Source organism: Actinoplanes sp. NPDC049265 (assembly GCF_043197135.1).
Taxonomy (GTDB): domain Bacteria; phylum Actinomycetota; class Actinomycetes; order Mycobacteriales; family Micromonosporaceae; genus Actinoplanes.
On sequence record NZ_JBICSP010000027.1, the window covers coordinates 1 to 115,343 of the forward strand.

The following is a 115,343-nucleotide window of genomic DNA, read 5'->3' on the forward strand; positions in this document are numbered from 1 at the left end:
GGGGGCAGCAACGATGGGCGATGACTCAACAGCCCAGATGCCATCCGACCCTCACGGGCCGGACAACATCAAGGGTCCACCAATGAGCGACGGTCCGCACCACCCACCCAGCTACGACATCTAGATTTTGATCTTGGAGAGGGCGTCCAGGAGCAGATCGATTTCGGACGACGTGTTGTAGTGGTAGATGCTGGCGCGGACCGCTCCGCCGGTGGCGCGCAACCCGGCCGCCTCGAAGTACTCGACCGCGTAATAGTCGCCGTTCGACACGCAGATGCCCTGCTCACCCAGGATGCGCGCGGTCTCGGCGGGCGGCTGACCGGCCAGCCGGAACGACACCGTCGGGCAACGGCCGGCCGGCGCCGCGCACAGCGTCACGCCGTCGATGGCGGTCATGCCGGCCAGGAGGCGTTCGGCCAGGGAGTTCTCGTAGGCGGCGACCGCGGTCATGCTCGCGGTCAGGCGGGCGCGGCGGTCCAGGGCGGCCGGGGCCAGCGCCGACAGGCCGGCCAGGTGGTCGACGGCCGCGGTCAGCCCGGCCAGGAGCTCGAAGCTGAGCGTGCCGTACTCGTAGCGGTCGGGGGCGGTGGCCGGGGACGGGATCAGCTTGACCGGCTCCAGGGGCGCCCAGGTCTCGGGGGCGGCGACCACGGCGGCGTAGTGCGGGCCGGACCACTTGTAGGCGCTGGTCACATAGAAGTCGGCGCCGAGCAGGGTCACTTCGGTGGGGCGGTGGGCGGTCGCGTGCACGCCGTCGACGTAGGTCAGCGCGCCCGCGGCATGCGCGACGTCGGCGATCTCGCGGACCGCGGGGACGGCGCCGGTCGCGTTGCTGGCGGCGGTCAGAGCGACCAGCCGGGTACGCGGGCCGATCAGCGATCGGTACTGCGCGGCGGGCAGCTCGCCGGTCGCCACGTCGACGTCGGCCCAGAGCACGGTGGCCCCGGCGGCCGTGGCGGCCTGCACCCAGGGCCGGACGTTGCTGTCGTGGTCGAGCCGGGACACCACCACCTCGTCGCCGGGGCCCCAGTGCTGGGCCAGCGTGCGCGCCACCAGGTAGGTGAGCGCGGTGGCCGACGGGCCGAACGCCACCCCGCCCGGCTGCCCGCCGACCAGGTCCGCGACGGCGGCCCGAGCGGCGGCGACGATCTCGCCCGAGCGGCGGGCCGGGGTGTTGGCGGTGCCGCGGTTGGCGACGGCCGTACCCATCGTGTCCGCGATCGCGGCGATCACCGGGGCCGCGGGCTGGGTGCCGCCGGCCCCGTCGAAGTGGGCGAACCCCTCGGCGAGGGCGGGATAGGCGGCCCGGATCCGGGCGACGTCAAGCTCCATGCCCCGACCCTATTTGTTCGGGGCGCCGGCCGGACAACTCGCTGACCTGGGTGGACAAATCCTAATGTTCGGCGATGGCCGCCGGGCGTTCCGCTGAGCGTGGCGGGTGCGGGACCGTGTCATCAGGGGCCGGACACGGGGGCCGGCCCCTCCTGGCGTCGCCGCAGTTCAAGATCAAAATCTGGATGTCGTAGCGGGGTGGGTGGTGCGGACCGCAGCTCCCGCCGGGCCGGGCGGGCGGCTCCAAGGCCGCGGGGCGGCCAGAACAGAGCCGCCCGCCCTTCATTCCGCGTGCGTGGTCACCCTCAAAACTCCAGTGGTAGCCGGGAGCGCTGGGCGCGCTCCCGAGCGTCAGCGACGGGCCGGAGGGTGCGAGCGGAGGTCGGTCATCGTTCGGGCGACGGCCTCGGCGTGTGGGGTGAGGGGCAGCCGTCCGATGTGAGTCTCGAACGCGGCGGCGTCGATGAGGAACGGCCGGTCGAACTGCCAGAAGATCTCGGCGACGCCGCGAGCCTGCACGTCGACGAGCCCGGCCGCCCGCAGGGCGAGCTTGGGGATGGGCGTCACGCGGGGGCGACGGGCGAGGGACGCCGCGGCCGCGTACTGCCGCCCGGTCAGCGGCTCGGGTGACGGCAGGTTCCACGTGCGCCCCCACGGCGCCGCGCTGTCGGCCAGCAGCACCAGGGCACGCGCGAGGTCGGGCAGGTAGTGCAGGGCGTGGAGCTGGTCGAGCCGGCCGGGCCAGAACATGCGCCGGCCCGCGACCGCCCGCGCGAACAGGGTGTTGCCGGGGACCGAGTTCAGCCCGCGCGGCCCGGCCCCGTAATAGTCGGCGCCGCGGCCGAAGGTGACGCGCAGGTCGCCGCGCGCGAGGAGCTCGGCCCGCATGGCAGCGCGGGTGCGAGCCTTGGGGCCGTGCGGGACGGGCGCGTCGGTTTCGGTGATGGGCCGGCCGTCGCCGGGCGCCGTGTAGAGGTTGTCGGCCACCACCAGGCCGGCGCCGGCCCGGGCGGCGGCGTCGGCGACTGCGCGCGTCAGGGTGGGGAACTCTTGCGCCCAGCGGTGGTAGGACGGCATCGCGCAGTGATAGACCACCGCGGCTCCGGCCAGGGCGGCGGCCGTCGCGTCGACGTCGCCGAGGTCCACCTGCCGCTGTTCGACGCCGGTCGGCACGTCGAGGGAGCGGCGGGCCAGAGCGCGCACCGGCCGCCCGGCGTCGGCCAGGGCGCGGACGATGGCGCCGCCGATGCCGCCGCCGGCTCCGACGACCGCGTGGAGATCCGTCATGCCGTCAGGATTATGCAGACCGGTCTAGCCTGTCAACGTATGATCGGCGGCGTGACCGAGAAGACCCGCGACCGCATCGTCAGCACCGCCGCCCGCCTGTTCCGCGAGCGGGGCGTGACCGGCACCGGGGTCCTGACCGTGCTGGCCGAGGCGTCGGCGCCCCGAGGCTCGCTCTACCACCACTTCCCGCAGGGCAAGCAGGGCCTCGTGGTGGAGGCGCTGCGCCACGAGTCCGACCGGGTCACCGAGCAGTTGCGCGTCCTGCTCGCCGGCGACCCCGACGAGGCGGCCGCGCTGACCATGTTCGCCGAGGCCCTGGCCACCGAGCTGGAGGGCAGCGACTTTCGCCTCGGCTGCCCGGTCAGCACCGCCACACTCGAACTGGCCAGCGACAACGACGACATCAGGGCCGTCTGCTCGGCCACCTACCAGACGTGGATCCGCCTGATCGCCGACCACCTGGTGCTGCGCGGCCAGACGGCCGTCGCCGCCGAGGCCCGCGCCGAGCTGGCCGTCACCGCCTTCGAGGGTGCGCTACTGCTGGCCCGCGCCGCCCGGAACGCCGACGTGCTGCGCCGCGTGGCCACGACCCTGACGCTGGCCTAACTCAGGCGAAATTCGCTCAGAACCAGACCGGGCCGCACCACTCGGGGGTCTCCTTGCGCGGGCGGCTGGCCGGGACCTTGCCCCACGGCAGGAGTGACACCGGGCGGCGGGCGGCCACGTCCTCGACCCAGCCGAGCAACGCCACGAAGATCGCCACCAGGGCGAGGGTTGCGACGAAGAGGCCGGCCAGTTCGACGGTGTCGCCGAAGCGGTCCAGTTCGTAATGCTCGGCGGCGACGAAGACCAGGTCGATCGCCGCGTTGTGCCACAGATAGATCGTGACGGCGCGGGCGTTGCAGAAGTTGACCAGGCCGTTCAGCGGGCGGACGCGCTCGAGCCAGGCCATCCGCGGGTTGATCCGGAACAGCAGCAGGACGAAGCCGGCCGAGTAGACGGCGTACGCCACCGGCTCGTTGGCCAGGTCGATGCCCTCCTCGCCGGGGTGGGTGACGGTCCACCACAGGCCGGCGCCGACCAGCACCGCCGCGATCGGGAGCAGGACCGCCCAGCGGATCTTCCGCAGGACGCCGGCGTTGTGGGCGAAGCCGAGAATCCAGCAGCCGGCGAAGGTCAGCACGTCGGTCATCGCCGACTCGACGCGCATCGGCAGCGGCCAGTCGTAGTAGTCGAAGACGAACACGCCGGCGATCGGCAGCGCGGCGGCGACCAGCCCGATCATGCGGTAGAGGCGGTGCAGCAGGGGCGAGAGCAGAACCAGCCAGAGGTACGCCACCAGATACCAGAGCACGCCCTCGATCGGTGACGCCCACGACGCCGAGGGCGGCTCGACCACCGGCAGCACCCACAGCCCGAGATGTGTCCAGTGCGGCCGGTCGGGCCAAGGCAACAGCAGCATCACGGGTACGACCAGGATCGCCATCGCCCACAGCGCGGGTAGCAGGCGACGCAGCCGGCCGGTGATCGCCTGCTCCACCGAGCGCCGCATCGAGGTGGCCATCAGAGTCCCGCCCAGCGCGAACATCACGCCCATGGACGGGAACACCATGGACAGCCAGGCGAACGGGAACATGTGGTAGAGGAACACCCGGACCAGCGCGGCGGCGCGCAGGAAGTCGAAGTACCGGCTGCGTTCCTTTCTGGGCGGCGCGGCGACGGGCACGGGAGCGGTCTCGGTGCGGTAAACGGCAGGCACCGGACGAGCTTAGGAAGACGTATGGCGATCTCCCCGGCCTTCGTAGACCGGCCGGGGGAAGCCGAACGGTCAGACCTAAGAGAGATGCTTTCGGAGCAGGGGTACGAAGGTCTCGATCGAGTTCGCGTGTCCCTCCGCCGGGGACTTGCTCTCGTCACCGCCGATGTTGATGCCGACCACCTTGCCGTCCGAGTTGAGGATCGGCGCGCCGCTGGTGGCCTTCAGGGTCACCTCGTCGTCGTACTCGAACTGCAGGTACGGCGTACCCCGCTTGGCCGTCTCGACCGCGGGATAGATCCGTGAGCCCGGCTTGTCGGTCTCGGCCAGCAGGTAGACCCGGTCGCCGGGCTTCGGCGGGGCGGCGGCCAGCTCCAGCACCGTGGCGCCGCTGGTGCCGGCGACCTGGAAGGCGGCGATGTCGCGGCGGATGTCGACGTCGCTGGACACCGCCTCGGGCAGGTCGACCATCGTGGACGAGGCGACCTCGATGTTCTCGTCGTCGACGCTGGCCGCCGTCACTCCGGTGACCACGCCGGCCAGCTCGGCGCCGGTGTACTCACGGCTCATGCCGCCGGTCGTGCCGAGCAGGTGATGCGCGGTGAGCAGCAGGACCGGGCCGTCGGGCCAGCGGATCAGGAACCCCGAGCCGGCGTCGATCTCGCCCTCGGTGGTGGTGAACGTGGGCCGGAAGACGGCGTCCAGGTCCACCGACGGCGGCACCGCGTCCTCGATGGTGCCGTCGTCGGTCGCCTCCGGGTCGACGGAGAAGGCGGGCTCGGGCGCGGTGGCGCGCTGCTGGCCGCGTGGGAGCAGGCCGCAGCCCATGACGAGGGCGACCGCCAGGCCCGCCGCCACCGTCTTCGCAAGACGCATGGCGGCGAGCATAGCGTCACCGCTCTATGTCAGAGGGTCAGTTGTCGTGGGTTCGACGTGCTCACGCAGGTGCCGGTTGTTGCGCGGTTCCTGACGGGTCTTCTGGTCGTCGAGTTTGCGCCGCAGGTCGTCGCGTACGTCGTGGAGCGCCGCCTTGAGATCCTCCTCGGTCGACGTCGTGACAATCTTGTCGCGACCGGCGATCCAGCACTCGAGCGTGACCTTCTGCCCACGGGCGTTCCGGTCCTTGACCATGACCTCGATCTCGGTGGCGTCCGCGTGGAACCCGGCGAGGCGGGCGTCCAGGGTCGCGAACTGCTCGGCGATCCAGTTTCGGTCCCCCTGCGAGAACCCGGCGCCGACGCGCAGACATTCCTGCACGGTGGCTGGATCAGCGACAGCAGTCATGCCAAATCTCCTCAAAACCGGCGGATACTGACGTGGTTCTTCCTACCCAGCCCGCCGCCGCCGAAACTGATCAACGCTTTCGGGCGACCCCGCCGTACAACGCCACCTGCGCGTCGGTCAGATCGGTGGCGCCGTCCGGCCGCCACGACAGGATCGGCACCACACCCGGTTCGACCAGCTCCAGGCGGTCGAAGAACCGCTCCACGCCCGCGCGGCCGCGCAGATGCGATTCCAGTCCCTGCCGCCGCATCACCGCCGTGAACTTCGCCCAGCCGTCCGGATCGTGGTCGGCGGTCACGTGCGAGAGCGCCACGTAACTGCCGCTGGGCAGGGCGTCCATGATGCTCGGGATGATGTCGTAGGCGTCGTCGTCCGGGATGAAGTGCAGGATCGCCATCAGCAGGACGGCCACCGGCTTGCGGGTGTCGAGGTTGTCCCGTACCCCCGGCGCCCGGAGAATTTGATCTGCCTGCTGCACGGCGGCGTCGACGTAGGCGGTGCGCCCCTCGGGCGCGCTGGTGAGCAGGGCACGGGCGTGGGTGAGAACGATCGGATCGTTGTCGACATAGACGATACGCGCGGCCGGGTTGACCGCCTGGGCGCTCTCGTGGACGTTGGGCGAGGTGGGCAGGCCGGTGCCGATGTCGAGAAACTGGCTGATGCCCGCCTCGCCGGCCAGGTAGCGGACCACGCGGCGCATGAAGGCGCGGTTCTCGAGCGGGGCGGTGGCCGCGTTCGGGTTGACCTCGAGCCCTTCGGCCGCGGCGGCCCGGTCGACGGCGAAGTTGTCCTTGCCGCCGAGCAGGTAGTCGTACACCCGGGCCGGATGCGGGCGCCCGGTGTCCAGCGGCTCGGCCACGATGCCTGCCTTTCCCCCACCCCGAATCTCGGCCGGGGCGGCGTGCAGCGCCGGGGCGGCAAGCTCGGAAGTCTACTACCCGACGACCGCGCGCCGATGACACCGCCCCGAGGCCACGTTGGAGCGCAAGGTCGAGAGCGGACGGTGGTAGGACCGGACGGTAACGCGGACGCGGATACCACTGGTGGTTGGTGATGTGGCGGAACGTGCCAAATTCGGCCAGGGGGCTCCCGCTCAGGCTGCGGTCACAGCATGCTGATCGAGGGGGCACGATGAGTGAACGCAGCGGCTTGCCACCGCAGGTGTTGACCGGGATCGACAGCCCGATCCGGGAGACTCGCCTCAAGGGTGTGGGCGAGTTGGCCCGACTGGTCCTCGGCGCCGATCTCGCGGTCGCGGCCGCCGCCCGCCGGGCGCTCGGCCGGATGGCGGGCGACGAGAGCCGGGCCGTCGCGGCTGCCGCGGCGGGCATGCTCGAGCGCACGGCGATCCGGCTCGAACCCGACCACATCGACTTCGGCACCGTCCCCCGCGTCACCTCCCAGCTCGCCGCCGACATCGCGGTGCACGGTCCCCCGCTCGCCGCGGCCAGCTCGGTGACCACCTCGGGTCCGGGGCTCGCCGCCGGCCTGGACGGCAGCCGCCTGCGCATCCTCTGGGAACCCCGCTCCGACTGGCTCGACGGCACGGTCACGGTGCACGGCCCGTGCGGATGGGCCGACGTGCGGGTCACCGGCGCCATCGAGCCCGAGCCGCTCACCCGGGCGCTGATCGAGGAACTGGCCGCGGCCGACATCGACCCCAACGCGGCCCGGGTGACAGTGCTGGTGTCACCGCCGCGGCGCCGCCGGGCCGGGGCGGGCGCCCTGGTCTCCGTACTCGTCGCACTGGTCCTGCTCGGTGGAGCCGGCATGGCCTTCGCCCTCACCAACGGTGAAGGCGAGCCCCCGGCGCAACCCGCCGCAGCGCCGGTGATCGCACCGACCGTGACTGTCGAGTCGGCACCGGCGACCAAAGCACCGGCACCAAAAGGAACTCCGGTACCCAAGGTGCAGCTGGCCCGCGCGGTGGCCAGCGTCGACCGGCCGGGCCAGGTGCGCACCATCAAGGTCGGCAAAGAACCGGAGGGGGTCGCGGTCGCACCCGACGGGCGGACGGTCTACGTCGCCAACCAGGGGGCCCGGGAACTGTCCGTGGTGGACGCCCGCAGCGGCAAGGTCAGCGTGGTCAAACTGCGCAACACGCCGCGTTTCGTGGCCGTCTCCCGGGACTCACGCCTCGTGTTCGTGTCCATGTACGAGAACGACAAGAGCGGCAGCGGGGTAGCCGTCGTGGACGCGGCGCGACGCACCGTCACCCGCAACCTGAACACCGGGCAGCAGCCGTACACCCTGGCCGTCGGGCCGGACGGGCGGCTGTGGGTGCCGATCCACGGCAAGGGCCGGCTCGAGGTCTACGACGCCGCCGGCCGCGACCGGAAGCAGACCTTCCAGGTGCCGCCGAACCCGCACGCGATCGCCTTCTCCGCGCCACAGCGCCGGGCCTTCACCGCCAACCACGAGTCCAACGCGGTCGCGGTCGTCAGCTCGCGTACCGGCAAGCTCGTGAAGTCGGTCCCGGTGAGCCGCGCCCCGCACAGCGTCGCCGTCTCACCGGACGGATCACAAGTGCTTTCCGCGGGGTACGAGGCGGACAGCGCCGACCTGATCGACGCGCGGACGTTGAAGCGCACCGGGCCGCTCGAGGTGGGCCGGGACCCGCAGTTCGTGGCGTTCGCCCGGGACGGCCGGCACGCGTACGTGGTCAACGAGGGCGACGACACGGTGTCGGTGCTGGACGCGAAGACCGGGAAGGTGACCGGGACGGTCCGGGTCGGCGACAGCCCGCGGACCATCGCGATCGGGCCGGACGGGCGGTTGGCGTACGTGTCGAACGGCGGCGGCAACTCGATCACCGTGCTGCGGATCGGCGCGTGATGACCACCGCCGGCCTCGTCGCGCTGGCGGTCGTGATCTGCGGTGCGGTCAGTTACGCGGCCGCGTCGATCCTGCAGGCGGTGGCGGCCCGGCGCAGCTCCGGCACGGTCCGGACGATGGGCCACCCGCTCTATCTGGCCGGCATCGCCTGCGACCTGCTGGCCTGGGTGGGCGCGATGGTCGCGCTGCAGAGCCTGGCCGTGTACGTGGTGGAGTCCGTGCTCGCGGGTTCGCTGGCGCTAACCGTCATCGGGGCGCGGATCTTCCTGCGGTCGCGGCTACGCGGACGGGACGTGGCAGCCATCGTGGTCACCCTGGCCGCGCTGGCCGTGCTGGCCCTCTCGGCCGGGCCGCAGGAGGACGTCCCGACGTCGGACCGGCTGCGCCTCTGGCTGTGCCTGGCGGCGGTCGCGGTGGTGGCCACGGGTTGGGGCGCCGCCCGGGCGGGTGCGCCCAGCGGGGTGGTGGCGGCGCTGGCCGGGTTGTGCCTGGGCGGGGCGGCGCTGGTCGGGCGGGCCCTGCCGGTGCCGTCCGAGGGGACGGGGCTGGACAAGGCCCTGGCCATCGTGACCGAGCCACTCACCGCGGCGCTGCTGATCTTCGCGGCGACCGGCATGATGCTGTACGCCCATGCGCTGCAGCACGGCGAGGTCGGCCCGGTGACCGCGGTGCACTGGACGTTCGAAGTGCTGACCCCGTCGGCGGTGGCGGTGGCGTTCCTCGGCGACACGGTCCGGGCCGGATGGGAGATCCCGGCGACCGCCGCCGCGCTGACCACCGTGGCCGCGGCGGCGCTGCTGGCCACCGCCCCCGCGACCGGCGTGACGCATGCGGGCGAGCTCCCCGCCGGCTCCTCCCCCGGCACCACCCTGGTGCCGGCGGTCAGGCCGCGGGAGCGGATCATCTGGTGGGGGCCGCCGCCGATCTGGCGCCCGCCGAGCCGCGCGCAGTCGGCCATCTTCACCCCCCGCCTGGTGCACAAGCCGCAGCTGACCTGGGAACCGGCGTTGGCCGAGCCGTCGTGGGCGGCCGAGCTGCGCCGGGCGGTCGCCGAGGAACGTGAGAAGGCCCGTCCCTGGCACGATCTGTAGGGCGCATCCGACGGATCACCCAAGTGCGAGGCGAAGGTGTGAACCCGGGCCGGCGCCGAGCGTCGTAACGCACGTGATCCATGACCTTATCCCGCAGATGGCGAACCTGCGCGCGCACTGGCTCGGCTGGAGCGGCGGACCCGGCACGGTCGGCGAGGACCTGCCGATCTATCGCAGTGAGGTGCCGCACAACCTGCTCAACGGCGTCCTGCGGGTACGCGGAATGCCGTTCGAGGACGCCGCCGAGCAGGCCGAGAAAGTGTTGGCCGGCGTGCCGTGGCGGTGGTGGACCGGCCCGGACAGCGACCCGGGCACCGGCGAACGCCTGGCCCGTCGGGGCTACACGCGGCTGGGCCGGATGCCGGTCATGGCGGCCGACCTGACCCGGATGCCGGGCCTGACGACGCCGGCCGGACTGACCGTCGAGCCGGTGACCGGCCCGCGGGGCGTCGAGGAGTACGTGAACGCGTGCCGCACCGCGTTCGGCCTCCCCGACGAGCTGCACGAGGGCCGGGCCGACATGATCCGCCTGGTCGGGCGGATGGACGGCCGCGTGGTGGCCACCGCCGCGGTGGTGCTCAGCGACGGCGTGGCCGGCCTGTACTGGATCGCGACCGCCCCGGAGTACCGCGGTCGCGGCATCGGCGCCGAGCTGACCACCGCGGCCATGCGGATCGCCCGCGACCACGGCGTGGACGTGGCCACGCTGCAGGCCAGCAGCATGGGCGAGCCGGTCTACCGCCGGCTCGGCTTCGTCGAGGCCGGCGAGGTCGTCCTCTATCGGAGGTGAATCAGAGCGGCAGCCACTCGGTGCTGGTGGTGATCTCGGCCAGCACCTCGGGCAGCGGGTCGATACCGATGCCGGGGCCGGTCGGGACCGGGAGGTGGCCGTCGGCCAGCACGAACGGCTCGGTCACGTCGGTGCGGTAGTAGCGGCTCGACCCGGACGTGTCGCCGGGCAGGGTGAAGCCGGGCAGCGCGGCCAGCGCGACGTTGGCCGCGCGGCCCAGGCCGGTCTCGAGCATGCCGCCGCACCACACCGGGATGCTGCTGGCCTGGCAGACGTCGTGGATGCGGCGCGCCTCCAGGTAGCCGCCGACCCGGCCCGGCTTGATGTTGACGATCGAGCAGGCGCCGAGCCGGATCGCGTCGGCCGCCGCCTTGGCCGAGACGATCGACTCGTCCAGGCAGATCGGGGTGCGGACGTGCTTGGCCAGGTCGGCGTGGCCGAGGATGTCCTCCTCGTCCAGCGGCTGCTCGATCAGCAGCAGGTCGAACGGGTCGAGGCCGGCCAGCAGGGCGGCGTCGGCACGGGTGTAGGCGGTGTTGGCGTCCACCTGGAGCAGCACGTCGTCGCCGAAGCGCTCGCGGACCGCGCGGACCGGCTCGACATCCCAGCCGGGCTCGATCTTCAACTTGATGCGGACGTAACCCTCGTCCAGGTAGCCGCCGACCGCGTCGAGGAGCTCGGGAATCGAGTTCATGATGCCGACCGACACGCCACACGGCACCCGGTCGCGTACCGCGCCGAGCTCGCGGGCGAACGACCGGCCCTCGGCCCGCAGCTCGGCGTCGAGGACGGCGGTCTCCAGGGCGGCCTTGGCCATCCGATGACCCTTGAAGCGGTGCAGGGCCGGCGCCACGGCGGTCGCGTCGGCCGTCGGGCGGGCGCCCAGGGCGGGCACGAGGTAGCGGCGCAGCACGTCGGCGGCGCCCTCGACGTACTCGCTGGAGTAGAGCGGGTCGCTCATCGCGACGCACTCGCCCCAGCCCTCGGCCTCGTCGCCGACCGCGCGCAGCAACAGCACGTCGCGGCCGGTCTCGGTGCCGAACGAGGTGCGGAACGGCGCCACCAGCGGCAGGCTGATGCGGCGCAGCTCGATCCCGGTGAGTTTCACGCTTGTCCCTTCCGTCGGACGACGTACCAGCCGGAGCGGTCGAAGCCGGGCACCGCGGCGCCCGACGCGAACAGCGGGACCAGAACGTCGCGGACCGCCGTACGCCACAGTCGTGCGCACCGCGGATCGCTCTTACGCAGCCCCTCGATGTCGGTCGGCACCGCCACCAGCACCGTATCGCCGTCGACCCGGCCCGGCAGCGGTTCCCCGGACGGCGACCGGTCCAGGCCGACGACCGCACCTTCCGCGCGCAGCGCCGCCACGTCCCAGCGCCGCCCGGTGCCGGCCACCGCGTCGTCGACCCGGGGCGCGCTCAGCTCCCAGCGCAGCAGCAGCCGGTCGGTGTCGTCGTCGCCGTTGATGCCGTCGCGCATGCTGCCGTAGAAGTTCGGCAGGTACTGCACCGGCACCCCGCCCAGCTTGGCCACGTTGAAGTAGGCGTTGCGGCTGACCAGCGGGTCGAACGTCCAGGTGATGACATCGACGCCGTGGCGCAGGCACCACGCCCGCTGGTGCAGTTTCAGGGCCAGGCCGACCGCCCGGCCCATGGCCCGCCCGGTCACCCCGGCGATGTGGCTGTGCAGTTCGCGCTGGGCCGGCGGGGCGAAGAAGCCGGCACAGGCGCCGATCATGCCGGTCTCGTCGAAGGCGCCGGCGACGTAGTTGCCCGCCTTGCTCAGGGCTCGCAGCACCTCGGCGGTGATCGGCGGGTTGGTCGGGTCAGGATGCCAGATGTCGTCGAAGAGGCGCTGGACGGCGTGCAGGTCGTCGAGCTCGGTGAGCACGCGTATCTGGACACCGGCCGCGGCGGCGGCCGACTCGGCCGCGTCCTCGGCCCGCACACGCAGATCCATGGCGGTCACCAGCCCGGGTACGCGGCGCGCGCCGGGCGCGGCAGCGGGGTCAGCAGGTCGGCGGTGAGCGTGGCCAGCAGGGCGGTCCGGCCGGGCAGCTCGGCCACGATCACGTGCTCGTCGTCGGCGTGCGCTCCCCCGCCGACGGCACCGAGGCCGTCCAGGGTCGGCGTACCCACCCCGGCGGTGAAGTTGCCGTCCGAGGCGCCACCGACCGCGGCCTGTCCCGGCGGGGGCAGGCCGAGTCTCCGTGCGGCCGCGACGGCCTGCTCGTACAGGGCCTCGTGCTTCTCCAGCGGGGGCCGGTTGGGGCCGCCCTCGATGATCAGGCGGGCGCCGGGCAGGGCCGGTTCGAGCCGGTGCATGGCCGCGTCGACCCGCTGCTGCTCGTCCAGGGTGCGGATGCGGACGTCGACGGCGAAGTCGCCGGCCGCTGGCACCGTGTTGGTGGTGGTGCCCGAGATCATCCGGGTCGGCACGACGGTGGTTCCGGCCTGGTCGTCGGCCAGCGCCCGCACGGCCAGGATCTGGTGGGCCAGCTCGACCGAGGCGTTGATGCCCTTCTCGGGTTCCAGGCCGGCGTGCGCGGCGCGACCTTCCGCGCGTACCCGGTAGAGCGACACTCCCTTGCGCTCGGTCTTGAGCGCGCCGCCGTCGGCCGAGGCCTCCAGCACCAGGGCGGCGGCGCAGCCGGCGGCCTCGGCCTCGATCAGGCCGCGCGAACCGGGCGAGCCCAGCTCCTCGTCCCCGGTGACCAGGATGGTGACGCCGGAGCGGTCGGGCAGCTCGGCCACCGCGTGCAGGGCCTGGACCAGGCCGGCCTTCATGTCGAAGCACCCGGGGCCGCGCAGCACGCCGCCCTCGTGACGGAACGGGTGCGTCTCGAGCGAGCCGATCGGCCAGACCGTGTCGTGGTGGCCGAGGATCAGGACCCGGGCCGGGCCGTCGCCGAACCGCCAGCGCAGGGCGCCGTGCGGGAGGCGTTCGGGGGCGACGCCGAGCACCCGGGATCCGAGCGCGGCGAGCAGGTCGGCGCTGTGGGCCACGGCGGCCGGGTCACCCGACGGCGACTCGCACCGGATCAGATCCTCGAGGTCGGCGAGCATCCGGGGGAGGCGCTCGTGCATTCGGTTGAGCATCAGGCCACCTTGGGCGTGGCTCGCACGCCGAAATGTAGGTACTGCTCGCCGGTCGTGAGGCGGTAGAAGACGAGTGGGATCGCGTTGCGGCTGCGCGGCGGGCGTACGGCGTACCGGTCGCCACCCAGCGCGACCATCGGCAGCTCCTCGACCGGGTCGGGAACCAGCTCGGCCAGCGGGCCGGTGACGGTCATCCGGAAGATCGGCCCGTCGTCGGTCAGTAACACCTCCTGCCGCATGCCGGCCCGCTCGTAGACGCCCAGGTGCGGCGTGACGTCGCCGTCGGCCGGCACCGGCTCGAAGCGCGGCATGGCGACGCCGGCGACCTCGGCCAGGATCTCGGTGTACAGCTCCTGGTAGAGGTCGCGGCCGTTCTCGGCGTTGGTGAGCAGCGTGATCGCCAGGCCCTGGGACGGCAGCAGCCGCAGGAACGCCTGCTGCCCGATGGTGGTGCCGTCGTGCCCGATGAGCCGTTCGCCGTCCCAGCCGAAGCGGATCCAGCCGAGTCCCCACGAGTCGCCGAGTGTGTCCTTCTCCGGCAGTTCGACCTGCTGGGCGGCCATTTGGGCGGCCGCGTCGGCGGACAGGATCGGGTCACCGCCGGAAAGGTGCGCACGCGCGAACGTGAGTACGTCGGGGGCCGAGGAGTTGATCAGCCCGGCCGGCCCCAACGACCGCGGCAGCATCCACACCGGTGCCACCTTGCCCTCGGTGTGCCCGATCGCGGTGCGGTGCTTGAGCGCCTCCTCGGGCAACGTCGAGGTGCGGGTCAGACCCAGAGGCTCGATCAGACCGGTACGCACGGCCGCGTCCCACGTCCCACCGGTCAGCCGCTCGATGACCAGCCCGGCCAGCACGAACCCGGCGTTGCAGTACGACCAGGTCGCGCCGATCGGGTGGTTCTGGGCCACGTCGGCCAGCAGCTCGGCGTACTTGGCCACGCAGTCGTCGCCGCGGCCGGTGTCGGTGAACACGTCGCCGTCGATGCCGCTGGTGTGGGTCAGCAGATGCCGCATGGTGACGCCGTCGGCGTTGAGCTTGAGCTCGGGCAGCACGTCGGTCAGCGGGGCGTCCAGGTCGAGCTTGCCCTCGTCGACCAGCCGCATGACCAGCGTGGCGGTCCACACCTTGCTGATCGAGCCGATCTGGAACACCGAGTCGGGGGTCGTCTCGACGCCGGTGTCCACATTGAGCACTCCGTGCGCGACGGTGATCCGCTCGTCGGGCTCACCCACCCGCAGGATGCCAAGCGTCGCGCCCGGGACGCCGTACGAGGTGGCCAGGGCCGAGAGGCGGCGCTGCCAGTGCGCGGCGTCCAGCGGCGCGCGACGCGACCCGGTCCAGCGTCGCACCCATTCGGCCACCCGCCGGCCGTAGTCCATCCGCTGCGACGGCGGACCGTCCACGATGAACAGATGCGAGGCGCCCGGGTAGGTGACCAGCTCGGCCGGGACGCCACGCTCGCGCAGGGCGGTGTGCCACTGCTGGGCCTGGCCGACCGGGCAGCGCAGGTCGTCCTCGCCGTGCAGCACCAGCGTGGGCACTGTCACGTCGGCCACCCGGGCCTGCGGGGACATCGCGGCGTAGCGGTCCGGCGCCGTCCAGGGGCGGGCCTTGAGCTCGTACTCGGCCAGGAACGACCCCATGTCGGAGGTGCCGGCCATCGCGGTCAGGTCGGCGACCAGTCCCCCGGCGACCGCGGCCGCGAACGGGTTGTCCCGCGCGGTCAGGAAGCAGGTCATGTAGCCGCCGTAGCTGTAGCCGGTGACGGCCAGCCGCTCCGGGTCCGCCAGGCCCTCGGTGACCAGCGTCTGCACCGGCTCCAGGAAGTCGTCGGCGTCGGCCTCGCCCCACGCGCTCTGGGTGGCGGTGAAGAACTCCCGGCCGTACCCGTCGCTGGCCCTGGGGTTGAGCAGCAGGACCGTCCAGCCGTCGGCGACCAGCTGCTGGTGGTAGAGGTGGATGTCGTCGGCGGCGGCGTTCCACGCGTTGTGCGGGCCGCCGTGGATGTCGAGCAGCAGCGGCTGGGGCCCGGTCGCGGCCGGGTCGCGCATCACCCAGCCGTGCACGATGGTGCCGTCCGAGATGGTGAATTCCCGCTCGGCCCGCGGGAACAGCTCGGCGCCGGCGATGCCGTGCGAGGTCAGGACGGTTTGCGTGCCCGTCAGAAGACCGACCCGCACCACCTCGCCGAACGACTCCGGGGTGGTCAGCACGATCACCGCGGTGTCGCCGACGACCGAAAGGCCCGAGACGAGGTTCCCGGCGCCGGTCACGATCGGGCGCGGCTCGCCGCCGGTCGCCTCGACCGCGTAGAGGTGGGTGCAGCCGCGGTCGCGTACGCAGAAGAGGACGTTGCCGCGCTTGGTCAGCTGCGGCAGCGCGCCCGGGTAGCCCGGCCCGCCCGGCATCACGTTGCGGTCCAGCGGGGCGGCCAGGTCGGTCACCGGCCCGCCGTCCAGTGGCACGCGCAGCAGCCCGGCGATGTCGGCCGGCGACTCCGGCATGCCCACGACGAGCAGCGCGTCACCGTCCGGGGTCCAGACCACCGGCCCGCCCACGCCGTCGGCCAACCCGACCTCGCGCGGCCGGGCGTGCTCGTCGTTGACGTCGAGCAGGTAGAGCGGCGCGCGGGCGTCGAGGTCGGCGTCCGGCGCGGTCGCGGCGGTGAAGGCGAGCGTGGCTGAATCGGGTGACCAGGCCGGATCCCCCGCATGCCAGTCACCGTCGGTCACCTGCCGGGCCGAACCAGAGTCGAGATCAAGGACAAACAGATGCTTGCGTACGCTGCGCAGCAATCCGGCGCCGTCGGCCTTGTAGTCCACCCGCCGGGTGACCATCGGCGCCGTGTCGCCGGCCTCGGGCGTCCGGTTGACCGGTGCCGCGAAGGCGATCCTGGTGCCGTCCGGGCTCCACACCGGCGCGCCGGCGCCCATCGGCAGCTCGGTGACCGCCTCGGGCTCGCCACCGTCGGCGGGCAGCAGCCAGATCTGCTTGTCCCGCACGAAGGCGAGCCGGGTGCCGTCCGGCGACCATGCCGGCGAGGTGTCCGCCGGGCCGCGGGTCAGCCGCCGCGGCTGCTGGTCCGGGCCGGTGATCCACAGCGCGCGGTCGGTGCGGTCGGCCTCGACGTCCACGGTCCGTAGCACGTACACCACCCGGCCGTCCGGTCCGAGCGCGGGCTGCTCCGGCACCGCGACATCCCGAAGGTCCTCGATCCGCAGTCGTCGTGCCACGGGCACCCCTCCCTCGTCGTTGCTCTGGAAGCCTGCCCGCTCCGGTGCGCCGGTGTCTTTGTGCGGCACGACGAGAGCGGGGCGCCGGGCTCGTCGCGCGCGACGGCCCGATCGGCTTTCCGGAGCTGAGCGGGAGGTCTAGGAAAGGTCGTCGACCGCGAGCAGGCCGGCGATGCCCAGCCAGGCCACCTGCCACGCGGGCGGGCTGGTCCCCAAGGGAGCGGTCACCGATCACCCGGGAAATCCGGTGTCCCCGGGCACGGCCGGTCGGTACGGTCACGGCCGTGCGGGACGTCGGATCGCCGGAATGGCTGAGGCTCAACCGGGAAAACTGGGACGAGCGGGCGGGCATCCATGCTGCCAGCGAGTTCTACGACCTCCCGGGGTTCCGGGCCGGCCGGTCGACACTACGGTCGTTCGAGCCCGGCGAGGTCGGTGACGTCGCCGGCCGCAGCCTGGTGCATCTGCAGTGCCACATGGGCCAGGACACCCTCTCGTGGGCCCGGCTGGGCGCGCGGACCGTCGGTCTCGACTTCTCCGAGCCGGCCGTCCGGACCGCCCGCGAGCTCGCCCGCGTCGTCGACCTGACCGACCGCGCCCGCTTCGTCGTGGCCGACGTCCACGACGCCGCCGCGGCCCTGCCCGGTGAGCGCTTCGACATCGTCTACACCGGGCTCGGCGCGCTGGTGTGGCTGCCCGACCTGGATCGCTGGGCCGCGGTCGTGGCCTCACTGCTCAACCCCGGTGGTTTCCTCTATCTGGTCGAGTTCCACCCCTTCAGCGACGTCCTCGGCGACGACGGGCGCAGCGTCGAACACGACTACTTCGCCACCGCCGGGCACGAGGCCGACTACGAGCACACCTACACCGGCGGGCCCGCGATGACGAGCACCCGGCAGGTCCAGTGGCAGCACCCTCTCGGCCAGGTGATCACCGCGCTGGCCGGCGCCGGCCTCCGCCTGGATTTCCTGCGCGAACGGGACGTCACGCTCTTCCCGCGCTTTCCCGTGCTGGCATCGTCGGACGGCGAATACCGGTTCCCGGCGGGTCACCCGCGCGTGCCGCTGCTGTACTCGCTGCGCGCCACCCGTCCCACTCCAGTTGCATCTGAGTAAATCTTTCCTTTACGGGATTGCATTGGATTTAATCCAGCGACGGACCTAGCGTTTGCGGCAGGAACGGGGTCACCGCGATCGCTCAGGTGCCAACCTGCCGATCGGCCGGCCTCAGCGAAATCGCAGCGTCCGCGAATCGAATCGGAGGTACGACCATGCGCGCAATTGTGGCCGGCGGTGGCATCGTCGGGCTCACCACCGCGATCGCCCTGCACCAGCAGGGAATCGAAGCGATCGTCTGCGAACAGGCACCGGAGATCCGGGCCGCGGGCGCCGGACTCGGACTCTGGTCGAACGCGTTGGCGGCCTACGACGCACTCGGCCTCGGCGACCAGATCCGAGCCATCGGCAAGCCGGGCGAGATGCGCTTCCGGGATCCGGCCGGCCGCCTCATCGAAACCCCCGGGTTCACCGACGAGGACCACGCCTTCACGCTGGTCCACCGCGTGCAGCTGAACACCATGCTGGCCGACACGGTCGGCCGCGACAACATCCGGCTGAACGCCCGCGTCGTCGACTACCGGGAAGACGACCGGGGTGTCACCGCGGTGCTGAGCGACGGCACCGCGCTGGCCGGAGACATCCTCGTCGGCGCGGACGGGGCGTACTCGATGATCCGCTCGGTCCTGCTGCCCGGCAGCGAAGCGATCGAGCACGAAGGACACGTCGTCTGGCGCGCCGTGATCGACCCGCCGGAGGGCGTCACGGCCCCCGTCGCCATCACGGTGGCGGGCGAGCAGCGGACTCGCGGCGGTTTCGTACCCACCGCCGACGGTTCCGTATTCTGGCTGGTGAACCAGTTCGACTCGGGTGCGCTGAACGGCTCGCTGAAGGAGCAGGCACGCGAGCGGGCGTCGTTCCTCGACACGACCGGCTGGCTGCCGGAGATGTCGGCGCTGATCGAGGCGACCCGAGAGCACCAGATCCTGCGCAATCAGGTCATGCTCGTTCCGGAGCTGTCGCAGTGGGTGTCGAGCCGGGTGGCCCTGGTCGGGGACGCCGCGCACGCGCTGTCCCCGCACATCTCCGCCGGGGCGACACTGGGCATCGAGGATGCGCTGCTGCTCGCCCGGTTGCTCGGGGCCGCGGGCGAGATCGGGGCCGCGGGCAAGATCGGGGCCGCGCTCGGCGACTATGAGCGCGACCGGGTGCAGCACTACCGGAGGGTCAACGAGTTGTCCAAGAAGGTGGAGGACTCGGCGACGCCGGAGGAGTTCGCCATCACCTTCGCGACGTTCACCAACTGGATGATCAGCCGGTAGCGGCCGGCTCGGTGGTCTGCGGCGGGTGCCACGCTCTGGCGAGTGTGGCACCCGTTCCTGTTCATCGGCGCACGCCTTCAGTCGGGCCGCCAGGTGTGTACGAAACAGTTTCGTTCAGATAGCCCGGACGCCCGCGAAAGCAAGGCGAAGCATCTAGGCGGGGCCGAAGACGCGGAGCTGGAGCATGGCGCCGAGGCGGGCGTCCGGGTCGGCCAGGTCGATCTCGCCCAGTTCGGCCAGGCGCCGCAGGCGGTAGCGGAACGTGTTCGGGTGGACGTGCAGGGCGGCCGCGGCGGCCACCACGTCGCCGAAGGCGTCGAGCCAGGCCGACAAGGTCTCGACCAGGTTGGCGTTGTGCTCGGCGTCGTAGGCGATCAGACGGGCGACCGGGCCGCTGGGGGTGTCACCACGGGCGGCGACGGTGTCTCGCAGTTCGAGGAGCATCGCCTCGGTGTGTACGTCAGTCAGGCGGGCCACCCGGCGGCTGCCGCCACGGCCGCTGCGGAGCACGCGCAGGGCCCGGTCGGCGCTGGTGCGGGCCGACGGCAGGGCCGACACCGACGATGCCACCGGGCTCACGCCGATCAGCGCCGGGGCCCGGTCGCCGATCCGGTCCAGGAAGGCGGAGGCCAGGCGTACCGCGCGGTTGTCGGCGTCGGTCGGCAGCAGGCCGTACGTCACGTCGCCGAGCAGGGCCACGGCCGAGCTGGCCTGGACGGCGCTCAGGTGCATGGCCAGCGCGTCGCTGAGGCGGTGGCGCTCGGCGGCCGAGCCGGACCGGTCGTCGGCCGCGTCCGCCGCGGGAGCCAGGGCCAGCACCACCAGCGACTGGTCGGCCAGGCCGAGCCGGGCCAGCGAGTCACGGGCGGCCGCACCGCCCTCCAGGGCCGTGCCGACCAGCTCGGTCCGCAGCCGCCGTTCGACGTCGGCGCCGGCCCGCAGCCGCAGCATGTGCAGCGCGACCAGCTTGGCCGCGTCAGAGAAGGCGCGCGACCGGTCGGGGGTCAACGGTTTGCGTACGGCCGCCCAGATCGAGCCGAGGAACTCGTCGCCGGCCCGCACGGCGACCGCCACCCGGGGTACCGAGAAGTCGCTGAGCTCGGGGGCCGGCGCCACGAAGACCGGCTGATCGCTGCGGTGCAGGTTGCGCATCACGCCCTGGGAGGAGAGCAGCCGCGCGTACCGTTCGGGCACCTGGCGGCCGAGGATGGTCTCGACCCGGGACTCGTCGGCCTCCTCCTGGCGGCCCGAGAAGGCGAGCACGCGGGAGTCCGGGTCCTCGATCGTGACCGGCGCGTCGACCAGGGCGGCGACCGCGTTGGCCAGCGCGAACAGGTCGCCCGAGGGCATGCCGCCGAGCATCTCGGGGCCGGTGTCGCCGACGTCGCCCTGGCTGAGCATGGAGCGCAGCAGGGCGGCGAGCTGAGCCCAGGAGGCGCCGCGGGTGAGCGCGAGCAGGGCCACGCCGGACTCGGCCGCGGCCGCGCGTACGGCGTCCGTGGACGGCCCGGGTGCGCGGACGACCAGGCCCCGGGCGCCCTGCTGACCGAGCGAGCGGAGCAGGTCGGCGATCGTGGTGGCGTCGCCGAGGCCGACGCCGAGGACCAGGGCGTGTGGGGGGAGGCCGGGTTCGTCGTACGGGTCGTGGAAGGCCACCCCGCCGATCGAGACCGCGGATGTGACGTCGCCGTGTACGAGGTCGAGCAGCGTGGCGCCGAGATCCTCGAGGATCCGGCCGAGGCTGGCGCGCGGCAGCTGACTCATGATCGTCCAGCCTAGTGAAAGGCTAACGCGACGGATGCGGGACCGCCGCCAGAAGTTCCCGGGTGTATTCGTGCCGGGGGGCGCCGAGCACCTCGTCGACGGGGCCGTACTCGACGATCCGGCCCTCGCGCATGACCGCGACGATGTCGCTGACATAGCGCACCACGGCCAGATTGTGCGAGATGAACAGCATGGTCAGGTTCATCCGGCGCTGCAGCTCGCGGACCACGTTGAGGACCGCGCCCTGGATCGACACGTCCAGCGCCGAGGTGATCTCGTCGGCGATGATCACCTCGGGCTGCCCGGCCAGCGCCCGGGCCAGCGCGACCCGCTGGCGCTGGCCGCCGGAGAACAGATGTGGCCGTTCCCGGGCCCGGTCGGCGGGCAGCCCGACCAGCTCCAGCAACCGGCCCACCTCGGCGCGGTCGACCGACGGCATGGCCTCGGCGATCGATTCCCCGATGGACATCCGCGGGTCCAGAGCCGAGTACGGGTCCTGGAACACCATCTGGATCTTCCGGTGGCCGGGCGCGGGCTCGATCCGGCCGGCGCTGAGCGGGGCGAGCCCGACCGCGGCCCGGGCCAGCGTCGACTTGCCCGACCCGGACTCCCCCACCAGTCCGACGACCTGGCCGGCCGGCACCACCAGGGACACGTCGTCGACCGCGACCGTGCCGCGCCGGCGGGATCCGAAGCGGACGGTCACGTTCTCGAACGTCAGGTCACGCACGGGGGGTCGCCCGGGCGCCGAAGTGCAGGTACCGCTCGCCGGTGGGCAGCTGATAGAAGGTGACCGGGATCCAGTTGTCGGTCTCCTCGTCGTGGGCGACGAACAGGCCGGGCTCCACCCCGGCCAGCGGGTAGCGCACGTTCTGGTCGGGCACCAGTTCGGCCAGCGGACCGGTCACCTGGGCGGCCAGCACCGGGCCGTCGTCCTCGGCCAGCACCTCCATCCGTATGCTGGCCCGCTCGTAGACGGCGGTGTAGGGCGCGATGTCAACCTCGACCGGGGGCGACGGCGGGCCCAGCCGGCGCGGCGTGGCCACGCCGGCCAGCTCGGCGAAGATCTCGCGGAACAGATCGTCGTAGAGCTTGACGTTGTTGCCGCCGTTGGTCAGCAGCGTGACCGAGAGCCCGGCCGACGGCAGCACGCGCCAGAACGCGGACTGCCCGATGGTGTTGCCGTCGTGGCCGATCACCTGCCGGCCGTCCCAGGTCATCCGCTCCCAGCCCAGCCCCCAGGAGTCGCCCAGGGTGTGCTTGTCCGGCAGCTCGACCTGGAAGGTGGCCATCTGCTCGATGCCGGCGGCGGAGAGCGGGCCCTCGCCGGTGATGTGCATCTTGGCGAAGGCCAGCAGGTCGCGGACGGTCGCGGTGATCGCGCCGGCCGGCCCGGCCGAGCGCGGGATGCCCCACACCGGTGCGACGGTGTTGGCGCCCTTCTCGTAGGTGTGCCCGACCGCGGCCCGCCACATGAGGGCTTCTTCCGGCAGGGTGACCGTGTGGGTCAGGTTCAAGGGCCTGACGAGTTTTTCCCGTACGGCCGCATCCCACGTGCCGCCGGTCAGCTTCTCGATCACCCGGCCGGCCAGCGAGTAGCCGGAGTTGCAGTACGACCAGGTGGCTTCGAGCGGGTGGTTCTGCCGCGCCGTGGCGAGCAGGGCGACGTACTTCGCCAGGCTGTCGTCGCCGCGGCCGGTGTCGTCGAAGATGTCGCCGTCGATGCCGCTGGTGTGGGTGAGCAGGTGGCGCATGGTCAGCCGCTGGGCCACGTCGGGGTCGGCCAGCCTCAGCTCGGGGATGTACTCGATCAGCGGCTTGTCCAGGTCGAGCTTGCCCTCGTCGACCAGCTGCAGGACCAGGGTGGCGGTCCACACCTTGCTGATCGAGCCGAGCTGGAAGAGCGTGTCGGTGGTGACCTCGACCCCGGTGTTGAGGTTGGTCACGCCGTGCGCGGCCTCGGCCACCTCGTCACCGAGCAGGATGCCGAGCGTGGCGCCGGGTACGTCGTACCTCGTCGCCAGCTCACGCAGCCGCTGCTCCCAGTGAGCACTGTCCAGGGTCATGACTGTTCTCCGTTCGCGATCAACGAGGGGACGAGGGCGGCGTTCCAGCAGGCGACCCGGCGATCGCCGTCGAAGGCGTCGAGCGGCGGATCCTCGGTCCGGCAGCGGTCGGTGACCAGCGGGCAGCGGTCGGCGAACGCGCAGCCGGACGGGAAGTCGCGGGGGTCGGGCGGTCGTCCGGGGATCACCGCGAGCGGCTGCGACCGGTCGGTCTCCATGTCCGGCACGGCCGCGACCAGGGCCCGGGTGTACGGGTGCCGGGCATCGGTGCGCAGGGCGGTGGCCGGCAGGTCCTCGACCACCCGGCCGGCGTACATCACCAGCACCCGCGAGCACACCTGCCCGACGACGGTGACGTCGTGGCTGATGAACAGCAGCCCGACGTCCTCGGCCGTGCGGATGTTGTGGAGCAGTTCGAGGACCTGCTTCTGCACTGTCACGTCGAGGGCGGTGGTCGGCTCGTCGGCGATGATCAGGGCCGGGTTGGCCATCACGCCCATGCCGATCATGGCCCGCTGGCGCATGCCGCCGGAGAACTCGTGCGGGAGCTGGGCGGCGCGCCGGGCGGCGTCGGTGATCCGGACCGCGGCCAGCCGGTCTACGGCCCGGGCCCAGGCCGAGCGGCGGGTCGCCCCGGCGTGGGTGCGCACCACCTCGGCCAGCTGCCGGCCGACCCGCTGCACCGGGTTGAGCGAGGTCATCGGGTCCTGGAAGACCATCGCGAGCGAGGTGCCGAGCAGCCGGCGGTGCGCCCGCACGTCGCCGCGCAGGTCCTCGCCCAGGAACTCCAGCCGGTCGGCGGTGACCTCACCGGGCGCCTCGATCAGCCGGGCGATGGCCAGCGCGGTCAGGCTCTTGCCGGAACCGGACTCGCCGACGATCCCGACCGCCTCGCCGCGGCGCACCGACAGGCTGACCCCGCGCACCGGACGCACCCCGGGGAAGGTCACCTGCAAGTTGTGTACGGCCAGCAACGCGTCGGCCGCCGGCACTGTGGGCTCGGCCGCGGAAGGCTCCGGGGCGGCGAGCGTACCCGTCGCATTGGAGCGCAAGCCGATCGCCCGCGCGACCACCTCACCGGTGAGGTTGAACGCCATCGCCGCCAGCACCACGGCCAGGCCCGCGGTCAGCGCGCCGGCCGGGTTGATGTAGATCTGCTGGAGGCCCTCGCCGAGCAGCCGGCCCCAGTCGTAGCTGGGTGCCTGCACGCCCAGGCCGAGGAAGGACAGGCTGGCGAAGGCCAGCAGCGCGCCGCCGGCCTGGATGGTCGCGGTGACCACGAGCGACTCGGCGATGTTGGGCAGAACGTGCCGCAGCAGGATGCGGAAGCGGCCCACGCCGGCGACGCGGGCGGCGGCGATGAAGTCCCGCCCGGCGATCGCGGCCGACAGCGTCTGGGTGATCCGGGCGAAGCCGGGCGCGGTGGCGAAGCCGATGGCCAGCACCGCGCCGGTCGCGCCGACCCCGAAGATGACCGCGAAGAACAGGGCCAGCAGCAGGTTCGGGAACGCCACCATGATGTTGATCAGGGTGGCGATCCAGCGGCCCACCCGTCGCCCGAAGACCGCGGTCGACGTGCCCAGCAGCAGGCCGGCGACCACACCGAGCGCGGTCGCCAGCAGCGCCAGCCCGACCGACAGCCGGGTGGCCACCAGGACCCGGGCGAAGATGTCGCGGCCGAGCTGGTCGGTGCCGACCCAGTGCGCGCCGGACGGCCCGCGGAGGATCTCCGCGGGGTTGATCGCGTCGGCCCGGTCCTGCCAGATCAGTGGCCCGGCGATGGCCAGGGCGACGACGAGTACGAGCAGAACGAGTCCGCTGATCCCCAGCGGCCCGATCCGGCGCAAGCCTCGCATGCCCATCAGCTCTCCCGGATCGTCGAGCGCGGGTCGACCACGGCCAGGGCCACGTCGACGGCCAGGTTGACCAGCAGCACGCCGACGCCGTAGACCAGCACCACGCCCTGCACGGTCGGATAGTCCTTGGCCAGGATCGAGCTGACGATCGTGCCGCCCAGGCCGGGCCAGGCGAACACGTTCTCGATCAGCACCGTCCCGGCGACCAGCGAGCCGAGCAGCAGACCGCCCAGGGTGAGCGTGGTGGTGAGCGCGTTGGGCAGGGCGTGCCGCAGGTAGACGACCTGGTTGGGCAGGCGCTTGGCCCGGGCGGTACGCAGGTAGTCGGTCTCGAGCACGGCCAGCATCTCGACCCGGACGATCCGGGCCAGCACGAACGCCGGGCCGATGGCCAGGGCGAGCACCGGCAGCACGTACGAGTCGGGCCCGGACTTGCCGGCCACCGGCAGCCAGCCCAGCGTCACGCTGAACACGAAGACCAGCCCGACCGCCATCAGGAACTCGGGAATGGTCGCCAGCACCACGCTGACCGACGTGAAGGCCAGGTCACTCCCGCGCCGGCGGCCGTGCCGGACCAGCACCGCCATCAACGTTCCCAGTGGCACCGACACCACCACCGCCACCAGGAAGGCCAGCACCGCCATCTGCACGGTCGAGGCGAACCGGGACGAGATGACGTCGGCCACCGGCAGGCCGGAGGTCATCGAGGTGCCCAGGTCCCCGGTGAACAGGCCGGCCAGGTAGTGCAGGTACTGCTGCCAGAGCGGGTCGTCCAGGCCCATCGCCGCGCGGCGGGCCTGGATCAGCTCGACCGGTGCGGTCGGGCCCAGCGCCGCCCGGACGGGATCGCCGGGCAGCGCGTGGATCATCGCGAAGGCCGCGGTGACGAGCACCCACAGGGACAGCAGCAGTCGTCCGAGCCGCCGGGCGACGAACCGCACCCAGGTGTTGTCCGTAGCCCCGCCGCCACCCTTGAAAGGCCTGAAGGCCCTCGTGGATGCTGTGCTGATCATGTGATTGGGTTCCCGGTCAGCCGAACATCCGGATGGAGGCCGGGCCGACGTCGCCGTCGCTCAGCTCGAACGTGGCGTTCTTGATGAAGTACGGGGTGTTCGAGTTGGCGAACGGCACCAGGTCGAGGCGCTTGATCAGTTCCGTCTCACCGGCCAGCCACTTGTCGCAGCCGCCCGCGTCGGCCACCTTCTGGGCCTCGGCCACCGCGGACTGATAGGCCTTGTTGTCGATGCTGGCGAAGTTGGCGCCGTTCGGCGGGGTCGGCCCGGACAGGAACGAGACCAGCTGGCTGGGCAGGGTCACGCCGATCGGGAACATCGCCACGTCCCAGGACAGCTGGCCGCCGGCGATCTGGCCCACCTGCACCGCGGTGACGCTCTTCAGGGTCACCTTGACCCCGGCCGCCGTCCACTGCTGCTGGAGGAGTTCGGCCGCGGGCTGTGCGCCGGGGCCGGCCGACGGGGCGTACGCCACGGTCAGCGACAGAGGCTTGCCGCCGAGCGCGGCCTTGCCGCCGGCCGCGTCGAACGCCGGCTGGTTGCCCTTGATGGTGTCGCCCTTGCACGGGGTCATGGCCGGCGCCACCAGGCCGGTCGGGTCGGCGCCGCGGCCCGAGGTGAACGCCTGCTGCAGCTGCTTGAGGTCGAGCGACTGGATCAGCGCCTTGCGGGTCGCCTCGTCGGCGGTCGGCAGGCCGGGCTTCTCGTTGAACCAGATCTCGCCGGTCGGCGCCAGCACGTCCCGCTTGACGTAGTCGTCGCCCTGCAGACGCTGGCTGTCCTGACCGGTGAACCGGGCGGCGTTGAGCTCGCCGGTGAGGATCAGGTTGGCCGCGGTGGCCTCGTTCGCGACGATCCGGATGACCACCTTGTCGGGCAGTCCGACGGTGTCGGCCTTGACGTCGCCGGGGCCCCACGCGTATTCCTTGCGCCGGGTCAGCGTGTAGTGGTCGTCGGGGACCGCCTCGGTCATGGTGAACATGCCGGTGCCGTCCGAGCTCTGCTTGAGCTTGGTCCGGTCCTTCATGCCCTTCTCGCAGACGATCGGCAGGCCACCGAGGTTGCGGGTGAGGAAGGCGTCCGGGGCGGGTGAGGTCACCGTGACGACGCCGGTGGCCTCGTCGGCGGTGGCCTTGGCGCCGGCCGGCACGTAGATGCCGATCCGGGTCGAGGCGTTCTTGACGTCGCCGACGAAGCTGAGGTTGTCGGCCACCTGCTTGGCCGTCAGCGGGGTGCCGTCGGCGCAGGTCACACCCTTACGCAGGGTGAACTTGGCCTCGGTGGTGGTGCCTTCCCACTTCTCGGCCAGGCCGGGCAGCAGCTTGCCGTCCGGCGCGAAGCCGAGCAGGGAGTCGTAGAGGAACCGGTCCACCTGCCCGGCAATGGTCAGTGAGGTGAAATGCGGGTCCAGGTTGCCCGGATCGGAGGGTACGGCCAGCGTGAACGTCTTACCGTTCACCGGCTGCTTCCCGCTCGGGCCGCCGCTCCCGCCCGAATCGTTACCGCAGGCCGTCGCCAGCAGTGCTACCGCGCCGAGCACGGCCACGGATCGTAGTGCCTTCATCGCGCCCTCCACGTCCTACGTGAAGGCAAAGACTGCCGATCCGTGTCCGCGTTGTCTTTGGCGTCGGCGACAACATGGCACGGACCGGGTTGTCGCCGACGCCAAAATTTCGTAACTGTTTCGTATTACTTGGCCCGTCCGGACCGTTGAGCTCCGGGTCGGGTGGCGTCCACTTTGGATCCGTATTGTCCGTCTCGCGCACGGCGATCCCGACGCCGGACCGGCGCCGGACAGCGACTGGAGATGCAAGCGGGCGGCGTGCGGGCATAGGCTCATCCGCGAGGAGGTTCGACGATGACGCTCCGCGACACCCCGCCCTTCCGGGCCGACCACGTCGGCAGTCTGCTCCGGCCCGCGCGCCTGCTCCAGGCCCGCGAGCAGCGCGCCACCGGGAAGATCGACGCCGACGAGCTGCGCGCGGTCGAGGACGACGCGATCCGCGAGGTGGTCGCGATGCAACGCGACGCCGGGCTGCGGTCGGCGACCGACGGCGAGTTCCGGCGTACGTCCTGGCACATGGACTTCATCTATCAGCTCGGTGGCATCAGCCGCACCGACGAGAAGATCCAGGTGCACTTCCGCAACGCCGACGGCGAGCTCGACTTCGAGTCGGCCGCGCTGGCCGTGGACGCGCCGGTCCGGCTGGACGAGACCATCTTCGGCGAGGCGTTCGCGTTCCTCGCGGCGACGGTCGAGCCCGGGGTCACGGCCAAGCTGACCATCCCGTCGCCGAGCATGGTGCACTACCGCGGCGGCCGGGCGGCCATCGATCCGGCGGTCTACCCGGACGAGGATCAGTTCTGGTCCGACCTGAGCGCGGCGTACGCCGAACAGGTCCGCCGCGTGCACGACCTGGGCTGCCGCTACCTGCAGCTCGACGACACCAGCCTCGCCTACCTCAACGACCCGGCCCAGCGGGCCCTGCTCACCTCGCGCGGCGACGACGCCGAGCACCAGCACCTGCGCTACATCAAGCAGATCAACGCGGCGATCCAGGACCGCCCGGCCGGCCTGGCCGTGACCACCCACATGTGCCGGGGCAACTTCCGCTCCTCCTGGGCGGCCGAGGGCGGCTACGACTTCGTCGCCGAGGCGCTGTTCAGCGAGCTGGCGGTGGACGGTTTCTTCCTGGAGTACGACGACGAGCGCTCCGGCGGCTTCGCCCCGCTGCGGTTCGTGCCGCCGGGCAAGATGGTCGTGCTCGGCCTGGTCACGACCAAGCGGGGCGAGCTGGAGTCCAAGGACACGCTCAAGCGCCGCATCGACGAGGCCGCGAAATACGTGCCGCTGGAGCAGCTGTGCCTGTCTCCGCAGTGCGGGTTCTCGTCGACCGTCGAGGGCAACGTGCTGACCTACGATCAAGAGGTCGCCAAGCTGCGGCTGATCGCCGAAACCGCGGACGACGTGTGGGGATGAGTTCAAGAGCGGGATTTCGTAGCTGAGTGGTGGGTACGGGCCGTCGCTCCCGGCTATGACCTCGGTTTTCGCGGCCATGGCCAGGCTCATCGCGACCATGCCAAATGGCCTAGGGTGGTGTCGTGACACCCCCGGGCAGGCGCCGGATCGACGAGATCGGCGAGGAGAGCCGTCGCCGGATCCTGGACGCGGCCGAGGAGCTGTTCGCCGAGCGCGGGTTCGACCGGACGTCGTTCGTCGACATCGCCGAGCGGTCGGGCATCAGCCGCGGTTCCATCCCGTGGCACTTCAAGAACAAGGACGGGCTCGTGCTGGCCGTCATCGAGCGGGCGATCAACCGGCTGATCCCGGCCGGACACTACCGATCGGTGCCGCCGCTGGCCGAGCTGTTCGACGACGCCTCGGCGCTGGCCCGCAGCGGCAACTCGGCGCTGATCCTGTCGATGTCGGCCGAGGCGATCCGCGGCACCGGGGCGGTACGCACGCAGTACCAGGAGTTCTACGCGCGGCGGCGGGCCGGGCTGGAGGACTGGCTGCGGGCGCGGCGGCCCAAGGACGTGGATCCCGACGAGGCGGCCCAGCGTGAGCGCACCTTCGCCGTCGCGCTCAACGGCCTCCTGATGGGCATCCACTTCCAGGCCGTCGTCGACCCCGCGAACGTCGACCTGGACGCGTCGCTGCGCTCGATCGCCGAGCTGATCGACAAGAACCTCGCCGACCTCTACGCCTAGATCGATGCCAGCAGGGCCGCCATCCGTTGCTGGAGGGCGGGCCGGATCAGGTCGCCGGTGTGGATCCACATGGCCCGGGCGGTCATGGCGGCCACGACCATCTCGCCCACGTCGTCGATGCTCGCGCCGCCGCGGAGGAACGCCTCGGTGGCGGCGAGCGCGCTGTCCGGTACCGCGACCGACGGGTCGGCCGCCCGGGTGTTCTGCAGGATGCCGGTGTCGACCGGGCCCGGGCAGAGCACGCTGACGTCGATGCCGTGCCCGCTCAGCGCCTGCCGCAGTGACTCGGACAGGCCGACGATCGCGAACTTGGTCGTCACGTAGAGGACATTGGCGTCGGCGACCAGCCCGGCGCCGGAGGCGGTGTTGACCAGGTGGCCGCCGGCGCCGCGGTCGAGCATGCGGGGCAGGAAGGTCTGCACGCCGTTGATCACGCCGGTCAGGTTGACGTCCAGGGCCAGGTCCCACTTCGGGTAACTGAGCTCGGTCACCGGCGCGACGGGCACGATGCCGGCGTTGTTGAACAGCAGGCCGACGTGGCCGAGCCGCTCCTCGGCCCGGTCGGCGACGGCGGCGAACGCGGCCCGGTCGCGGACGTCGAGGTGGAACGTCTCGACCGGGGTCACCGGGGACAGCTCCTCGCGGCCGCGGGCCAGGGCCGCCTCGTCGATGTCGGCCAGTGCCAGCCGTACCCCGCGCTTGGCCAGCGCACGGGCGATTCCCAGACCGATTCCCTGACCGCCTCCGGTGATGAAGGCGACCGACTCAGACCATTCACGCATGCCTTCTATGTTGACCCGACATCTCTGTGTCAGTCAACATAGGGATGTGAGGTTCAAGGAGATCCTGTCGGCCGGTGGGCGCGCGACAATCGCCGTACTGTTCGGCCTGGCGCTGCTCGACAGCGTCGACAACGCCCTCTTCCACGTCTTCCTCCCCGAGATCCGGGACGCCCTCGGCCTCGGCGACGGGGCGGTGGTCATCGTCGGCGCGCTGGCCGGGGTGACCGTGGCACTCGGCGCGCTACCCCTCGGGGTGCTCGGCGACCGGCGCCGCCGTACCACCATCGCCGGGCTCTGCACCCTGGTCTGGGCCGCCTCGGCGGTCCTGCTCGGCCTGGTCCAGAACCTGTGGCAGGTGGTTGTGGTCCGCGTTCTGGCCGGCGTCGGCAAGGCCAACGAGGGGCCGATCCAGACCTCGATCCTGAGCGATGCCTACCCGCCCGCCGGCCGGGGCCGGATCTTCGGCATCCACCGGGCCGGTCTGCCGCTCGGCAGCCTGGTCGGCCCCCTCCTGGCCGCGCTGTTCGTGGCGGTCGCGCCCGGCCGGCACGGCGATTGGCGGTGGGCGTTCGTCGCCCTGGCCGCGCCCGGGGTCGTCCTCGCGCTGGCGGCGCTGCGGCTGCGCGAACCGGTCCGCGGGCGTTTCGAGCAGGCCGCCGGGCCGCCGGTGCCGCTGCGCGAGGCGTTCGCGCGACTGCGGCGGATCCGCACGTTCAACATCGTGATGGTGGCGCTGGGCGCGTTCGGGTTGTGCGTGACCACCGTGCCCAACTATCTGAGCCTGATCGCCAACGACCACCTCGGCCAGGACGCCGGGGCCCGCAGCGTGATCGGCGCCGTCGGTGCGGTGGGGGCGGTGGCCGGGGCGGCCCTCGGCGGCGCGTACAGCGACCGGCTCTTCCGCCGGAGCCCCGCGGCGTGCGTCTATCTGGCCGCGGGGGCGCTCGGCGTGCTCGGCGTCGGGTTCGCGGCGATGGCGTACGCACCCGACGTCGTCACCTTCACGGTGGTCGGGACGCTGACCCAGGCCGCACTCTACTTCGGCCTGGTCCCGTTGAGCCTGGTCGTCGCCGCGGTCACTCCCCCGGCCTTCCGGGCGACGGCGTTCGCGCTGGTCGGCCTCTATCTGGCGGTGCTCGGCGGCCTCGGCGGGTCCCTGGTCACCAGCCTGGCCGCCAGCCTGTGGGGCGCACAGGCGGCCGTCGCCGTCGTCGCTCCGGCCGCCTCCGTCGTGGCCGGCGTGGTGCTGGCCCGCGGCACCGTCCACCTGCGCCGCGACCTGACAGACTTCGCCCTTTCCCGACACTCTCAGTCATGAAACGATTACCGGGTGGCCAAACACCGCAGGCCTGAACCCGACCCCGCCGAAATCACCGCGGAGGCGACGGTCCTCGCCGCCGAGCTGAGCCGTCAGGGTGCGATGGGAGCGGCCGGCATTCAACGTGACGGCACAATCCGGGCCGCCCTCATCGCGCTGTGCGCGACCAGCGTGGCCGCCGTGGCCGCGTCCTGCTCGGCGATCACCGTGGCGACCATCCAGCGAACGACATCGCTGGAGCAGGCTCGCCTCTCCGCCGATGCCGCGCACACACAGTCGGCGGCACCGCGCGACTCCGCCGACGCACCGCCACGGGCGCAGGAAACCAACAACTCGCCCACCAGTGTCGTGGCGTCGCTGGCGTCCTTCGACCGGCTGACCCGCGACTCGTACCTCTGCTGGCAGGCGCTCAGGTAGGAGTCACGACGGCGGTTGCGGGCCATGGTGGCGGGGGCGGTACTGGTCGTCGCCCCAGGGGTCGGCCATCGGGATGCTGGCCGAGTGCGGCTCCTGAGGCCGGGCCGGCGGGGACGGCGGCAGTGGCGTGGCGGACGGGCCGCCGTAGGGCTGCGGCACGGGCGGGAGCGGGGTCTGGCCGGTCGGGTGGGGCATCGGGAGCAGGATGTATTCGACCTTGCGGCGGCTGTGGATGAAGCGGGTCGAGGGCGGGAGCACCAGCAGGACCAGGGCGGTCAGGGTGGCCAGCAGGACCAGCAGCTCGAGGATGGCCATGGTCAGGCCGTACATCGCGGGCACCCACTGGCCGACGGCGGCCGACACCGTCTCGGCGGCGCGGCGCGGGCGGTGGAAGCTGCCGCTCAGGTTGCCGGCGCCGCCGCAGACCACGAACAGGCCGCCGAGCACCAGCGTGGTGATCCGGGACTTGTCACTGCCGTGCCGGTTCAAGATCGCGAGGATGCACACGACCGCGCCGATCAGCAGAGCCGACGTGGCCCAGAGCAGGCTCCCGAAGCCGGAACCGGTGTCGCCGTTGTAGGCGTCCTTGTAGATGCTCAGGCCGGTGTTGGTGAACACCAGCTCGATGACCGCGTTCAGCAGGAGGAGCCCGGCCACACCGAACAACAGGCCGGACGAGAGCCGGATCGTCGCCGGTACCGGCATCTGCATGCCTGGATGCATGGCGAGAAGGTTAGCCCGTCGGGCAAAACAGTGCCGTGGCGACACCGTGGTGACACGCCTTCCTACCCTGAGGGCGTGTCACCACGGGTCACCATGGGTATCGCGATCTTCCTGGTGCTCGCCGCCGGAATGACCTGGCTGGCGGTCACCGACTGGCGGGCCGACTCGGCGCTCGACTCGCGGGGAGTCGTCGCCGAGGCGCGGCTCGTCGAGATCCGGGACGGCGGCAAACGCCACGACCTCTACGTCGTCGAGTTCACCAGCGCCGACGGATCCGCCCACCGCAGCGCGCTGTGGCAGCCGCCGGCCGAACCTCGGCCCGCCGTGGGTGACGTGCTGCGGGTGGTTTACGACCCGGAGGACCCTACGCTCGTACGCGATGCGCGGTGAGCAGCGGAAGCACGACCTCGCTGCGCATCGCACCCATGTGGTCACCGGGCAGCACCTCGACCGCCCAGCCGAGTTCCTCCAGCTCGGCCCGGTGCGTTTCGAGCGGCGGACCGAGTTCCACCCGCACGTTTCCCCACTGCGCCCCGAAGTCGATGGCGTCGTCGCGCCCCGCGAACGCCAGCCGCGGCACCGTCAGCCGCCGGAGCGCTGCCCGCTCGTCGAAGTCCCGCACCGACTCGTAGAGCGTCACGTACTGCCGGGTCTGCTCCGGGGTCTGGGTGACCTCGGAGGCGTCCCAGTCCCCGACCTCGATCTCGGTCCAGTCGGGCAGGTCGCGCCCCACGTTCTCGACCGCCATCCGGTGCGCCGCCCGGGTCACCTCGAGCATCGGCCCGTACGGCCCGCCCAGCGGCGGGAACCCGCCCATGGCCAGCTCGGTGAGGCGGTCGGTGCGGACCGCCAGCTGGAGCCCCGACAACCCCAGCCAGGAGTATCCGTAGTAGCCGAACTCACGCGCGCCGGCGGCGTCGGCGATGGCCAGCAGATCGGCCGCGACGTTGCCGGCCGTCAGCGTCTCGGCCGCCGGATGGGCGGCCCGGTGCCCCTCGTAGTCGGCCACGATCACCCGCCGCCCGGCCGCGGCCAGCCCGTCGGCCAGATGCCGGCCGAGTCCGGGCTCGGCGCCCCACGCCCGCATCCGCTCGGCCGTGGCGTCGTCGGGCCGGGCCAGGCTGGCCGGCAACAGCATCGCGGGCCCGTCGCCCAGCGTCGTGACCTCGATGGAAGAACCGTCATGTAGCTTCGCCGTGGTCGTCATAGCAAAACACTATACGCTGTAAGGACTATGAGCGCACAAGAACACGTCCGCCGCCTCTGGCGTGGCCGCGGCACCACCCTGCCCACGCCACGCCGGGGCCCGCGGCAGCAACTCGACCTGGACGAGATCCTCGCCGTGGCCATCACGATCGCCGACACCGAAGGCCTGGCCGCCGTCTCCACCCGGTCGGTGGCGGCCCGCTTCGACAAGACCGCGATGGCGCTCTACCCGTACGTGGGGACCAAGGACAACCTGATCGCCCTGATGCAGGACCACGCCGTGGCCATGCCCACCTGGGCCGACCCCGGCGCCGGGTACGCCGACGACCTGCTGGCCTGGGCGACCGCGCTGTTCGACGTCTACCTGACCCATCCGTGGCTGACGTCGCTGTCCTGGGCCGAGAGCGGCCAGGGCCCCAACGAACAGGACTGGCTGGAACGCCTGCTCGGCATCATGAACCGCTGGTCCACCCCGGACGCCACCAGGGTCACCATGCTGTACGCGACCGTCCGGGCCACCGCCGCGACCGCCGCGGCCTACCGCCGCATGTCCAGCGACGACACCGAGGGCTGGCTGGAACGGGCGCAGGCCACGTCCCGGCTGATCCCCGACTTCCGTTCCCGCTATCCCCTGTCCACCGCCCTGCCCCCGGTCGACCCAGACTGGCGCGAGACGCCACGCGCCGCCCTGACCCGAGCCGTCCACATCCTGACCGAGGGTTGACCCCTCGACCGCATCCATCGATGTGTGTCTTGTTGCCGATCGACCGCTGGCGTCGATCGTGACGTTGTTCCATGCTCGTGCTCGGACGTGGTTCCGGCTTCGAAAGGGGCATCGATGCGGTGACCGACGTCGTCGTCAGCACCGACAGCGCCCGCTACGACGTTAACGACGAGCGGTGGGCGGCACAGACCCGTGACCTCCTCGACGAGCTGCGCCGGGAAGTGCCCGGATACCGCGTCGAGTCGACGGTCGCGCCCGGCACCAAGGGCACGGCCGACAGTGTGATCCTGGCCCTCGGTTCGGCCGGCACGCTGTCCGCCGCGGCGGCGTGCTTCAAGGCCTGGCTCGCACGAGACCGGACCCGGCGCGTCGTGCTCAGCTGGGAACGCGACGGCCGCCAGGAACGCATCGTCATCGAGGGCGATGCGGTCGACCTGCAGTCGATTCACCAGCTCGGCGCCGCGATCGGCCGCCTGCTCCCCGGCTCCGTGACCGACGGCGCCGACCCGGCGGAGTAGCCATGACGGACCGGTACCGCGCCCTCCTGATCGGCAACAGCACCTACCCGGAGGACCCGCACAATCTGCAGACGCTCGAGGGACCGGTCAACGACATCACACTGTTGTGTGCCGCCCTGCTCGACCGGGAGCGCGGACTCTTCGCGGCAGGATCCGTGACGGTGCGGCCCGAGCGCACCTCGTACGAGATCGTGAGTTCCATGGAGCAGTTCTTCGGGTCCGCCACCAAGGACGACGTGCTGCTGTTCTATTTCAGCGGCCACGGGCGCCTGGACGTCCAGAACATCCTGTATCTGTGCTCGCGCGACACCCGCACCGACCGGCTGCTGTCCACGGCCGTCAACTCGCGCCGCCTGAACGAGTTCCTGGAGGCGTCGCCGGCCAGCCGGACCGTCATCATTCTCGACTGCTGCTTCAGCGGCGCGTTCAAGGGCGCCGACATCGGCCGGGCGCTCTCCGGCCCCCGGCGCTACATCCTGAGCAGCTGCCGCGGCAACGAGCTGGCGAACGACGCTTCGGTGGCCAACCACGCGAGCATGTTCACCGAAGAGGTGGTCGACGGGATCCTGCACGCCCCCAGCAGTCGGCCGGCGGCCGGGCACCTGACCATAGAGGAGCTCTTCGCCTACGCCCGCGACCGGTTGCTCGAGCAGGGGCGGCAGCTGCCGTTGCTGCGTGCCGAGGGCGTCGGCGACCTGCCCATCGCGCGGCGGCCGGCGGCCGGGCCAGACCAGGTGACGATCGGTCCGGCCGTCCCCGAACCGGAGGTGACCCCGGTCCCCCGTCAGGCATGGCGCAAGAGCGTTGCCGTCGCGGCCGGCGTGCTGGTCGCCGCCGGCATCACCGCCGCCGCCGTCGCGCTGTCTCAGACCGGCCGGCCGACGACACCGACGGCCGGCCCGTCGCCCGGCGGCGCGAGCACGTCGGCGTCAGTCCCGGTTCTTCCGGCCACCCTCGGGGACATCCGCGCCGGTGGGGACAACTGCGTCGAGGCCGAGGACGGTAACCTGCGCGACAACGCGCCGGTCGTCCTGGCCGCCTGCGACAAGCAGCCGCATCAGCAGTTCGCCGCGGACGCGACCGACGATCCTCTCGAGTTCAAACTGAGGTTCAAGGACCAGGATCGGTGCCTCGTCGCCGTGAACGACACCGCCGGCGTTCAGGACTGCGCAACAGCCCGGCCGTGGCGCTTCCACAAGATCATCCCGGAATGGCAGCGGACCAGCTCCTGGGCGATCGAATACACCGGAGAGAAGGGCGAACGCTGCCTGACCCTTCCGCCCAGCACGAATCGCCTGTCCATGACCGACTGCACGATGGATCGGAACACCCAGCAGTGGTGGACCCGAATCCCGTGAGTCCCCCACGGAACCCGGAGCGAGGCCGAGCCGTGCCTGGCCGCCGCCGCGGCCTCGGCTCGGGCGCAGGACATCAGCGGCGGGCGTTGGCCAGGTCGCCCGCGGCCCGGACGGCGCGGGCGGCGATGTGCTCGGCCGAACCGTTGTGCAGGGTGAAGAAGCCGTCGGTGAGCAGCGTCGTGTAGCCGTGCGCGACCGCAATGATCTCCTGGATCAAATTCAGGACTTCCGGGTACGAGCTGGGCTCGACCGCCACGGCCAGCTCCAGGAGCGTAGTCATCAGGGCCCGGGTGTGCTCGCGACGCTCCTCGTCGGGCAGCTCGGACAGGCCGGCTGCGAAGATCACGTGGAAGCCGCCGCCGGTGCGGGTCACATACCGTACGTAGGCGCCGGCCACCGCGGCCAGCCGGTCGACCGGGTCGGTGCCGGCCGCGTCGGCGGCGGCGATGACGGCCGCACGCAGGTCGTGCGCGGCGACGCCGGAGACCGCGCCGAGCAGGTGATCGCGATCGGGAAAGTGCCGGTACGGTGCCGCCGAGCTGACCCCGAGCCGGCGTGCGACCGCGGCGACCGAGAACCCGTGCAGCCCGTGTTCCGCCAGCAGCTCGAAGCTGGCCCCGATCAGTGCCGCTCGGAGGTCACCATGGTGGTAACCCATTCTGCTTGCCTCCTCGTGAGAGGGCTCTTACATTAGCATGTGATAGCCCTCTTACATCGGCGTGCGGAGACCCCATGACCATTCGTCTCGGTTACCAGATCCCCAACTTCACCTACCCGGAGGTTCCGCCCGAGAAGCTCTTCGACACGGTACTGGCCCAGGCCCGAGAGGCGGAGGGCGCCGGCTTCGACACCGTGCTGGTGATGGACCACTTCTATCAGCTGCCCGGCATCGGCCCGGCCGAGAACGCGATGCTCGAGTCGTACACGACGCTCGGCGCGCTGGCCACCGGCACGTCGACCGTGCGGCTGTCCACACTGGTCACCGGCAACACGTACCGCAATCCGGCCCTGCTGGCCAAGACCGTGACCACCCTCGACGTGGTCTCGCACGGCCGGGCCGTCCTCGGCATCGGCGCCGGTTGGTACGAGCGCGAGCACCACGACTACGGCTTCGAGTTCGGCACCTTCGGGCAGCGTTTCGAGCGGCTCGAGGAGGCGCTGACGATCATCTCGCCGATGCTGCGCGGCGAGCCGGCCACCTTCGAGGGCAAGTGGTACGTCGCCCGCGGCGCCATGAACAACCCCCGGCACCGCGAGAACATCCCGATCATGCTGGGCGGCAGCGGTGAGCAGAAGACGTTCCGGCTGGCCGCGCGCTTCGCCGACCACATGAACATCGTCTGCGACGTGGCCGACCTGGCCCGCAAGGTGTCGGTGCTGCGCCAGCGGTGCGAGGAGATCGGCCGCGACCCGGCCACGCTGACGACCACGTTCCACGCCATGGTCCTGGCCGGCGAGACCGAACAGGAGATCAAGGAACTCGGCACGACGGTGCCGGAGGAACGCCGCAACCGGGCCTTCCTGGGCACCACCGACCAGGTCGCCGAGCAGCTCCGGGACAAGGTCCTGGGCGCCGGCATCGACGGCATCACCCTGAACCTGATGCGCAACGGCCACCGCCCCGGCGTGGTCAGCATGGTCGGGGAGGCGCTACGCCCGCTGGTGGCCTGACCCCGTCGCCCGCCGGCTGGGCCCGTTTCACAGTCCAGCCGGGGGTGGCCTCGGCGCCGGAAAGGTGCGTCAGATGCGCCCTAGCCCGGCCGGTCCTTGACAGCTTCCACGCACGGCCCTACGTTGCTCGCTAATTGTTAGTCAGTTTGCCAAATAGACGTGGGGGGCGGTGCGTGACCCGGCAGGCCGGCTCGTCCAAGCTGCTGCGGGCGATGAACGAGAGTGCCGCGCTGGCGCACCTCATCGACCCGGGGATGCTGACGCGCGCCGATCTGCGCCGGCTCACCGCCCTGTCCACGCCGACCATCTCCGAGGTGCTGCGCCGGCTCACCGACGCCGGGCTGGTCGGGGTGGTGGCCCATCAGCCCCGGCGCCGGCCCGGGCCCAACGCCGAGATCTACGCGGCCAACCCGGATGCCGCGTACGCCGCCGCGATCTCGGTGCGGGACGTCGGGCAAGGCGACGGGCCGTCGGTGGCGGCCGCCCTGTGCGACCTGACCGGCGCGACCAAGGCCCGCTTCGAGTGCGAGGCCGACTTCCGGCGGACCGAGCCGGAGACCGTCCTGAGCGACGTGCTGGGCCGGCTGCGCGACGAGGCCGGCGCGGCCAAGGTCCGGCACGTTCAGGTCGGAATCTCCGGGTCCTACGACGCGCGGACGGCGACGATCCGGCACACCGAGGTGCCGGGCTTCGGCCGGCCGGGACTACTCCCCGACCTCAACCTCACGCTCGGCACCACCGTCGGCGTGGACAACGACGTCAATCTGGCCGCGATCGCCGAGCGGCGGCACGGGGCCGGGCGCGGCTCCGACGGCTTCGCCCTGCTGTGGCTCGGCGACGAAGGCCTCGGCCTGGCCATCGACATCGGCGGCACGCTGCTGCGCGGGGCCCGGGGCGGGGCGGGCGAAATCGGCTACATGCCGCTGTCCACCCTGGGCGGCCAGGACCTGCAGGACGTGGTCGGCGGCCCGGCCGTCCTCGCACTGGGCCACGCGCACGGCTTCTCCGGGCGTACCCCTCAGGAAGTGGTGTCGAATGCCGAACCCGGCGCCTTCTTCACCGAACTCGCCGACCGCGTCTCCGTCGGCCTGGCCGCCGTCATCGCCGTGCTCGACCCCTCCCTGGTCGTGCTGGCCGGACAGGTCGGGCGGGCCGGTGGACCGGTCCTGCGCGACGCGGTACGAGCGGCCATGCGCGACGCCGCGCCGCTGGAGAGCGCCATCGAGGTCACCGGCATCGACGACGACGCGGTGCTGCTCGGTGCGCTGGACGCCGGCCTCAGCACCGTACGCGAACAACTGATCTCCCAGATCCGCGACAGCTGATTGGACCCCCGACATGCGTAGAGCAGCCCTGGCTCTGGGCGCCGCAGTGATGCTCGCGGCGGCCTGCACCCCGGCCCCCAAGGAGAACAAGATCGCCGATCCGGGTACGGAGGTGTCCGGCACGGTCGAGCTGTGGCACTTCTTCACCGACCGGGAGGCCGGCGCCATCGACACCGTGATCAAGGACTTCACCGCGACCCATCCGAAGATCACCGTGAACGTGAAGTCGGGGCAGGATGACGCCAAGGTGACACAGGCGATCGGCGCCGGCAACGGCCCGGACATCGGCCTGTCGTACTCGACCGACATCGTCGGCAAGTTCTGCGCGTCCGGCGCCTGGGTCGACCTCAACCAGTACATCCAGCGCGACAAGGTCGACCTGAACAAGCTCAACGCGGCCACCCGGCAGTACACCGAGTACGCCGGGAAGCGCTGCGCGATGCCGTTCCTGGCCGACGCGTACGGCATCTTCTACAACCGGGACATGTTCGCCCAGGCGGGCATCGCCGGGCCGCCCCGGACCCTCGACGAGCTCGCCGAGGACGCCAAGAAACTCACGGTCAGGAACGCCGACGGTACGCTCAAAACGGTCGGTTTCCTGCCGCTGTCGGACTACTACGAGAACTCCGCCGCGCACCTGGCCCCGATGGTCGGCGCGAAGTGGCTGACCGGCGACGGCAAGTCCGCGATCGGCGGCGACCCGGCCTGGAAGACGCTGCTCACCTGGCAGAAGCAGCTGGTCGACTTCTACGGCTACGACAACCTGGTCAAGTTCAAGGCCGGCCTGGGCGACGAGTTCAGCGCCGACAACGCGTTCCAGAAGGGCCAGGTGGCGATCAACATCGACGCCGAGTTCCGGCTCGCGTTCCTGGCCGACCAGGCGCCCGGACTGAAGTTCGGGGTCGCTCCCCTGCCGGTCAGCGACCCGGCCCGCTACGGCGGCGGCTACATCACCGGGAACATCCTCGGCATCTCCAAGAACGCCAAGAACCCCGAAGCGGCCTGGGAGCTGATCAAGTATCTGACCACCGACGACCAGGCCGTCACCAAGCTGGCCGAGCTGATCAAGAACGTGCCGACCACGACGGCCGCGCTGGCCGACCCGAAGCTGCGCCAGGACGCCGACTTCAAGGTGTTCCTGGACATCTTCGCCAACCCGAACTCGTCGACCACGCCGCCGTCGTCGTCCGGCCCGGCGTACCAGGAGACCTTCGGGCAGTTCCTGACCCAGTGGCAGGCCGGCAAGGTCGCGAACCTGGACACCGGCCTCGCCGAGGCCGACGCCAAGGTCAACGGCGTCATGCGGCTCGGCGGCTGAGATGCGGCTGCGTCGGAACCTGACCACGCTGTCGTTCCTGGCCCCGATGCTGATCGGCGTCGCGGTGTTCTTCCTCTACCCGCTCGTCTCGGCCGTGTACTTCTCGTTCACCAAGTTCGACCTGCTCTCGGTGCCGGAGTGGGTCGGGCTGGACAACTACAAGCGGATGGCCGACGACCCGTTCCTGCTCCAGTCCGTACGCAACACGGTCTGGATGGTGTTGATCTTCGTGCCGGTCCGGATCGTCAGCGCCATCGGGCTGTCCATGCTGCTGGCCCAGATCAAACGCGGGGCGGGCTTCTTCCGTACGGTGTTCTACCTGCCCGCCCTGGCCCCACCGGTGGCCGCCACCATCGCCTTCGTCTACCTGCTCAAGCCCGGCACCGGGCCGGTCGACAACCTGCTCGAACACATCGGCATCGACGGACCGCTGTGGTTCAACTCCCCCACCTGGGCCAAGCCGTCGCTGGTCCTGCTGGGCCTGTGGGGCATCGGCGACATCATGGTCATCTTTCTGGCCGCGGTGCTCGGCGTGCCCGAAAGCCTGTACGAGGCGGCCGCGCTGGACGGCGCCAACGCCTGGCACAAACTGCGGTACGTGACCCTGCCGACGATCCGGCCGGTGATCCTGTTCGCCACCGTCACCGGCGTCATCTACACACTGCAGTACTTCGACCAGGCGGCCGTGGCCGGCTCGATCGCCAGCGGCAACGCGACCACCGGCGGCGGAGCCTCGTTGTCGTTCGGCTACCCGGAAGGGTCCACGTTCACCTATCCGCTGTGGCTGTACATGGTCGGGTTCCGGTACAGCGCGCTCGGCTACGCCAACGCCCTGGCCGTGGCCCTGTTCGTGGTCGCCCTGGCGGTCACCGTGGTGCTGCTCAAGCGGTCGAAGGCGTTCGCCGGGGAGGCCGAGGCATGAGACTCGCCTGGATCGCCCGGCACAGCATCGCGATCGCGCTGGCCATCATGTTCCTGGCCCCGGTGGTCTATCTCGTGCTGCTCTCGCTGATGACCAGCAACCAGGCACTGACCAGCGATTACTGGCCGCAGACGTGGCATCCGGAAAACTACCTGCGGGTGTTCCAGGTGACCCCGCTGCCCCGCTACCTGCTGAACACCGTCATCTACGCGGTCGCGGCCACCGGCCTGATGCTGCTGTCCAGCGTCCCGGCGGCGTACGCGCTGGCCAAGCTGAGATTCCGGGGCCGCAACGCGCTGTTCCTGACCGTAATCTGCGTGATGATGCTGCCGCCGCAGGTGGTGACCGTGCCGCTCTACCTCATGTGGGCCCGGTACGGCCTGACCGGCTCACTCTGGCCACTGATCGTCCCGATGCTGTTCGGCGACGCGTTCAGCATCTTCCTGCTCCGGCAGTTCCTGCTCACCATCCCGGCGGAATACCTCGACGCGGCCCGGGTCGACGGCTGCGGTGAATGGCGGGTACTGCTGCGCGTGGTGCTGCCGATGGCCCGGCCCGGGATCGCGGCAGCCGGGCTGTTCCAGTTCTTCTACGCCTGGAACGACTACTACGGGCCGCTGCTCTACACCAGCGAGAACGAGAACGCCTGGACGCTGTCGCTCGGACTGGCGTCGTTCCACAGCGTGCACCACGTCGACTGGAACCTGGTGACCGCGGCGACCGTGCTGACCATGGCGCCGATCATCGTCGTGTTCTTCTTCGCGCAAAGGGCGTTCGTCCAGGGCGTGACGTTGACCGGAGTGAAGGGATGAACCCGTGAAGATCGCGGTCGTCGGCGGCGGGTCGACGTACACGCCGGAGCTGGTCGACGGGTTCGCGCGGCTCGGGTCGATGGTGTCCGAGCTGGTGCTGATCGACCCGGCGGCCGAGCGGCTGGAGGTGGTCGGACAGTTCGCGCGGCGGATCTTCGCCCGGCACGGGCACCCCGGCCGGATCAGCTGGACCGGTGACCTGGACGCCGGCGTGACCGACGCCGACGCCGCGGTGATCCAGCTGCGGGTGGGCGGACAGGCGGCCCGGATCAGCGACGAGACGTTCCCGCTGGGCGAGGGCTGCGTGGGTCAGGAGACCACCGGGGCGGGCGGGCTGGCCAAGGCTCTGCGTACGGTGCCCGTCGTGCTCGACGTGGCCGACCGCATCCGGCGGCGGGCCCGGCCGGGCGCCTGGATCGTCGACTTCACCAACCCGGTCGGCATCGTCACCCGGGCCCTGCTCGACGCCGGCCATCGGGCGGTCGGCCTGTGCAATGTGGCCATCGGGTTCCAGCGCCGGTTCGCCGGCGTGTTCGGCGTACCCCCGGACAAGGTCGTCCTCGACCACGTCGGCCTCAACCATCTGACCTGGGAACGGGCCGCCTATGTGGACGGTGTCGACCGGCTGCCGCAGCTGCTCGCCCAGCGCCTCCCCGAGCTGGCCGCCGAGGTCGAGATCGACCAGGAGGTGCTGCGCACGGCCGGCAGCGTGCCGTCTTACTACCTGAGCTACTACTACCACCACGACCGGGTGGTGCGGGCGGCGCGGGACGAGCCGACCCGCGGCGAACGGGTGGCCGAGATCGAGGCGACGCTGCTCGACATGTACCGCGACCCGGCTCTGGTCGAGAAGCCGGCGCTGCTCGGCGAACGCGGCGGCGCCTACTACTCGGAGGCGGCGGTCGGGCTGCTCGCCGCGCTGCACGGTTCCTCTTCTCCGGACGTCCATTCCGTGAACGTCCGCAACAACGGGTTCTTCCGCTTCCTGCCGGACGAGGCGGTGGTCGAGGTGTCGGCACGGGTCGGCCCCGACGGTCCGGTGCCGCTGCCCACCGCCCCCGTCCCGCCGGAGATGGCCGGGCTCATCGGCCACGTCTCCGGGTACGAGGACCTCGCGCTGCAGGCGGCCCTGCGCGGCGGCCGCCCGCGGGTCTACCGGGCCCTGCTCGCCCATCCCCTGATCGCCCAGCACGAGAAGGCCGACGCGCTCACCGACAAGCTCATCGCCGCCGGTTCGCAGCACCTGTCGTGGGCTCCATGAGCGGGCTGTTCCTCGCGGTCGACGGCGGAAACTCCAAAACCGACGTCGTTCTGGGTACGGCGGACGGCGCGATCCTCGGTGCCGTCCGCGGACCGAGCACCTCCCCGCACGTGGTGGGCCTGGACCGGGCCATGGACACCCTCGGCGACCTGATCGCGTCGCTGCCCCGTCCCGCGCCGGTCGACGTGATCGCGGTCTACCTGGCCGGCGCCGACCTGCCCGCCGAGGTCGACGCCCTGCTGTCCGCGGTCGAGGCCCGGGGCTGGGCCGCCCGCACCCTGGTCGACAACGACTGCTTCGCACTGCTGCGGGCTGGCACCTCGATGCCCGACGCGGTGGCCGTGGTCTGCGGCGCCGGCACCAACGGCGTGGGCCGGGCGGCGGACGGCCGGACCGCCCGCTTCCCCGCCCTCGGCCCGATCTCCGGCGACTGGGGCGGCGGCCACGACCTGGCCGACCACACCCTGCGGCTGGCCGTCCGGGGTGAGGACGGCCGGGGCGCGCCGACCGCCCTGTCCGCGGCCGTGGCGGCGCACTTCGGCCGGCCCACCGTGGAGGCCGTCAGCATCGCCCTGCACCTGGGCGACCTGCCGATGACCGCGATCCACGACCTGGCGCCGCTGCTGTTCGAGGTCGCGGCGGCCGGCGACGCGGTGGCCGGCGACCTGGTCCGGCGGCAGGCCGACGAGATCCTGGCCCAGCACCGGGTCGCGGCCGGCCGGCTCGGCCTGCTCACCGCCCCGCACGCCCTGGTGCTGGGCGGCGGGGTTCTGCGGGCTCGTCACCGCCAGCTGCACGACCAGATCGTGGCCGGTGCCCGGGCCCAGGCCCCGCTGGTCGAGATCAGCGTGGTCGAGTCGCCGCCGGTGGTCGGCGCGGCGCTGCTCGCGGTCGACGCCCTCGGCACGGCTGTCTCGGCTGAGCCGCTCATCCGCGCCGCGTTGACGACCACCACCGGTTCAACGCTTCCGTGAGCGACGGCACGTCACCGCCGGCCCAGGCGACGATGCCGTCCGGCCGGATCAGCACGGCGTCGAAGCCCAGGTCGTTCTCGGCCGGGCCGGGCACGTACCGGACGCGGTCGTGCCAGGGCGCGGCCGCCTCCCGCAGGGAACCGGCGAAATCGAGCAGCACGCCCGTCCCGTCCGGCAGGAGGTCGGCCAGCGCGGTGCCGTCGGCCAGCCGGAAGGCCGGGGCGTTGCGCCCGACGAGCGGCTGGTCACTGCCGAGGTCGTAGTGCAGGGCCAGCCCGGAGAGACGGTCGTAAATGTATGTGGCCACGTCCGGGGTCCGGATCCACTGCCGGACCACCCCCTGGACCGCCTGTGACAGCGGGTCCGGCCGCATGATCGCCACTTGGGCGCGGGACCAGTCGAGCACCCGCGCGGCGATCGGGTGCCGCTCGGCCGTGTAGGTGTCGAGCAAGCCGGCGGGCGCCTGCCCGTGGACGGTCGCGGCCAGCTTCCAGCCCAGGTTCAGGGCGTCGCCGAGGCCGAGGTTGAGTCCCTGTCCGCCCAGCGGCGAGTGGATGTGCGCGGCGTCCCCGGCCAGCAGCACCCGCCCCCGCCGGTACCTCGTCGCCTGCCGCGCCCGGTCGGTGAACGTGGACGCCGCCCGGACACCGGTCAACGTCACGTCCGTACCGGACACCCGGCGCAGCACCTCCTGCAGGTGCTCGAGCGTCACCGCCTGGGTACGGTCGAAGGCGCCACCGTCGAAGTCGTTGATACCGACGTGCCCCGCGAACGGCGTCCACAGACCTCTCCTCGAGAAGCGGGCGGCCCCAGCGGTCCGCCGCCCGAAGTCTGGGCGAAGGTCCTCTCACGGCACGCACCTCCCGCTCACACGAGCGGTCACGACAACCGACATCGCCGGCGACGGCACGAGGCCCGCGACTCCGGGTCAGCTGATCGCGCGGTCCCGCATTCGCAGGTAGCGGGCCACGGCCGGGTCGTCACTCAACGCGGCGGCCCGGTCGAACTCCGCTCGGGCCTCGGCGGTACGCCCGGCCCGGGAAAGCAGGTCGCCGCGGGTGGCGTGGTAGGGCTGGAACTCCGCCGCTCGGTCGTCCGCGGCCACCTCGGCCAGGGCAACAAGACCGGCGTCCGGGCCGTCGATCCGGCCGGTCACCGCGGCCAGGGCGACGCGGCTGCCCAGGCTGGGCTGGATGAGGTTGAGCGCGGTGTAAAGGGTCCGCAACGCCGCCCAGTCGGTGCGGCCGGTCCGCCGACGATCGCAGTGCACGGCTTGGATCGCGGCCTCGAGCTGGAATCGGCCCGGGGTCGCGGTGTGCTGGGCCCGAGCCAGGTAGGACTCACCCTCGGCGATCAGCCCCGCGTCCCACCCCGCCGGATCCTGCTCGTCAAGCGGTGTGAACGCAGCAGACCCAGCGGGTGCCGGGCTCCGGGAGAGCGCCAGCGTGAGCAGGGCCGCCAGCCCCCAGGCCTCGGATTCGTCGACCAGCAGTGCCGCCACCGTGACGGCCAGGTATTGGGCCTCGTCGCCGCGGGCGATCGCGTAGGCGCCGTAGATCGCCTCCAGCACCGGCGGCAACCGCTCGGGCATGGTATGGCGGTCGGGCACCACGAACGGGATCCGCGCGTTCTTGATCTTGCGCTTGGCGCGGACCAGGCGTTGCGCCATCGCCGCCGGTGGGACGGCCAGGGCGGTCGCGATGCGGGCGGCCTCGAACCCGAGGACGGTCTGGAGCATCAGCGGGGTGCGCACGGACGGGTCGATCCCGGGGTGGGCGCAGACGAACAGCAACGCCAGCCGCCGGTCGGGGATCGCGTCGGGGTCGTCGGCCGGGGCGTACCGTTCGGCGGCGTCCTCCAGCGGGGCGCGGGTGCGGTGCGCGGCCGACTTCCAGACGTCGCGCAGGCGGTTGCGGGCCACGGTGAGCAGCCACCCTTCGGGGTTGTCGGGGACGCCCGACTCGGGCCAGGTCGCCAGGGCACGCTCGAAGGCGCCGGCCAGGGCGTCCTCGGCCTGGGTGAGGTCGCCGCCGGGCGCGGCCAGGAGAGCCACCAGCCGGCCGTACGCGACACGCGCCACCCGATCAGCGGTGGCCCACGCCGAAGCACACTCCGCATCAGCGCCCACCGAAACGCACCGTTCCTCGGCGCCCACCGAAACGCACCGCCGCTCGGCCGCGGGCAGAGCCAGTCGCCCGTCGGCGCCGAGCGGGGCGGAGCTCCGATCGGCGCCGGGCGCGGTCACTGGTTGGGCTGCCAGGCGCCGTCGACGACGTGGACGGCGCCGGGGCGGATCTCGACCGAACCCCAGGCGACCGGAGGCGCCTGGCGCGCGAAACCGATCGCCGCGTCGAGGTCGGGCACGTCGATGACGAAAGTGCCGCCGAGCTGCTCCTTCGTGTCGGCGTAGGGGCCGTCCTGGACCCGCACCTGGCCGTCGACCGTGCTCAGCGTGGTCGAGTTGGCCGACGGCTGGAGCACCTCGCCGGAGATCAGCACCCCGGCCTGGTGCAGGGTTGCCGCGTAGCTGGCGAACGCCCGCTGGCCCTCGGCCATCATCTCGGCGCCCAGCTCCTCAGGGCTCATCTCGGCGTAGTGCAGCAGCAGCGTGTAACGCATGGTCGTGATCCTCTCACCCCGGTGTTCGTTCTACACCGGGATGACGAGCGAGCACCGGCCCGATCGACACCGGGTCAGGAAAGAATCCAGGGAATTTTTCCGGTCGGGAACGGCCAGGCGGGAGCGGGAGCCGCAGCGGCGGCGGGAGCCGAGGCGGCGGCGGGAGCCGAGGCGGCGGCGGGAGCCGAGGCGGCGGCGGGAGCGGCGCCGGCCTTGAGGATGCGGCCGCTGTATCGGAACCAGGTGACCTTGCCGTCGGGACCGCGGTCGAAGTCGGCGCGGAAGAACGTGTCGGCGCCGGACGGCTCGAGCAGGCGAACGTAGTCGCGGCGGTAGAACTCGAGGACCGCCAGCACCTGGCCCTCGACCTGCATGCTGAGCCGGCCCGCGTCGGGCACCAGGTCGACGGTGGCGCTCAGGAACTCGCCGGCCAGGTTCGTCTGGGTCAGCGTGTACGGGCCCACATACGGCGCAAGCTGCTCGGCGGTGAGCACGAGCGGCCGGGCCGGCTTGTTGTGCACGCCCGCGAACCGGGCCAGGGCCCAGTCGTCGCCGAAGAGCTCGGCGGTCAGGGCGGGGCCGGTCTCGGAGTTGGTCAGCACTGTCAGCGCCATGTCGCGGGCCGGGACCATGACGAAGCCCGAGTGCTGGCCGGACCAGTCGCCGCCGTGCTCGATCACCTTGGGGCCCTCGGCGGTCGGCCGGATCTGCCAGGTCACGCCCATGCCGTCGAGCTCGACGAGCAGGGTGCCGCCGGGGCCGGGGCGGGTCTGCATCTCGCGCAGCCGGCGAGTGCTGAGCAGCCGGCCGCCGTCGCCCAGGTGGAACCGGGCCCAGGCCAGCTGGTCGCGGGCGCTGGAGATCAGGCCGCCGGCGGCGTGCACCGACCGGGGCATGGCGAACGCCTCGGGCGAGGCGACCATCTCGCCGGTGGCCGGGTCGGGCACGTGCGGCATCGCGACTGTGGCGTGCGGGATCCGGTCGGTGAAGAAGGCGCTCTCGCGCAGTCGCAGCGGGCGGATGAGCAGGTCGTCGATGGCTTGCTCGTACGTCTGACCGGTCTTGACCTCGATCAGCCGCCCGGCCACGCAGAGCGCGGCGTTGTTGTAGGCGAACGTCTGCCCGGGCGGGTTGAACTGTGGCGTCACGCTCATCGAGGCGACGAACCGGGCCAGCGCGTCGTCACCCGGGCCGGTGTCCTTGAAGTAGTCGCCGAGCCACCCCGGACTGTGGTTGAGCAGTTGGCGCACGGTCACCCGGGCGGACTGCGCCGGGTCGGCGGTGCGGAAGCCGGGGAGATAACTTCGCACCGGACGGTCGAGATCGATGCGCCCGGCCTCGACCAGGCGCATGATCGCCGTACCGGTGAAGGTCTTGGTGGTCGACGCGACCCGGAAGACCGTGCGGTCGTCCACGGGACGCGGATTGGACAGATCGGTCACGCCGAAGCCGCGGCTGTAGTCGCGCCCGCGATAGCGCAGTGCGTAGGAAACGCCCGGAATCGCGTACCGCTGCATCGCGGTCTGGATCTTGTCTTCGAGCTCGCCGACGACCCTGGGCACGGCGGGTTTCGTCGTCGGCAGCGTGGTGATCAGGGCACCGGCGGCACCGGCACGCAGCAGGTTGCGACGCGAAACAGGCATCGATACACCCCCGTGGTCGACAGCGAGGACCACCTTACGCCCGTTTTGTGATCATGGGGGGATGCGGGGACCGGGGCCGATGTCGCATCATCTATCGCCATGCGCGTCGTCGTCGTCCCCGCACCGATCGTGGCCAGTGGTCACGGCACCCCCACCGTCTGCGCACGGCACGGCGAGACGGCCACCGAGCACCACGACATGACGTTCCGGTCGCTGGTGCCGGGGTGGCTGATCCTGCTGTACTTCTTCATCGGGCCGGCGCTGGTCGTGCTGATCGCGTTGCTCATTCAGCGCAAGGTGCGTACGCCGGCCTGGCCGTTCTGCCCGCGGTGCGCCCAGTCGCTGACCATCCGGCGAATAGTGCTGGCGGGCGTCTTCGCGGTGGCGGCGCTGTGCGCGGCGGTCAGCGTGTTCTACTACCTCGGCGCGCGGGGCGACCGGGCCGGCGGAATGACGGGCGCGATTCTGCTGATCGTGCTGCTCCTGCTGGCCGGACTGCGGGCGATCACGCTGGCCACGCGTGGGCGGGTGGCCAACGGTTACGTCGCCGAGAACGGCATGACGGTGGAGTTTCGCAACCCGCATCCCGAGTTCCTCAGGCAGATCGTCGCGGCCAAGGAGGAGTACCAGCGCTACCTCGCCTCGGTGCAACCGGTCACGCCTGTCGCACCGCCGCCCTTCTGAGCTTTCCCGGCCCTCGCGGATGCACCAAGATGGAGGCGTGCCGATTCGGTCCGCCGTCCGCGTCCTGGGGCATCCACAGACCACCGTCGTCCTGCGCGGCACCGACGGGCCGCCCGAGGCGGTGGTCACCGCGCTGCCCCGCGAGCCCGGCCGGCACACCGTCATCGTCGCCGCCGATCCGCCGCTGCCGGTGGATGAGCTGGCCACGATCCTCGGGCAGCGGCTGCCGGTGGGCTGCGAGTCGATCCGGTTGGTGCTCTCCGACGCCGGCCGGCCCGATGTCGCCCGGCCGCTCTCCGACCGGCTGCGGATCGAGGTGGTCGCGCCCAGCGGCGCGGTGACGCTGCTGTCCGGCGGCCGGGTGTTCGTGTCCGGGGGCGGGTGGACCGCCTACCGGCCGGGTCAGCCGCCGGAGCGACAGGGACCGCGTCACCCCGCACCCGGGTGGGAGGCGGACCCGGTGCCCGGGTTCGCGGCCACGCCGTCCGGGTTGTGGTTGCACGGCTCGGCCGGGCCGCTTCCGCCGCCGGCGCTGCTGGCCATTCCCGTCGATCCGACTCAGCCGGCCGTGGTGGTCGGTCATCCGGCGGCGCCGCTCACGCTGGACTTGGTGGACGCGCTGGAGCGGCTGCCCAAGGCGGTGCGGCGGCGCATGCTTCTCATTCCGTACGGGCCGGACAGCGCCCAGACGCACCGCATCGCCGAACGGCTGGCTGCCCGGGACGGCGGGACAGTCGAGGTGCTGGCCGGGGTGCCCGACACCGGCCCCGGCGGCGAACCGGTGCTGACCACTGTGGACGCGGCCGGCCACCGGGGGTGGCAGCCGCTCACGTCCCGGGTGCGCTATCGGGCCGCCGCCGCGCCCGAGGTAACCGCGCACCGGCTGCCGTCCGGGCGCGGGACGCTGGGTGACCTGGTGGTCTCGCCGGTGCGGGCGGGGCTGTGGCTGCACGGCGAGCACGATCCAGAGGCCGAGGCGGCGCGGCGGGTGCCCGCGGACGCGCATCCTCTGCTGGTGCTGGGGTCGGCGGCACAGGCCGACGTGGCGTCGCTGCCGTCCCGGGTGGCGGCCCTGGCCCCGCTGCTGCCGGGACTGCGCCTGGTGGTGAACGGGCCGCCGGCGGACGGGCGGGCGGCGCAGTGGCGTTCCCTGACCGAGACGTACGGTCCGCTCCTGGTCGTGGTGGCCGGCGGCGAACTGGCCGTCCTGCCCGCGGCCGAACACCTCGGCACCGGCGAATACCCCTTGGTCACGCCACGCGTCTCCCCCACCGCGCCGGCCGCCGCACCACAACCCGTGCCCACCGTGGCGGCTCCGGTGGTCGAGATCGGCGTCGTCCGTCTCGTCACCGCCGAGTTCGTGCCCGTGGACGAGGGCGAAACCCGAGAACTTCCGGGCACTGTCGCCTGCGCCCGTTGGCTTCCACCGGACGGGTCGTGGACGCCGGGTCAGGAGCTGGCGGCGACCGATCCGGCGACAGCGGCACTGCCCGACGTCGCTCCGGGCGAGGCGACGGTGCTGGTCTGGTCGGTGAACGGCCGGCATGACGGCATCGGGCGGGTCGAGTTCGGCCCGGAGGCCCGGTTTCGCGTTCTGGCCGTGGACGGGCCGGCCGGCGAACCGGCGCTGGTACTCCTGCGGGAACTGTCCACCGAGGACAGCCGCACCGATGACGCGGTGCGCGAGTCGCTGCGCCGCATGGCCGCCGCCCGCCTGCGCGCGACGACAACCAGCAGTTGACCGGCGCGCGCAGGCGGGCGGAAGGCGTTACTGGTCGCGGATTCCCAGGGAGTCGATGATCGAGGTGCAGGCGAGCAGCCACGCGCGGAGGGTCGGCTCGGCCAGGTTGTGGTATTCGATGCGGCCGCCGGAGCGTACGTACGGATCGAAGGGAACGACCACGACGTCGCGCACCACCGGCCGGTAGCGTTCGACGATCTCGGTCAGGAGTTTCTGGTCGGTCCTGGGGTCGGCGCAGGAGATCACCGCGACCGCGTTGGACACCAGTTCGGCGTAGCCGCTGCGGGAAAGATGGTCGAGCATCCACAGGCCGCTCTCGGCCACATCCCGCTGGACCGTGGTCGGCACGACCAGGCAGTCAGCCAGATCGGTGGCGGCCACCCAGTTCGGGGCGCGGACATTGTTGCCGGTGTCGACCACGAGCAGGCGGTAGTAGCGGCTGAGCGCGGTCCACAGCTTGCCGAACGCGGTGTCGTCGACGATCACCATGCTGCCGGGCTGGTCGTCGGAGGCCAGTACGTCGAACCGGGCGCTCTGCGGCCGCAAGTACCCGGAGAGCCGGCCGACGCTCGCCGACGTGGACAGGAACTCCTCGATGTCGTGCAGCAGGTCGATCACGGTCTGGTGGTGGGTGGCCTCCTCGGCGCGCATGCCCAGGGTGCCCCGCGTCTCGTTGTTGTCCCAGGCCAGCGTGTACCCGCCGCGGTAGAAGCCGAGCGTGGCCGCCGTCAGCAGCGAGGTCGGCGTCTTCGCGGCGCCGCCCTTGGGGTTGGCCACCACCACGGTCATCGTGCGGGTGAACGGGCGCAACAGCCGCTTGCGGGCGGAACGGTCGTTGGTCTCGGCGCGGCCGGCCGGCAGGCTGAGCAGGCCGCCGGTGACCCGGTTGGTCCGGCCGCGCCAGCCCTGCTGGGCGGGGCGCTCGGCCGGGACCTCGGCCAGTGGCGCCGGGGCGGGCGTGGTCGGCGTCGCCGGTTTGCTGGTGCTGCTGGGCGACTCCCAGGCCGGCAGCTCCGGCGGGTTCGCCTCGAAAACGGAGGCGCCGTTGACGCCCGGGTTGTCGTCGGTGTGCACGTCCATGGCGGGACTCCCTCATCAGGTCGGGCGGTGGGGATCGGCCGACTGATGTGGTTGTCCGCACTTTACGACAGGCGCGGCGGCGCCGGAAAGTGCGTACCCCCATTGAACTTGGGTGTTGGCACGCACGTCGGCTTGGCAGGGGATCGGTCGACCGACGGGAACGGACGGAAGGCACCGATGGCACGACGATGGCCGCGTTCGGCTCGGGCGACGGCCGCATTCAGCATGTCCGTACTGGCGGCCGTGGCCCCGGCCCCGGCCTGGGCGGCGGCGCGGGTGGACGGTGATCCGCCGGCATTGCCCAAGGTGAGCAGCGGCTGCGTCGGCCCGTCGAACGTCGTGGCCGGTGGGCCGTCGTGGGCGTTCCGCCGGGTCGGGCCGGCCGACGTGTGGCCGCTGACCAAGGGCGCCGGGATGACCGTCGCGGTGCTCGACTCGGGAATCAGCCCGGGCGGCGGCGGCCTCGCGGGTGCGGTCGAGACGGGTATGGACGTGGTCGGCGGCGGCCGCGGCGACGTGGACTGCTACGGCCGTGGTACGGCATTGGCCGCCCTGATCGCGGCGCGCCCGGCCGAGAACACGCTCTTCGTCGGCGTCGCCCCGGAGAGCCGCGTGCTGCCGGTGAAGATCGTGGACGGCAAGGGCCGGATCCCGCCCAGCGCGATGGCCAAGGGTGTGACTGCGGCTACGAACGCCGACGTCGACGTGATCCTGATCGGGGTGGGTTCGCCGGCGCCGGACGCGGCGCTGCGCCAGGCCGTTCACCGGGCCGTGGCCAGAGACATCGTGGTGGTGGCCGCGGTCTCGGACGAGAAGCCGAAGGACAACCGACCGGTCCCGCCCTGGTATCCGGCTTCCGACCCGGATGTGCTGGCGGTCGGTGGGATCGCGGAGTCGGGCGTGCCCACCGAGACCACGACCAGGGAGTCCGGGCTGGACCTGCTGGCGCCGGGCGATCGGGCGTTCAGCGTGGGCCCGTCGGGGACCGGCAACTATCTGGTCGGCGGCCCGGCGGTGGCGGCCGCGCACGTCGCCGCGGCGGCCGCGCTGGTGCGGGCCTACCATCCGGAGCTGGGCCAGGCCGAGGTGCGGCGCCGGCTGGCGGGGACGGCCGCGGGTGCGGGAGCTCTTGACGTGTACGCGGCGGTCGCCGACGAAGCGACGCCGGTGCGGGACGTGGCCGCCCGCGCCGCGCCCCGGATCGTGGTGCCGCGGGGGGCGCCGATCCCGCCGCAGAAGACCATCGCCGCCGCCGTGGCGGCCGGCACGGTGCTGGCCGCGGCCGCCGCCGCCCTCACGGTCAGCACGGTCCGCCGGGGCCGCCGCCGACGCTGGCGCCCGTAACGCCACGGCGGGCCCCGCGAGCACCAGCGCGCGGCGAACGCACCAGCCCACGCGGGGGCCGGCCGGCGCGACGTCAGCAGCTCGCGGGGCCCGATCGGCGCGACGTCAGCAGCTCGCCGGCCCGGCCGGTGTTGCGTCAGCGGCTCGCGGGGAGACCGCCGGCCGGGGTTTCGTCGGCCAGTTCGAAGGCGCGGTACGCGGTCTGGATCAGCCGGCCGCCGCGGCGGGTGCACAGGAGGGCCCGGCCGGGCGGGAGCTGGCGTGGCTTGGTGTTGCCGAGCAGCGGGCCCTCGTTGGGCGGGCAGGACAGGGCCAGGTCGGGGGTGTTGGTTTCCTGCATGCGGCGGATCACCGGGTCCATCGACATGCGGATGACGTTGGCCGCGCCGCGGGTGACGACCAGGTGGAAGCCGATGTCGGCGCCCTGGGCCAGGTAGGGCAGCAGCGGCAGCAGCGGCGAGTCGTGCCCGGCCAGCAGGTCGTAGTCGTCGACCAGGACGAACAGCTGCGGCCCGGTCCACCAGTCGCGCCGGCGCAGCTGTTCGGGCGTGATGTCGGAGCCGGGCATCCGGCCCTTGAGCCCGGCCACCGCGTCGGCCACGGTGGCCTTGGTCGAGTCGGCCGAGACCGAGTAGCCCAGGCGATATTCCTCGGGGACCGAGTCGAACAGCTGACGGCGGTAGTCGACGAACATGACACGGGCCTGCTGCGCCGTGTATCGCTGGGCCACCGACTGGGCCAGGTGCCGCAGCACGTTGGTCTTGCCGCTCTCGTCGTCACCGAGCACGGTCAGGTGCGGCAGATCGGCGAAGTCGTGCCAGACCGGCTGCATGCGTTCCTCGTCGAGGCCGAGGGCGACGCGGATGTCGCCGTCGGGGTCGGGCAGCGCGTCGGCCGGAAGCACGGCCGGCAGCGTCTTCACCGGTGGCGCCGGGTCGAGTTCCCAGAACTCGTCGGACATCGCCACCAGGCTCTTGACCCCGTCGGCGAGTGAGGTGGGGGCGGAGTCGCCGTCGATACGCGGCAGCGCGGCCAGGAAGTGCAGCTTTTCCATGGTGATGCCGCGACCGGCGATCTGCGGGACGGTGGCCGCCACGCGCAGGTCGACGGCCGAGTCGACCGGGTCGCCCAGGCGCAGCTCGAGCCGGGTGCCGATCTGATCGCGCATGCCGTGGTACACCTCGGACCAGCGGGCCGCGGTGAGGATCAGGTGGATGCCGAAGTTGAGGCCCTGTGCGGCGATCTTGCGGACCGAGGCGTCCAGCGGCTCGAACTCCGACCGCAGCGTGAACCAGCCGTCCACGACCAGGAAGACGTCGCCGTACGGGTCGTCGGTGACCCGGCCGTCGGCACGCATCTGCCGGTAGGTGGCCATGCTGTCCACGCCGAGCGCGGCGAACTTGCGTTCCCGCTCCAGGATCAGCGCGGTGACCTCGGCGACGGTGCGGGTGACCCGGTCGGCGTCGAGGCGCCCGGCGACGCTGCCGACGTGCGGCAGGCCGGCGATCGAGCTGAGCGCGCCGCCGCCGAAGTCGAGGCAGTAGAACTGCACCTCGCGCGGGCTGTGGGTGAGGGCGAGGCTGCACATCAGGGTGCGCACCAGGGTGCTCTTGCCACTGCGCGGACCGCCGGCGATGCCGACGTGGCCGCCGACCCCGGACAGTTCCACCAGCAGCAGGTCGCGCATCTGCTCGAACGGCTTGTCGATGTAGCCGATCGGGGCGATCAGGGCGCCGTTGCCGGCCCACTCGAGCGCACACAGGCCCAGCTCGGGATCGGGCGCGAGGGTGGGCAACAGCTGGTCGAGGGTGGGCGAGGCACCGAGCGGCGGCAGCCAGACCTGGTGCGCGGGGGCGCCGTGGTCGGTGAGCTGGCCGACCACGAGGGACAGCACGCTGTCGCGGCCGGACGGGTCGGCCGCCTCCACCTCAGGCTCGGGTGCAGGCGCCTCCGCCCCCGCCGCACGGGCCTCGACCGCCTCCAGCGTGTACGGGACGACCTGCTGCTGCACGACCTCCTGGGGGGCGCGCAGGTTGCGTGGCCGGTGGGCGCCGGAGACGTAGGCGGCCTTGAATCGGATCAGCGTGGCGACGTCGGTACGTAGGTAGCCGTTGCCGGGCGCGGGCGGAAGCTCGTACGCGTCGGGCACGCCGATCACCGACCGGGACTCCATCGCCGAGAACGTGCGCAGGCCGATGCGGTATGAAAGGTGGGACTCCAGCTGGCTGATCCGCCCGTCGTCGACGCGCTGGGACGCCAGCAGCAGATGCACGGCCAGCGACCGCCCGAGCCGCCCGATCATCACGAACAGCTCGATGAAGTCGCGATGCGCGGCGAGCAGCTCGCTGAACTCGTCGACCACCACGAACAGGGTGGGCAGCGGGTCGAGGGGCGCGCCCTGGGCCCGGGCCCGTTCGTATTCCAGGGCCGAGCTGTAGCCGCCGGCTGCCCGGAGCAGTTCCTGGCGGCGGACCATCTCGCCGTGCAGGGCGTCCTGCATGCGGCCGACCAGGGCGGCCTCGTCGGCCAGGTTGGTGATCACGGCACTGGTGTGCGGAAGCCGGTCGAGGCCCAGGAAGGTGGCGCCGCCCTTGAAGTCGACCAGGACGAGGTTGAGGGTCTCGGACGGGTGGGTGGCGGCCAGGGCGAGGACGAGCGTACGTAGCAACTCGCTCTTGCCCGAGCCGGTGGCGCCGATCAGCATGCCGTGCGGGCCCATGCCACCCAGCGCGGACTCTTTGATGTCCAGCTCGATGCGGTTGCCGTCGGCGTCCACCCCGATCGGGACACGCAGCCGTTCGGTGGGTGAGCGGGTGCCCCACAGTGCGTCCAGATCGAGGCGACTGAGGTCGGGGATGTCGAGCAGCGTACCCAGATCGAAGTTGGTCTTGAGGGCGTCCTCGCTGGTCTCGGAGATCACGCCGAGACGGTAGGGAGACAGCAGCCGGGCCACCGCGCGAGCGCTGGGCAGCCCGAGCCGGTCCGGAGCCGCCATCCGGGTTCGTACCTCACTGCCCACCCGGTCGCGGCGCAGCATCCGCAGGTCGTCGCCGTCGACGTGCAGGCTGAGCACGCCTTTGGTGGCGGCCGGGCGATGGTCGTCGAGGTCGACCAGCACGGCGTTGCGGCACCCGGCGGTGGCCAGGCGCGCGCCGTTGCCCATCCGGCCGCCGTCCCGGATGACCAGCACGTACGGTTCGTCGCGGCTGGGTGTGGCGGTCGGCTCGAACCGCGGCCGGTTGAGGAACTGCTCGCCCAGCAGCATCTCGAGCGCCTCGATGCTGTCGGCGGCGAGCCGGGCCGCGCCGGCACCGTCCTGTTCGGACGGGTGCTGGGCGTGCGGCAGCCATTTCGCCCACTGCCAGGCCTCGGCACCGGCGCCGTCCAGGCAGAACGCGACGCGCACCTCCTCGGGCGCGTGGAAGGCGACGAGCTGGGTGAGCACCGCGCGCAGGAACGCCCGGGCCGCCTCGCGGTCGGGGCCACCGACGCGGATCTGGGCGAACCCGCGCAGGAAGAGCGCGACCGGCTGGTCGGCGAGCGTGGTGTAGGCCCGGATGAACCGCCGCAGCGACTTGGCCGCCAGCGGTTCCAGATCTTCGACCGGCTTGGTCTGCATCGGCACGATCCGGGTGGCCAGCCGCTGCTCGCCGGTGCCCATCCGAACCTCGAGGAAGTCGGGATGGGTGGGCCGTCGTTCCCAGCGCCGGGTGGTCATCACCAGCGACCACAGCGACCGGGGATCGGGGTGCTGCCAATCCGCGGCCTCGCGCTGCCGGGCCACGCTCTGCCGGATGCGCCGCCTGTTCTGGGCCAGGTAACGAAGGTAGTCCCGGCGGTCGCCACCGATGCGGTTGCGGCGGTCCTGGCTGCCGAACGCGACCTGGGCGACCACCATGCCGCCCATGGCCAGCGTGATCATGCCGAGCATGACCCAGGTGAGCGCCCCGCCGCGCGGCCCGAAGAACATCATCATCATGACGCCGGACATCAGCGCCATCGGCAGGATCATCATCGCCTGCCGCAGACCCTGATTTTGGATCTCGGGCAGCGCGGGCGGCTCCTGCAACTGCAGCTCGCCGGTGGGCATGGCCGGACCGTTGCGCCGGGCCGGACGCCGGAACAGCACCGTGGTCACAGGGTCACCTCCGAACTTCTTCCCGGACAGCAGACGGCCTGAACCAGGTCGAGGGTCAACCGGGGGACAGAATTTTGTCGCGAGTTGAACTAACCGGTGGGTCCGCCCGTCTGCTGTCCATGACCGTCACCGCACCCGCGGAGATGTGCCGGCTCGTCGTGTGCGGCCCGGACCGCCAGCTCGAGATCGCCGTACCACCGCAGGTCGTCGTGGCCGACCTGCTACCCGTGCTGCTGCGGCAGCTGGGCGACGCCATGGCCGACACCGGCCTCGGGCACGGCGGCTGGGTGCTGCAGCGGCTCGGCGGTGACGCGCTGGACGAGGACGCCACCATCGGCTCGTCCGGATTGACCGACGGCACGGTGCTGCATCTGCGGCCCCGCTCCGACCAGATTCCCCCGGTGCACTTCGACGACCTGGCCGACGGGCTGGCCACCGGGGTGCGCAACCGGCCCGGCGCCTGGCGGCCGGAGATGACCCGGTGGGGGGCCGCCGCCGGACTGGCCGTGACGCTCGGCACCGGGGCCCTCGCCCTGGCCGCGACCGGACCGGCCCTGCCTCGCGCGATCGTCGCCGGGGTGCTGGCCCTGCTCCTCACCGGCGGCGCGGCGATCTTCACCCGGTCCTTCGGTGACCGGTTGTTCGGCCTGGTCACGGCGGCGGGCGGCCTGGCCTACGGCGCGTTGGCCGGCCTGATCGCCCCGGACGGCGGGGCCGGGCCGGCCCCGGTGCACTTCGACCGCCCACAGGTCTTCACCGCGGCGGTCGTCGTGGCCGTGCTCGCCCTGGGCGGCGGCTTCCTGCTCGGCCGGGCCGGTCCGGCCGCCGCCGCGGTGGTCACCGCCGCCGCGCTCACCGCCGTGGGCGCGGGCCTGGCCGCGTTCACCGGGCTGTCCGGCCGGGACGCCGCCGCCATCGTCGCCGTGGTCACCACCGTCGGCACCGCGCTGGTCCCGGTGACCGCGTTCCGGCTGGCCCGGATCCGGCTGAACCCGTTGCCGACCAAGCCCGAGGAGCTGCAGGAGGACATCGACCCGGAGCCCAGCGAGCCGACCATGCACCGGGCCGCGGTGGCCGACAGCTACATGACCGGACTGCACCTGGGCCTGGCCGGGCCGGCGGCCGGCGCGCTGCTGATGGTGGTGCCGGGCGGCGGCTGGGCCGGGAACACGCTGGTCGGCCTGATCGCGCTGGTCCGGTTGCTGGCCGCCCGCCCGATGACCAGCGGACAGCACCGGCTCGCGATCGCCGGTCCCGCGGTGATCGGCCTGGTCGCGGCCGCGGTCACCGGGCTCGCCGGCGCCCCGGCGGTGGTGCGTCTGCCGGTCGCGGGCGGCGCGGTGGCGGTGCTGACCGTGCTCTTCCACGTGGCCGCGCGGCAGCTGCCGGGCCGTCGCCTGATGCCGGTCTGGGGCCGGATCGGCGACATCGTCCAGTTGATCGGTACCGTCGCGCTGCTGCCGATCCTGGCCGCGGTCACCGGCCTGTACGCCTTCGCCCGGGCGATCGGGGGCTGAGCGCGGTGCAGTCCCGTCGCGATCAGGTGCAGGCCCAGTCGTACGTCTGGAGCCGGCTGGTCACCGCGCTGGTCGTCGCCGACGCCGACGCGGCTGAGAACCCCAACCGCCGGATGGTCGTCGGCACGGTCTCCGGCGTCCTGGCGGCCGCGCTCGTGGTGGCCGGCTTCACCGTGTTCGGGCTGCTCCGGCCGGGTGGCGCCCGCAGCTGGCAGAAGCCCGGCGTACTGGTCGTCGAGAAGGAGAGCGGCAGCCGCTACCTCTACTTCGGCGGCCGGCTCCGGCCGGTCCTCAACTACGCCTCGGCCCGGCTGCTGTTCCAGGCCGAGCCCAAGGTCGTCTCGGTGTCGCGACGGTCGCTGGGCGACGTGCCGCACGGGCAGCCGCTGGGCATCATCGGCGCACCGGACGCCCTTCCCGCGGCCGGGCGGGTGGCCGGGCAGGTGTGGACCGTCTGCGCCGCGTCGGCCAAGGACCAGACCGGGCGTACGACCACCGCGACGACCCTGGCCATCGACAGCGACGCCGCCGGGAGCGGGATCACGGTGGCCCCGGACGAGGCGGTGCTCGCCGCCGCCGGCGACCGGCGCTTCCTGGTCTGGCGCGGCTTTCGGCTGCGGCTCACCGCCGACTGGCTGCCGCGGGTGCTCGGCGCCGACGGGCCCGGCCTGCCGGTCGAGGAGATCTGGCTGGACACGGTCCCGGCCGGGCCGGACCTGGCCCCGCTGGCGGTGCCGGGGCGCGGCGAACCCGGGCCGGCCATCGACGGGCGGCCGGCCCGGATCGGCGAGCTGTTCACCGCCCGGGACACCGGCGGCGGCGTCCGCACCTACCTGCTCCGGCGGGACGGGCTGGCGGCGCTCGGATCACTGGCGTACGCGATGGTGGCCGCCGACCCGGCGACCGCGCACCTGTACGGCGGACCGGTCCAGCCGCGCGAACTCAGCCTGGCCGCGCTGGCCCAGGTGCCGGTGTCGCCGGCCCCGATGCTGCCCGACGGCGTGCCGCCCGACCTGCCCCGCATCCGGCCGGCGCCGCCGGTCGGCACCACCTGGTGCGCGCGGCACGCCATGTCCGACGGCCAGGTCGAGCTGGCCGCCGACCGCCCGGTGACCACCAGCCCGGTTGTCGACGGCATCGCGCTGCGCCGCACCACGCGGACCGCGGCCGCGGTGTCGGTCGAGGCCGGGCAGGGCGGCCTGGTCGCGGCCGGTCGCTTCGGACAGGCGCTGGGCGCCGTCCGCTACCTGGTGACCGACGCGGGCGTGAAGTATCCGGTGACCGACACCGGCTCCGCGACCCGGCTCGGCTTTCCCGCCTCGGACACCCGACCGGTCCCGCCCCGGCTGCTCGACCTGCTGCCGACCGGGCCCGCGTTGGGGACGGCGATGGTGCTCGGATGAGCCGCGACCCCGGCCGCGAGCCCGGCGAGGTAACCGAGCCCGTCGCCACCCCGGAACAACCGCCCTCGCCCCCGAGGACCGGTGCAGGACAAAGGAGAGGTAGATGGCACAACCGAACCTGGACATCGACGAACAGAGCACCGTCGCCCTCATCAATGCCTTCAAGCAGGCGGCCGACGACCAGGACAGCGCGCACAGCTCGGTCACGTCCACCCAGGCCGCGCTGGTCGGTGGCTGGACCGGCGCGGCGTCGGGCCGGTTCAGCGACGGGCTCGGCGAGTGGATGGCCGGCCTGATCAAGGTGAAGAACGCGCTGAACATGATCGACGAGAGCATGGTCGAGTTCTCCAAGCTCACCGCCAACACCGAGGACGACGCCATCGCGCTGGCCGCGCAGGGCGAAGTCAACGCGACCTGGACCTGAGAGGACCACACCATGCCGAACTATTCATACGCCCCGGCCGTCGGCGACGACGGCGTCCAGTCGCTGCGCGCCGTGACCGAGAAGCTCCGGGCCTCGCTCGAGGCGCTGACGGCGTCGGCCGAGCGGTTCAAGGCCCTGAACGCCGGTCACGCCATCAACAGCTACGACGAGGCCCAGCTGATGTGGAACCAGGGCATGGCCGAGATGCAGGACGCGCTGGGCGTGAAGGGCCAGAACCTGGGCCGGATCGGTGAGGGCTACGTGCTCACCGACGCGCACGGCGCGGCGATGTTCCAGCGCTGAGACGACCCCATCCGGGTACGGGCGGCGCGGCCCGTCCGTACCCATCGAACCCGACCCGAAGGAGGCGCCATGCCGGACCAGATCAAGATCGACGAGGGCTTCATCACCACCGTACGCGACCAGTTGACGGGCATCCGCGACCAGATCACCACGATCCGCGGCGGCGCCACGCCCGGCAACGAGAGCAAGACGCCGGGCCACCCCCTCAACAGCATGGCCGTCGTCCCGGGCGCGCCCGGGTTCGTGGCCGGCCAGCACGTACGGACCAAGGTCACCGCGATCGGCGGCAAGGTCGACACCAAGCTGCTGGCCTACGACGGCAAGCTCGACACCAACGGCCAGCGGCTCGACCAGATCCTGGCGTCCGGCGAGCACGTCGAGCTGACCAACATGTCGCTGGCCGACTACAACACGTACAGCGGCGCCACCACCTACCCGCCGCCGACCACGGTCTGATCCTCCCCGGTACCGCCCCGCCCGTCCTCGCCGCCTGGAGCGCACGATGTCACAGGAACTGGACGCCACCAAGCAATGGGAATCAGGCCTGAGCATCGTGCTGGGCGCGCCCGAGGACATGGATCGGCGCGCCTTCTTCGAGCCGAAGTGGATCAACTTTCTGGGCGCGCGGACGGTGGACAGCGAACCCGCGCCCAACAACGCCCCGAACACCTTCACCCTCTATCGAAAGGTCTCCGGCGGTACGACCACGTCGTACCGATCGAATTACCTGGCTCCCTCCACACCGGTCTCCTCCAACGCCCCGGACAAGTACTTCGTCATCGACGGTGAGGTCAGCTGGCTCATCGGCGGCGACGGTTCACCGGACCAGAAGTACACCAAAGGGTTCGTCGACAACACTGTCAAGGCGCTGGCCAGCGGGCCGGGCGGCAAGATGCTGAACACCGCGTCGATGGAGGACGCGGCCAACACGTTTCTCAATCTGAGGAACTGGCTGGACACCGCGATCCAGCGGATCCACACCGAGATCGGCAAGGTCGGCAACGACGACAGCGGATTCAAGGGTACGGCCGCCGGCGCGTTCCTTCAGACTCTGGAGAACCTTCGCGACGAGCTGAAGGTGCTCCAGGCCGACCTGATGAAGAGCCAGGACTGGGTCGTGCTCCTCAACGACAACGCGGCGGCGGTGCGCACGTTCTGGGACGAGATCCCCAAGGCCTGGCACCGGTACGAAGCCCTGGACAGCCCGGGGAAAATCGTCGACGGCGTCCTCAAGCAGATCAGGGACAAGGCGGATGGCCTCAAGAGCGCTCCCGCGGCCCAGGGCCTGGACAAGTGGATCTTCAACCTCTCGGTCGGCACGACGACGAAGGACTACAACCTGATCGACGGGCCGGGGTTCGAAGCGCTCAACAACGACATGCACGATTACTGGAAAACCCTGGTCGAAGACATCGACAACACCATGAAATTGCAGTTCCAGAAGCTCCGGGACAGCTTCGAGAAGACCGCCCTGCACATGAACGAGCCCCGGACGTTCGTACCGAAGACGGTCGCAACCCCGCCACCGCCGACCCAGCCGGGCCCGAACGGTGACACCAACGGCGACGGCAACTTCACCATCGACGACATCGTCAACGCGTTCAACAAGGGCGGTGGCGGCGGCGGGGGTGGCGGCGGCAATGGCGGCGGTGCGAACTTCAACGGCGGGGGCGGCGGTGACGGCGGGGGCGGCAACGGCGGCGGCAACGGTCCGAACGCCTTCAGCTTCGGCGGCGGCGGGGGCGGGGGCGGCGGGGGCAACAGCGGTCCGGGCGGGGGCAGCAGCTTCGGACCCGGCTCGAACGGGAACCAGAACCCGGCCCCCGACCAACTCAACGCCTTGGGCGGCGGTGGTGGTGGAGGGGGCGGCAGCGGCGGAGGCTCGAGCTTCGGTCAGGCCGGGCTCGGGCTGGGCGCGGCCGGTGCGCCCGGTCCCCGCTCGCGCGACGGCAACGCGGGCGCCGGCAGCAGCCCCGGCGGTGACGACTTCGACGACTTCATCGACAACCCGGACGGCCCCGGTGCCGGCATGAGTATCGGCGGCGGCTCCGGGCCGGGTCTGCCGTCGTCGGGTCCGTCCACCGTGGACGTGCCCTCGTTCGGCAGCGCGGCCGGCGAAGCACCGTCGTTCGGATCCGGCGGCGGCGGTGGACCGGGCGGCGGCGGAACCGTCGGCGCGCTCGGCAGCGGCAGCTCGGGCGGGGCCGGCTTCGGCGGTGGGGGCGGCGGAGCCGGCTTCGGCGGCGCGAGCGCGGGCGGGCCGGGCGGCGGATCCACCATCGGCGACATCGGCGGCAGCGCGGCCGACACCGGACCGGGCTTCGGCAGCGACGGCAGCTCCCTGCCCTGGCCCCCGGACCGGGTCCCGGCCGGCGGAGGCATGCACGTCGGGCCCCTCGGCGTGGTGCCGGGCGACAGCGGGATGGACTTCGGCAGCCAGGCCTATGGCGGCAACGGCACCTGGGCGGCCGGCGGAGGTGGTGGTGGCGGCAGTGGCGCGGGATTCGGCGGCGGCTCCGGCTTCGGCGGGGGTGCCGGCAGCGCACCCGTTACCGCCGGCGGGACACCGCTCGGCGGTCTGACCTCGGGCGCCGGTGCGCTCGGCGGAACCTCAGCCGCGGCGATGGGCGCGTCCGGCTCTCCCGGCGGCGCACCGATGATGCCGCCCATGATGCCGCCGGGTGCCGCCGGCAACCAGGACAAGGAGCGCGAACGCACCACCTGGCTGGCCGAGGAGGAAGAGGTGTGGGGCACCGACCCCGACGTCTCGCCCGCGGTGGTCGGACGCGACGAGTACGCCGACGCCGACCACGACGAGCGCGCGCCCTGGTCGCCCGCCCCCCGGCAGCCCACCGGCCCGACCGGGCCCGCCCGCGGTGGCCGGACCCGCGGCCACTGAACCGAACAGCGACAAGGAGGCGTGTTGATGAGCAGTCCCCTGCAAAACCGGCTCGAACAGGCGATGGCCGAGTTCGAGCAGCACAAGACCAAGGTGGCCGCGTTCGAGGCCCGGATGGCCGACACCGGCGCCACCGTCACCACGAAGAACCGCATGCTGAGCGTCACCGTCAACGCGCAGGGCGAGCCGACCGAGGTGAAGTTCCTGACCGCTGCGTACCGCACCATGGCGCCGGCCGAACTCGGCACGCTGGTCGCCGAGGCCGTGTGCGCCGCACAGCGCGAGGCCCGGACCAAGGCGGCCGGCCTCTTCGCGGAGCTGCTGCCGGCCGGGGTGCCGGTACTCGACATGCTCACCGGCCCGGTCGACTTCGACGCGGCCATGCGTGAGATCACCGAGGTCTTCGACGAGGCCCGGCAGCCCCGGCCCGGCCGGCGGGAGGGGCAGCCGTGAGCCCGTACCGGATCGCCGCCGACACCGAGCTGATCAACAACCCCACCCTGCGGCACGCCGCGGAGCAGATCAGAAAGGCCATCGAGACGTACGACAGAGACGTCGCGGGCGTCGGCCAGGTGGTGTTGCACGACCGCGAGTCGGACGTCGACGAGTACGTCGTCGACCTGATCCGGCAGGCACCGGAGGTCACCCGGAACCTGCTGGCCATGATCGAGCGGGCGGCCAACGGCGACGTGGGGGCGGCGCGGGACATGGCCGACTTCTTCGCCAAGGCCGAGGAGGAGCACGTCGTGCAGGCGTCCACCGGCACGATCACCACGCACTAGGGCGGCCGGCGGTGGGCCTGGACGTGTCCGACGAGCTGAACAACTTTCAGTTCTGGCTGTCCGGCGAGCAGTTCCCGGGCACCGACGAGGACAAGCTCTGGCAACTCGCCCAGGTCCACCGCACCGCGGCCGAGGAGATCGGGAAGATCCTGCCGCTCTTCGTCAAGGCGATCGACGAGATCGACGACGCGGTCGAAGGGCAGGCCAACACCGCGATCGTCGACGCCCTGCAGGAGTACACCGACGACCCCGGCTTCATCGGCCTGTCCTCGCGGTACGTCAACCGGCTGGGCGACGACATGGACAACTCGGCCACCGAGGTCGAGTACGCGAAGTACATGATCATCGCCACGCTCATCGAACTGATGATCGAGTTTCAGATCGCCGTGGCGATGGCCGTGTTCTTCCCCGGCTCGCTGGCCGCGATGGCCGCCCGATTCCTGATCGGCCGGTTCAAGATCTGGGCGTGGCTGGCCCGGGCCATCGTCGCGGTGGTCATCTCCCAGGTGGCCGGCATCGGCATGCAGGTGCTGATGGACCTGGTGGTGCAGGCGATCCAGATCCGTGAGGGGCACCGCGCCGGCTTCGACCAGAACAAGCTCCTGGACTCGGTCGCGGTCGGTTCGCTCGGCGGCGCCGTCGGCCTGGCCCTCGGCGGTGTCGGCGGCGGCGCCGCCAACCTGTTGAAGAAGGCCCTCGGCAAGGACTTTCTGGGCGATCGGGTGGGCGAGAACCTGCCGTACGGTTCCGCGCTCAACACCGCCAAGGAGTACGCCGAGAACGCCGCGCACGAGATGTCCACCGAGGTGGTCACCGAGATCCTGTGGGCGGTCAGCCAGGGCGAGGAGATCGACTGGGGTACGGGCGGCTCCATCCACGGGGCGGCGTTGTCCGGCCTCGCGTCCGGAACGGTGGAGTTCCTCGGCGAGAAGCTCGGCCAACGGATCCGCTCGGGCCTCGACAAGAACGCCGGCGAAGGTGACGGGCCATCCGGCGGCCCGGGTCCGGAGAAGGCCGCACCGCGGGATGTCGCGGACAGCACGTCGAAAGCCGGCGACCTGCCCCCGTACACCGAACCCCCGGCGCCGACCGCCGACGACCCGCCCCCATACACCGAACCCCCGGCGCCGACCGCCGACGACCCGCCCCCATACACCGAACCCCCGACGCCGACCGCCGACGACCCGGAGGGTCAGCCCGCGCCGGGCTCCCTCTCCGGCGAACCGGCCGAATCTCCACCGGGCCCGGATTCCTCCGGATCCAGCTCCCTCGGCCCGCAATCGATTCCGCCTCCCGCTCGATCCGGGCCGCTCACCCCTGGGCCTGGTCCCGACACCCCGCAACCCGGCCAGGACGGCTCTCGACCCGATCTCGCCGAGCCGCGGCAGACGCCGACCGGGCCCGAGCCGCCCCCCGGCGGCCTCGACCCTCCCGGCCGGACCGACGGCGACACTCCCGGCCAGAGCAGCGACGACCCTCCCGGCCAGAGCGACGGCGACACCACGCCGGTCGACACGAACGCGCCGGGTGAGCACGTTCCGGACAGTGGCACGAACACCGCCGACGGCCACGCGTCGGGTGACAACGCCGCCGGCACGAACTCGCCGTCCGACAGCGGTGCGACGCCGGAGCTCGGCGGGGCCGGCGTGGTCACACCACCGGCCGACTTCACACCACCGGCCGTCGCACCACCGGCCGGGGTCACGCCGCCGGCCGAGGTCACGCGCGGTCCCGATGGTGGCTGGGTCGCGAACGGCGCACCTCTCCTGGCCGGGCCCGCGCCGGATGGCCGGGCCGGCCTCAATCTGCTCTCCGGCGACGATCTCGCGTCGATCGGCGGTCACCCGCCGCAGCCCGTGGACGGCGGTCTCCTCGTGCTCGGCCGAGGCCTGTCCGACTCCGGCGATCCGGGGCTGGCCGGCACCGTTCTCGGGCCCGACGGCGGTCCACGGCTGGTCCGGATCGGACCCGAGCAAGTCGCGGACATGCTCGGGCAGCATCCGGGCCCGGCGCCGATCACGCTGGTGGCTCCCCCTCAGGGTCAGCTTCCGGCCGAGTTCCCGGCCCGGCTGGCGGCGGCCGCCGACCGGGACGTCCTGGTCCGGCCGACGGACGTCCGGGGCGGCACCGAGGCGCCCTCCGCCCGGGTGGTCGCGATCGGCGGCCGTCCGTGGCTGCGCTTCACCGGTGGCGCGCCGTCGCCGTCCACGTTCACCGCATCGCCGCCCGGTACGACGCCCCCGGTCCCCCGGCCCGTCTCGGCGCCTGCCGACGATCGCCGGACGGTGAGTTCCGCAACGCGCGGCAGCCGGCCGGGCGACCGGGCCGCCGCTGCTGTTCGGCCGGGCGTGCGGCCCGCCGTACCGGCCCGGCCGGGCGACCGGGCCGCCGGACCCGTCCGCGCTGTCCCGGTGACCGGCCCGGTGGCCGTGATTGCGTCGCCGGCCGAGGTCCCGGTGGCCGCCTTCGCGAAGAGCACGGCCGAGACCCCGACCGCCGGTGACCCGATCGATGTCACCACCGGTCGCGTGATCTACCCGGAGATCGACGCGGTCCTGCCCGGCCTGGTCCTCGAGCGGACCCACCGCTCCGACTACCGATGGGGCCACTCCTTCGGCCGGACCTGGGCATCCACGCTGGACCAGCGGGTCGTGACCGGCGCCGAGTGCTTGTGGTTCCTGGCCGCGGACGGGTCCATTGCCACCTATCCGCTCCCCGAGGGTGGTGCCGCGGTGCGGCCGGTGCTCGGTTCGGCCGGTTCGTTGCGCCGGCTGGCCGACGGCCGGTGGGAGCTTGACGGGTCCGACCGGCTGCTGCTGTTCGAACCGTCGGCGCAGGGCGGCGATGCGTTCCTCACCGATGTCCTGACCGCCGCCGGGCGCTGGGCGGTGGAACGCGACGCCGCCGGCACGCCGTGGTGCGTGACGTCGTCGTCCGGCGTTGTCGTGGATCTGGAGGCGGCCGGCGGCCGGCTGACCGGCATCCGGGTCCGGGCCGGGGACGACGAGCCGGTCACGGTGCGCCGATTCGAGTACGACGGCCGGCGGCACCTGGTCGGAATCCACAACTCCGCGGGCGAAGTCACCCGGTTGCGTTACGACGAGGCCGGGCGGATCACGCGGTGGGACGACCGGAACGGCGAGTGGTACGTCTACCGCTACGACGACCGCGGCCGCTGCGTGTCGACCGACGGGAACGACGGATGCCTGCGGTACTCGTTCGCGTACGGCGACCGGGTCGCCGTCGTGACCGACTCCCGGGGCGGCGTTCACCGCTACGAGCTGAACGAGCATCTGCAGGTCGTGTCCGTCGTCGATCCGCTGGGCGCGACGACGCGCACGGAGTGGGACGCGGCGCACCGGCTGCGGTCGCGGACCGATCCGCTCGGCCGTGTGACCCGGTTCGACTACGACGACCGGGGACGGCCGGTCGCTGTCACACATCCGGACGGCAGCACGACGCCGCCGGGCCGGAACGAGGGCCGGCCGGCCGGTGTGCGGGCTCCGGGCGTACCCGGACGAGCCCTTGAATTTGATCTTGACGGCCTGGGACGGCCCAGGTCGGCGCGGCTCCCGGACGGGACCGCGACGGAGTTCGGCTGGACGGCCGAGGGCGCTCTCGCCTGGCTCGTCGGCCCGGGCGGCTCCCGGCAGGAATGGCATTACGACGGCGAAGGGAATCTCGTGGAGAGCATCGACGGCATGGGCCGGACGACGAATGTCGAGTACGGGCCCTTCGACCTGCCGATCGCGCAGGTCGATGAGGCGGGCAACCGCACCGAGTACGCCTACGACACCGAGCTGCGCCTGACCGCGGTGACCAATCCGGCCGGGCAGGTGTGGCGGTACGCCTACGACGCCGCGGGCCGCCTGCGGGAGGAGACCGACTTCGACGGCCGCACCCAACGCTACGTCCGGGACGCGGCCGGGCAGCTGCTGGCTCGCACCGACGCGGCCGGGACCTCCACGCACTACGCGTACGACGCGCTGGGCCGGGTGATCGAACGCCGGGCCGGCGAGGTCGTCACCCGGTTCGAGTACGACGCGGACGGCCGGCTCTCGGCCGCGCACAGCCCCGACGCGGTGGTCCGTTTCGAGCGCGACGAGCACGGGCGGGTGATCGCCGAGACGATCAACGGCCGGACGGTGCGGACCTCGTACCACGCCGGCCTGGGCGCGGTGGAGAGCCGGACGACACCATCGGGGCGGCACAGCCGGTGGACCTTCGACCCGACCGGCCGGCCGGTCGGCCTGACCGCCGGCAACCACATGGTCAGCTTCCGGCACGACGCGGCCGGGCGGGAGCTGAGCCGCACGGTGAACGGCGTGGTCGCGCTGCAACAGCGGTTCGACACCGCGGGGCGCCTGGCCGCTCAGGAGATCGGCGGACGTGCGGGACGCGGCTTCACCTACGACGCGGCCGACCGCGTCACCGCGATCACGGATCCGCTGACCGGCGACCGCGCCTTCGAGACCGACGAGCTCGGCCGGATCCGCGCGGTGACCGCGGGCGGTGCGGGGTCACAGCGGTACGACTACGACGCGGCGGGCAACCTGGTCGGCGCGGGCACGGGCCGGTGGGACTACGACGGCACCATGCTGGTGCGGTCGGACGAGGCGACCTATTCCTACGACGGGAAGGGGCGGCTGACCGGGCGCGTCGACGCCGCCGGCGAGTGGTCGTTCGCCTGGGACGACGAGGATCGCATCGTACGAGCGACCACCCCCGGCGGGGACCGGTGGCGGTACCGGTACGACGCGTTCGGCCGGCGGATCGCCAAGCAGCGGCTCGCCGCCGACGACACGCTGCTGGAAGAGGTGAGCTTCGCCTGGTCGGGCGACCTGATGGTGGAGCAGAGCCACAGCGGTCCCGGCGATCCGGCCGTCACCTCATGGGACTATCGGCCGGACGGATCGGCACCGGTCGCCCAGTCCGACGGCGACCAGCTGCGCACCGTGATCACCGACCTCATCGGCACTCCGACCCACCTGGTCGAACCGGATGGCGCGCTGCGCTGGTGGTCGCGGGGCGACCTGTGGGGCCGTACCGCCGACCCGGCCGGAGCGGGCACTCCCCTGCGCTTCCCGGGTCAGTACTTCGACGCCGAAACCGGTCTGCACTACAACCGTTTCCGTTACTACGACCCGGCGACCGCCCGCTATCTGAGCCCCGACCCGCTCGGCCTCGGTGGCGGCACCAACCCCACCGCCTACGTACCCGACCCGCTCACCGCCGCCGACCCGCTCGGCCTGACCAGCTGCAAGAAGGCCGGCGCGGGGCAGGCGTCCGACCCGGGTGACGGGTTCAACCTGGCGGAACCGGGGCCGGCGGACGGTGATCCCACCCCGACGCCGCAGCCGTCCGGTCCGCCGACTGTCGCACAGCTCCTCGGACCGGATCGGCCGGCCGAACTGAGCCGGCGGTTCGACAGCGGCGCCGCGCCGTCGGTCACCGCGACCCTCACCGCGAACCCTCCGGTGAACATCAGCGACGTGCTGGCCCAGCTGCCCGCCCCGGCGATGCCCGAAGCTGATCTGTCGTTCCTGCGGGATTCGCAGATCTACATGCAGCCGTCCGCCCGTGTCCGCGTGCCCGCCGACATTCAGCAGGCCGCCCGGTACATCCGTGACGAACCAGTGGCTCCGGAAGAGGTGTGGAATCGGCTCGCGAACGGATCCAGGGCGCTCGCGGCCCAGGTCGACCGGACCTTGTCGATGGTCTCGGACCAGGCCCGGGCCGACACGGCTCGCGAGTTCTGGGAGTCCTTCGCCGAGGCCGTCCAGTCACCCTGGGCCGATGACCCGGCGGAAATGGACCGCCAGGTCCAGAAGTACTCCCAGGCGGTGGAAGAGATGAAGGCGGCCGTCCAGCCGGACGGCCTGTCCAACCCGCTGCCGTCCCCACTGATCGTCGTGAGCAACCAGGCTCCGGCGATCGCGAACCTGCGAGACCTTTTACAGTTCAAGATGGAGATCGGCCATCTGTTGCTCGCGGCGCTCAACGAGACACGAGCCGGTGCGCTGCGGCATCACGTCGCGACGCGTGCGCCCGCCGTCCTCGAGTCGATCCGGGTCAAGCGTGAGATCAGGCACGTCGAGAAGGCCTACCAACGGCTCGGCCGGGCGATCCAGCCCAGCGCCTCGTCCCGGCCGGACAGCACACTGCAGAAGTCGCTGGACAACGCCTTCGGCGCGGTGGTCAAGTTCAACAAGGTCGTGAACCACGCCCAGAACCGCGTGCGCCAGGCCATCGAGCACGAGGCGACGGCCGCGGTGGCGGCCGGGGAGCCGACAGCGGCCCAGCAGCGGGCGAAGCGGGCGCTGGGCATCCTCAACACTCTGATGAGTGCGGTCGCGGCCGGGACGGCCACCGAAGGCCTCGCGTTCGTCCCGGGCACGGTGACCTTCGCCGGTTCGGCGATCAACGAAGTCGTGCAGAGAGCGATCGAACGGCACAGGACCAGCAAGTTCGAAGGCCTGAATTCGAAGGGCGAGGTCATCGCCGGCCTCGACGCCGACCCGCTGCTGCTGGAAAAGGTCCACATCGAGAACTACAAGCGGCTGTTCCAGGTCGCGATGGACGCCGCGGGCATCGCCGGAGCATATTCGCCGGCCTGGCAGGTGACCCAGCCGGTCATCCTCAGCGTCGTCAACACCTTCCTCGACAACCGGGTCAAGGAAGCCGAGCGGCGGATCGAGAGCGGTCAGACGGTCCGGTTCGACGAGACGTCGTGGCGGGAGATGCACGACGGCCTCAAGGACGCGCTCAAGCACCCGGAACGGTGGCGTCACACCGTGCCCAAGGAGACCTGGAACTCGTTCCGGAAGGAGGTCAAGGAAAAGCTCACCGGCGTCGAGGTCTGGGGCGGCACGGCCGAGTCGATCGCGAAGAAGGAATTCGCGCAGTGGGGCTTCATCGGCGCTGCGACCAGCGCCATGAGCCGGATCCTGGTGGACAACATCCTCGCCATGATTCCGCCGAAGCCCGTGCACGCGGTCGACGGCACGACCATCAGGGACATGATCGGCAGCCTGGGCCAGATGCCGGCCCAGAGCACCGAGACACCGGCGCCGACTCCGGGTGACAGCCGGACGCTGGCGCCGATCCCCGAGGGAACCCGGGACACCGACCAGTTCAACCGGCCGATCGTGCTGCACGTGCCGAACAAGAAGCCCGGTGGGATCCTCTGGGCGGCCGCCGAATTCCACGGCACCCATGTCTGGGGTGACTTCAACCCGAACACCGGGGTCTTCACCCCGAAGGAGCCCGACCCGGACGCGTTCGTCCCGGACGACGTGCTGGCCAAGCGGGTCCTCAACGCCGACCACTATCACGACGATGACGGGCATCCGGTCAAGGTGAAGTACTACCAGCCGTTCAAGGATCAGAACGACTTCACCTACCTCATGGTCCGCGAGGACGACGGCGGCTGGGAGTGGCTGCACGCGGCGAAGCCGGCGGCCGGTGTCACCGGGCACGACGGCACCGACCGGACCCCCGACCTTGCCATCAATGTTCTCAAGGACTGGATCCAGACAGCGAAGTTCCCCTGGGTTCCGCCGACCGAGGTGGCGCTGAAGTTCGACTCCGGGGCCGAACAGCCGAAGACCGACGCCCAGCTCCAGGAGTTCGCCACCCTGTTCGCGGATCAGGTCAACGAACACCGCAAGACGAAGACCCAGCCGCCGAAGATCAACGTGGAAGGTGGCAGCCGCGGAAGCACCGGCCGCCGTGCCGTCAAGGGCCTCGTCAGCGGAACCAGGAATCTCCAGGTGTCCGACCGGCAGGCGCTCGAGACCGGGCAGCGCCGCGCCGCGCAGACCCGCCAGATCATCACCGACCTGGTCGACCGGGAACTGTGGGAGGTCGCGACCCGCGAGGGCATCAGCCGGACCGAGCTTCCAGCCGCCAAGGACCTGTTCGGCACCGTGACCAGCCGCGGCGACGACCCCAACGCATCGGTTGCCCCGGATCATGTGAAGAAACTGCTCGACGTCGGCGCCGAAAAACATGACCCGAGCGCACTGGTGTGGATGGACCCGGCCCCGGACTTCCAGCGGCAGGCGTCGTTCGCCGGCGTGAACCCGGCCGGAGTCGCGGAAGAAACGAGCAGGATGACCACGGCCGCCGACCCGATCGACGTGGCCACCGGCCGCATGGTCATGACCGAGTCGGACCTGGTGCTGCCCGGTCTCACCCTGGAACGAACCTACCGCTCCGACTACCGCTGGGGCCGCTCCTTCGGGCCGTCCTGGGCGTCCACCCTCGACCAGCGCGTCATCGTCGACGGCGACCAGGTGCGCCTGCTCGCCGCGGACGGCTCCGTGCTCACCTACCGGATGCCCGCGGAGGGTGCCGAGGCGCTGCCGGTCCTCGGGCGGGCGCTGCCGCTGCGCCGCCTCACCGGCGGCGGATGGCTCCTCACCGACCCGGGCACGGACCGCGTCCTGCTCTTCACGCCCGCCGGCCGGTCCGAGTCGCTGCTGAGCGACGTGACCGAAGGCGCGACGCGGTGGTCCATCGACCGGGACGACACCGGCACGCCGACCCGGCTGCGTTCCTCGACCGGCGCAGTCGTGCTGGTCTCGTCCAGTGCCGCCCTGATCGACGAGCTCTCGCTGCCCGGCCCGGACGAAACGCGGCTGCCGGTGGCCCGGTTCGGCTACGACATGGGAGGTGAGCTGGCCGAGGTGATCAACACGTCGGACCGGGCCGAGCGGTTCACCTACGCCGGCGGACTGCTGGTTCGCTGGGACGACCGGAACGGCGAGTGGTACACGTACACGTACGACGAGGCCGGCCGCTGCATCGCCACCGACGGCAAGGGCGGCTACCTGCGCTACCGGTTCGACTACTACCAGGGCCTGACCGTCGTCACCGACTCGCTCGGTGCGCAGCGCCGGTACGAGCTCAACGACCGCTTCCAGGTGGTCGCCGAGACCGGGCCGCTGGGCGAGACCACCCGCAACGAGTACGACGTCGCCTACCGCCTGCTGTCGTCGACCGACCCGCTGGGCCGGACGACCACCCGGGAGTACGACGCCGCGGGCCGGCTCGCCGCGATCGTGCGGCCCGACTCCAGCCGTTCGACGATCGCCTACGACCGGTACGGACGGCCGGTCTCGTGGGCCGGCTTCGACGGCGCGACCCGCGTACGCGAGTTCGGCGCCGACGGTCAGGTGCTCGCCGAGACCGGCCACGAGCTGCGGCCGACCGGCCCGGGAAGCCCCGCGCTGGTGGTACGCAACGCGGCGCGCCAGATCACGTCGATGATGACCGACGAGGGCGAGACCCGGTACCGGTACGACGCTCTGGGCCGGGTCGTCGCGGCCGAGACCAGCCGCGGCACCACCGAGTTCGGCTGGAGCCTGGAAGGCCAGCTGGTGACTCGCCGGAACCCGGACGGCAGCGTCGAGGAGTACACGTACGACAGTGAGGGCAACCTGATCGCCGCGGTCGACCGCACCGGCCGGCGCACGTACTACGAGTACGGCGCGTTCGATCTGGTCACCGCCAGGATCGACGAGGACGGCAAGCGGACCAGCTACGAGTACGACACCGAGCTACGGCTGACCGCGGTCACCGATCCGGCCGGGCGGACCTGGCGCTACCGCTACGACCCGAACGGCCGGCTGATCGAGGAGCTCGACCCCGACGGCGGGACGCAGCGCTACGGCTACGACGTCGCGGGCCAGCTCGTCGAGCACACCCGGCCGGACGGTGAGGTCACCACCTACGGGTACGACCTGCTGGGCCGGGTGACCGAGCGGCGTACCGGGACGGCCGTGACGCGGTTCGAGTTCGACGCCGCCGGCCGGCTCATCGCGGCCGACGACGCCGACTCCCAGGTGCGCATTGAGCGCGATGCCACCGGCCGGGTCGTCGCCGAGACGGTGAACGGGCTGACGGTGTCCACCGCCTATCAGGAGGCGTCCGGGGCGGTGAGTGCCCGGACCCGCCCGTCGGGTGCGGTCACGCAGTGGTCGTACGACGATGCCGGGCGACCGGCGACCCTGGCCGCCGACGGTCATCAGGTCCGGTTCGGCTACGCCGGAGGGCTCGAGATCAGCCGCTCGTCGGATGCCGGGCTGGATGTCGAGCAGGTTTTCGACGACCTGGGCCGGCTGGCGGCCCAGCGGATCGCCGGGGTGACCGACCGCCGCTACATCTACGACGAGGCCAACCGCCTCGCCGCCGTGTACGACCAGGTGCAGGGCGACCGCGAGTTCGGTCCCGATGAACCGGCCACCGACGCCCGGTACACGCTGGACCAGAACGGGCGGCCGGCCACCCGGTCGGACGCGGCCGGCGAGTGGCAATTCACCTGGAACGGCCAGGACCAGCTGACCGAGGTGACCACCCCGGGCGGCGACCGGTGGCAGTACCGGTACGACGCCCTCGGCCGGCGGATCGGCAAGCTGCGCCTCGGCGCGAAGGGCGCCACCGTCGAGGAGTTCAGGTTCGTCTGGACCGGCGATCTGCTGGTCGAGCAGCACCATCGGGTCCGAGGCGGCAAGGTGGTCACGACCGCGTGGGAATACCACCCGTCGGCCGCGCACCCGGTCGCCCAGATCACCGACGGCACGGTGTACGCCGTGGTGACCGACGACGCGGGCACACCGATGGACGTGGTCGGCCTCGACGGCGTCGCGACCGGAGCGGCGCCGGTCGTCCCGGTACGGGCCGGGGGCCGCTATCTCGACGCCGAGACCGGCCTGCAGTACCACCGGTCCGGTTACTACGACCCGGCCTCGTCGCGGCCCCTGGCCGGTCACGGCCGGACCGCGCTGTCCGTGCGGTGACGAACCGGTCCGCCCCGGCCCACCGGCCGGGGCGGACCGGCGGGCCGAAGCCGAGCCGACCAACGAGGAGACACCTTGACCGAGATCGCCGCCTTCCACGATCTGCTGCTACGTCTGGCCGACCGGCTCCCCGACGACCTGACCACCCAGGCCCGCGGCTGGCTGGCCCTCGGCCGGTCGGTCGAGGTCGCGCGGGCGGTCGCCTTCGCCGCCCTGGCCGGCCGGATCCCGGTCAGCGCGGCGGACTGCGACCTTCTGACCACCACGCTCGGCACGGCCGGCGACGACGGAGGGGTGGTCGCCGCGCTCGACCGTTCCGAGACCAGCGCTCCCGGTCCGTTCGCTCTGGCGCCGGTCGGCCCGGACGTTCTCGAGGCGGCCGCGGGCAGCGTCCCGTACAGCCTGGATCTGACCGTGCCGTACGACGGGCCGGGTGGTCTGGACCCGGCCGACGAGGCGATCCGCGCGGCGGTGGACCCGGGTGAGGTGGCGGGGGTACCGATCCTGGGCGTCTGGCGGAGCTGGCGCTTCCCCGCGTACGAGACTCCCTGGCCGCCGCCCCGCCGGATCTTCCTGGTGCAGGCCGACACCACCAGCGAGCGTCTGGCCTACGTCGTGCCGGTGCTTCAGGACGCTCTGACCGGCGCCGGGGAGATCAGCCCGCAGATCGAGGTCTTCGCCGATCCGGGTGCGCTGCCCTCGTTCCAGCGCACCGCACTCGGTTTCGCCGCTCTGCTGTGGAGCCCCGGGCTGCGGGCCGAGATCCGGATCGCCCGGGTGTTCGACCAGACCCGGCCCACGCTGTCCGACGAGGAGGAGGTCGAGGTGGCCGGCTACCTGGCGGCTGGAACCCCGCTGATGGTCAGCCCGCAGCTCACCGAGGACGTGGCCGATCCCGCGCGCGGCGCCGTGGTGCCGGTCGCCTATCACACCGACGGGCGCTGGGTGTGGCCGGCGGCGAGCCTGTACTACCTGACCGAGCACTCGCTACCTCCGGACGCCGGGCTGCTCGCGCACATCCGTGCGACCGATGCGAGACCGTCGGCTGTGGACGCCGTATCGCTGCACCGGGCGCTCACCCGGCTCTACGCGACCGGCGGTGCGGAGGTCCGGTGAACTTCCCCGCCCGATCGCCCGTCGTCCTTGTCGACATGGACACCGGACTGGTGCGCATCCCCGTCGGCGACGGGTTCGTCGAGCTGCCCGCCGTTCGGCCGCCGCTGAGTCATCGACCACCGGCGCCCCGGCCGGCCCGGCCCCGCCCGGCGTTCCGGCCGCCCTCCGCCGACCAGCCGGGACAGGCCACCGCGGCCGGATGGAGCTTCCTGTCCGGGCCGTCGTCGGTGGCCGGACCGTTCGCCGCCGGTTTCGTGGTCGAGGTGGCCGTCGGGGACGGTGGATTCGAGGTGGTCGGCCGCCCGGTCCGCCCGGCGACCATGGCCGCGCATCTGGCCGGGGTGTGCCCGCCGGAGCGACCGGTCCTGCTCGTCCCGTCCGGCACGTCGATCTCGGCGCTGGCGCTCACGCTGTTGATCGAGTCGGTGGTGGACGCCCTGGACCGGCCGATCCTGGCCGGCGACACCGGAACCCGTCTCACCCCGGCCGGAATCGCGTTGGGCCGGTTCCGCCGCCTCCATCCCCGCCCGGGCCGGTCGGCGCGACGGGTCGACGACATCGGCCCCGTCCTGCCCGCCCCTCGGGCCGGACTGGCCCCGCCGGCGCCGCTGGTCCTGGCCACTCCCCCGGTACGACCGGCCGCGCCGCCGCCGGACGGCGCCGTCACGCCGCCGTCGTCGGTCGCACCCGCCCCGGCCGTCGCACCGGTCACCGCACCCCGGCCGGCGGCGACGATGGCCCGACCGGCCGAAACGTCGGCGGCAGCCTCCCCGCCGGCCACCGGGGCACCGTCCGAGCCACCGGCAACCAAACCGGTGGCCGTCGACGGCGCCGTCGCTGAGCTGTGCGCGCCCGGACGGCCGGTCCGGCATTTCCCGGTGCTGGCCGGGCCGATCAACCCGAGCGCCGCCACGGCCGACCCCGCCCCGGGCCAAACCCCGGACCCGGCCGGCCCGCCCCCGGCCCCCGTCATCGCCGGGGTGAGCGAGGCAACGGAGGCGACGGCCACCGCCCGATGGCTGACTGAGGCCACGGCCGATCGTGCCGCCGTACGGCAGGTCCTCAACGGACGCTACGACGCGCACGCCCGGATCGTCGCCCGGCGACTGTCCGAGGATCCCGGCCTGCGGGCGGTGGCCGGTTCCGCCGCCGGCCTGACCGCCGGGCTGGTGGCCGTGCGCGCCTACCTGCTCGAGGAGCGGGACACCGTCAACCGGGTTCTCCGCGGCCACGGCGCCGAGGACGAGCACACGCGGGCCGACGTGATCGCCCGGACCGCGGTGTACGGCCTGCACCGGCTGCCTCCGGTCTTCGGGCCCGTGTTTCACGCGGCCGCCGCCACCAGCGTCGCCGCGTCCGGGTACCGTGCCGGCGACGAACTGATCGAGCCGGCGTTTCTGGACGTGGACCTGGTACCGGCCGAAGCCGGCGAGGATGCCACCGTCGAGATGGCGATCTGGTCGGTGTCGGCGCGCCGGGTGGGCGGCCTCGAGGCCGGCGGGACGACCGCGTTGTTCCCGCCCGGCAGCCGGTTCGCGGTGCTCGCCGTGGACCGCGCCGGGGACGCGCCGCCGAGAGTCCTGCTCCATGACCTGTCCGTGGCACGCCGCAGCGGCCGCGTCGACCCGGACCGGATCCTGTCGCGGCTGCGTGAGACGCGACGCTCCGGCCGCGCGCCCGGCCGACGGACCCGGTCACGGATAGCCCCGGGCCTGGACGACAGCGGTTTGCGCTTCCGCCGGCCGAATGAGAGTCAGCCTCGCCCGAAGGATGGAGCAGCGTGAACACCAACGTGCTGTCGGTGTCGCAGACCGAACCCGGATGCGAGTCGACGATCTCAGCCGCGCTCGCGGCGGCCACGCCCGGGGCGACGATCGTGGTGCAGCCCGGCGTCTACCGCGAGCAGCTGCACCTGTCCGGCGACGTCACAGTGGTGGCCGAGGACGGCCGCGGGACGGTCACCGTGGACGGCGGTGACGGCGTCACGGTGTTCACCGCGGGCGGCGCCCCGGTCCTGCGCGGGCTGGTGCTGACCGGCGGCGGTCCCGATCTGCCGGCGGTTCAGGTCGGCCGGGGCGTGGCCACGCTGGCCGACTGCGAGGTGCACGCACATGCGGTGGTGGCGGTGCACGCGCCGGGCGGCCGGTTGGAGATGACCGACTGTGTGGTCCGGAATCCGGACGGCGCCGGGCTGCTGGTCGAGAAGACCGGCCAGGCCGCCGTCACGGGCTGCACGCTCCGCGAGATCGGGGCGTCCGCGGTGGTGGCCACCGGTGGCGCCGATCCGGTGCTGCGCGCGTGCACGATCACCGATGTGCGCGGCTCGGCGGTGCTCAGTACCCGGGACGGCCGGGGCACCCTGCAGCGGTGTGACATCAGCGCGGTGGACGGGCCGGCCGTCGCCGTGGAGGGGGACAGCGAGCTACGGCTGACCGGCACGACGGTTCACGACACACCGGGGGCCGGCATCGTGGTGACCGGCGGCGCCCCGGTGCTGGAGGACTGTGAGCTGCGAGCCATCGGCGGGCACGGGATCGTGGTGTCCGGCACGGCCCGCCCGGCGGTGACCCGGACGCGGATCCGCTCGGTCGGCGGACACGGGATCCTCCTGGTCGAGGAGGCCGCGGGCGAGTTCGGCGAGTGCCGGGTGGAGGAGGCCCGGGCGGCGGCGATCGCGATCGGCGATCAGGCTCGCCCGGTCTTCTCCGGCGGGCACGTCAACGGCGGCGACGAACCGGGCCTGTTGTTCACCGGCCCGGCCACCGGCCACATCCGGGGCACCGTGGTCGGCGGCGGGCGGACGGCCGTGGCGCTGACCGGGTCGGCCGCTCCCGCCCTGGAGGACCTCTGCGTTCGCGACTGTTCCGAGACCGGCGTCCGGGTCGCCGAGCAGGCCCGGCCAGTGATCCGCCGCGGCCGGATCGAGCGGTGCCAGACGGCCGGGCTGGAGGTCGGCGAGGGCGCGACGGTGGAGGCGACCGAGTTGGTGGTCCGCGACGGACGGCACGGTGTGACGGTCGCCGCCGGCGCTACGGTGCTGCTGAACAACTGCGACATCGCCGACGCGGGGGACGCCGGGGTGCTGGCCGGCCACGGTGCCACGGTCACCGCGGTGCGCTGCCGGATCCACGGCGGCGGGGTGGGCGTGCGGTTCGCGCCGGGCGCCACCGGGCAGCTGGACGACTGTGAGGTCATCGACAACGCCCGCGACGGTGTGGTGGTGGAGACCAGGGAGGCGGTGAAGGTCACCGGAGGTGCGTTGACCGGCAACGGCGGTGCGGGGGTACGCCGGACCAAGCCCTCCTCCCCCGACGACCGCCCGGAGGGCGAGCTTCTCGGCGAGCTGGCCGGACTGGTCGGCCTGGCCGCCGTCAAACAGGAGGTGGCGACCCTGGTCGGCCTGCATCAGGTGGCCGCCCGGCGGGCCGCCGCCGGGTTGCCCGCGCCGCCGATGTCCCGGCACATGGTCTTCGCCGGCGCCCCGGGCACCGGCAAGACCACCGTCGCCCGGCTGTACGGCAAGATCCTGGCCGCGCTGGGCGCCCTGAAGACCGGGCAGCTGGTCGAGGTGTCCCGGGCCGACCTGGTCGCCGAACACATCGGCGGTACCGCGGTCAAGACGGCCGAGCGGTTCGCCGAGGCGATCGGCGGCGTGCTGTTCATCGACGAGGCGTACACCCTGTCCCCGGTGGAGGGTGGTTCCGGCCACGACTTCGGCCGGGAGGCGGTGGACACCCTGGTCAAGCTCATGGAGGACCATCGCGACGAGGTCGTGGTGATAGTGGCCGGCTACTCGGCCCAGATGCGGGCGTTCCTCACCGGCAACCCGGGCCTGGCGTCGCGGTTCTCCAAGACCGTCGAGTTCGAGAGCTACTCCACCGCCGAGCTGGTCACCATCGTCGAGAAGATGTGCCGCGCGCACCACTACGCGCTGGAGTACGACACCCGGGTCGCGCTGGCCGCCCTGTTCGACGGCATGGTCCGGGACACCAGCTTCGGCAACGCCCGGGTGGCCCGCAAAGTGTTCGAGGAGATGATCGGGCGGCAGGCGTTCCGGCTGTCGCAGAGCACCTCCGCCTCCGGGGTCGAGCTGGCCCAGCTTCTCCCCCAGGACCTGGGCGCGCCGCCCGCCTCCGGGGTCCGGGCCGGCGACGGCCGCGCGGAAGAGGTCGAACAGATGCTGGGCCGGCTGCAGAGCATGATCGGCCTGGCCGCGGTCAAGCGCGAGGTCTCCGAGATGATCGACCTGCTGTCCACCGCCCGGGCCCGGGTCGCGGCCGGGCTGCCCGCCCCGTCGCTGTCCCGGCACCTGGTCTTCTCCGGGCCGCCCGGCACCGGCAAGACCACCGTCGCCCGGCTCTACGGCGACCTGCTGACCGCGCTCGGGGTGCTCGCCGGCGGGCAGTTCGTCGAGGTGGCCCGGGCCGATCTGGTCGGCGAGTACATCGGGCACACGGCGCAGCGTACGAGAGAAGCGTTCGAACGAGCCCGCGGTGGCGTGCTGTTCATCGACGAGGCCTACACGCTGGCGCCGCCCGGGGTCCAGAACGACTTCGGCCGCGAGGCCATCGACACGCTGGTCAAGCTGATGGAGGACCATCGCGACGACGTGGTGGTGATCGCGGCCGGCTACGAGCGCGAGATCGAGGTGTTCCTGGCGGCCAACTCCGGTCTGGCGTCCCGGTTCTCGCGGCGCATCCACTTCGCCAACTACAGCCCGGACGAACTGGTCGCCATCTTCCAGCGGCTGGCCATGGCCAGCGGGTACGAGTGCCCGGGCGAGACCCTGGTGGCGTTGCGGGAGCACTTCGAGCGGGTGCCCCGCACCGCCACCTTCGGCAACGGCCGGTACGCGCGGCAGGTCCTCGACAACGCCGTCACGCGGCAGGCGGGCCGGCTGCGTACCCTCTCGTCGCCGACGGTCGAGCAACTCCGCACCCTGACCGTCGCCGACATCGGCCGGGCCGGTTCTCGCCCGGAGCCAGGTCAGGCCGCCTCACCGAGCGCGCTGCGCAGCGAGCGCAGCGCGTAGTAGGCGCGGGACTTCACCGTGCCCACCGGCACGCCGAGCTTGGCCGCCGCCTCGTCGGCCGAGGCACCGATCAGGTACAGCTCGGCCAGGATGGTGCGATGCGCGTCGGTCAGCGCGGCGAACGCCTCGTGCACGCTGTGGTTGGCCAGCGCGTTGCTGGTGGTGTGGTCCTCGGTGGCCAGGTCGGTCGCCTCCAGCAGGCTGACCTCGGGTGGCCGGACCTGACGCATCCGGGCCGCGTCGATCGCGATCCGGCGGGCCACGGTGAACAGCCAGCGCCGGGCGTTCTCCTCCTCCACGGGCAGCGAGTCGAGGTTCTGCCAGGCCCGGACCAGTGTTTCCTGGACCAGATCCTCGGCGGTGTGCCGCTCGTTGCGGGTCAGGCTCAGCAGGAACCGCAGGAGGGGTGCCGCGTGGGTGGCGTGCACCCGAGCCATGCGGGACTCGGCGCTCTCTTCAGGGCTCACAAAGCGGGACGTTACGGCGGCAGGAGTGGCCTATTAGTGACTCGGCCGTCGCCGCCGGTCACTTCGGTCCTGAGCTGCCCACCGTTTCCCGGCGGTACGTTCCCGCGGCGTACATCCGGGCAAACCGGTGCCACGAATAGCGCCCGGTGTCACGTTCCAGGACCAGCCCGGCCCGGTCCAGTTCGGCCAGCAGCGCGTGCGCGGTGGCCGGAGGCAGGTCGCCCAGCCGCTCCGCCACGGCCACCGTCACCTCGTCGCCGGGATGGTGGGAGAGCAGGTGGAAAAGGCGCGCGGCGGGCTCGGAGAGGCGGCGGTACGAGCCCGCGAAAGCGGCCCGCAGGCCGGCGGCGATCTCGCTGTGGGCGTACCGGTCCGGATTCTCGATCATGCGCCGGAGCTCGTCGGCCAGATCGGCCAGGCTCAGTTCCGGCTGGGCGGCGGCACGCGCACCGGTCAGGGCGAGCGCCAGCGGCAGACGTCCACAGTGTTCGACGACCGCGTCCAGGGCGGCCGGATCGGCGGCGGCCCGACCGGGCCCGAGATGGATCCGCAGCTGAGCGCGGGCCTCGGCCGGTGAGGGCAGCCCGACCGGCAGGAAGTCCGCCCCGGCGGCGGCCCGCAGCTTGGTCAGCTTGCTGCGCCCGGTCACCAGGGCCAGGCTGCGGTCGGTGCCGGGCAGCAGGTCGGCGACCTGGTCGGCATCGCGGGCGTCGTCCAGCACCACCAACATCCGTTTGCCGGCCAGCAGGCTGCGGTAGAGGCCGGTCCGGGCCTGCCGGGTCGACGGGATCGCGCGGGCGTCGACCCCGAGCCCGACCAGCAGATCGTGCAGCGCCTCGTCGGTGGTGACGGCCGGCCGGGTGTGGTCGAAGCCGTGCAGGTCGAGGTACAGCTGCCCGTCCGGGTACCGGTCGGCGAGCCGGTGCGCGGCCCGGACGGCCAGCGCGGTCTTCCCGGTGCCGGGCATGCCGTGGATGGCCATCACCGGCCCGCGCACCTGAGCCAGCAGGTCCCGCCGGCCGGTGAACGGCAGGTCCGGTGGCAGCTGGGCGGGCGCCGCCCGGACCAGGCCGGCCGACGGGAACTGCTGGCGCAGCACCTGTTCGTAGGCCTGCCGCAGCTCCGCACCCGGGTCGACGCCCAGCTCCTCGCGGAGGCGGCGGGTGACCAGCTCGTACCGGGCCACCGCATCGCCCTGCCGGCCGGTCGCGGCCAGCACCAGCAGCAGCCAGGCCTGCGTCGCCTCGTCGTACGGATGCCGGTCGGCCGCCTCGGCCAACGCCGGCAGCGCCACCCGGCCCTGCCCCAGGGTGAGCGCCGCCTGGGCGAACGCCTCGACCACGGCGGAGTATTCGCGCTCGATCGCGGTGAAGGCCGGATGCGCACGCTGGATCGGCTCCAGGTCGGCCGCGACCGGGCCCTTCCACCAGCTCAGGGCCCGGGCGTAGAGGGCGAGCGCCTCGGCCGGCGTCTCGCCCCGGGCCCACTCGGCCAGCCCGCGGAAGCGCAGCAGGTCGAGCGACTCGACGTCGACCGCCATCCCGTAGCCGCCGCCGCGCGGCACCAGCCAGCGTCCACTGGCCCGGTTGGGCAGGTCGGGTTCGCACTGCCGGCGCAACCGGCCGACGTGCCGGTGCACCAGGTTGACCGCGTGGGCCGGTGGTTCGTCGTCCCAGAGAATTTCCACCAGCTCGGACAGGCTGGCGGTCTGCCGGGCCCGGGCGAGCAGCAGGGCGAGCATCGTACGTCGCTGCCGCGGGCCGAGATCGATCTCCTCGCCGTCGCGCCACATGCGCACCGGACCGAGAATCTGAAACCTGACGGCGGGCAGCGTGACATTCGGGGAAACAAACATTGCGTTGTCACCACGCCAACATGAGCATTATGGAGGGCGTCCTGGACGTTACCCCAACCGGCCGACGCTGCAATCCGGCCAGCATTGTCAGCACCCCGATCCGGCGCGATCATCGCCGAGTTGGACTCGCGTTCGACCCGCTCATCAGGCCGTTCGCGAAATTGGGGCGGTCGTACCAGACATCGTCACAAATGGATGAACGGACGCGCTCTTTGCCCTTTCATACCCTCGGCCGCTGGAACCTGCCCCCTGTGCGTGACATGAGGGCGGCCCGGGGAATCGCGCCCCCGGACCGCCCGATCGAAACGTCAGGCCGCGGGGGCGCCGGCCCAGACGTAGGTCTGCGCGGGGACCTTGGCCGCGGTACGGAAGTTGGCGTTCACCTGGGCGACCTCGGTGCTGTTGGGGTTCGCGTTGGTGCACGACACGGGGGCGCTGCTGCCCGACATCAGGTCCGCGCAGAGGCCGGTACGCCGGTCGGGCAGCCCCAGGATGTGGCCGAACTCGTGGGCGGCGATCCGCGGCACGTAGTAGCCGTCGTTCACCGCCTCACGGCCCATGTACCAGTAGCCGTTGCCCAGCGACGACGTGTACGTGCGGGGCCAGCCGTTGTCGGCGTACACCCGGATGTTGGGGGTTCGCCCGGCCGGCACCTGTTCCAGCCGCACGTTGGTGGCCCGGCTGTTCCAGATCTGTGCGCCCTGGTTGACGGCGGCGACGAATTCCTGCGCCTGGGACGCGTCGTAGTACAGCACCCGCGGCGCCGCCGAGGCCGGTGCGATGCCGGTGGCCTGTAGACCGGCGGTGACGAAGATGGCCGCGAGGAGTGTTGCGGCCAGCCTGCGTAGCTTCATGGAACCCTCCTGGTGGTCGGGAGACGACCGTATCAATCCAGAGAAGATCGTCAATGTAGCGGCGGGCCTACCGGCCGCCCCACGGCCTTGGAGCCGCCCACCCGGCCCGACGGGAGTTGCGGTCCGCACCACCACTCAGGCACCACAAACGCTCTTGATCCACGCCCGATCAACGGATCGCGTTGAGCAGCGGCCAGGTCTTCGGGCCGGCCACACCCAGACCCTTGAGCCCGCGCCGGACCTGGAACTCCCGCAACGCCCGCTCGGTCAGCGGCCCGAAGTCGCCGTCCACGGTCAGCCTCGCCCGCCCGGCCCAGAAGTTCAGCCGGCCCTGAATCCAGCGCACGGTGCCGTGCTCGCGGCTGCCCGGGCCGATCGGGTGGCCGGGATAGCGCAGGTCGCCGCTCCCCGGCGCCGGGTGCCGCTGGGCCGTGACGAAGCCCGGACGACCCACCGCCACGATCCGGCTCGACCGCACCTTGCGCAGCACCCCGCCGCCGGACCGGACACCCTTGCCGTTGGTGTTGCCCTCGATGGTCTGCAGGCGGCCGCCGCCCAGGTTCTTCTCCACGATGCCGACGTGCGAGACCGGCTTGAGCGTGCCGCTGAAGTCGAACCACACCACGTCACCGGGTTTCGCGTCACGCGTCCGCACCAGATGGCGATGCTTGCGATACCAGGGGTACGCGACGCGGGTCACGGCCGTCTTGGGCATCTCGCCGCCCGCGCCGGCCTGCCGGAACACCCACCACACGAACTGCTGACACCAGAAGACATGGTTCATGCCGTACGCCCGGCCGTACTTGTTGTCGTTGTTGTGGCCCTCCTGGTAGCCGATCTGGGATCGGGCGATCCGGAGAACCTCGGCCGCGGTCCGGGCCATCTCAGCCCACCCCCCGGTCGGTGCCGGTCTGGGCCAGTTCCTCGTCGCCGACCTCGGGATCGCCGTCGTCGTCCGGGAACTCGTCGGGCTCCTCGGGCCGGAGCGGGAACTCCTCGATCTCCAGCTCCTCGTCGGTCTTCTTGAGCTCGTCGACCAAGCCGTCGACCTCCTGCGGGGGCAGGAACTCCCCGGTCGCCTCGACCGGCGCGGCCGCGACCTCGCCCGGTGGATCGGTCGGCGGGGCCGGCGGCGCGGACGGCATCGCCACCGGCGGCTCGGCCGGCTTCGCCTCCGGGTCCTTGCTCGGGATGTTGTCCATCAGCTGCTGGGCCCGGTTGTCGGCGACCCGGGTGACCAGGTGCTGGGCCAGGCCGAAGAGCAGGGCGTAGGCCAGGATCTGGCGCTGGCTGTCCAGGTTGGTCAGGCCCGGTACGAAGCCGCCGGCCAGCAGCAGCATGCCGATGATGGCGGTCAGCGCGCCGGACGGAACCTTGAGCACGGCCAGCGCGGTCGACACCGAGTACGGCGTGGAGGTGCCGCGCAGCCGCCGGATGGCGATCAGCGCCCCGAGCGCCCCGCCCAGCGCCCCCAGACCACTGATGATCAGGATGTCGGCGCGGCCCGGCCGGAGCGGCGCGCCCCGCGGGCACACGTTCGGCGCGACGGCGGTGACCGCCTGGCCCGCGTCCGGCGGCGCCGTCACGGCCGGGTCGAAGCACATCGGGACGGCGTCCGGCGTCTGCGCCACGAAGAAGATGAGCAGGCCTGTGAGCAGGGTGATCGCGGCCGCGGCGAGCACGATGATGTTCCGGAAGTCGCGCAGCCGGGTGTATTCCTCGTCGGACGCGTCGTACGCGATCTCCATGGCCTGCTTGACCGCGGCCCGGCGGACCGGCCCGGTGCTGGTCTGCAGCGCCCGCTCCCCCTCGACCCGGCGCGGGTCGTTGCGGCCCAGCGCCTGACCGAGCCGGGTCGCGACCTCCGGGACGATCGCCGCGAACTCCGGCTCGGGCAGGACGTCGACCAGGAAGATCTTCGCGGAATGCAGATGCAGGTACGCCCGTTCGACGGACGCGCCGCGCCACCGGTCGAGCATCCCGCGCCGCCCGAACCGCCCGGCCGACCGGCACGCGGTCCGCGCCTCGGTGACGTGGTGCTCGACCGCGGCCCGCGCCTCCATCTCGGACGGCGTGAGGTCCCGGGCGGTCGCGATGTTGAGGCGGTGCTGGATCCGGTCGGCTTCCAGGTCGGCCTGCACCGCCCAGTGCTCGGGCCACAGCCGCCCTCCAGGTGGGACAGACATCGTTGACCTCCAGGCGAACGGCACGGGCCGCCCCCAGGATGCCCCCGCCCCGCGTTCCTGTCATTCCACCCGTCGGTCCGCGTGCGCGACGATCAGCCGAGTCCACTCAGTACGAACATCGGACCGCCGCGGGTATCACGTCAGCCGGCGAACTCGCTGACGCCGAGGGCGAAGCCCCCGTGGCCGATCCCGTTGCCGGCCAGACCGACCGTGACCAGGCCCATTCCTGCCAGCCAGCGCGCCATCTGCAGGCCGCCGACATCGAGCGGGCGCAGCCCGACGCCCTCGATGAACGCCGCGACACTCGCCTTGGCCCGCGCGTCGTCGCCGGCCATGAAAACGTCCGGCCGTCCGTTCGCCAGAACCTGACTGAAAATGGTGTTGAACGCCTTCACCACGGCGGCGCCGGCCGGGGCCACGGTGGCCACCTCCTGCGCGATCGAGGTCTCATCGCCGTGGGCCAGCCCGTCGAACGTGGCGTTGAAGGGATTGCCGATGTCGACGATGACCTTGCCCGCGAGAGCGTCACCGTACTCGGCGACGACCGGAACGACGCCGTCGGCCAAGAGCGCGGCAATGACGACGTCCGCGGCCGGGACGGCACCCCACGGGCCCGTCATCGCGCCGCCGCCCAGAGCCTTGACCAGCTCATCGGCCTTGGTCTGATCGCGTCCCATTACCTCCACGGCGTTACCGCCCGCCACCGCGAGCGTGCCGATGGCGCGGGCCATGTTGCCCGTACCGATAATGCTGATTCCGCTCATGGCGGTACGCCTGCTTTCCGAAGCTCGACAAATGGGTCGTGAAATTGCGCTCCGGCCCTTTCGGGACCTATTCAGGCTGCCATTCGGATGAATAGCTGTCCAAGACCTCTTCCGGCCGCCGTGATACCGTCGGGGCATCACCGGACCGGAGGCGGCCATCGACCTGGACCTGCGCAAACTGCGCTATTTCGCCGCCGTGGCCGAGCGTCTGCACTTCGGTCGCGCCGCCGAGGAACTGCACATCGCGCAGCCGGTGCTCAGCCGGCAGATCCGGGCGCTGGAACACGATCTCGGCGCCGCGCTGTTCACCCGAGCCGGCGAACCGCTGATCGGGCCGACCGACCCGACCACCCGGCGACCGAATCCCGACGCCGGTTACCAGGTGCGCGGCGTGGACGAGACCCTCGAACACGTCGCGGCCGGCCGGGGCATCTCGTTCCTGGCCCGCTCGACCGCCGTGTTCTACTCACATCCGGACGTCAGCTACGTACCCGTCCCGGAACTCTCGCCCGACCAGGTGTCCCTGGCGGTCACGGCCGCACGCTCCTCGCCGCTGGTCGACGACTTCGTCACCGCGGCCCAGGCGACGGCCGAGATCACCGCCGAGTGCGAAACCTTGAAATGTGGCAGCCACGTCGGCCCGAAACACGCCTCAGGCGTCGTTGACGGCGGTGTGCATGGGGCGGCCCAGCAGGGCGGTCGCATCGGTGAAGGCGGTGATCAGGTCGAAGTCCCGGCCGCCGTCGTCGGCGTAGACGCGGTGCAGGTTGAGGACGATGCGCTCGGCGTCGGCCCAGCCGGCGAACTCGCCCAGGTCGGCCTGGCGGGCCGCCCGCAGCGGTGGGATGCCGCGCGCCAGGCCGTCGCGGCCGAGGTCGAGCACCAGCTGGTAGTAGCGCCGGTGCTCGTCGAGGACCCGGGCGATAGTGGCAGGGTCGTCGAGGACCGGGCCGTGGCCGGGCACGATGACCCGCGGCGCGAAGCCGGCCAGCCAGTCCAGGGCGGCCAGCGCGCCAGGCACCGAACCCATGAACACCAGCGGGGTGAGGCCGGCGAAGACCAGGTCGCCGGTGAAGAGGACGCCGGCCGAGGGCACCCAGGCGACCACGTCGCCGGTGGTGTGGGCCGGGCCACCGGGATGGCGCAACTCCACCGGGCGGCCGCCCACGTGGAGCGTCAGCGCGTCGGTGATCGTGACGTCGGGCAGACGCCGGGTGACCGGGCCCCAGTCGGGCACCGGCTGCCAGAACGGCGGGCATCCGTCGATCACCGGGTCGGCGGCCAGCCCGTCGCGCATCAGCGCGTGCCCGATCACCACCGTTTCGGGCGGTAGCAGGCTGTTGCCGTATGTGTGATCGCCGTGCTGATGGGTGTTGACCGCGTAGCGGACCGGACCGAGCGTGGACGTCGCGTCGAGGAAGCGCCGCGTCCGCGTGGCTGTGGCGCACGTGTCGACGATCAGCGCCGCGTTCTCCCCGGCGACCACCCCGGCGTTGTTCAGCCACCAGGTGCCGTCGGGCTGGACCCACGCGTACACCCCGTCGCCGACGTCCCGCAGGCTCATGCGCACTCCACACAGGTCCGGGCGAACGGCCGGGCCTCCAGCCGCTCGGCTGCGATCTCGCGTCGGCAAACGGTACACACCCCGTAGGTGCCGTCCTCGACTCGGGCCAGGGCTTCGTCGAGGTCGCCGAGCCGGCGCCGGGCCGCGTCGAGCACGGCGGTCAGCTGGGCCCGCTCGTACGCGATGGTGCTGCCCTCGGGGTCGTGCTCGTCGTCGGCGTTGGTGTCCTTGGACGCCTCGAACAGCGCGTGCAGACTCTCGTCGAGGTCGCGGACCTCGAGCGCCGCCGAGGCGCGGAGCCGGCCCAGCGCGGCGGCACGGTCATCGTTCATCGCCCGTCCACGATAAGCGATATAAAGCAGGAATGAGCCTCCCCCGGAGCACCCCGGCCGAGCAGGGCGTCGACGCCCGCGGTATCGACGCGTTCCTGGCCGCGCTGGACCCGCTGCCCGACGTCGAGCTGCACAGCCTGATGGTGGTGAAGAACGGCCATGTGGTCGGCGAGCGCTGGTGGCGTCCGTACGGGCCGGACCGCCCGCACCTGATGTATTCGCTGTCGAAGAGCTTCACGTCGACGGCGCTGGGGTTCGCGGTGGCCGAGGGGCTGGTCGAGCTGGATGCGACGGTGTTGTCGTACTTCCCGGAGTGGGACGGCCGGGTGGCCGACGAGCGCAGCCGCCGGATCCGGGTGCGGGACGTGGCGGCGATGGCGTCGGGGCACGCCGCCGAGACCGTGGACGAGGCGCTGGCCAAGGGCGACGGCGACATGGTGCTGGGCCTGCTGCTGTTGCCGCCGGAGTACGAGCCGGGCACCTTCTTCGCCTACAACCAGCCGTGCACCAACGCCCTGTCGGCGATCGTCCGCCGGGTCAGCGACGGCACGCTGACCGACTTCCTGGCGTCGCGGCTGTTCGAGCCGCTGGAGATCGGCACCTACGGCTGGTGGCTCGACCGCAACCGGCGTGAGCTGGGCTATTCCGGCCTGCACGTGACCACCGAGGCGGTCGCCAAGCTGGGTCAGCTCTACCTGGAGGGGGGCCGCGACCTGCTCCCGGCGAGCTGGGTCGCCGAGGCCACCCGCGCGCACGTGATCACCGACCGTGAGGAGGGGCCGGACTGGTCCCAGGGGTACGGGTTCCAGTTCTGGCGCGGCCGGCACGGCTACCGTGGCGACGGCGCCTACGGCCAGTTCATGCTGGTGCTGCCCGAGGCCGGCGCGGTCGTGGCGCTCACCGGCCAGAGCGAGGACACTCCGGCCCTGCTGGACGCGGTGTGGACGCATCTGCTGCCGGCGCTGACCGCCGACGACGGCCCGGCCGGAGCCTGGCCGGTCGAGTGGCCCGAGCTGCCCGGTCCGGCCGGCGCGACGGCGGACGGCGGCCCGGGCGAGTGGCCCGATCTGACGGCGCCGTTCGCCGCTCTGCCGTCGGCGACGTTCACGCGCGATCCGGCCGGCGGCACTCACCGGGTGCACACCGTCTCGGTCACCCCGACCGAGCTGACCTTGGACGACGGCCGCCCGGTGATCGCCGGCTGGGGCGACACCGGCGGCCCGCTCGTGCCCCTCTTCGCCTTCGACGGCGACCGGATCCGGGTCGACGTGGTCTTCGTGGAGAGCCCGCACCGCCTGCGCCTGACGCTCGACCCGGCCGCCGGCACGTTCGTCGAGGACTGGCAGACCGAGCCGCTCGGCTCGACCCCGCTGGGCTATCTGCGGATGCCGACGACCTCGAGGTAGCGGGCCGGTTTCCCGCGGCCGCACCGGCGCGGTCGCGGTCGCGGTCGACGACTTCGGTGGCCCATGCGGTGACCACCGTCTCGGCGGCCGCGACGGCCTCCTCGTGTGTCCTGAGCATGGTGTTCTTTCCCCTTCGGCGGCGGCGGATCAGCCTGTCGCGGGGCCACCGCCGGCACGGCCGGACGGCCGCGCGGGCTGTCGTGCGCGGCGCTGCGGCCACCGCGTGCCACACTCGGTCACGTGAGCGAGGGGGAACTGGCCAGTCACAGCCTGGTCGAGCTGGCGCTCGACCGGCTCAGCCGGGAGATCCTCAGCGGCCGGGTCGAGCCGGGCGAACGCCTGGTCGAGGAGCAGTTGACCCGGCAGCTGGGCATCAGCCGGGGTCCGCTGCGGGAGGCGTTGCGGCTGCTGGCCCAGCAGGGGCTGGTCGAGCACATCCCGCGGCGCGGGGCCCGGGTGGCCACGCTCTCCGATGCCGACGTCCGCGAGTTGTACGAGGTCCGCGATCTGCTGGAACGGCACGTGGCGTCGGCTCTGCCGCCGGTGCTGGACCTGACCGGGCTGCGGGCCGCGACCGAGGTGATGCGCCGGGCCACCGCGACCGGGGACCGGTTCGCGATCGCCGAGGCACACCGCCGGTTCCATGTCGAGGTGGTGGCGCTGTCCGGCAACCGCCAGTTGACCGCGCTGTTCGAGTCGATCCTGGTCCGGCTGCAGCTGTACATGGCGGTGAATCTGGCCCGGGAGGCCGAGGCGGCGGACGCGGCCGACGGCGTGCTCCGGCACGAGCGGTTGCTGGCGGCGGTCGAGACCGGCGACCCGGCGACGATCAAGGAAGCGCTGAGCAGGCACGGCGGCCGGGTCTACCTGGTCCGGTAATCGTCCGGTAACAGTTGGGCGCTGGCGGCCGTAATTATTCTGTCAACAATCGACAGCATGAACGGCGTCTGGATCAGCATGATCCCGGAGCGGGAGGGCCGGCCCGGCCCGCTCGCCGGGCTGCGGTTCGCGGTCAAGGACAACATCGACGTGGCCGGGGTGCCGACCACCGCGGCCTGCCCCGACTTCGCCTACCTACCCGAGCGGACCGCCCCGGTGGTGCGACGGCTGCTCGACGCCGGTGCGGTGCTCACCGGCAAGACCAACCTGGACCAGTTCGCGACCGGGCTGACCGGCGCCCGCTCCCCCTACGGCACACCGGAGAGCGTCTTCGGCGGCGGCCTGATCTCCGGCGGGTCCAGCTCCGGGTCGGCGGTCGCGGTCGCCGCCGGCGAGGTCGACTTCGCGCTCGGTACCGACACCGCCGGCTCGGGCCGGGTGCCCGCCGCCCTGAACGGCATCGTCGGGGTGAAGCCGACCCGCGGCCTGCTCAGCACCGTCGGGGTCGTTCCCGCGTGCCGGTCGCTGGACTGCGTGTCGGTCTTCGCCCGGGACGTCGGGCTGGCGGCACGGGTGGCCGAGGTCGCCCGCGGGCGCGAGCCGGACGATCCGTGGGGGCGCACCGGCGAGCGGAAGATCGGCGCGACGGTCGTCTACGGCGTACCCGGGGACGTGGACTTCTTCGGTGACGAGGAACAGGCGCGCGCGTTCGGCCAGGCGCGCCGTCGGCTCGGTGAGGTCGTCGAGGTCGGCATCGGGCCACTGCTGGAGGCCGGCGACCTGCTCTATCGCGGGCCGTGGGTGGCCGAGCGGCTGGCCGACCTCGGCGGGTTCCTGGACAAGCACCCGGACTCGGTGCTGCCGGTGACCCGGGCCGTGCTGGAGAGCGGGCGCGCGTTCACCGCGGCCGACGCGTTCGCCGGGATGCACCGGCTGCGCGAGCTGAAGGCGTGGACCGAGCGGCTGTTCCGGACCATCGACGTTCTCGTGCTGCCGACCGTCGGCACCACGTACACCCACGCCGAGATCGCCGCCGACCCGATCGGCCGCAACCTCAACCTCGGCCGGTACACGCAGTTCACCAACCTGCTCGACCTGGCCGCCGTGGCCGTGCCGAACGGGCTGACCGCGGATGGGCGGCCGGCCGGCATCACCTTCTTCGGCCCGGCGTTCAGCGACGACGACCTGGCCCGGGTGGCGGCGGCATGGAACCGCTGACGACGGAAGGACTCCCCTCATGAGCGCACGCATCGGTCCGGTGAAAGCCGACCCCTACCTGTGGCCGTACGACGGCTCGGTCAGCGTCGGCAACGTCGCGCTGATCTGCATCGACTGGCAGACGGACTTCTGCGGCCCGGGCGGCTACGTGGACGCCATGGGCTACGACATCGCGCTCACCCGGCGCGGGCTGCCGGCCACCGCCCGGCTGCTCGCCCACGCCCGCGAGCTGGACATGCTGGTGATCCACACCCGGGAGGGCCACGACCCGGACCTGTCCGACCTGCCGGCCAACAAGCGCTGGCGCTCGGCCCGGATCGGCGCGGAGATCGGCGGCCAGGGACCGTGCGGCCGGATCCTGATCAAGGGCGAGCCGGGCTGGGAGATCGTCCCGGAGGTCGCCCCGGCGCCCGGCGAGGTGATCGTCGACAAGCCGGGCAAGGGCGCCTTCTATGCCACGAATCTGGATCTGGTTCTGCGTACCCATGGCATCTCGCACTTGATCCTGACCGGGATCACCACCGACGTCTGCGTCCACACGACCATGCGCGAGGCCAACGACCGCGGCTACGAGTGCCTGATCCTCTCCGACTGCACGGGTGCCACCGATCCCGGCAACCACAGCGCCGCGCTGCACATGGTGACCATGCAGGGCGGCGTCTTCGGTTGCGTGTCCACCTCGGACGACGTCATCGCGGCCACGGAGGTCTGACATGGTCCCCTTCCACCTCGACCCCGGCCGAGCCGCCCTGCTGGTGATCGACATGCAGCGCGACTTCCTCCTGCCCGGCGGTTTCGGCGAGAGCCTCGGCAACGACGTCTCGCAGCTGCGCCGCACCATCGAGCCCCTCGCCGCCGTTCTGCAGGCCTGGCGCGCCGCCGGACTGCCGGTCATCCACACCCGAGAGGGCCACCGGCCCGATCTGTCGGACTGCCCTCCGGCCAAGTTGCGCCGCGCTCCGGACATCGGCCGTCCCGGCCAGTTCGGGCGCATCCTCATCCGCGGTGAGTACGGGCACGACATCATCGACGAGCTCGCGCCCCGGCCGGACGAGCCCGTGGTCGACAAACCAGGCAAAGGCGCCTTCTACGCGACGGACCTGTCGGACATCCTGGAGAAGCTGGCCGTGACCCAGCTCGTCGTCACCGGCGTGACGACCGAGGTCTGCGTCCACACAACCGTCCGCGAGGCCAACGACCGCGGCTACGAGTGCCTCGTCCCGGCCGACTGCGTCGGCTCCTACTTCCCCTCGTTCCACCAGGTCGGCCTGGAGATGATCGCCGCCCAGGGCGGGATCTTCGGCTGGGTCGCCGACTCCGCTTCCGTGATCGCCAGCTTGGGGGCCAAGCGATGAAACTTCCCTACTGGGTACGCGGTGACACGAACGCCTTCTTCGGCTTCGGCGTCAACGTCCTGGTCAACGTACTGACCCTGACCGGCCTCTGCATCGGCGTGATCAAGATGCCGGCGTCCGACGTCTTCGGCGTGGTCCTGCCCGCGCTGGGCATCGCCCTGGTCGCCGGCAACATCTACTACACCCACCTGGCCCGGCGGCTGGCCCGCAAGGAGAACCGCGCCGACGTCACCGCGATGCCGTACGGCCCCAGCGTCCCGCACATGTTCATCGTGATCTTCGTGATCATGCTGCCGATCTACCTGAGCACCGGGAACCCGGTCCAGGCGTGGACGGCGGGCATCGCCTGGGCGTTCATCATCGGGGTGATCGTGCTGATCGGCGCGTTCGTCGGCCCGTACATCCGCAAATACGCCCCGCGCGCCGCTCTGCTCGGCACGCTGGCCGGCATCTCGATCACCTTCATCTCGATGACCCCGGCCGGCAACATGTGGAAGGCCGCCTGGATCGCGCTCCCGGTCTTCGGCCTGCTGCTGATCGGCCTGCTCACCGACGTCAAGCTGCCCTACAACATCCCCATCGGGCTGGCCGCGCTGCTGATCGGCACCGCGATCGGCTGGATCGGCGGTGCCATGTCGGTGCCCGACGTGACCGCCGCCGCCCGGGACATCGCCTTCGCCTTCCCGCACCTCGAGGTCGGCCTGCTGATCGACGGCCTGCGCGACATGGCGCCGCTGCTGGCCACCGCGATCCCGCTCGGCGTCTACAACTTCACCGAGGCGATGACCAACGTGGAGAGCGCCGCCACCGCCGGCGACCGGTACAACCTGCGCAGCGTGCTGCTGGCCGACGGCGCCGGCGCGGTCATCGGCTCGGCCCTCGGCTCGCCGTTCCCGCCCGCGGTGTACGTCGGGCACCCCGGCTGGAAGGCGGCCGGCGGCCGCACCGGCTACTCGATGGCCACCGGCGTGGTCATCGCCCTGCTCTGCTTCTTCGGGATGTTCGGCCTGCTCGGCACCATCTTCCCGACCGCCGCGATCGTGCCCATCCTGCTCTACATCGGGCTGCTGATCGGGGCGCAGGCCTTCCAGGCGACACCCCGGGCACACGCCGCGGCCGTGGTCGCGGCGCTGATCCCGAACATCGCCTCGTGGGCCACCGGTCAGATGGACAACGTGCTCTCCGCCGCCGGAACCAGCGCCGCCGAGGTCGGCGTCCCGGCCCTGGCCGGGGCGGGCGTGGTCTACGACGGGCTCAAGACCCTCGGCTCCGGCGCGATCCTGGCCGGCCTGGTGCTGGGCGGGATCGTCGCGTTCATCATCGACAAGCGTTTCTGGCACGCCGCGATCTTCGCCGCGGCGGGCGCGGTGCTGACCTTCGTCGGCCTGATCCACGCCGAGAAGGTGCAGTGGAACGCCGACGGCCAGGTGACGCTCGGCTACCTGTTCCTGACCGCGGTCTGCGTGCTCTTCGCGCTGACCAGGCCGGCGCCCCGGGAAGAACCGGCCGAGGAGCCGGTCGACGAGCCCGTCGCGGTGGCCTGACGTGGAACTGGATCACCCCGAGGTCATCGCCCAGGTCACTGCCGCGTTCGAGGCCTACGAGGAGGCGCTGGTGGCCAACGACGTGGACCGCATCGTCGGCTTCTTCGCCGGCGACGCGATCCGCTTCGGCCTCGCCGACCAGCAGTCCGGCCGGGCTGAGCAGGAGCGCTGGCGGCGCGCCGAGCCCGCGCTCCCGCCGGGACGGCGGCTCAAGGACACCACCATCCGGGGGTACGGGCCGGACGTCGCGGTCGTCACCACCCTCTTCGGCTATCCGGGCCGGGACGTCCTCGGCCGGCAGTCGCAGACCTGGGCCCGGCTGCCCGAGGGCTGGCGCATCGTGCACGCCCACGTCTCCGAACCGGGTGGCTGAGACAACGAGGCGGTGCGAAGCCCGGCCGGGATGTCCTCCCGGCCGGGCTCCCCCGTTGTCAGCCGATGCTCAGTCGATGTCGTAACCGCGGTCGTGCCAGAACGAGGTCGGGTTCGGGTTCTCCAGGTTGTCGTCGCCGACACTCTTGGCCGCCAGTTCCTTTCGGCCGAGGCGCATCTCGACGTGAGTGTGCGCGGCGCCGCTGGAGCTGACCCCGTGCCAGGCCTCGGTGGCGATCCGGGTCTCCCGCCGGACCGTGTCGCCCTCGTGCAGGCTGTTCAGCGGGTCGCTGTGCAGGTAGATCACCGTCTTGTTGAGCTCGGAGTTGTAGATCGCGATGGTGGACAGCCCCCCGCTGCCGTTCGAACCCTGCACGACGTTGATGACCGTTCCGGGCACCAGCGCATAGACCGGCGAGCCGATGCCCCGGGCCATGTCGATTCCCTCGTGCCGGCCCTCGGTGTGCCGGTAGCCGTCGAAGCCACAGGTGATGGTCCCGCCGCTGGCGTCGTAAAGGCCGTGGGTCAGCTTCTCGTCGGTCGGATCGTTGGTGTTGAGCTTGTGCGAGGCGTTCTCGTTCTTCATGACCTTGTTGAAGTTGCCCTTGCTCCCGGCCGCGATCACCTGCGAGCTGCCGGCGTAGTCATGCTTGTAGTAGACGGTGACCGGGTCGTCGGTACGGTTCCAGAACGACGCCGCCTCGTTCTTCACGCACTTGCCCTTGCCGTTGCCGTCACCCTTGAACTCGTAACAGGTCGGCTGGTCGAAGCCGTAGTCCTGGATCGAGGTGGTGAAGTCGGACACCGACCCTTCGTTGTCGCTGTTGTAGTACAGGCAGAACTCACCGTCGTTGCAGACGCCGTCGCGGCCCGCCGCCTGGGCGGCGGTGGGCGTCATGGCGATGATGCTCGCGCCGGTCAGCGCGGCCATGGCGATGGACATGATCTTCTTCTTCATGACGGACTCCTGTGCTGGAGGGATCGGAGGTATTCCTCGTAGGTGACTTTCGGCACGTGCGGGCCGTCGTCGGCCCCGTTGCCGGCCAGACCGTTCCGGCCCTCGTAGTAGGCGCCGGTCTGTTTCTGGGCCGGGGCCGACAGATCGGGGTCGCTGATCGCGACGGCGTGGATGTGCAGGGGCCAGTCGCCCTGGGCCGGCGTCCGCAGCCAGGCCGCGAAGCCGACCTGACGCAGGGCGGTCACCGCGGCCGTGCGCTGGGCGGCGGTGAGAGCCTCGGCGTCGATGTCGAGCGCGCCGCCGCCGTCGTGGGTCCCGGCCGAGGTCGGATCGGTTCCGGGTGAGTAGGACCCCTGCTCGACCACGTACGTCCGGCCGGAGCGCCCCTGTGCGGCCCTGAGCATGGCCAGGGTGCGCTCGTTGATCGGAAAGCCCTGGTGAGTGGTCCGGGCACCGGCCGTCACGACTCTGGTCAGCGTGAACTGGCCCGCACCGAGCTTGGTCAGCGACGTCCGGCCGGGCAGTCCGGTGGCGTCGATCCCGCTGTAGCCGAGATCCCGCTGCCACTGGGCGTAGGCGGTGACGGTCCGGGTGCCGAAATGGCCGTCCTCGTAGGACGGATCGAGCAGGCCGCGTTCACGCAGAGCGGTCTCGACCAGCTTGACGCTCGGCCCGGCACCAGGGGTGACCGCCGAGTCGGCCTTGGCCGGGTCCCACTGCGCCGCCTTGAGCACCATCTCCATGTCGACCGTGGGCAGCGCGGCGGCGGCCGGGACAGCCTGCGGCAGCAGGCCGAGCGCCGGGAGGGCGACGCCGAAGGCCAGCAGGGAACGACGGGGTAATTTCACGGAAATCCTTCCTGACAAGTGATTGCGGCGCTGTCGAACAGGGACGCTACGGAGGCGCGGAACGGCCGGTGAGGGGTGAACGACCCTCATTTGAATCGGCTGTCTACGATGCGGACCGGCAACGGGGGGGCACACCATTCGCGACATCGGACCGGTCGAGACGTCGGTCAAGGCCACCGCGGCCCGGATCGCCCGGACCGCCCGGGTGCTCGTCGTGCTCGCCTGCACCGCCCTGCTGCCCATCGGCGGCGATCCGGCGGCGTCGATGGCCGTCGTCGCCGCCGTCCTGGCCTGGCAGGCCGTTTTCGTCATGCTCACCCACCGGCCGCGGTGGACGGTGACCGTGGATGGCATCCTGCTCGCCGCCGCCTGCGTGCTGCTGCCGTGGCTGCACCCCGAGCACGGATATCTCGATCTGGACGACTGGGCGCGCCCGGTGACGTCGGTGTGTGTCGGGGCGGCGCAGTTCTACACCCGGCCGGGCGACGGCGCGGGCTACACCATGGTCACCGCGGCCGCTGTCTGGCTGGGCTCCACGCTGGCCACCGGCCCCAGCTGGGACGTCGGTGTGGCCCAGTCGGTGATGCTGCTCTGGCAGGGGGCTCTGGCCCGTTGCCTCATCGTGCTGGTGTGCCGGGGCGCGCGGCGGGTCGACGAACTGACCGACGCCACGGCCGGACTCCGGCGCGACGCCGAACTCACCAGCGCACGCCGGGCCGACGTCGAGGACCATCTGGCGGTGCTGCACGACACCGTGGCGGCGACCCTGACGGCCGCCTCGTCGCGTGGTGCCGGTGGTCCCTCGCTGCGCAGCCGCGCCCGTTCCGATCTGTCCCGGCTCGGGCCCGCACCCCGCACCGCCACGTTCGCCGATCTGACCACGCCGCCGGACGGCGCCGGGCTTACGGTCACCGTGGTTCCTCCGGCGACCCGTCCCGCCGCCGTCCCCCCGCACGCCCTCGAGGCCCTGCTCGCGGCCCGGGACGAGGCGTTACGCAACGTCGAGAGGCATGCCGGCACCGACCGGGCCCGGTTGGAGGTGCGGCTGCCGTCCCCCGGCACGGTCGAGGTGGCCGTCGTCGACGAGGGCCGCGGGTTCCGGCCGGACGCCGTGGCCGGCGGCGCGCATCTCGGTCTGCGTCTGTCCGTCCACGCCCGGATGCGGCGAGCCGGCGGCAGCGCCCGGGTGGTCAGCGTTCCCGGTGCGGGCACTCGCGTCGAGCTGTGCTGGCCGGCCGCGTGATCGACATCCGCCGGGCGGTCCGGTGGGGCACCTGGATGACCGGCGGGGTGCTGCTGCTGGTCCTCTACCGCTCGCAGGCCCTGGCCGGTTACCGGCCGGCCTATCTGGCCAGCGTCGGCGCCTGGGCCGGGGCGGCGGGCCTGCTGGCCTGGCCGCACCCGCCGCCCCGGCTGCGGCGGGTGCTGACCGGTGTCCTGGCCGCCGTGACGCTCACGGCCACCGCTGCCCTCACCCACGTCGTGCCCACCACCGCCCAGCACACCACCGCGAACTGGGCCGTCGGCGCGAACGGCTGGCTACTCTTGACCCTCGCGTCCGGCGGCCGGGTGACGCTTGTCCTGCTCCTGCTGGCCGCCCCGGTGATGTTCGCCGAGGGGGCCGCCCTCTCGGCCGGCGGTGCCGAGGTCGTCCTGACGACAGCGCGCGGGCTCGGCGTCCTCGGGCTGCAGGTCCCGATCGCGCTGGCGGCCACGACGGTCGAACGGTCGGCCCGGGTCACACGAGCGCTCCGGCTGGCCCGCGAAGCCCTGCGCACGGATCAGTTCGTGGCGGCCGCCCTGCACGACGACCGGCTGCGCCGGTCCCACGCCGTCGCCGCCGCGGTCGAGCCGGTCCTCGCGAGCCTGGCCGATCCCGCACCCGGCCACGACCCCGACCGCGACGAGACCCTGAGGTGGCGCAGCGGTGTCGCGGCCGCACAGGTACGCCGGCTGATGGCCCAGTGGCATCGGGCGGACGGCGACCCCCTCGGCGACGACCTGTCCGCCTGCCTCGACGATGTGCAGGCGGTGGGCGCCCGGGTGGAGGTCGCCGTGCACACCGGTGGCCTGCCACCGGCGCTGCGCCGCGCGGCCTGCGACGTGGTACGGCGGATCGCCGACCGGCCCGTCACCCGGCTGCGTCTCACCGCCGTACTGGCCGCCTCGCACGTGAGCCTGAGCGTGGTCGCCCGGACCAGCGGGGGCGATGGTTTCGCGCTCGAGGTTCCCGCGCCCCTCACGATCCGCACGACGAGCGCCGATGGCATGCTGTGGGTGGAGGTGCGATGTCCCGTCTGAACCCGGCCGTCGCGATCGTCGACGATCATCCGGTGGTCCTGGCCGGGGCCCGCGCCTGGTTCCACGGCGCCGGCATCGAGGTGACGGCGGCGAGCGGTGACCCGCGGATCGCGTGGAGCCCCGACGGTCTGCGCGCCGACGTCGTCGTCCTGGACCTTCAGCTCGCCGACCGGCCCGCGGTGGCCTGGGACGCGCTGACCGATCTGGTCACCGCTGGTCGCCGGGTCATCGTCTACACCATGCGCGAGGACCGCGAGACCGCGCTGCGCTGCCTGGACGCCGGCTGTGCCACCTTCCTGACCAAGGCCGAGGGCGAGGAGCACCTGGTGGCGGCGGTGCTCGCCGCTGCACAGGACCGACCGTACGTACCGCCCGCGCTGGCCGGGGCGATGTCGGCCGACCAGGCCTCCGACCGCCCCCAGCTGACCGACCGCGAGCAGGAGGTACTGCTGGCCTGGTTCCAGTGCGAGTCCAAGCAGCTGGTGGCCGCCCGATGCAACCTCTCACCACGAACGGTCGAGGGCTACATCGACCGGGTCCGGGTCCGTTACGCCCGCGCCGGCCGCCCCGCGCCGACGAAGGCCGCGCTGGTCGCCCGCGCCCTGCAGGACGGCCTGATTCAGCTCGACGATCTCTGATCCGCTGGCCTCCTCCGTGATCGTCCGGCCTCCGACCGGATGCACGTCCGGGTCAGGGACCGGGTGCGAACGGACCGACCCCGCCGCAACGGTGAACGACGGCGCTGCTCATGCGTCGGGATCCGCATGGATGAGATGAACGATGCCGTCGAGGCGCTCGGACTGGCCGCCCAACAGGCGGCGCTGCTGCGGGGAGCCCTGACCTCGGGCTTCCTGGCCCGGTGCGCCGGCGAGATCAGCGTCGAGGAACTCGCCCGGGCGACCCGGCTGAGCCCCGGACGCGTGCGTGACCTGTGCGTCGCCCTGCGTGCGGCCGGGGTGCTGGAGTCCGACAACCCGGACCGCTACCGGATCAGCGTCACCTACGCGCCGCTGCTGCGGGACGGCGCCGACGTCCAGATCGCCAACCAGCTGGCCGGCACGGCCGTCCGCGAGCGCCTGATCGAGCAGGCGTTCGGGCCCGACGGCCCGGAGCGATACCAGGACCTGCCCGACGCCGACCGGCTGGCGCTGGCCGCCGGCGTGACCGTCGCGCCCGCCACCGAACTGGCCCGCACGCTCGCCCGGGCCCTGCCCGACCGACACCCCGACCTGGCCGCGCGGCTGGAGCAGGGTGTGCGCTGCCTGGAACTGGGCTGTGGCCTGGCCGGCGCGACGCTGGCCGAGATGCGGGTCTACCCGAGGATGACGGCGGTCGGCGTGGACCTGGCCGGCGACCTGATCGACCGGGCCCGGGCCGAGGCGGTCCGGCTCGGCGTGTCCGACCGGATCCGGTTCGTCGTCGAGGACGCCGCCACCTACAGCGACCCGGAGCCCTTCGACGTGGTGGTCTGGAGCCAGTTCTTCTTCCCGGCCGCGACCCGGGTCAAGACCTTGGCCAACGCGTACGACCGGCTCCGGCCCGGCGGCCTGCTGATCGCCCCGAACCTGTTCCCGGCCGAACCGGACCCGAGCGACCCGGCGACGTCGCTCGACGTCGTGCTCTACCAGTCCTGGGACGTCCCGGTGCTGACCCCGGACGAGATGTGCACCGAGCTGACCACGGCCGGCTTCGAGTCTCCCGAGGTCCGCCCGGGCCCGTTCGCGGCCTCGGTCATCGCCCGTCGCCCGCTGTAGGCCCCGGTCCGTCGGCAGACCCGTCATCAGTGGTAGCCCTGGGCGATATCCGGCGCGCGGATACCGCCCAGGGCTACCACTGGAAGTCAGCCGGCGGCGACCGCACGGCCGCGGCCGGCCGACTTCGCGCGGTCGAGGTTCCGGTCGGCGGCCTCGATCAGTCGGTCGACGTCGCGGGCCGGTCCCGACCGCCTGACCCGCGCTTCGGGGTGGGGGTCGACCTGCGTCCGCTCGATCAGGGCGTACGCCATCACACGAGCCGTCAATCGGTCCCGCGGGAACGCAGCGAAGGTCACTCTGCATCCCTTTCAGATGTCTGCCGTTCACAGCCGGACCATCGACACTCATGAACGGGCGCGCGACTATGCATCCATGTCTGCGCATGTCTCCCGGCGCGCGGTGCTGACCGCGGGTGCCGGCATCGCCCTGGCCGGCCCGGCCGTTCCGGACTTCGGCACCGACCCGGCCCTGCTCCAGGCCGGTGCCACGGCGGCACCGCTGGCCACCGCCTACGCCGGCTTCCGGGTGGTGCGCAAGAAGCCGGGCCTGCCGTCCGCCGCGGAGATCACCGTCCCGGCCGGGTACACCATGATGACGGGTACGCAATACCAGGCGGCCAGCCGCGCCGAATACCTGCGCTTCGTCCAGGGCGAGGCCAACCCGGCCGGCATTCCGGTGTCGGTGCGCTGGCCCGACGTACCCGTCAAGGACGTGATCGCCGGCGAACGGCACCTGGCCCTGACCCGGGACCCGGCCGACCGCTGGCGGGTGAGCTTCACGCTGCCGATGTACCGGGCCAGCGCGACCGCCGACTCACCCACCGTGCAGGTGTGGAGCTACCTGGGCCAACCCGCGAGCGGGCTCTACTGGCACGTCGAGCACAACGACCCGGACCGCGCGGCCGGCGTGTGGCAGACCGTGGCGTGGCCGTCCGGCGAGGTGATCGCCGTGCAGTCGTGGATGGCGGCGTGCCGCGAGATCCTGGTCGACTCGGGCCTGGTCGCCGAGGCGCAGCGACGCGGTCACTTCTACGCGCTGATGGGTTTCGAGACCAACAACCCGCTGCACCTGGACAACCCGCCGCACTGGCACATGTCCTACTACCCGGGCCCGACCATGAGCGCGGCCAAGGCCACGGTGCCGCACTACTGGGTGGACACGCTGGGGCGCACGTTCTACAACGGGCAGGATGTGCAGGGCGGCGGGCGTACGCCGTACCGTGTGGACCAGCCGGCGCCGATCCTCGACGCCGAGGGCAGGCTGGTCGTGACCACCACCATCCGCGCCCACGGCGGCCTCGACATCGACCCGCCGGCCGGCCCGACGTACTCGATCATCGCGGCGACCGGGCAGGACTTCACCGGCCGGCTCAAGATCCTCAAGGGTGGCACGCCCTGGCGCACGCTGGGCACCTACGACAACGTCCGCCAGGGCAAGATGCACATCGACGTCCGCGGCAACGCGTTCCACACGCGCACCGACTACAGCTACGACCCGCTGACCGGGATCACCCGCTGACCGGGCAGCACCACCCGTACCTCGGTCTCCGGGTTCACACCGGCGGCGAACTTCAGCGGCTCGCGTGAACCCTTGGTGATCAGCAGGTCGCCGAGCCGGCCGCTGGTGAACGCGTAGTGGTGCGGGATCGCCACCCGCGGGCGCAGGATCGCGGTCAGCTCGGCCGCCTCGGCCGCGTTCATCACCACCTGCTCGCCGCCCAGCGGCCGGATGCACAGCCCGTTGGTCGGCAGCAGGGCCAGGTCGAACGCCCCGAACCGCTGCGGCAGCTCGGCCATCTCGGGTACGAGCAGGGAGTCACCGCCGAAGAAAACGGTCCGCCCGCCGCCCTGCAGCACGAAGGTCACCTCGTGCACGCCGTGCTTGCCCGGGGCGGCGGTCACCGTCACGTCCCCGACCTGGGTCGCGTCCCAGGCCTCGAGCTCGCGGACGTCCTTCCACCCCTTCTCCCGGGCGATGGCGGCGACGGTGCCGGGCCCGATCACCGGCACGTCCCGCAGGTCGAGCAGCGCGTCCAGGTCGCAGTGATCGTAGTGCTCGTGGCTAATCACTATCGCGTCCAGCGGCGGCAGCTGGTCGGGGGTGAACGCGACCCGCTCGCCCTGGTCGTAGGTGGGCTTGACGGTGAACCAGGGGTCGGTCAGCAGCGTCCGGCCGCCGATCTCGATCAGGTGGCAGCTGTGCCCGACGCGGGTCACGGCCAGGTCGGTCATCGTTCCGCCCCGATCGCGGCCAGCAGTTCCTCGGGCGCCTCCAGCTGCGGCAGGTGCCCGGCCCCGTCGATCAGCGTGAACGTCGCGCCGGGGATGGCGTCGGCGTAGGCGCGGCCGTACGCCGCCAGGGCGATGCCGTCGGCGGCACCCCAGATCACCTTCACCGGCAGGTCCAGCTGGGTGAGCCGCTCGCGCAGGCCGGGGTCCGACATCGTCATCCGGGTGTACGCGGCCAGCGCGGCGAAGTCCGGCTTCTGCCGCACCGGGAACCGGGCCGGCTCCTTGAACGACAGGGCGGCCAGCTCGTCCGGGGCCAGCCCCGCGACGTCGGTGATCGGGTGCTCGGGCACCTCCAGGCCGACCGCGTTGACCAGCACCGCCCCGCTCACCCGGGGGCTGCCGAGCAGCGCCAGCTCGGCCGCGATCCAGCCGCCGATCGAGTTGCCGACCACCGTGACGTCCCAGACGTCCAGCCGGTCGAGCAGGTCGGCGTAGAGCTGGGCCAGCGCCGGGATGCCGGCCAGGTCGTCGGGCCGTTCGGTGCCGGCGAAACCCGGGTGGGTGGGGATCAGCACGCGGCTGTGGGTACGGGCGGCGAGCAGGTCACCGAAGCCGGCCACCGAGCCGGGTCCCGCCCCGCCGTGCAGGAGCAGGAAGGGTCGGGTGCGGTCGCGGTCGATCAGGCTGACGCTCGCGCGTTCGAGTGGCAGGACTTCGGGCGTGGCAGCCCAGCGGGTGGCTGCGGGGATCGTGGTCACGTCGTCGATGATTCGCGCGATCTCCCCGTGGCGGGAGATGATGGTTGATCGTGGGACTCACACCACCACCCTCAGCGGCCCGGCGTTCTGAACTCGCCGACTTTCTGCGTACCCGCCGGGCGGCGCTGCGGCCCGAGGATGTCGGCCTCGATCCCGGCGGCGGCCGGCGGCGTACCCCCGGCCTGCGTCGTGAGGAGGTCGCCCAGCGCTCCGGCGTCGGCCTGTCCTGGTACACCTGGCTGGAGCAGAGCCGCGACGTCACCCCGTCGGCCCAGGTCCTGCAGGCGCTGTCCCGCGCCCTGCTGCTGTCCCCGTCCGAGGAGCAGCACCTGTTCACGCTGGCCGGCGTGGCCCTCGACCCCGCGGTCACCGACGCGCCGGTCGACGCCGAGACCACAGCCCTGGTCGAGGGCCTGCTGCCCCATCTGGCGTTCGTCCTGGGCCCGCGCTTCGACGTCCTGGCCCACAACCGCGCGGCCGCGCTGATCATGGCCGACCTGGTCTCGTCGCCCCGCCCCAACCTGCTGCGCTGGCTGTTCAAGGACGACGGCTGGGACAACACGGCCTGGGAGCAGACGGCCCGCGCGAACATCCTGGATTTCCGCACCGAGTTCGCCCGCCGCCCCGGCGATCCGGCCTATGTCGCCCTGGTCGACGAGCTTTCGGCCGGCAGCCCGCGCTTCCGCGAGTGGTGGGCCGGCCACGACGTCCAGGCCATGGAACCGGCCGCGAAGCAGATCACACACCGGACCCTGGGCCGGCTGCACCTGTTGGCGGCCCAGACCCGCCCGGCCCACGCCCCCTGGCTGCGCCTGCGCATCCTGGTTCCGGCCGACCCCGCCACCCGAACCACGATTGCCCAGGCCCTCGACCAGGTCCAGGACGGCGGATGAAGATCGCCAGCAGCGCCGCGAACGCCACCGCCGCGACCATGAACGGCAGGCGGAGTTCCACGTCGAGCAGGATCCCGGTGACCCAAATCGCGGCGGTGGTCGAGAGTGCGGCCGTGGTGCCCAGCAGCGAATTGGTGGCGCCGTGCTCGGTCGCGGTCGTCTCCCGCAGCACCGTTCCCTGATAGACCGGCACCATCGGGGCCACTCCGAACGCGAAGATCACCAGTCCGAGGTAGGCGAAGCGCAGACCGCCCGCCACCATCATGAGGACGCCGCCCAGCGAGACCGCCGCACACAGGGCGAGCATCCGTTGCGCCGAGATCCGGGCGGCGACCACGTCGCCCGCGGCCCGCGACGCGGTGTGGATGATCCATAATACGGCCAGGGCGTTCGTGGCGGTCACCAGCGACGTGGAGTGGCCGTACTGGAGCAGTGACGTGATCCAGCCCACCACGATCGTCTCCGCGGACATCACCAGGCCGAACATGGCGAGTTGGGGCCATCGGCGCTGTATCACGGCGGCGACTCCGGTCGGACGCTCGACGGTCGAGGCCGGCGGCCGGTCGCGCACGATCAGGGCGATCAGCCCGGCGACGAGCAGCATCCCGGCGAACACGAGGTACACGTCCCCGTAATCCGACGGCGCCGGCACGAGGAAACCGACCAAGATCGGCGTCACGACGCTGGCGACCCCGAAGGTCGCGAGCAGCGCGGCGATCTTGTGGAAACGGCTCGGCATCAGGAACATGCGCGTCACGATCGCGATCGCGCCGAGCGAGAACGCCCAGCCGTGCAGGAAGGCACCGATCAACACACCGGCGAAGGCCGGCACGGTCAGGTAGGTCAGGCATCCCGCGAGAGCCGCGCCGACGGCGACGTACTGGGTGCCCGCGAGGCCGGCCCGGCGCATCGTCCACGGACCCGCGACCGCGGCGAGGATCAGGCCCATGTCCTTCACGTTCTGGACGTTCGCCACCACGGAGCCGGACAGACCGTACGCGGACCGGAATGTCGTCATGAGAGCGGGAACCAGCCCCATGCCGATCGCGAGTGTCCCGTACCCGACGAACAGCTGCAGGCATACCTGCCAGTCGCGGGGGCCGTCGCCCGGGATCGGCCGGGGTCCGTGGTCGTCGGCACTCATCAAGAGTCTCGAGTGACGGAGACCTGCTCGGCCATCCGTTGCTCCTCCGGCGTGGCGTGCTGCCCGAAGGTGGTCGGATCGACCGACCTGGCGTCGGCGTACTGTTCCGTCGCCAGGCCGACGTGACCGTCCACGGACACCGTGCGCGCTATGCGGATCAGGTAGCGGCAGAGGATGGACCGGCCGGCCGTCGCGGTCAGCACGCCGCGAGCGGTGGCCATCTCGATGGCGTCGACCAGACCGGCGCGCTCGTTGCCACAGCGCAGGCGATTGAAGTACTCCAGGTCGCCGGCGAGCACCCGTGAGGCGCTCCCGCCCACCCTCGGCACCCGGTAGCGGAGGGTCGAACCGTCAGCGTGGTCGAGCTTGGCGCCGCTGCCGAGGAACCTGAACCAGGTGGCGACGTCTTCGCAGAAGCGTACGTCCGGGAAGGGGAAACGTCTGGCCAGTGACAGTCGCGCGCTCATGGCCGACGGGATGGCGACGTTCTCCCGCTCCACCGCCACGTCGACCCAGCGGTCGCGACCTCGCAGCACGGGCATGGCCTGCTCCCGGGCCAGCAACCGCAACGACGGCAGCAGCTCGTCCTCGGCCCACGGGTTGCCGTTCTCGTCGATGAACTCGATGGAGTTGTACACGACCTCGAGTTCCGGGTCCTCCGCGAACATCCGCCGCAGGACGGCCACCCGGTCCGGATGGGCCAGGTCGTCGGCGTCGAGCCACGCGATCACGTCGCCACCATCGCGTTCGACGGCCGGCAGCGCCCGGTTGCGAGCAGGGCCGCAACCACCGTTGCGGTCCGAATGGATCGCTGCGAACCTCTCGCCGTACCACGCCGTGAGAGCGTCGAGGTACGCCGTGGCCGACGGTTCGGGCGAGGCGTCGTTGACCACGTAGACGCGCCAGTTCGGGTCGGTCTGAGCGACGATGCTGTCCAGCGTCAGCCGCAGGTACTCCCGCTGCCAGGGCTTTCCGTCGTCCCAGTAGGCGATCACGAAGGCGACCACGGGCGGGGTCATGCTCTCGGGCGTCACAGTCTCTCCTTGGTCGAGGTCGGGAGCGGATCGGTCACACCTGCCGCTCCGCCTTGGTGCTGCTCCAGTCGAGCCGGAAGTCCCCGGCACGGTCCGTCCGCTCGTAACTGCTTCCGCCAAGTCGGCTGCGCAGGGCCTGGACGATCGCGCCGGACGAGCGTCGGATGTTGATTTCGTCCAGATGAACGAGCGCGGACGATAGGCACGGCGACGGCACCGCGATGTCCGCACTCACGCCGACCAGCCGTCGCAACGCGGGCTCGGCCGCTCGGAGCTGTCCGTCGACGAGCGGATGGCGCAGCAGCGACGGCATCTCCTCGCCGGACATCGACTCGGCGATCCGGCGCAGCCACGACGACCGGATCGTCGCTCCGCACCAGCTGTGCGCGACCTCGGCGAGGTCCGTACGCCAGCCGAACTCCCGGTCGGCCGCGTGGACATGCCGGAATGCCTGCCCATAGGTCACCAACAGCGCGGCCCGGAGCGCCGCCCGGGCCTCGCGGACCAGATCCGGCCGGGACGGGACGGCACCCGGGGACCGCACCCGGCGCGCTGACCTGAGTTCGGTGTCGTGTGCCACCGCCCGGGCGAACGAGGAAGCCGCGAACAGCGTGGCCGGAGTCCCCAGAGCCAGGGCGCTCTGCCCGGCGCGGGAGCCGCTGCCGTTCTGGACGGCACGGTCGCCGACCACGTCGATGAACGGAAGTCCGGTCGCCGCGTCCACGTGCCGGAGCACGTCGACGGCCACGCGCAGCAGGTACGACCCGAACTCGTCCGTATCCCAGCCGTCGAGGGCCTCCCCCAGTCGCTGGGGTTCCACCCCGGCGGCCACGCGCAGCACCTGCACCACTTCGGCGACCAGTTGCATGATCGTGTACTCGACTCCGTTGTGCACCATCTTGACGAAGTGCCCGGTGCCGTCACCACCGACGTGGACGCAGCAGGTCCTCCCGTTCACGTCGGTCCCGACCGCGGCGAGGTCGGCGGCGACCTCGGCGAATGCGCCGGCATCACCCCCGACGGTCGCGCTGATCCCGTCGAGCGCCCCGTCGGCGCCGCTGGCGATGCCGACGTCGAGCATCCGCAGTCCCGCCGCGCGCAAGCCGTCCTGCCGGCGGATGGAATCGGTGTGCGCCGCGTTGCCGCCCTCCAGGACGATGTCTCCCGGTTCGAGCCAGCGGGCGACCTCGCACAGCACGTCGGCGGTTGCCTCGGGGTCCACCAGCAGTACGGCCCGTCGCGGTCGTCCGAGAGCCGCCGCGAAGTCCCGGTACGACAGGGCGGCGGTCACGTGCCCAGTGAGTTCACCGTCCGCGGCGAGCTTCAGGGCCCGCTCGCCAGTCCGGTTGTACGCCACCACGTGATAGCCGTGACGGACGAAATTCGTGGCCAGCCCCACCCCCATCGGTCCCAGACCGATGACTCCGACGCGGGGACGTCCGCCGCTCACCGGTCCACCCTGACCTCGGTGTGATCGCCGTTCCAGGTCGTGTGGAACAGTCCGTCCCGGTCGGCCCGCCGGTACCGGTGAGCGCCCATGTAGTCGCGTTGAGCCTGAACCAGGGCGGTCGGGAGGCGTTCGGCGCGCAGGGCGTCAACGAAGCTGAGCGCCGCCGAGAGCCCGGGGACGGGAACACCTGCCCGGGTCGCGGCGACGACCACGTCACGCCAGGAATCGTCGGCCGCGCCGAGGACGCCGGCGAAGTGGTCCTGTGCCAGCAGAGGCTCCGGCCCGCCGAGTGCCGCACGGACAGCGTCGAGGAGGCGGGCGCGGATGATGCAGCCATCGCGCCAGATCAACGCGAGCGCCGCCAGGTCGATGTCCCAGCCGTAGACCGAGCTCGCCCGGCGGATCAGGTCGAAGCCCTGTGCGTAGGCGACGATCGTCGCGGCGTACAACGTCGGCCGCAGTTTGCTCACGAGATCCTCGCGCTCCGCCGCGGCCCACCGTTGCACCGGCCGGTCGTCCGCGGGCCTGATGGCCGACCGCAGCGGCCCCAGCTTGGACAACGACCGCGACGACACCGCCGCGCTGATGCTGCTCACCGGCACATCGAGTTCGCATGCCTCCTGGACGGTCCACCGGCCCGTGCCCAACTGGTCGGCGGCGTCGGATATGACCTCGAGGAACGGTGCGCCGGTGAGCGGATCGACGTGCCCGGCGATGTCCGCGCTGATCCGCAGGAGATAGGACTCGAGTTCCCCCTCGTTCCACTCCGCGAACACCGCGGCCACGGTGCGCGCCGGCAGGCCGGCCACGTCGCGAAGAAGCTGGTACGCCTCGGCGATCAGCTGCATGCCGGCGTACTCGATGCCGTTGTGCACCATTTTCACGAAGTGGCCGGCACCGTCGGGCCCGACGTGGGCGCAGCACGGGACGCCGTCGACCTTCGCGGCGATGGACTCGAGCAGCGGGCCGACGTGCCGGTAGGCCGCCTGGGAGCCACCCACCATGATCGACGGACCGCGGAGGGCCCCGTCCTCGCCGCCCGAGATCCCCACGCCGACGAAGTGCAGACCCTTGCCGGCCAGCAGCTCGGTGCGGCGTCGCGTGTCGGCGAAGTGCGCGTTGCCGCCGTCCATGACGATGTCACCCGGCTCGAGCAGTGCTGCCAACCCGTCGAGCACGGCGTCAGTCGGTGACCCGGCCGGGACCATGATCAGGATCTTGCGCGGGACGGCGAGGCGGTCGACCAGTTGCGCGAGCGATCCCGTACCGACGAGGTCGTCCGCCCCGACCGGCGCTTCCAGGAGCGCGGTCACCTTGGCCGCGTCGAGATCCTGGACCGCGACGCGACGCCCGCCCCGGACGAGGTTGCGGGCGAGGTTCCCACCCATGATCCCGGCACCGACGATCCCGATGTCGCAAACCCGTGTGTCTGCCTCGTTCATAGCTCCGCGGTCCTCTCGATGTCCGGCGCCGGTCTCGCCCACAGAACGGCCAGGGCCGCTTCGGCCGCATCGGCGATCTCGTCCGGGGCCGGTCCGATGTCGAGAAGCGCGCCGTGCTCGTCCGGCTCGAGCGGTTCGAGATCCGCGAACTGCGACGCCAGCAGCTCGATGCCGAAGAAATGATCGCTGCGTGCCGCGAGCCGGGCCCGCACGACGTCGACCCGGCCGGCCAGGTGCAGGAAGCACACGGCGGGATGCACCCTCAACATGTCGCGGTATCGCCGTTTCAGGGCCGAGCAACTGACCACGACCCCGTCGCCACCGGCGATGCTCCGGGCGAGGAGTTCGGCCACGGCGGTCAGCCACGGTTCCCGGTCGTCGTCGTTCAGGGGACAGCCGGATCGCATCTTCTCGATGTTGGCCACGGGGTGCAGCGAGTCCGCGTCCAGGTACCGTACGCCGAGGCGGTGGGCGAGCAGCCCGCCGACCGTCGTCTTGCCCGATCCACCGACACCCATGATCACGATTGCTGTGGGCATTGCCATCGCCGTTCCCATCGTTCGGCCGATCAGTAGATCCGAGCGAGCAGGCCGCCATCGACCGGGAGGTCGATCCCGCTGATGTACCGCGCTTCGTCGCCGGCGAGGAACAGCGCGGCGCCGGCGACGTCCTGAGGCGTGGCGAAACGCCGGAGCGGATAGTGCTCCGTGATCCGTCTCCGGGCCTCGGCCGGGTCGTCCTGGAAGTCGAAGAACTCCTGCAGCAGGGCCGTCTCGACGTCGCCGGGGCAGATGGTGTTGCAACGGATGTTGTCGGGACCGTAGGCCGCGGCGACCGAACGGCACAGCGAGCGGAGTGCACCCTTCGTCGCTCCGTAGTAGGGCAGATCCGGGTCGCCGACGATGCCGAGCAAGGACGCGGTGATGAGGATCGATCCGCCTCCGCTCCGGCGCATCGCTGGCACCGCGTGCCGGATTCCGAGCGCGACACCACGCACGTTCACGGCGTACATGTCGTCCCAGTCGATCGGGCTCGTCCGCGTGAGATCACCCATGACCTGGACGGCGGCGTTGGCGTGGAACACATCGAGGCGGCCGAAGGCGGTGACCGCGTCCCGGACGAGCCGTTGGTTGTCTTCCTCGCTCGCGACGTCGACGACCGAGGCCCGGCCGGTCCCGCCACTCTCGACGATGCCGGCCACCGTCGCGGCCAGTTCGTCCTCGAGCCGGTCGGCGCAGACGACCGCCGCCCCCTCCTGGGCGAAACGCAACGCGATCGCTGCCCCGATGCCCCGAGCAGCACCGGTGACGACAGCCACCTTTCCGTTCAGCCGCATGTCAACCTCTCATCCTCGGGTTCCGGGAGATCTGTGGCGCATCGGAACGTGTCCGCCGAGCTCGACAGCACCGCCGGCCGGCCATTGACGTGGACCCGCACCGCGGGCCCGGACAGCAGGCGGACCACGGTTTCGGTCCGGCCCGCCGTCACCGCCAACCGCGACCGCCCATAGCGGAACGGGAGCCGGACCCGCGTCCACGCGGACGGAAGGCCGGGCCGCACCGAGATTCCCTCGTCGGTGGCGCGGAGGTCCAGGAATCCCTCGGCCAGCACTTGCCACGCACCGGCGTACGCGGACAGATGGAGGCCGTTGCGGTAGTGGGCTCGTGGCTGGTAGTCCAGGTCGTACCGCGTACTGCGGAGAAAGAAGCGCAGTGCGCGATCGGCGTCGCCGGCTCGGGCCGCCACCACGCCGTGCGGAGCGAAACTCAACGACGACGCATGGGCGGTGCGTGGCTCGTAGTAGTCCAGTACCGCCAGCGCGGCGGTGTCCGTGAAGGCCTCCGGCAGAAGGTGAGCGAGGAGGACCACGTCGGCCTGTTTCACGAGCTTCGACCGCAGGGACACGCCGTTGCCGGCGGTACGCCGGTCGTCGTCGGTCAGGCGCGGGACCGGCGTGCCGTCGTCGACCCGGGGTGTGCAGTCCGGGAGATCCCCGTAGCCCTCGTGCTGGGCCGGGACGCCGCCCGGCAGGGCAGTGGGCGTCCGCACGGTCGACGCGATTGTCCGCCACCGTTCGAGCAGATCGTCGTCGATCTCCAGGCGGCGTCGCAGGTCGTCCGCGCGTCGCGCGTCCCGCTCGGCGGCCCACCCCAGAGTGCTCAGGGTCGTGTTCAGGTTCCATTGCAGCATGGTGTTGGTGTAGAGGTTGTCGTCGACGTGGTGGTGATACTCGTCGGGCCCCATGACGGAACAGGACCTGTGCGCCTGGTGCTCCTCGGACCAGGTCAGCACGCTCGCCGCGAACCTCGCGGTCTCCACGAGCAGCTCGATGCCCTGCGTGAAGAGGAACTCATCGTCACCTGTCACGCGGTGGTAGCGGTGCACGGCGTACGCGACATCGGCGGAGACGTGGACCACCTGACGGACGTTCCATTCAGGAACTCGCCTGCTGTTGCCCAGGACCAGAACGTCGTGCGGACCGGTGTCCTGTCCCGCGTCGTCGGCCGCGACCGGAAACCGGGCACCGGCGAAGCCCGACGTGCGGGCGAACTCCCGCGCCGCGGGCAGTGTCCGATACCGGAACGCCAGGTGGGACAGCGCCACCTCGGGATCGGTCCACGTCCAGAATGCGTCCTTGTGAAGCTCCGTGTCGAAGAAGGTCGCTCCCGAGTGGTAAGCCCCGGAGAGACCACGGGCGGGGGTGAGCTTGACCGGCCGGGCGGGAAGCTCGTGCTGCATCAGGTGGTACAGGCCCACGCGCAGCGCCTGCTGGGATCGCTCGTCACCCTCGACGAGGACGTCGTGCTCGTTCCACCGGCGGGCCCACTCGTCGACATGCTCCTGGGCCAGCAGCGCGCTCTCCCGCAGGGCGGTCACCGCCGTCCCCGGCGTGCCTCCGACCGTCCACGCGAGGGTGAACGACACCGTTCCCCGGTCCGGACGAGCGACGATCACCTCCCCCCAGCGCGCTCTGTCGCGTACCCGATGTCGCCCGACCTGGTGCGGGCAGTCGAGAGCACTGCTCAACCGCACGACGTCACCGCTGCCGGCCAGCACGCAGTCGGCCGAGACGCCGTCGCCGTCGAACACGACACGGCTGGGCGTGGCGTGGAAGGTGCGTACCGCGGGCACGTGCCCGCCCAGGTAGGGGTTGCCGGTCGTGTTGTCCCAGAAGAGCTCGGCGGCGACCTCCCCGGTGCCCGGTGGCCCCTCGATCCGTCCGAACAGCAATCCGACCTCGGGCCGCGTCGCGTGCAGCAGGGTGGTGGTGGCGAAGTGCCACGCCTCGCCGTCGCCGGTGGTCAGCGTCCGCTCGACATGGCAGAGGCCGCGCCGCAGGTCGAGCACCCGCCGGACACGGCCGGTGCCGGCCAGGGTT

At 72.0% G+C, this 115,343-nt stretch carries 94 protein-coding genes and 2 pseudogenes (1 of these 96 running past the window's edge); 50 read left to right on the forward strand and 46 right to left on the reverse strand.

What is annotated here, in order from left to right; genetic code table 11:
• Positions 1-120: 120 nt before the first annotated feature.
• Complete coding sequence (locus ACGFIO_RS39585) at positions 121-1,332, reverse strand: cysteine desulfurase-like protein (RefSeq protein ID WP_392835198.1); 1,212 nt, start codon at positions 1,330-1,332, stop codon at positions 121-123.
• 351 nt (positions 1,333-1,683) lie between these two features.
• Positions 1,684-2,619, reverse strand: a complete 936-nt coding sequence (locus ACGFIO_RS39590) for an NAD-dependent epimerase/dehydratase family protein (RefSeq protein ID WP_392835200.1) — start codon at positions 2,617-2,619, stop codon at positions 1,684-1,686.
• A 51-nt stretch (positions 2,620-2,670) separates the two neighbouring features.
• On the opposite strand from ACGFIO_RS39590, the gene ACGFIO_RS39595 reads away from it, so the two are divergent.
• On the forward strand, positions 2,671-3,225 hold the full coding sequence (locus tag ACGFIO_RS39595; protein WP_392835203.1) for a TetR/AcrR family transcriptional regulator: 555 nt from the start codon (positions 2,671-2,673) through the stop codon (positions 3,223-3,225).
• Positions 3,226-3,241: 16 nt separating this feature from the next.
• Here ACGFIO_RS39595 and ACGFIO_RS39600 read toward each other — a convergent pair whose 3' ends face one another.
• The 4 genes from ACGFIO_RS39600 to ACGFIO_RS39615 form a co-directional block, all read right to left on the reverse strand.
• Entirely contained in the window at positions 3,242-4,378 is a 1,137-nt protein-coding gene (locus ACGFIO_RS39600) for an acyltransferase (RefSeq protein ID WP_392835205.1), read from the reverse strand.
• Positions 4,379-4,453: 75 nt separating this feature from the next.
• Entirely contained in the window at positions 4,454-5,251 is a 798-nt protein-coding gene (locus tag ACGFIO_RS39605) for a serine protease (protein WP_392835207.1), read from the reverse strand.
• 24 nt (positions 5,252-5,275) lie between these two features.
• On the reverse strand, positions 5,276-5,659 hold the full coding sequence (locus tag ACGFIO_RS39610; protein ID WP_392835210.1) for an HPF/RaiA family ribosome-associated protein: 384 nt from the start codon (positions 5,657-5,659) through the stop codon (positions 5,276-5,278).
• Positions 5,660-5,729: 70 nt separating this feature from the next.
• Positions 5,730-6,518 (reverse strand): SAM-dependent methyltransferase, encoded by a 789-nt coding sequence (locus ACGFIO_RS39615; protein ID WP_392835213.1) that lies wholly within the window; start codon positions 6,516-6,518, stop codon positions 5,730-5,732.
• 272 nt (positions 6,519-6,790) lie between these two features.
• On the opposite strand from ACGFIO_RS39615, the gene ACGFIO_RS39620 reads away from it, so the two are divergent.
• The 3 genes from ACGFIO_RS39620 to ACGFIO_RS39630 all read left to right on the forward strand — a co-directional run bounded on the left by ACGFIO_RS39620 (position 6,791) and on the right by ACGFIO_RS39630 (position 10,375).
• A complete protein-coding gene (locus ACGFIO_RS39620) occupies positions 6,791-8,494 on the forward strand; it encodes a YncE family protein (RefSeq protein WP_392835216.1) in 1,704 nt (567 codons plus the stop codon).
• Positions 8,494-9,585: a hypothetical protein gene (locus ACGFIO_RS39625; RefSeq protein WP_392835437.1), complete on the forward strand. Its 1,092-nt coding sequence runs from the start codon at positions 8,494-8,496 to the stop codon at positions 9,583-9,585. Before ACGFIO_RS39620 ends, ACGFIO_RS39625 begins: the two co-directional genes overlap by 1 nt.
• A 73-nt stretch (positions 9,586-9,658) precedes the next feature.
• Entirely contained in the window at positions 9,659-10,375 is a 717-nt protein-coding gene (locus ACGFIO_RS39630; protein WP_392835219.1) for a GNAT family N-acetyltransferase, read from the forward strand.
• 1 nt (position 10,376) lies between these two features.
• On the opposite strand, the gene menC is transcribed toward ACGFIO_RS39630, so the two are convergent.
• The 4 genes from menC to ACGFIO_RS39650 are packed head-to-tail and all read right to left on the reverse strand — an operon-like array spanning position 10,377 to position 16,712.
• On the reverse strand, positions 10,377-11,483 hold the full coding sequence (gene menC, locus ACGFIO_RS39635) for an o-succinylbenzoate synthase (RefSeq protein WP_392835221.1): 1,107 nt from the start codon (positions 11,481-11,483) through the stop codon (positions 10,377-10,379).
• Positions 11,480-12,337 carry a GNAT family N-acetyltransferase gene (locus ACGFIO_RS39640; RefSeq protein WP_392835224.1) on the reverse strand — a complete coding sequence of 286 codons (858 nt, stop codon included), beginning with the start codon at positions 12,335-12,337 and terminating at the stop codon, positions 11,480-11,482. The genes menC and ACGFIO_RS39640 overlap by 4 nt, the downstream gene beginning before the upstream one ends.
• Before the next feature lie 5 nt (positions 12,338-12,342).
• Positions 12,343-13,476: a M20 family metallopeptidase gene (locus ACGFIO_RS39645; protein WP_392835227.1), complete on the reverse strand. Its 1,134-nt coding sequence runs from the start codon at positions 13,474-13,476 to the stop codon at positions 12,343-12,345.
• Positions 13,476-16,712, reverse strand: coding sequence for a serine hydrolase (locus ACGFIO_RS39650; protein ID WP_392835230.1), 3,237 nt, complete (start codon positions 16,710-16,712; stop codon positions 13,476-13,478). The genes ACGFIO_RS39645 and ACGFIO_RS39650 overlap by 1 nt, the downstream gene beginning before the upstream one ends.
• Positions 16,713-16,996: 284 nt before the next feature.
• Here ACGFIO_RS39650 and ACGFIO_RS39655 point away from each other — a divergent pair, with 284 nt between their 5' ends.
• Both ACGFIO_RS39655 and ACGFIO_RS39660 read left to right on the forward strand, forming a co-directional pair.
• Positions 16,997-17,827 (forward strand): class I SAM-dependent methyltransferase, encoded by an 831-nt coding sequence (locus tag ACGFIO_RS39655; RefSeq protein ID WP_392835232.1) that lies wholly within the window; start codon positions 16,997-16,999, stop codon positions 17,825-17,827.
• Positions 17,828-17,982: 155 nt separating this feature from the next.
• Positions 17,983-19,089 (forward strand): FAD-dependent monooxygenase, encoded by a 1,107-nt coding sequence (locus tag ACGFIO_RS39660; RefSeq protein WP_392835233.1) that lies wholly within the window; start codon positions 17,983-17,985, stop codon positions 19,087-19,089.
• A 153-nt stretch (positions 19,090-19,242) separates the two neighbouring features.
• Here the strand turns inward: ACGFIO_RS39660 and ACGFIO_RS39665 are convergent, their stop codons facing one another.
• The 6 genes from ACGFIO_RS39665 to ACGFIO_RS39690 form a co-directional block, all read right to left on the reverse strand.
• On the reverse strand, positions 19,243-20,853 hold the full coding sequence (locus ACGFIO_RS39665; protein ID WP_392835234.1) for a PucR family transcriptional regulator: 1,611 nt from the start codon (positions 20,851-20,853) through the stop codon (positions 19,243-19,245).
• 22 nt (positions 20,854-20,875) lie between these two features.
• Entirely contained in the window at positions 20,876-21,583 is a 708-nt protein-coding gene (locus ACGFIO_RS39670; protein WP_392835237.1) for an ABC transporter ATP-binding protein, read from the reverse strand.
• Positions 21,576-22,919: a serine hydrolase domain-containing protein gene (locus ACGFIO_RS39675; protein ID WP_392835239.1), complete on the reverse strand. Its 1,344-nt coding sequence runs from the start codon at positions 22,917-22,919 to the stop codon at positions 21,576-21,578. Before ACGFIO_RS39675 ends, ACGFIO_RS39670 begins: the two co-directional genes overlap by 8 nt.
• A complete protein-coding gene (locus ACGFIO_RS39680; RefSeq protein ID WP_392835242.1) occupies positions 22,916-24,775 on the reverse strand; it encodes a dipeptide/oligopeptide/nickel ABC transporter permease/ATP-binding protein in 1,860 nt (619 codons plus the stop codon). The genes ACGFIO_RS39675 and ACGFIO_RS39680 overlap by 4 nt, the downstream gene beginning before the upstream one ends.
• 5 nt (positions 24,776-24,780) lie before the next feature.
• The gene (locus tag ACGFIO_RS39685) at positions 24,781-25,716 is read right to left on the reverse strand and encodes an ABC transporter permease (protein WP_392835245.1); all 936 of its coding nucleotides are present in this window, start codon (positions 25,714-25,716) and stop codon (positions 24,781-24,783) included.
• Between the two features lie 88 nt (positions 25,717-25,804).
• Entirely contained in the window at positions 25,805-27,352 is a 1,548-nt protein-coding gene (locus ACGFIO_RS39690) for an ABC transporter substrate-binding protein (protein WP_392835247.1), read from the reverse strand.
• A gap of 294 nt (positions 27,353-27,646) precedes the next feature.
• On the opposite strand from ACGFIO_RS39690, the gene ACGFIO_RS39695 reads away from it, so the two are divergent.
• Together ACGFIO_RS39695 and ACGFIO_RS39700 are read left to right on the forward strand one after the other, a co-directional pair.
• Positions 27,647-28,768 (forward strand): 5-methyltetrahydropteroyltriglutamate--homocysteine S-methyltransferase, encoded by a 1,122-nt coding sequence (locus ACGFIO_RS39695; protein WP_392835248.1) that lies wholly within the window; start codon positions 27,647-27,649, stop codon positions 28,766-28,768.
• A gap of 122 nt (positions 28,769-28,890) precedes the next feature.
• On the forward strand, positions 28,891-29,499 hold the full coding sequence (locus ACGFIO_RS39700; protein ID WP_392835251.1) for a TetR/AcrR family transcriptional regulator: 609 nt from the start codon (positions 28,891-28,893) through the stop codon (positions 29,497-29,499).
• Here ACGFIO_RS39700 and ACGFIO_RS39705 read toward each other — a convergent pair.
• A complete protein-coding gene (locus ACGFIO_RS39705; RefSeq protein ID WP_392835254.1) occupies positions 29,496-30,281 on the reverse strand; it encodes an SDR family oxidoreductase in 786 nt (261 codons plus the stop codon). The two genes, ACGFIO_RS39700 and ACGFIO_RS39705, sit on opposite strands and share 4 nt — an antisense overlap.
• A gap of 46 nt (positions 30,282-30,327) precedes the next feature.
• Here ACGFIO_RS39705 and ACGFIO_RS39710 point away from each other — a divergent pair, with 46 nt between their 5' ends.
• Together ACGFIO_RS39710 and ACGFIO_RS39715 are read left to right on the forward strand one after the other, a co-directional pair.
• Positions 30,328-31,599 (forward strand): MFS transporter, encoded by a 1,272-nt coding sequence (locus tag ACGFIO_RS39710; protein WP_392835256.1) that lies wholly within the window; start codon positions 30,328-30,330, stop codon positions 31,597-31,599.
• Between the two features lie 12 nt (positions 31,600-31,611).
• Positions 31,612-32,016, forward strand: a complete 405-nt coding sequence (locus ACGFIO_RS39715; protein WP_392835259.1) for a hypothetical protein — start codon at positions 31,612-31,614, stop codon at positions 32,014-32,016.
• 3 nt (positions 32,017-32,019) lie between these two features.
• Here ACGFIO_RS39715 and ACGFIO_RS39720 read toward each other — a convergent pair whose 3' ends face one another.
• Complete coding sequence (locus ACGFIO_RS39720; RefSeq protein WP_392835262.1) at positions 32,020-32,739, reverse strand: hypothetical protein; 720 nt, start codon at positions 32,737-32,739, stop codon at positions 32,020-32,022.
• Positions 32,740-32,814: 75 nt separating this feature from the next.
• Here ACGFIO_RS39720 and ACGFIO_RS39725 point away from each other — a divergent pair, with 75 nt between their 5' ends.
• Positions 32,815-33,129 (forward strand): DUF3592 domain-containing protein, encoded by a 315-nt coding sequence (locus ACGFIO_RS39725; protein WP_392835264.1) that lies wholly within the window; start codon positions 32,815-32,817, stop codon positions 33,127-33,129.
• On the opposite strand, the gene ACGFIO_RS39730 is transcribed toward ACGFIO_RS39725, so the two are convergent.
• Positions 33,104-33,946 carry an alpha/beta hydrolase gene (locus ACGFIO_RS39730; protein WP_392835267.1) on the reverse strand — a complete coding sequence of 281 codons (843 nt, stop codon included), beginning with the start codon at positions 33,944-33,946 and terminating at the stop codon, positions 33,104-33,106. The genes ACGFIO_RS39725 and ACGFIO_RS39730 overlap by 26 nt on opposite strands.
• A gap of 27 nt (positions 33,947-33,973) precedes the next feature.
• On the opposite strand from ACGFIO_RS39730, the gene ACGFIO_RS39735 reads away from it, so the two are divergent.
• The 3 genes from ACGFIO_RS39735 (at position 33,974) to ACGFIO_RS39745 (ending at position 36,545) form a co-directional block, all read left to right on the forward strand.
• Positions 33,974-34,669, forward strand: a complete 696-nt coding sequence (locus ACGFIO_RS39735) for a TetR/AcrR family transcriptional regulator (RefSeq protein ID WP_392835270.1) — start codon at positions 33,974-33,976, stop codon at positions 34,667-34,669.
• Positions 34,670-34,740: 71 nt separating this feature from the next.
• Positions 34,741-35,187 carry a hypothetical protein gene (locus tag ACGFIO_RS39740; protein ID WP_392835272.1) on the forward strand — a complete coding sequence of 149 codons (447 nt, stop codon included), beginning with the start codon at positions 34,741-34,743 and terminating at the stop codon, positions 35,185-35,187.
• Positions 35,188-35,189: 2 nt separating this feature from the next.
• Positions 35,190-36,545 carry a caspase family protein gene (locus tag ACGFIO_RS39745; RefSeq protein WP_392835274.1) on the forward strand — a complete coding sequence of 452 codons (1,356 nt, stop codon included), beginning with the start codon at positions 35,190-35,192 and terminating at the stop codon, positions 36,543-36,545.
• A 73-nt stretch (positions 36,546-36,618) separates the two neighbouring features.
• Here ACGFIO_RS39745 and ACGFIO_RS39750 read toward each other — a convergent pair whose 3' ends face one another.
• Positions 36,619-37,203 (reverse strand): TetR/AcrR family transcriptional regulator, encoded by a 585-nt coding sequence (locus ACGFIO_RS39750; protein WP_392835277.1) that lies wholly within the window; start codon positions 37,201-37,203, stop codon positions 36,619-36,621.
• Positions 37,204-37,277: 74 nt separating this feature from the next.
• On the opposite strand from ACGFIO_RS39750, the gene ACGFIO_RS39755 reads away from it, so the two are divergent.
• From ACGFIO_RS39755 to ACGFIO_RS39785, 7 genes are all read left to right on the forward strand, one after another.
• Positions 37,278-38,216, forward strand: coding sequence for an LLM class F420-dependent oxidoreductase (locus tag ACGFIO_RS39755; protein ID WP_392835280.1), 939 nt, complete (start codon positions 37,278-37,280; stop codon positions 38,214-38,216).
• Positions 38,217-38,389: 173 nt separating this feature from the next.
• On the forward strand, positions 38,390-39,541 hold the full coding sequence (locus ACGFIO_RS39760) for an ROK family transcriptional regulator (protein WP_392835282.1): 1,152 nt from the start codon (positions 38,390-38,392) through the stop codon (positions 39,539-39,541).
• Between the two features lie 13 nt (positions 39,542-39,554).
• On the forward strand, positions 39,555-40,859 hold the full coding sequence (locus ACGFIO_RS39765) for an ABC transporter substrate-binding protein (RefSeq protein WP_392835284.1): 1,305 nt from the start codon (positions 39,555-39,557) through the stop codon (positions 40,857-40,859).
• Between the two features lies 1 nt (position 40,860).
• Positions 40,861-41,781 (forward strand): carbohydrate ABC transporter permease, encoded by a 921-nt coding sequence (locus ACGFIO_RS39770; RefSeq protein WP_392835286.1) that lies wholly within the window; start codon positions 40,861-40,863, stop codon positions 41,779-41,781.
• Entirely contained in the window at positions 41,778-42,593 is an 816-nt protein-coding gene (locus ACGFIO_RS39775) for a carbohydrate ABC transporter permease (protein WP_392835289.1), read from the forward strand. Before ACGFIO_RS39770 ends, ACGFIO_RS39775 begins: the two co-directional genes overlap by 4 nt.
• Positions 42,594-42,597: 4 nt before the next feature.
• A complete protein-coding gene (locus ACGFIO_RS39780) occupies positions 42,598-43,854 on the forward strand; it encodes a 6-phospho-beta-glucosidase (protein WP_392835291.1) in 1,257 nt (418 codons plus the stop codon).
• On the forward strand, positions 43,851-44,828 hold the full coding sequence (locus ACGFIO_RS39785; RefSeq protein WP_392835293.1) for an N-acetylglucosamine kinase: 978 nt from the start codon (positions 43,851-43,853) through the stop codon (positions 44,826-44,828). Before ACGFIO_RS39780 ends, ACGFIO_RS39785 begins: the two co-directional genes overlap by 4 nt.
• On the opposite strand, the gene ACGFIO_RS39790 is transcribed toward ACGFIO_RS39785, so the two are convergent.
• The 4 genes from ACGFIO_RS39790 to ACGFIO_RS39805 form a co-directional block, all read right to left on the reverse strand.
• Positions 44,782-45,612, reverse strand: a complete 831-nt coding sequence (locus ACGFIO_RS39790; RefSeq protein ID WP_392835440.1) for an FAD-dependent monooxygenase — start codon at positions 45,610-45,612, stop codon at positions 44,782-44,784. The genes ACGFIO_RS39785 and ACGFIO_RS39790 overlap by 47 nt on opposite strands.
• Before the next feature lie 144 nt (positions 45,613-45,756).
• Positions 45,757-46,908 (reverse strand): RNA polymerase sigma factor, encoded by a 1,152-nt coding sequence (locus tag ACGFIO_RS39795; RefSeq protein WP_392835296.1) that lies wholly within the window; start codon positions 46,906-46,908, stop codon positions 45,757-45,759.
• 161 nt (positions 46,909-47,069) lie between these two features.
• Positions 47,070-47,447 (reverse strand): YciI family protein, encoded by a 378-nt coding sequence (locus ACGFIO_RS39800; RefSeq protein WP_392835299.1) that lies wholly within the window; start codon positions 47,445-47,447, stop codon positions 47,070-47,072.
• A 74-nt stretch (positions 47,448-47,521) separates the two neighbouring features.
• Complete coding sequence (locus ACGFIO_RS39805; RefSeq protein ID WP_392835302.1) at positions 47,522-49,090, reverse strand: serine hydrolase domain-containing protein; 1,569 nt, start codon at positions 49,088-49,090, stop codon at positions 47,522-47,524.
• 99 nt (positions 49,091-49,189) lie between these two features.
• Here ACGFIO_RS39805 and ACGFIO_RS39810 point away from each other — a divergent pair, with 99 nt between their 5' ends.
• Together ACGFIO_RS39810 and ACGFIO_RS39815 are read left to right on the forward strand one after the other, a co-directional pair.
• Positions 49,190-49,774 carry a hypothetical protein gene (locus tag ACGFIO_RS39810; RefSeq protein WP_392835304.1) on the forward strand — a complete coding sequence of 195 codons (585 nt, stop codon included), beginning with the start codon at positions 49,190-49,192 and terminating at the stop codon, positions 49,772-49,774.
• A gap of 37 nt (positions 49,775-49,811) precedes the next feature.
• A complete protein-coding gene (locus ACGFIO_RS39815; protein ID WP_392835306.1) occupies positions 49,812-51,515 on the forward strand; it encodes a hypothetical protein in 1,704 nt (567 codons plus the stop codon).
• Between the two features lie 27 nt (positions 51,516-51,542).
• Here the strand turns inward: ACGFIO_RS39815 and ACGFIO_RS39820 are convergent, their stop codons facing one another.
• Positions 51,543-52,595: a MinD/ParA family protein gene (locus ACGFIO_RS39820; protein ID WP_392835309.1), complete on the reverse strand. Its 1,053-nt coding sequence runs from the start codon at positions 52,593-52,595 to the stop codon at positions 51,543-51,545.
• A 225-nt stretch (positions 52,596-52,820) separates the two neighbouring features.
• On the opposite strand from ACGFIO_RS39820, the gene ACGFIO_RS39825 reads away from it, so the two are divergent.
• The gene (locus ACGFIO_RS39825; RefSeq protein ID WP_392835312.1) at positions 52,821-53,939 is read left to right on the forward strand and encodes a S8 family serine peptidase; all 1,119 of its coding nucleotides are present in this window, start codon (positions 52,821-52,823) and stop codon (positions 53,937-53,939) included.
• 136 nt (positions 53,940-54,075) lie between these two features.
• On the opposite strand, the gene eccCa is transcribed toward ACGFIO_RS39825, so the two are convergent.
• Positions 54,076-58,029, reverse strand: coding sequence for a type VII secretion protein EccCa (gene eccCa, locus ACGFIO_RS39830; protein ID WP_392835443.1), 3,954 nt, complete (start codon positions 58,027-58,029; stop codon positions 54,076-54,078).
• A 167-nt stretch (positions 58,030-58,196) separates the two neighbouring features.
• Here eccCa and eccD point away from each other — a divergent pair, with 167 nt between their 5' ends.
• The 12 genes from eccD to ACGFIO_RS39890 all read left to right on the forward strand — a co-directional run bounded on the left by eccD (position 58,197) and on the right by ACGFIO_RS39890 (position 82,355).
• Entirely contained in the window at positions 58,197-59,594 is a 1,398-nt protein-coding gene (gene eccD, locus ACGFIO_RS39835) for a type VII secretion integral membrane protein EccD (protein WP_392835315.1), read from the forward strand.
• Between the two features lie 5 nt (positions 59,595-59,599).
• A complete protein-coding gene (gene eccB / locus ACGFIO_RS39840) occupies positions 59,600-60,997 on the forward strand; it encodes a type VII secretion protein EccB (protein ID WP_392835317.1) in 1,398 nt (465 codons plus the stop codon).
• Positions 60,998-61,100: 103 nt separating this feature from the next.
• Positions 61,101-61,421 (forward strand): WXG100 family type VII secretion target, encoded by a 321-nt coding sequence (locus ACGFIO_RS39845; RefSeq protein WP_392835320.1) that lies wholly within the window; start codon positions 61,101-61,103, stop codon positions 61,419-61,421.
• Between the two features lie 12 nt (positions 61,422-61,433).
• Positions 61,434-61,724 (forward strand): WXG100 family type VII secretion target, encoded by a 291-nt coding sequence (locus ACGFIO_RS39850; RefSeq protein WP_392835323.1) that lies wholly within the window; start codon positions 61,434-61,436, stop codon positions 61,722-61,724.
• Positions 61,725-61,793: 69 nt separating this feature from the next.
• Entirely contained in the window at positions 61,794-62,180 is a 387-nt protein-coding gene (locus ACGFIO_RS39855; protein ID WP_392835325.1) for a hypothetical protein, read from the forward strand.
• Positions 62,181-62,226: 46 nt separating this feature from the next.
• Complete coding sequence (locus ACGFIO_RS39860; protein ID WP_392835328.1) at positions 62,227-64,623, forward strand: WXG100 family type VII secretion target; 2,397 nt, start codon at positions 62,227-62,229, stop codon at positions 64,621-64,623.
• A 27-nt stretch (positions 64,624-64,650) separates the two neighbouring features.
• Positions 64,651-65,076, forward strand: a complete 426-nt coding sequence (locus tag ACGFIO_RS39865) for a YbaB/EbfC family nucleoid-associated protein (protein ID WP_392835330.1) — start codon at positions 64,651-64,653, stop codon at positions 65,074-65,076.
• A complete protein-coding gene (locus ACGFIO_RS39870; RefSeq protein ID WP_392835333.1) occupies positions 65,073-65,405 on the forward strand; it encodes a hypothetical protein in 333 nt (110 codons plus the stop codon). The genes ACGFIO_RS39865 and ACGFIO_RS39870 overlap by 4 nt, the downstream gene beginning before the upstream one ends.
• A 23-nt stretch (positions 65,406-65,428) precedes the next feature.
• Complete coding sequence (locus tag ACGFIO_RS39875; protein ID WP_392835335.1) at positions 65,429-76,207, forward strand: DUF6531 domain-containing protein; 10,779 nt, start codon at positions 65,429-65,431, stop codon at positions 76,205-76,207.
• 75 nt (positions 76,208-76,282) lie between these two features.
• Complete coding sequence (locus tag ACGFIO_RS39880; protein ID WP_392835338.1) at positions 76,283-77,323, forward strand: hypothetical protein; 1,041 nt, start codon at positions 76,283-76,285, stop codon at positions 77,321-77,323.
• 35 nt (positions 77,324-77,358) lie between these two features.
• Entirely contained in the window at positions 77,359-79,107 is a 1,749-nt protein-coding gene (locus ACGFIO_RS39885) for a hypothetical protein (RefSeq protein WP_392835341.1), read from the forward strand.
• Positions 79,104-82,355, forward strand: a complete 3,252-nt coding sequence (locus tag ACGFIO_RS39890) for a right-handed parallel beta-helix repeat-containing protein (RefSeq protein WP_392835343.1) — start codon at positions 79,104-79,106, stop codon at positions 82,353-82,355. Before ACGFIO_RS39885 ends, ACGFIO_RS39890 begins: the two co-directional genes overlap by 4 nt.
• Here ACGFIO_RS39890 and ACGFIO_RS39895 read toward each other — a convergent pair.
• The 6 genes from ACGFIO_RS39895 to ACGFIO_RS39920 form a co-directional block, all read right to left on the reverse strand.
• The gene (locus ACGFIO_RS39895) at positions 82,310-82,822 is read right to left on the reverse strand and encodes a sigma-70 family RNA polymerase sigma factor (protein ID WP_392835345.1); all 513 of its coding nucleotides are present in this window, start codon (positions 82,820-82,822) and stop codon (positions 82,310-82,312) included. The two genes, ACGFIO_RS39890 and ACGFIO_RS39895, sit on opposite strands and share 46 nt — an antisense overlap.
• 58 nt (positions 82,823-82,880) lie before the next feature.
• Positions 82,881-84,614, reverse strand: coding sequence for a BTAD domain-containing putative transcriptional regulator (locus ACGFIO_RS39900; protein WP_392835446.1), 1,734 nt, complete (start codon positions 84,612-84,614; stop codon positions 82,881-82,883).
• Positions 84,615-84,985: 371 nt separating this feature from the next.
• On the reverse strand, positions 84,986-85,531 hold the full coding sequence (locus ACGFIO_RS39905; RefSeq protein WP_392835347.1) for a snapalysin family zinc-dependent metalloprotease: 546 nt from the start codon (positions 85,529-85,531) through the stop codon (positions 84,986-84,988).
• A 169-nt stretch (positions 85,532-85,700) separates the two neighbouring features.
• Positions 85,701-86,414 (reverse strand): CHAP domain-containing protein, encoded by a 714-nt coding sequence (locus tag ACGFIO_RS39910; RefSeq protein WP_392835350.1) that lies wholly within the window; start codon positions 86,412-86,414, stop codon positions 85,701-85,703.
• Position 86,415: 1 nt separating this feature from the next.
• Entirely contained in the window at positions 86,416-87,717 is a 1,302-nt protein-coding gene (locus tag ACGFIO_RS39915; RefSeq protein ID WP_392835353.1) for a hypothetical protein, read from the reverse strand.
• 140 nt (positions 87,718-87,857) lie between these two features.
• Positions 87,858-88,481 (reverse strand): NADPH-dependent F420 reductase, encoded by a 624-nt coding sequence (locus tag ACGFIO_RS39920; RefSeq protein ID WP_392835355.1) that lies wholly within the window; start codon positions 88,479-88,481, stop codon positions 87,858-87,860.
• A 196-nt stretch (positions 88,482-88,677) separates the two neighbouring features.
• Between ACGFIO_RS39920 and ACGFIO_RS39925 the strand changes: the two are divergent.
• A pseudogene (locus ACGFIO_RS39925) lies at positions 88,678-88,761 on the forward strand (LysR family transcriptional regulator); the annotation flags it as partial.
• Positions 88,762-89,133: 372 nt separating this feature from the next.
• Here ACGFIO_RS39925 and ACGFIO_RS39930 read toward each other — a convergent pair.
• Positions 89,134-90,045: an MBL fold metallo-hydrolase gene (locus tag ACGFIO_RS39930; RefSeq protein WP_392835357.1), complete on the reverse strand. Its 912-nt coding sequence runs from the start codon at positions 90,043-90,045 to the stop codon at positions 89,134-89,136.
• Positions 90,042-90,377 carry a TraR/DksA family transcriptional regulator gene (locus ACGFIO_RS39935; RefSeq protein ID WP_392835360.1) on the reverse strand — a complete coding sequence of 112 codons (336 nt, stop codon included), beginning with the start codon at positions 90,375-90,377 and terminating at the stop codon, positions 90,042-90,044. Before ACGFIO_RS39935 ends, ACGFIO_RS39930 begins: the two co-directional genes overlap by 4 nt.
• A gap of 32 nt (positions 90,378-90,409) precedes the next feature.
• Between ACGFIO_RS39935 and ACGFIO_RS39940 the strand changes: the two genes are divergently transcribed.
• From ACGFIO_RS39940 to ACGFIO_RS39970, 7 genes are all read left to right on the forward strand, one after another.
• Entirely contained in the window at positions 90,410-91,783 is a 1,374-nt protein-coding gene (locus tag ACGFIO_RS39940; protein WP_392835362.1) for a serine hydrolase, read from the forward strand.
• A gap of 240 nt (positions 91,784-92,023) precedes the next feature.
• On the forward strand, positions 92,024-92,662 hold the full coding sequence (locus tag ACGFIO_RS39945; RefSeq protein WP_392835365.1) for a GntR family transcriptional regulator: 639 nt from the start codon (positions 92,024-92,026) through the stop codon (positions 92,660-92,662).
• A gap of 57 nt (positions 92,663-92,719) precedes the next feature.
• Positions 92,720-93,880 carry an allophanate hydrolase gene (locus ACGFIO_RS39950; protein WP_392835367.1) on the forward strand — a complete coding sequence of 387 codons (1,161 nt, stop codon included), beginning with the start codon at positions 92,720-92,722 and terminating at the stop codon, positions 93,878-93,880.
• Positions 93,881-93,899: 19 nt separating this feature from the next.
• The gene (locus ACGFIO_RS39955; protein WP_392835370.1) at positions 93,900-94,592 is read left to right on the forward strand and encodes a cysteine hydrolase family protein; all 693 of its coding nucleotides are present in this window, start codon (positions 93,900-93,902) and stop codon (positions 94,590-94,592) included.
• A 1-nt stretch (position 94,593) separates the two neighbouring features.
• Positions 94,594-95,235, forward strand: coding sequence for a cysteine hydrolase family protein (locus ACGFIO_RS39960; protein ID WP_392835372.1), 642 nt, complete (start codon positions 94,594-94,596; stop codon positions 95,233-95,235).
• Entirely contained in the window at positions 95,232-96,779 is a 1,548-nt protein-coding gene (locus ACGFIO_RS39965) for a regulator (RefSeq protein ID WP_392835374.1), read from the forward strand. Before ACGFIO_RS39960 ends, ACGFIO_RS39965 begins: the two co-directional genes overlap by 4 nt.
• A 1-nt stretch (position 96,780) precedes the next feature.
• Positions 96,781-97,152: an AtzH-like domain-containing protein gene (locus tag ACGFIO_RS39970; protein ID WP_392835377.1), complete on the forward strand. Its 372-nt coding sequence runs from the start codon at positions 96,781-96,783 to the stop codon at positions 97,150-97,152.
• Between the two features lie 69 nt (positions 97,153-97,221).
• Here the strand turns inward: ACGFIO_RS39970 and ACGFIO_RS39975 are convergent, their stop codons facing one another.
• Together ACGFIO_RS39975 and ACGFIO_RS39980 are read right to left on the reverse strand one after the other, a co-directional pair.
• On the reverse strand, positions 97,222-98,109 hold the full coding sequence (locus tag ACGFIO_RS39975) for a peptidase inhibitor family I36 protein (RefSeq protein WP_392835380.1): 888 nt from the start codon (positions 98,107-98,109) through the stop codon (positions 97,222-97,224).
• Positions 98,106-98,957 carry a peptidoglycan-binding protein gene (locus tag ACGFIO_RS39980; RefSeq protein WP_392835382.1) on the reverse strand — a complete coding sequence of 284 codons (852 nt, stop codon included), beginning with the start codon at positions 98,955-98,957 and terminating at the stop codon, positions 98,106-98,108. Before ACGFIO_RS39980 ends, ACGFIO_RS39975 begins: the two co-directional genes overlap by 4 nt.
• Before the next feature lie 205 nt (positions 98,958-99,162).
• Between ACGFIO_RS39980 and ACGFIO_RS39985 the strand changes: the two genes are divergently transcribed.
• From ACGFIO_RS39985 to ACGFIO_RS40000, 4 genes are all read left to right on the forward strand, one after another.
• Positions 99,163-100,200, forward strand: coding sequence for a sensor histidine kinase (locus ACGFIO_RS39985; protein WP_392835385.1), 1,038 nt, complete (start codon positions 99,163-99,165; stop codon positions 100,198-100,200).
• Positions 100,182-101,258, forward strand: a complete 1,077-nt coding sequence (locus tag ACGFIO_RS39990) for a hypothetical protein (protein ID WP_392835388.1) — start codon at positions 100,182-100,184, stop codon at positions 101,256-101,258. The genes ACGFIO_RS39985 and ACGFIO_RS39990 overlap by 19 nt, the downstream gene beginning before the upstream one ends.
• Positions 101,246-101,896: a response regulator gene (locus ACGFIO_RS39995; protein WP_392835390.1), complete on the forward strand. Its 651-nt coding sequence runs from the start codon at positions 101,246-101,248 to the stop codon at positions 101,894-101,896. Before ACGFIO_RS39990 ends, ACGFIO_RS39995 begins: the two co-directional genes overlap by 13 nt.
• A 126-nt stretch (positions 101,897-102,022) precedes the next feature.
• A complete protein-coding gene (locus tag ACGFIO_RS40000; RefSeq protein ID WP_392835393.1) occupies positions 102,023-103,012 on the forward strand; it encodes an SAM-dependent methyltransferase in 990 nt (329 codons plus the stop codon).
• 86 nt (positions 103,013-103,098) lie between these two features.
• Here the strand turns inward: ACGFIO_RS40000 and ACGFIO_RS40005 are convergent, their stop codons facing one another.
• Complete coding sequence (locus ACGFIO_RS40005) at positions 103,099-103,308, reverse strand: hypothetical protein (RefSeq protein WP_392835396.1); 210 nt, start codon at positions 103,306-103,308, stop codon at positions 103,099-103,101.
• Positions 103,309-103,384: 76 nt separating this feature from the next.
• Here ACGFIO_RS40005 and ACGFIO_RS40010 point away from each other — a divergent pair, with 76 nt between their 5' ends.
• On the forward strand, positions 103,385-104,530 hold the full coding sequence (locus tag ACGFIO_RS40010) for a hypothetical protein (RefSeq protein ID WP_392835399.1): 1,146 nt from the start codon (positions 103,385-103,387) through the stop codon (positions 104,528-104,530).
• On the opposite strand, the gene ACGFIO_RS40015 is transcribed toward ACGFIO_RS40010, so the two are convergent.
• Positions 104,500-105,243, reverse strand: coding sequence for an MBL fold metallo-hydrolase (locus ACGFIO_RS40015; protein WP_392835402.1), 744 nt, complete (start codon positions 105,241-105,243; stop codon positions 104,500-104,502). The genes ACGFIO_RS40010 and ACGFIO_RS40015 overlap by 31 nt on opposite strands.
• On the reverse strand, positions 105,240-106,001 hold the full coding sequence (locus ACGFIO_RS40020; RefSeq protein WP_392835405.1) for an alpha/beta fold hydrolase: 762 nt from the start codon (positions 105,999-106,001) through the stop codon (positions 105,240-105,242). Before ACGFIO_RS40020 ends, ACGFIO_RS40015 begins: the two co-directional genes overlap by 4 nt.
• A gap of 50 nt (positions 106,002-106,051) precedes the next feature.
• Between ACGFIO_RS40020 and ACGFIO_RS40025 the strand changes: the two genes are divergently transcribed.
• Positions 106,052-106,894 (forward strand): helix-turn-helix transcriptional regulator, encoded by an 843-nt coding sequence (locus ACGFIO_RS40025; protein WP_392835408.1) that lies wholly within the window; start codon positions 106,052-106,054, stop codon positions 106,892-106,894.
• A gap of 109 nt (positions 106,895-107,003) precedes the next feature.
• Here ACGFIO_RS40025 and ACGFIO_RS40030 read toward each other — a convergent pair.
• From ACGFIO_RS40030 to ACGFIO_RS40060, 7 genes and pseudogenes are all read right to left on the reverse strand, one after another.
• Positions 107,004-108,038, reverse strand: a pseudogene (locus tag ACGFIO_RS40030) (MFS transporter); the annotation flags it as partial.
• Positions 108,038-109,072 (reverse strand): glycosyltransferase family A protein, encoded by a 1,035-nt coding sequence (locus ACGFIO_RS40035; RefSeq protein ID WP_392835410.1) that lies wholly within the window; start codon positions 109,070-109,072, stop codon positions 108,038-108,040. The gene ACGFIO_RS40035 and the pseudogene ACGFIO_RS40030, both read right to left, overlap by 1 nt.
• Positions 109,073-109,106: 34 nt before the next feature.
• On the reverse strand, positions 109,107-110,522 hold the full coding sequence (locus tag ACGFIO_RS40040) for an NAD(P)-binding domain-containing protein (protein ID WP_392835412.1): 1,416 nt from the start codon (positions 110,520-110,522) through the stop codon (positions 109,107-109,109).
• A complete protein-coding gene (gndA, locus tag ACGFIO_RS40045) occupies positions 110,519-111,964 on the reverse strand; it encodes an NADP-dependent phosphogluconate dehydrogenase (protein WP_392835414.1) in 1,446 nt (481 codons plus the stop codon). The genes ACGFIO_RS40040 and gndA overlap by 4 nt, the downstream gene beginning before the upstream one ends.
• Positions 111,961-112,503, reverse strand: a complete 543-nt coding sequence (locus ACGFIO_RS40050; RefSeq protein ID WP_392835416.1) for a gluconokinase — start codon at positions 112,501-112,503, stop codon at positions 111,961-111,963. Before ACGFIO_RS40050 ends, gndA begins: the two co-directional genes overlap by 4 nt.
• Positions 112,504-112,532: 29 nt before the next feature.
• Positions 112,533-113,300, reverse strand: a complete 768-nt coding sequence (locus tag ACGFIO_RS40055) for an SDR family NAD(P)-dependent oxidoreductase (protein ID WP_392835419.1) — start codon at positions 113,298-113,300, stop codon at positions 112,533-112,535.
• Positions 113,291-115,343, reverse strand: the 3' portion of a protein-coding gene (locus tag ACGFIO_RS40060) for a glycosyl hydrolase family 65 protein (protein WP_392835422.1). Its footprint extends 302 nt past the window's final position; only the last 2,053 of its 2,355 coding nucleotides appear in the window; its start codon lies beyond the right edge, outside the window — the gene reads right to left on this strand; the stop codon is at positions 113,291-113,293. The genes ACGFIO_RS40055 and ACGFIO_RS40060 overlap by 10 nt, the downstream gene beginning before the upstream one ends.

Bases quoted from the DNA above. Each gene is read 5' to 3' on its own strand.
- ACGFIO_RS39750 (WP_392835277.1), bottom strand. From the start codon at position 37,203: ATGGGTTACCACCATGGTGACCTCCGAGCGGCACTGATCGGGGCCAGC.
- ACGFIO_RS39740 (WP_392835272.1), top strand. From the start codon at position 34,741: ATGCTCGTGCTCGGACGTGGTTCCGGCTTCGAAAGGGGCATCGATGCG.
- ACGFIO_RS39610 (WP_392835210.1), bottom strand. From the start codon at position 5,659: ATGACTGCTGTCGCTGATCCAGCCACCGTGCAGGAATGTCTGCGCGTC.
- ACGFIO_RS39940 (WP_392835362.1), top strand. From the start codon at position 90,410: ATGAGCCTCCCCCGGAGCACCCCGGCCGAGCAGGGCGTCGACGCCCGC.
- ACGFIO_RS39675 (WP_392835239.1), bottom strand. From the start codon at position 22,919: ATGACCCTGGACAGTGCTCACTGGGAGCAGCGGCTGCGTGAGCTGGCG.
- ACGFIO_RS39960 (WP_392835372.1), top strand. From the start codon at position 94,594: ATGGTCCCCTTCCACCTCGACCCCGGCCGAGCCGCCCTGCTGGTGATC.
- ACGFIO_RS39975 (WP_392835380.1), bottom strand. From the start codon at position 98,109: ATGAAGAAGAAGATCATGTCCATCGCCATGGCCGCGCTGACCGGCGCG.
- ACGFIO_RS39955 (WP_392835370.1), top strand. From the start codon at position 93,900: ATGAGCGCACGCATCGGTCCGGTGAAAGCCGACCCCTACCTGTGGCCG.
- ACGFIO_RS40050 (WP_392835416.1), bottom strand. From the start codon at position 112,503: ATGCCCACAGCAATCGTGATCATGGGTGTCGGTGGATCGGGCAAGACG.
- gndA (WP_392835414.1), bottom strand. From the start codon at position 111,964: ATGAACGAGGCAGACACACGGGTTTGCGACATCGGGATCGTCGGTGCC.
- ACGFIO_RS39705 (WP_392835254.1), bottom strand. From the start codon at position 30,281: ATGCGTGAATGGTCTGAGTCGGTCGCCTTCATCACCGGAGGCGGTCAG.
- ACGFIO_RS39860 (WP_392835328.1), top strand. From the start codon at position 62,227: ATGTCACAGGAACTGGACGCCACCAAGCAATGGGAATCAGGCCTGAGC.
- ACGFIO_RS39930 (WP_392835357.1), bottom strand. From the start codon at position 90,045: ATGAGCCTGCGGGACGTCGGCGACGGGGTGTACGCGTGGGTCCAGCCC.
- ACGFIO_RS39905 (WP_392835347.1), bottom strand. From the start codon at position 85,531: ATGAAGCTACGCAGGCTGGCCGCAACACTCCTCGCGGCCATCTTCGTC.
- ACGFIO_RS39585 (WP_392835198.1), bottom strand. From the start codon at position 1,332: ATGGAGCTTGACGTCGCCCGGATCCGGGCCGCCTATCCCGCCCTCGCC.
- ACGFIO_RS39855 (WP_392835325.1), top strand. From the start codon at position 61,794: ATGCCGGACCAGATCAAGATCGACGAGGGCTTCATCACCACCGTACGC.
- ACGFIO_RS39785 (WP_392835293.1), top strand. From the start codon at position 43,851: ATGAGCGGGCTGTTCCTCGCGGTCGACGGCGGAAACTCCAAAACCGAC.
- ACGFIO_RS40010 (WP_392835399.1), top strand. From the start codon at position 103,385: ATGTCTGCGCATGTCTCCCGGCGCGCGGTGCTGACCGCGGGTGCCGGC.
- ACGFIO_RS39730 (WP_392835267.1), bottom strand. From the start codon at position 33,946: ATGACGACCACGGCGAAGCTACATGACGGTTCTTCCATCGAGGTCACG.
- ACGFIO_RS39845 (WP_392835320.1), top strand. From the start codon at position 61,101: ATGGCACAACCGAACCTGGACATCGACGAACAGAGCACCGTCGCCCTC.
- ACGFIO_RS39965 (WP_392835374.1), top strand. From the start codon at position 95,232: ATGAAACTTCCCTACTGGGTACGCGGTGACACGAACGCCTTCTTCGGC.
- ACGFIO_RS39920 (WP_392835355.1), bottom strand. From the start codon at position 88,481: ATGAGCGGAATCAGCATTATCGGTACGGGCAACATGGCCCGCGCCATC.
- ACGFIO_RS39950 (WP_392835367.1), top strand. From the start codon at position 92,720: ATGAACGGCGTCTGGATCAGCATGATCCCGGAGCGGGAGGGCCGGCCC.
- ACGFIO_RS39590 (WP_392835200.1), bottom strand. From the start codon at position 2,619: ATGACGGATCTCCACGCGGTCGTCGGAGCCGGCGGCGGCATCGGCGGC.
- ACGFIO_RS39690 (WP_392835247.1), bottom strand. From the start codon at position 27,352: ATGAAGGCACTACGATCCGTGGCCGTGCTCGGCGCGGTAGCACTGCTG.
- ACGFIO_RS39695 (WP_392835248.1), top strand. From the start codon at position 27,647: ATGACGCTCCGCGACACCCCGCCCTTCCGGGCCGACCACGTCGGCAGT.
- ACGFIO_RS39640 (WP_392835224.1), bottom strand. From the start codon at position 12,337: ATGGATCTGCGTGTGCGGGCCGAGGACGCGGCCGAGTCGGCCGCCGCC.
- ACGFIO_RS39995 (WP_392835390.1), top strand. From the start codon at position 101,246: ATGTCCCGTCTGAACCCGGCCGTCGCGATCGTCGACGATCATCCGGTG.
- ACGFIO_RS39850 (WP_392835323.1), top strand. From the start codon at position 61,434: ATGCCGAACTATTCATACGCCCCGGCCGTCGGCGACGACGGCGTCCAG.
- ACGFIO_RS39865 (WP_392835330.1), top strand. From the start codon at position 64,651: ATGAGCAGTCCCCTGCAAAACCGGCTCGAACAGGCGATGGCCGAGTTC.
- ACGFIO_RS39825 (WP_392835312.1), top strand. From the start codon at position 52,821: ATGTCCGTACTGGCGGCCGTGGCCCCGGCCCCGGCCTGGGCGGCGGCG.
- ACGFIO_RS39620 (WP_392835216.1), top strand. From the start codon at position 6,791: ATGAGTGAACGCAGCGGCTTGCCACCGCAGGTGTTGACCGGGATCGAC.
- ACGFIO_RS39745 (WP_392835274.1), top strand. From the start codon at position 35,190: ATGACGGACCGGTACCGCGCCCTCCTGATCGGCAACAGCACCTACCCG.
- ACGFIO_RS39660 (WP_392835233.1), top strand. From the start codon at position 17,983: ATGCGCGCAATTGTGGCCGGCGGTGGCATCGTCGGGCTCACCACCGCG.
- ACGFIO_RS39720 (WP_392835262.1), bottom strand. From the start codon at position 32,739: ATGCATCCAGGCATGCAGATGCCGGTACCGGCGACGATCCGGCTCTCG.
- ACGFIO_RS39805 (WP_392835302.1), bottom strand. From the start codon at position 49,090: ATGCCTGTTTCGCGTCGCAACCTGCTGCGTGCCGGTGCCGCCGGTGCC.
- ACGFIO_RS40055 (WP_392835419.1), bottom strand. From the start codon at position 113,300: ATGCGGCTGAACGGAAAGGTGGCTGTCGTCACCGGTGCTGCTCGGGGC.
- eccCa (WP_392835443.1), bottom strand. From the start codon at position 58,029: ATGCCCACCGGCGAGCTGCAGTTGCAGGAGCCGCCCGCGCTGCCCGAG.
- ACGFIO_RS39645 (WP_392835227.1), bottom strand. From the start codon at position 13,476: ATGCTCAACCGAATGCACGAGCGCCTCCCCCGGATGCTCGCCGACCTC.
- ACGFIO_RS40015 (WP_392835402.1), bottom strand. From the start codon at position 105,243: ATGACCGACCTGGCCGTGACCCGCGTCGGGCACAGCTGCCACCTGATC.
- ACGFIO_RS39605 (WP_392835207.1), bottom strand. From the start codon at position 5,251: ATGCGTCTTGCGAAGACGGTGGCGGCGGGCCTGGCGGTCGCCCTCGTC.
- ACGFIO_RS39800 (WP_392835299.1), bottom strand. From the start codon at position 47,447: ATGCGTTACACGCTGCTGCTGCACTACGCCGAGATGAGCCCTGAGGAG.
- ACGFIO_RS39900 (WP_392835446.1), bottom strand. From the start codon at position 84,614: ATGTGGCGCGACGGCGAGGAGATCGATCTCGGCCCGCGGCAGCGACGT.
- ACGFIO_RS39910 (WP_392835350.1), bottom strand. From the start codon at position 86,414: ATGGCCCGGACCGCGGCCGAGGTTCTCCGGATCGCCCGATCCCAGATC.
- ACGFIO_RS39820 (WP_392835309.1), bottom strand. From the start codon at position 52,595: ATGGACGTGCACACCGACGACAACCCGGGCGTCAACGGCGCCTCCGTT.
- ACGFIO_RS39885 (WP_392835341.1), top strand. From the start codon at position 77,359: ATGGACACCGGACTGGTGCGCATCCCCGTCGGCGACGGGTTCGTCGAG.
- ACGFIO_RS39755 (WP_392835280.1), top strand. From the start codon at position 37,278: ATGACCATTCGTCTCGGTTACCAGATCCCCAACTTCACCTACCCGGAG.
- ACGFIO_RS39775 (WP_392835289.1), top strand. From the start codon at position 41,778: ATGAGACTCGCCTGGATCGCCCGGCACAGCATCGCGATCGCGCTGGCC.
- ACGFIO_RS40000 (WP_392835393.1), top strand. From the start codon at position 102,023: ATGGATGAGATGAACGATGCCGTCGAGGCGCTCGGACTGGCCGCCCAA.
- ACGFIO_RS39680 (WP_392835242.1), bottom strand. From the start codon at position 24,775: ATGCGAGGCTTGCGCCGGATCGGGCCGCTGGGGATCAGCGGACTCGTT.
- ACGFIO_RS39765 (WP_392835284.1), top strand. From the start codon at position 39,555: ATGCGTAGAGCAGCCCTGGCTCTGGGCGCCGCAGTGATGCTCGCGGCG.
- ACGFIO_RS39735 (WP_392835270.1), top strand. From the start codon at position 33,974: ATGAGCGCACAAGAACACGTCCGCCGCCTCTGGCGTGGCCGCGGCACC.
- eccD (WP_392835315.1), top strand. From the start codon at position 58,197: ATGACCGTCACCGCACCCGCGGAGATGTGCCGGCTCGTCGTGTGCGGC.
- ACGFIO_RS39665 (WP_392835234.1), bottom strand. From the start codon at position 20,853: ATGAGTCAGCTGCCGCGCGCCAGCCTCGGCCGGATCCTCGAGGATCTC.
- ACGFIO_RS39935 (WP_392835360.1), bottom strand. From the start codon at position 90,377: ATGAACGATGACCGTGCCGCCGCGCTGGGCCGGCTCCGCGCCTCGGCG.
- ACGFIO_RS39770 (WP_392835286.1), top strand. From the start codon at position 40,861: ATGCGGCTGCGTCGGAACCTGACCACGCTGTCGTTCCTGGCCCCGATG.
- ACGFIO_RS39625 (WP_392835437.1), top strand. From the start codon at position 8,494: ATGACCACCGCCGGCCTCGTCGCGCTGGCGGTCGTGATCTGCGGTGCG.
- ACGFIO_RS39915 (WP_392835353.1), bottom strand. From the start codon at position 87,717: ATGTCTGTCCCACCTGGAGGGCGGCTGTGGCCCGAGCACTGGGCGGTG.
- ACGFIO_RS39810 (WP_392835304.1), top strand. From the start codon at position 49,190: ATGCGCGTCGTCGTCGTCCCCGCACCGATCGTGGCCAGTGGTCACGGC.